Source organism: Roseibium polysiphoniae, assembly GCF_014842925.1.
GTDB classification, from domain to species: Bacteria; Pseudomonadota; Alphaproteobacteria; order Rhizobiales; family Stappiaceae; genus Roseibium; species Roseibium polysiphoniae.
In genome coordinates, this window is sequence record NZ_JACYXJ010000004.1 from 459,350 (window position 1) to 574,692 (window position 115,343).

109 protein-coding genes and 1 pseudogene (2 of these 110 running past the window's edge) are annotated in these 115,343 nt (G+C 55.8%); 47 read left to right on the plus strand and 63 right to left on the minus strand.

Annotated features, from left to right (window positions below):
* From IG617_RS12350 to cofD, 7 genes are all read right to left on the minus strand, one after another.
* Positions 1-772 carry the 5' portion of a heme/hemin ABC transporter substrate-binding protein gene (locus IG617_RS12350; RefSeq protein ID WP_192109509.1) on the minus strand. The gene continues 116 nt to the left of window position 1, outside the view, so the window shows 772 of its 888 coding nt (coding positions 1-772); its start codon is at positions 770-772; the stop codon falls past the left edge of the window.
* Positions 769-1,845: a hemin-degrading factor gene (locus tag IG617_RS12355; RefSeq protein ID WP_192109510.1), complete on the minus strand. Its 1,077-nt coding sequence runs from the start codon at positions 1,843-1,845 to the stop codon at positions 769-771. Before IG617_RS12355 ends, IG617_RS12350 begins: the two co-directional genes overlap by 4 nt.
* A gap of 213 nt (positions 1,846-2,058) precedes the next feature.
* Positions 2,059-2,817: a coenzyme F420-0:L-glutamate ligase gene (gene cofE, locus IG617_RS12360; RefSeq protein ID WP_192109511.1), complete on the minus strand. Its 759-nt coding sequence runs from the start codon at positions 2,815-2,817 to the stop codon at positions 2,059-2,061.
* 7 nt (positions 2,818-2,824) lie between these two features.
* Positions 2,825-3,829, minus strand: coding sequence for a glucose-6-phosphate dehydrogenase (coenzyme-F420) (gene fgd, locus IG617_RS12365; protein WP_192109512.1), 1,005 nt, complete (start codon positions 3,827-3,829; stop codon positions 2,825-2,827).
* A 33-nt stretch (positions 3,830-3,862) separates the two neighbouring features.
* Positions 3,863-6,241, minus strand: coding sequence for a 5-amino-6-(D-ribitylamino)uracil--L-tyrosine 4-hydroxyphenyl transferase CofH (gene cofH / locus IG617_RS12370; RefSeq protein ID WP_192109513.1), 2,379 nt, complete (start codon positions 6,239-6,241; stop codon positions 3,863-3,865).
* A complete protein-coding gene (cofC, locus tag IG617_RS12375; RefSeq protein ID WP_192109514.1) occupies positions 6,238-6,906 on the minus strand; it encodes a 2-phospho-L-lactate guanylyltransferase in 669 nt (222 codons plus the stop codon). The genes cofH and cofC overlap by 4 nt, the downstream gene beginning before the upstream one ends.
* On the minus strand, positions 6,903-7,874 hold the full coding sequence (gene cofD, locus IG617_RS12380; RefSeq protein WP_338109970.1) for a 2-phospho-L-lactate transferase: 972 nt from the start codon (positions 7,872-7,874) through the stop codon (positions 6,903-6,905). Before cofD ends, cofC begins: the two co-directional genes overlap by 4 nt.
* A 216-nt stretch (positions 7,875-8,090) precedes the next feature.
* On the opposite strand from cofD, the gene IG617_RS12385 reads away from it, so the two are divergent.
* On the plus strand, positions 8,091-9,158 hold the full coding sequence (locus IG617_RS12385; protein ID WP_254170528.1) for a TIGR03842 family LLM class F420-dependent oxidoreductase: 1,068 nt from the start codon (positions 8,091-8,093) through the stop codon (positions 9,156-9,158).
* 119 nt (positions 9,159-9,277) lie between these two features.
* Here IG617_RS12385 and IG617_RS12390 read toward each other — a convergent pair whose 3' ends face one another.
* The 6 genes from IG617_RS12390 to IG617_RS12415 are packed head-to-tail and all read right to left on the minus strand — an operon-like array spanning position 9,278 to position 15,224.
* Positions 9,278-9,550 carry an amphi-Trp domain-containing protein gene (locus tag IG617_RS12390; RefSeq protein WP_192109516.1) on the minus strand — a complete coding sequence of 91 codons (273 nt, stop codon included), beginning with the start codon at positions 9,548-9,550 and terminating at the stop codon, positions 9,278-9,280.
* On the minus strand, positions 9,537-10,901 hold the full coding sequence (locus IG617_RS12395) for a metallophosphoesterase (protein ID WP_192109517.1): 1,365 nt from the start codon (positions 10,899-10,901) through the stop codon (positions 9,537-9,539). The genes IG617_RS12390 and IG617_RS12395 overlap by 14 nt, the downstream gene beginning before the upstream one ends.
* Positions 10,902-10,917: 16 nt before the next feature.
* Positions 10,918-11,619 carry a histidine phosphatase family protein gene (locus IG617_RS12400; RefSeq protein WP_192109518.1) on the minus strand — a complete coding sequence of 234 codons (702 nt, stop codon included), beginning with the start codon at positions 11,617-11,619 and terminating at the stop codon, positions 10,918-10,920.
* Positions 11,616-12,716, minus strand: coding sequence for an HprK-related kinase B (locus IG617_RS12405; protein WP_192109519.1), 1,101 nt, complete (start codon positions 12,714-12,716; stop codon positions 11,616-11,618). Before IG617_RS12405 ends, IG617_RS12400 begins: the two co-directional genes overlap by 4 nt.
* Complete coding sequence (locus tag IG617_RS12410) at positions 12,713-13,603, minus strand: GAK system ATP-grasp enzyme (RefSeq protein WP_192109520.1); 891 nt, start codon at positions 13,601-13,603, stop codon at positions 12,713-12,715. Before IG617_RS12410 ends, IG617_RS12405 begins: the two co-directional genes overlap by 4 nt.
* Positions 13,596-15,224, minus strand: a complete 1,629-nt coding sequence (locus IG617_RS12415; RefSeq protein ID WP_192109521.1) for an aminoglycoside phosphotransferase family protein — start codon at positions 15,222-15,224, stop codon at positions 13,596-13,598. The genes IG617_RS12410 and IG617_RS12415 overlap by 8 nt, the downstream gene beginning before the upstream one ends.
* 307 nt (positions 15,225-15,531) lie before the next feature.
* Here IG617_RS12415 and IG617_RS12420 point away from each other — a divergent pair, with 307 nt between their 5' ends.
* Both IG617_RS12420 and nfsB read left to right on the plus strand, forming a co-directional pair.
* Entirely contained in the window at positions 15,532-16,719 is a 1,188-nt protein-coding gene (locus tag IG617_RS12420) for a GAK system CofD-like protein (RefSeq protein WP_192109522.1), read from the plus strand.
* Between the two features lie 146 nt (positions 16,720-16,865).
* A complete protein-coding gene (gene nfsB, locus IG617_RS12425) occupies positions 16,866-17,564 on the plus strand; it encodes an oxygen-insensitive NAD(P)H nitroreductase (RefSeq protein WP_192109523.1) in 699 nt (232 codons plus the stop codon).
* 82 nt (positions 17,565-17,646) lie between these two features.
* Here the strand turns inward: nfsB and IG617_RS12430 are convergent, their stop codons facing one another.
* The gene (locus IG617_RS12430; RefSeq protein WP_192109524.1) at positions 17,647-18,321 is read right to left on the minus strand and encodes a GntR family transcriptional regulator; all 675 of its coding nucleotides are present in this window, start codon (positions 18,319-18,321) and stop codon (positions 17,647-17,649) included.
* A complete protein-coding gene (locus IG617_RS12435; protein ID WP_192109525.1) occupies positions 18,314-19,345 on the minus strand; it encodes a Gfo/Idh/MocA family protein in 1,032 nt (343 codons plus the stop codon). Before IG617_RS12435 ends, IG617_RS12430 begins: the two co-directional genes overlap by 8 nt.
* A 156-nt stretch (positions 19,346-19,501) precedes the next feature.
* Here IG617_RS12435 and IG617_RS12440 point away from each other — a divergent pair, with 156 nt between their 5' ends.
* The 8 genes from IG617_RS12440 (at position 19,502) to IG617_RS12475 (ending at position 26,524) form a co-directional block, all read left to right on the plus strand.
* On the plus strand, positions 19,502-20,512 hold the full coding sequence (locus IG617_RS12440; protein ID WP_192109526.1) for a TRAP transporter substrate-binding protein: 1,011 nt from the start codon (positions 19,502-19,504) through the stop codon (positions 20,510-20,512).
* Positions 20,513-20,577: 65 nt separating this feature from the next.
* A complete protein-coding gene (locus tag IG617_RS12445) occupies positions 20,578-21,108 on the plus strand; it encodes a TRAP transporter small permease (RefSeq protein WP_192109527.1) in 531 nt (176 codons plus the stop codon).
* Positions 21,105-22,388 (plus strand): TRAP transporter large permease, encoded by a 1,284-nt coding sequence (locus tag IG617_RS12450; protein WP_192109528.1) that lies wholly within the window; start codon positions 21,105-21,107, stop codon positions 22,386-22,388. The genes IG617_RS12445 and IG617_RS12450 overlap by 4 nt, the downstream gene beginning before the upstream one ends.
* 15 nt (positions 22,389-22,403) lie before the next feature.
* The gene (locus IG617_RS12455; RefSeq protein WP_192109529.1) at positions 22,404-22,694 is read left to right on the plus strand and encodes an antibiotic biosynthesis monooxygenase; all 291 of its coding nucleotides are present in this window, start codon (positions 22,404-22,406) and stop codon (positions 22,692-22,694) included.
* The gene (locus IG617_RS12460) at positions 22,691-23,488 is read left to right on the plus strand and encodes an MBL fold metallo-hydrolase (protein ID WP_192109530.1); all 798 of its coding nucleotides are present in this window, start codon (positions 22,691-22,693) and stop codon (positions 23,486-23,488) included. The genes IG617_RS12455 and IG617_RS12460 overlap by 4 nt, the downstream gene beginning before the upstream one ends.
* Positions 23,488-24,720 carry a 3-oxo-tetronate kinase gene (gene otnK, locus IG617_RS12465; protein ID WP_192109531.1) on the plus strand — a complete coding sequence of 411 codons (1,233 nt, stop codon included), beginning with the start codon at positions 23,488-23,490 and terminating at the stop codon, positions 24,718-24,720. The genes IG617_RS12460 and otnK overlap by 1 nt, the downstream gene beginning before the upstream one ends.
* On the plus strand, positions 24,717-25,367 hold the full coding sequence (gene otnC / locus IG617_RS12470) for a 3-oxo-tetronate 4-phosphate decarboxylase (protein ID WP_192109532.1): 651 nt from the start codon (positions 24,717-24,719) through the stop codon (positions 25,365-25,367). The genes otnK and otnC overlap by 4 nt, the downstream gene beginning before the upstream one ends.
* 62 nt (positions 25,368-25,429) lie before the next feature.
* Complete coding sequence (locus tag IG617_RS12475) at positions 25,430-26,524, plus strand: isocitrate/isopropylmalate dehydrogenase family protein (RefSeq protein WP_192109533.1); 1,095 nt, start codon at positions 25,430-25,432, stop codon at positions 26,522-26,524.
* Between the two features lie 57 nt (positions 26,525-26,581).
* On the opposite strand, the gene IG617_RS12480 is transcribed toward IG617_RS12475, so the two are convergent.
* The 9 genes from IG617_RS12480 to IG617_RS12520 all read right to left on the minus strand — a co-directional run bounded on the left by IG617_RS12480 (position 26,582) and on the right by IG617_RS12520 (position 38,195).
* Positions 26,582-27,589, minus strand: a complete 1,008-nt coding sequence (locus IG617_RS12480) for a LacI family DNA-binding transcriptional regulator (RefSeq protein ID WP_192109534.1) — start codon at positions 27,587-27,589, stop codon at positions 26,582-26,584.
* An 18-nt stretch (positions 27,590-27,607) separates the two neighbouring features.
* Positions 27,608-29,020, minus strand: coding sequence for a glycerophosphodiester phosphodiesterase (locus tag IG617_RS12485; RefSeq protein ID WP_192109535.1), 1,413 nt, complete (start codon positions 29,018-29,020; stop codon positions 27,608-27,610).
* A 65-nt stretch (positions 29,021-29,085) separates the two neighbouring features.
* Positions 29,086-30,144, minus strand: a complete 1,059-nt coding sequence (locus tag IG617_RS12490) for an ABC transporter ATP-binding protein (RefSeq protein ID WP_192109536.1) — start codon at positions 30,142-30,144, stop codon at positions 29,086-29,088.
* Positions 30,144-30,971: a carbohydrate ABC transporter permease gene (locus IG617_RS12495; RefSeq protein ID WP_153772143.1), complete on the minus strand. Its 828-nt coding sequence runs from the start codon at positions 30,969-30,971 to the stop codon at positions 30,144-30,146. The genes IG617_RS12490 and IG617_RS12495 overlap by 1 nt, the downstream gene beginning before the upstream one ends.
* A 10-nt stretch (positions 30,972-30,981) precedes the next feature.
* Positions 30,982-32,286: a carbohydrate ABC transporter permease gene (locus IG617_RS12500; RefSeq protein WP_192109537.1), complete on the minus strand. Its 1,305-nt coding sequence runs from the start codon at positions 32,284-32,286 to the stop codon at positions 30,982-30,984.
* A 60-nt stretch (positions 32,287-32,346) separates the two neighbouring features.
* Positions 32,347-33,717, minus strand: coding sequence for an ABC transporter substrate-binding protein (locus IG617_RS12505; RefSeq protein ID WP_192109538.1), 1,371 nt, complete (start codon positions 33,715-33,717; stop codon positions 32,347-32,349).
* Between the two features lie 268 nt (positions 33,718-33,985).
* On the minus strand, positions 33,986-36,367 hold the full coding sequence (locus tag IG617_RS12510; protein WP_192109539.1) for a glycoside hydrolase family 31 protein: 2,382 nt from the start codon (positions 36,365-36,367) through the stop codon (positions 33,986-33,988).
* Positions 36,367-37,665: a TRAP transporter large permease gene (locus IG617_RS12515; RefSeq protein WP_192109540.1), complete on the minus strand. Its 1,299-nt coding sequence runs from the start codon at positions 37,663-37,665 to the stop codon at positions 36,367-36,369. Before IG617_RS12515 ends, IG617_RS12510 begins: the two co-directional genes overlap by 1 nt.
* Positions 37,666-37,691: 26 nt before the next feature.
* Entirely contained in the window at positions 37,692-38,195 is a 504-nt protein-coding gene (locus tag IG617_RS12520; protein ID WP_192109541.1) for a TRAP transporter small permease, read from the minus strand.
* A 268-nt stretch (positions 38,196-38,463) separates the two neighbouring features.
* Between IG617_RS12520 and IG617_RS12525 the strand changes: the two genes are divergently transcribed.
* From IG617_RS12525 to uxuA, 4 genes are read left to right on the plus strand one after another with little or no spacing between them, the layout of a single operon-like run.
* Positions 38,464-39,444, plus strand: a complete 981-nt coding sequence (locus IG617_RS12525; protein WP_192109542.1) for a TRAP transporter substrate-binding protein — start codon at positions 38,464-38,466, stop codon at positions 39,442-39,444.
* A gap of 25 nt (positions 39,445-39,469) precedes the next feature.
* Complete coding sequence (locus tag IG617_RS12530) at positions 39,470-41,260, plus strand: glycoside hydrolase family 2 protein (protein WP_192109543.1); 1,791 nt, start codon at positions 39,470-39,472, stop codon at positions 41,258-41,260.
* Positions 41,257-41,988, plus strand: a complete 732-nt coding sequence (locus IG617_RS12535) for an FCD domain-containing protein (protein ID WP_192109544.1) — start codon at positions 41,257-41,259, stop codon at positions 41,986-41,988. The genes IG617_RS12530 and IG617_RS12535 overlap by 4 nt, the downstream gene beginning before the upstream one ends.
* A gap of 53 nt (positions 41,989-42,041) precedes the next feature.
* Complete coding sequence (gene uxuA / locus IG617_RS12540) at positions 42,042-43,196, plus strand: mannonate dehydratase (protein WP_192109545.1); 1,155 nt, start codon at positions 42,042-42,044, stop codon at positions 43,194-43,196.
* Between the two features lie 36 nt (positions 43,197-43,232).
* On the opposite strand, the gene IG617_RS12545 is transcribed toward uxuA, so the two are convergent.
* The 5 genes from IG617_RS12545 to IG617_RS12565 all read right to left on the minus strand — a co-directional run bounded on the left by IG617_RS12545 (position 43,233) and on the right by IG617_RS12565 (position 48,695).
* On the minus strand, positions 43,233-44,738 hold the full coding sequence (locus IG617_RS12545; protein WP_216859572.1) for a UxaA family hydrolase: 1,506 nt from the start codon (positions 44,736-44,738) through the stop codon (positions 43,233-43,235).
* A 30-nt stretch (positions 44,739-44,768) separates the two neighbouring features.
* Positions 44,769-45,764 carry a zinc-binding alcohol dehydrogenase family protein gene (locus tag IG617_RS12550; RefSeq protein ID WP_192109653.1) on the minus strand — a complete coding sequence of 332 codons (996 nt, stop codon included), beginning with the start codon at positions 45,762-45,764 and terminating at the stop codon, positions 44,769-44,771.
* Between the two features lie 38 nt (positions 45,765-45,802).
* Positions 45,803-46,597 (minus strand): ATP-binding cassette domain-containing protein, encoded by a 795-nt coding sequence (locus tag IG617_RS12555; RefSeq protein ID WP_209008432.1) that lies wholly within the window; start codon positions 46,595-46,597, stop codon positions 45,803-45,805.
* Positions 46,598-46,685: 88 nt separating this feature from the next.
* Positions 46,686-47,627: an ABC transporter substrate-binding protein gene (locus IG617_RS12560; protein WP_192109546.1), complete on the minus strand. Its 942-nt coding sequence runs from the start codon at positions 47,625-47,627 to the stop codon at positions 46,686-46,688.
* A gap of 45 nt (positions 47,628-47,672) precedes the next feature.
* The gene (locus IG617_RS12565; RefSeq protein ID WP_192109547.1) at positions 47,673-48,695 is read right to left on the minus strand and encodes an ABC transporter permease; all 1,023 of its coding nucleotides are present in this window, start codon (positions 48,693-48,695) and stop codon (positions 47,673-47,675) included.
* Positions 48,696-48,832: 137 nt separating this feature from the next.
* Between IG617_RS12565 and IG617_RS12570 the strand changes: the two genes are divergently transcribed.
* Positions 48,833-49,735: a GntR family transcriptional regulator gene (locus IG617_RS12570; RefSeq protein WP_192109548.1), complete on the plus strand. Its 903-nt coding sequence runs from the start codon at positions 48,833-48,835 to the stop codon at positions 49,733-49,735.
* Between the two features lie 23 nt (positions 49,736-49,758).
* On the opposite strand, the gene IG617_RS12575 is transcribed toward IG617_RS12570, so the two are convergent.
* The gene (locus tag IG617_RS12575; protein WP_192109549.1) at positions 49,759-50,727 is read right to left on the minus strand and encodes an aldo/keto reductase; all 969 of its coding nucleotides are present in this window, start codon (positions 50,725-50,727) and stop codon (positions 49,759-49,761) included.
* Positions 50,728-50,917: 190 nt separating this feature from the next.
* Between IG617_RS12575 and IG617_RS12580 the strand changes: the two genes are divergently transcribed.
* Positions 50,918-51,748 (plus strand): amidohydrolase family protein, encoded by an 831-nt coding sequence (locus IG617_RS12580; RefSeq protein WP_192109550.1) that lies wholly within the window; start codon positions 50,918-50,920, stop codon positions 51,746-51,748.
* 34 nt (positions 51,749-51,782) lie between these two features.
* The gene (locus IG617_RS12585) at positions 51,783-52,112 is read left to right on the plus strand and encodes an L-rhamnose mutarotase (RefSeq protein WP_192109551.1); all 330 of its coding nucleotides are present in this window, start codon (positions 51,783-51,785) and stop codon (positions 52,110-52,112) included.
* A 50-nt stretch (positions 52,113-52,162) separates the two neighbouring features.
* On the opposite strand, the gene IG617_RS12590 is transcribed toward IG617_RS12585, so the two are convergent.
* The gene (locus IG617_RS12590; protein ID WP_192109552.1) at positions 52,163-52,852 is read right to left on the minus strand and encodes a FadR/GntR family transcriptional regulator; all 690 of its coding nucleotides are present in this window, start codon (positions 52,850-52,852) and stop codon (positions 52,163-52,165) included.
* Between the two features lie 257 nt (positions 52,853-53,109).
* Here IG617_RS12590 and IG617_RS12595 point away from each other — a divergent pair, with 257 nt between their 5' ends.
* The 5 genes from IG617_RS12595 to purU (IG617_RS12615) all read left to right on the plus strand — a co-directional run bounded on the left by IG617_RS12595 (position 53,110) and on the right by purU (IG617_RS12615) (position 57,960).
* Positions 53,110-54,114, plus strand: coding sequence for a TRAP transporter substrate-binding protein (locus IG617_RS12595; RefSeq protein ID WP_246541920.1), 1,005 nt, complete (start codon positions 53,110-53,112; stop codon positions 54,112-54,114).
* A gap of 85 nt (positions 54,115-54,199) precedes the next feature.
* Positions 54,200-54,730 carry a TRAP transporter small permease gene (locus IG617_RS12600; RefSeq protein WP_209008433.1) on the plus strand — a complete coding sequence of 177 codons (531 nt, stop codon included), beginning with the start codon at positions 54,200-54,202 and terminating at the stop codon, positions 54,728-54,730.
* 3 nt (positions 54,731-54,733) lie between these two features.
* Positions 54,734-56,014: a TRAP transporter large permease gene (locus tag IG617_RS12605; RefSeq protein WP_192109553.1), complete on the plus strand. Its 1,281-nt coding sequence runs from the start codon at positions 54,734-54,736 to the stop codon at positions 56,012-56,014.
* Between the two features lie 21 nt (positions 56,015-56,035).
* Positions 56,036-56,755 carry a ribonuclease activity regulator RraA gene (locus tag IG617_RS12610; protein WP_192109554.1) on the plus strand — a complete coding sequence of 240 codons (720 nt, stop codon included), beginning with the start codon at positions 56,036-56,038 and terminating at the stop codon, positions 56,753-56,755.
* A 320-nt stretch (positions 56,756-57,075) separates the two neighbouring features.
* Complete coding sequence (gene purU / locus IG617_RS12615; RefSeq protein WP_192109555.1) at positions 57,076-57,960, plus strand: formyltetrahydrofolate deformylase; 885 nt, start codon at positions 57,076-57,078, stop codon at positions 57,958-57,960.
* Between the two features lie 74 nt (positions 57,961-58,034).
* Here purU (IG617_RS12615) and IG617_RS12620 read toward each other — a convergent pair whose 3' ends face one another.
* Positions 58,035-58,472, minus strand: coding sequence for a YciI family protein (locus IG617_RS12620; RefSeq protein WP_209008434.1), 438 nt, complete (start codon positions 58,470-58,472; stop codon positions 58,035-58,037).
* A 62-nt stretch (positions 58,473-58,534) separates the two neighbouring features.
* Between IG617_RS12620 and IG617_RS12625 the strand changes: the two genes are divergently transcribed.
* The 6 genes from IG617_RS12625 to IG617_RS12650 all read left to right on the plus strand — a co-directional run bounded on the left by IG617_RS12625 (position 58,535) and on the right by IG617_RS12650 (position 64,433).
* A complete protein-coding gene (locus IG617_RS12625) occupies positions 58,535-59,416 on the plus strand; it encodes a fumarylacetoacetate hydrolase family protein (protein WP_192109556.1) in 882 nt (293 codons plus the stop codon).
* Complete coding sequence (locus IG617_RS12630; RefSeq protein WP_192109557.1) at positions 59,413-60,078, plus strand: malonic semialdehyde reductase; 666 nt, start codon at positions 59,413-59,415, stop codon at positions 60,076-60,078. Before IG617_RS12625 ends, IG617_RS12630 begins: the two co-directional genes overlap by 4 nt.
* A gap of 493 nt (positions 60,079-60,571) precedes the next feature.
* On the plus strand, positions 60,572-61,654 hold the full coding sequence (locus tag IG617_RS12635) for a C4-dicarboxylate TRAP transporter substrate-binding protein (protein ID WP_192109558.1): 1,083 nt from the start codon (positions 60,572-60,574) through the stop codon (positions 61,652-61,654).
* Positions 61,655-61,685: 31 nt separating this feature from the next.
* Entirely contained in the window at positions 61,686-62,246 is a 561-nt protein-coding gene (locus tag IG617_RS12640; RefSeq protein ID WP_192109559.1) for a TRAP transporter small permease subunit, read from the plus strand.
* Positions 62,243-63,550 carry a TRAP transporter large permease gene (locus IG617_RS12645; protein ID WP_192109560.1) on the plus strand — a complete coding sequence of 436 codons (1,308 nt, stop codon included), beginning with the start codon at positions 62,243-62,245 and terminating at the stop codon, positions 63,548-63,550. Before IG617_RS12640 ends, IG617_RS12645 begins: the two co-directional genes overlap by 4 nt.
* Before the next feature lie 10 nt (positions 63,551-63,560).
* The gene (locus tag IG617_RS12650) at positions 63,561-64,433 is read left to right on the plus strand and encodes a dioxygenase family protein (protein WP_192109561.1); all 873 of its coding nucleotides are present in this window, start codon (positions 63,561-63,563) and stop codon (positions 64,431-64,433) included.
* Between the two features lie 33 nt (positions 64,434-64,466).
* On the opposite strand, the gene IG617_RS12655 is transcribed toward IG617_RS12650, so the two are convergent.
* Positions 64,467-65,159 carry a GntR family transcriptional regulator gene (locus tag IG617_RS12655; RefSeq protein WP_192109562.1) on the minus strand — a complete coding sequence of 231 codons (693 nt, stop codon included), beginning with the start codon at positions 65,157-65,159 and terminating at the stop codon, positions 64,467-64,469.
* 290 nt (positions 65,160-65,449) lie between these two features.
* On the opposite strand from IG617_RS12655, the gene IG617_RS12660 reads away from it, so the two are divergent.
* The 4 genes from IG617_RS12660 to IG617_RS12675 all read left to right on the plus strand — a co-directional run bounded on the left by IG617_RS12660 (position 65,450) and on the right by IG617_RS12675 (position 69,025).
* A complete protein-coding gene (locus tag IG617_RS12660; protein ID WP_192109563.1) occupies positions 65,450-66,490 on the plus strand; it encodes a type 2 periplasmic-binding domain-containing protein in 1,041 nt (346 codons plus the stop codon).
* A 72-nt stretch (positions 66,491-66,562) separates the two neighbouring features.
* Positions 66,563-67,204, plus strand: coding sequence for a TRAP transporter small permease (locus IG617_RS12665; protein WP_192109564.1), 642 nt, complete (start codon positions 66,563-66,565; stop codon positions 67,202-67,204).
* Positions 67,201-68,523: a TRAP transporter large permease gene (locus tag IG617_RS12670; RefSeq protein ID WP_192109565.1), complete on the plus strand. Its 1,323-nt coding sequence runs from the start codon at positions 67,201-67,203 to the stop codon at positions 68,521-68,523. Before IG617_RS12665 ends, IG617_RS12670 begins: the two co-directional genes overlap by 4 nt.
* A 10-nt stretch (positions 68,524-68,533) precedes the next feature.
* The gene (locus IG617_RS12675; RefSeq protein ID WP_192109566.1) at positions 68,534-69,025 is read left to right on the plus strand and encodes a GlcG/HbpS family heme-binding protein; all 492 of its coding nucleotides are present in this window, start codon (positions 68,534-68,536) and stop codon (positions 69,023-69,025) included.
* On the opposite strand, the gene IG617_RS12680 is transcribed toward IG617_RS12675, so the two are convergent.
* Complete coding sequence (locus IG617_RS12680) at positions 69,013-69,753, minus strand: hypothetical protein (protein WP_192109567.1); 741 nt, start codon at positions 69,751-69,753, stop codon at positions 69,013-69,015. The genes IG617_RS12675 and IG617_RS12680 overlap by 13 nt on opposite strands.
* A 70-nt stretch (positions 69,754-69,823) precedes the next feature.
* Between IG617_RS12680 and IG617_RS12685 the strand changes: the two genes are divergently transcribed.
* The 3 genes from IG617_RS12685 (at position 69,824) to IG617_RS12695 (ending at position 73,310) form a co-directional block, all read left to right on the plus strand.
* Positions 69,824-70,750, plus strand: a complete 927-nt coding sequence (locus IG617_RS12685) for a TAXI family TRAP transporter solute-binding subunit (RefSeq protein ID WP_254170530.1) — start codon at positions 69,824-69,826, stop codon at positions 70,748-70,750.
* A 75-nt stretch (positions 70,751-70,825) separates the two neighbouring features.
* Complete coding sequence (locus tag IG617_RS12690) at positions 70,826-72,712, plus strand: TRAP transporter permease (RefSeq protein ID WP_209008435.1); 1,887 nt, start codon at positions 70,826-70,828, stop codon at positions 72,710-72,712.
* 22 nt (positions 72,713-72,734) lie between these two features.
* On the plus strand, positions 72,735-73,310 hold the full coding sequence (locus IG617_RS12695; protein ID WP_192109568.1) for a cupin domain-containing protein: 576 nt from the start codon (positions 72,735-72,737) through the stop codon (positions 73,308-73,310).
* A gap of 136 nt (positions 73,311-73,446) precedes the next feature.
* Here IG617_RS12695 and IG617_RS12700 read toward each other — a convergent pair whose 3' ends face one another.
* The 5 genes from IG617_RS12700 to IG617_RS12720 all read right to left on the minus strand — a co-directional run bounded on the left by IG617_RS12700 (position 73,447) and on the right by IG617_RS12720 (position 77,569).
* A complete protein-coding gene (locus IG617_RS12700) occupies positions 73,447-74,130 on the minus strand; it encodes a fumarylacetoacetate hydrolase family protein (protein ID WP_192109569.1) in 684 nt (227 codons plus the stop codon).
* Positions 74,131-74,166: 36 nt separating this feature from the next.
* Entirely contained in the window at positions 74,167-74,925 is a 759-nt protein-coding gene (locus tag IG617_RS12705; protein ID WP_192109570.1) for an ABC transporter permease, read from the minus strand.
* 11 nt (positions 74,926-74,936) lie between these two features.
* Positions 74,937-75,746 (minus strand): ABC transporter ATP-binding protein, encoded by an 810-nt coding sequence (locus IG617_RS12710; protein ID WP_192109571.1) that lies wholly within the window; start codon positions 75,744-75,746, stop codon positions 74,937-74,939.
* Positions 75,743-76,507 (minus strand): ABC transporter permease, encoded by a 765-nt coding sequence (locus IG617_RS12715; RefSeq protein WP_192109572.1) that lies wholly within the window; start codon positions 76,505-76,507, stop codon positions 75,743-75,745. The genes IG617_RS12710 and IG617_RS12715 overlap by 4 nt, the downstream gene beginning before the upstream one ends.
* Before the next feature lie 81 nt (positions 76,508-76,588).
* Positions 76,589-77,569 carry an ABC transporter substrate-binding protein gene (locus IG617_RS12720; protein WP_192109573.1) on the minus strand — a complete coding sequence of 327 codons (981 nt, stop codon included), beginning with the start codon at positions 77,567-77,569 and terminating at the stop codon, positions 76,589-76,591.
* A gap of 342 nt (positions 77,570-77,911) precedes the next feature.
* Here IG617_RS12720 and IG617_RS12725 point away from each other — a divergent pair, with 342 nt between their 5' ends.
* Complete coding sequence (locus tag IG617_RS12725; RefSeq protein WP_192109574.1) at positions 77,912-78,580, plus strand: FadR/GntR family transcriptional regulator; 669 nt, start codon at positions 77,912-77,914, stop codon at positions 78,578-78,580.
* 48 nt (positions 78,581-78,628) lie between these two features.
* Here the strand turns inward: IG617_RS12725 and IG617_RS12730 are convergent, their stop codons facing one another.
* From IG617_RS12730 to IG617_RS12840, 23 genes and pseudogenes are all read right to left on the minus strand, one after another.
* A complete protein-coding gene (locus tag IG617_RS12730) occupies positions 78,629-79,519 on the minus strand; it encodes a flagellin (RefSeq protein ID WP_192109575.1) in 891 nt (296 codons plus the stop codon).
* 17 nt (positions 79,520-79,536) lie between these two features.
* Entirely contained in the window at positions 79,537-80,880 is a 1,344-nt protein-coding gene (gene flgK, locus IG617_RS12735) for a flagellar hook-associated protein FlgK (protein ID WP_192109576.1), read from the minus strand.
* Between the two features lie 35 nt (positions 80,881-80,915).
* Complete coding sequence (locus IG617_RS12740) at positions 80,916-81,401, minus strand: hypothetical protein (protein ID WP_192109577.1); 486 nt, start codon at positions 81,399-81,401, stop codon at positions 80,916-80,918.
* A 2-nt stretch (positions 81,402-81,403) separates the two neighbouring features.
* Positions 81,404-81,670 carry a hypothetical protein gene (locus IG617_RS12745; RefSeq protein ID WP_209008436.1) on the minus strand — a complete coding sequence of 89 codons (267 nt, stop codon included), beginning with the start codon at positions 81,668-81,670 and terminating at the stop codon, positions 81,404-81,406.
* Complete coding sequence (gene flgE, locus IG617_RS12750; RefSeq protein WP_192109579.1) at positions 81,667-82,923, minus strand: flagellar hook protein FlgE; 1,257 nt, start codon at positions 82,921-82,923, stop codon at positions 81,667-81,669. Before flgE ends, IG617_RS12745 begins: the two co-directional genes overlap by 4 nt.
* A gap of 9 nt (positions 82,924-82,932) precedes the next feature.
* Positions 82,933-83,619: a flagellar hook assembly protein FlgD gene (locus tag IG617_RS12755; RefSeq protein ID WP_192109580.1), complete on the minus strand. Its 687-nt coding sequence runs from the start codon at positions 83,617-83,619 to the stop codon at positions 82,933-82,935.
* A gap of 374 nt (positions 83,620-83,993) precedes the next feature.
* Positions 83,994-84,224 carry a hypothetical protein gene (locus tag IG617_RS12760; protein ID WP_192109581.1) on the minus strand — a complete coding sequence of 77 codons (231 nt, stop codon included), beginning with the start codon at positions 84,222-84,224 and terminating at the stop codon, positions 83,994-83,996.
* A gap of 87 nt (positions 84,225-84,311) precedes the next feature.
* Positions 84,312-84,755, minus strand: coding sequence for a flagellar export chaperone FliS (locus IG617_RS12765; RefSeq protein ID WP_192109582.1), 444 nt, complete (start codon positions 84,753-84,755; stop codon positions 84,312-84,314).
* A gap of 3 nt (positions 84,756-84,758) precedes the next feature.
* Positions 84,759-86,462, minus strand: coding sequence for a flagellar filament capping protein FliD (gene fliD / locus IG617_RS12770; protein WP_192109583.1), 1,704 nt, complete (start codon positions 86,460-86,462; stop codon positions 84,759-84,761).
* Between the two features lie 104 nt (positions 86,463-86,566).
* Positions 86,567-87,166, minus strand: coding sequence for a flagellin (locus tag IG617_RS21950; protein ID WP_192109660.1), 600 nt, complete (start codon positions 87,164-87,166; stop codon positions 86,567-86,569).
* Between the two features lie 140 nt (positions 87,167-87,306).
* A pseudogene (locus IG617_RS21955) lies at positions 87,307-87,739 on the minus strand (flagellin); the annotation flags it as partial.
* A 130-nt stretch (positions 87,740-87,869) separates the two neighbouring features.
* Complete coding sequence (locus IG617_RS12785; RefSeq protein WP_254170549.1) at positions 87,870-88,478, minus strand: RNA polymerase sigma factor; 609 nt, start codon at positions 88,476-88,478, stop codon at positions 87,870-87,872.
* Positions 88,479-89,105: 627 nt separating this feature from the next.
* The gene (locus tag IG617_RS12790) at positions 89,106-91,058 is read right to left on the minus strand and encodes a sensor histidine kinase (RefSeq protein ID WP_192109585.1); all 1,953 of its coding nucleotides are present in this window, start codon (positions 91,056-91,058) and stop codon (positions 89,106-89,108) included.
* A complete protein-coding gene (locus IG617_RS12795; protein WP_192109586.1) occupies positions 91,043-91,939 on the minus strand; it encodes a phosphate/phosphite/phosphonate ABC transporter substrate-binding protein in 897 nt (298 codons plus the stop codon). Before IG617_RS12795 ends, IG617_RS12790 begins: the two co-directional genes overlap by 16 nt.
* 97 nt (positions 91,940-92,036) lie before the next feature.
* Positions 92,037-93,245 (minus strand): HD domain-containing phosphohydrolase, encoded by a 1,209-nt coding sequence (locus tag IG617_RS12800; protein WP_192109587.1) that lies wholly within the window; start codon positions 93,243-93,245, stop codon positions 92,037-92,039.
* Entirely contained in the window at positions 93,242-94,261 is a 1,020-nt protein-coding gene (locus IG617_RS12805) for a response regulator (protein WP_192109588.1), read from the minus strand. Before IG617_RS12805 ends, IG617_RS12800 begins: the two co-directional genes overlap by 4 nt.
* 140 nt (positions 94,262-94,401) lie before the next feature.
* Positions 94,402-95,388, minus strand: a complete 987-nt coding sequence (locus IG617_RS12810) for a response regulator (RefSeq protein ID WP_276529824.1) — start codon at positions 95,386-95,388, stop codon at positions 94,402-94,404.
* Positions 95,389-95,680: 292 nt separating this feature from the next.
* On the minus strand, positions 95,681-97,042 hold the full coding sequence (locus IG617_RS21815; protein ID WP_192109590.1) for an ATP-binding protein: 1,362 nt from the start codon (positions 97,040-97,042) through the stop codon (positions 95,681-95,683).
* Between the two features lie 2 nt (positions 97,043-97,044).
* Positions 97,045-97,590, minus strand: a complete 546-nt coding sequence (locus IG617_RS12820; RefSeq protein ID WP_192109591.1) for a heme NO-binding domain-containing protein — start codon at positions 97,588-97,590, stop codon at positions 97,045-97,047.
* A 334-nt stretch (positions 97,591-97,924) separates the two neighbouring features.
* Positions 97,925-98,494, minus strand: coding sequence for a sarcosine oxidase subunit gamma (locus tag IG617_RS12825; protein ID WP_192109592.1), 570 nt, complete (start codon positions 98,492-98,494; stop codon positions 97,925-97,927).
* Entirely contained in the window at positions 98,487-101,453 is a 2,967-nt protein-coding gene (locus tag IG617_RS12830; protein ID WP_192109593.1) for a sarcosine oxidase subunit alpha family protein, read from the minus strand. Before IG617_RS12830 ends, IG617_RS12825 begins: the two co-directional genes overlap by 8 nt.
* A complete protein-coding gene (locus tag IG617_RS12835; protein ID WP_192109594.1) occupies positions 101,450-101,713 on the minus strand; it encodes a sarcosine oxidase subunit delta in 264 nt (87 codons plus the stop codon). Before IG617_RS12835 ends, IG617_RS12830 begins: the two co-directional genes overlap by 4 nt.
* A 19-nt stretch (positions 101,714-101,732) precedes the next feature.
* Complete coding sequence (locus tag IG617_RS12840; RefSeq protein ID WP_192109595.1) at positions 101,733-102,983, minus strand: sarcosine oxidase subunit beta family protein; 1,251 nt, start codon at positions 102,981-102,983, stop codon at positions 101,733-101,735.
* 89 nt (positions 102,984-103,072) lie between these two features.
* On the opposite strand from IG617_RS12840, the gene IG617_RS12845 reads away from it, so the two are divergent.
* The 10 genes from IG617_RS12845 (at position 103,073) to IG617_RS12890 (ending at position 115,005) form a co-directional block, all read left to right on the plus strand.
* Positions 103,073-104,059: a GlxA family transcriptional regulator gene (locus IG617_RS12845; protein ID WP_192109596.1), complete on the plus strand. Its 987-nt coding sequence runs from the start codon at positions 103,073-103,075 to the stop codon at positions 104,057-104,059.
* Between the two features lie 121 nt (positions 104,060-104,180).
* Positions 104,181-104,858, plus strand: coding sequence for a helix-turn-helix domain-containing protein (locus IG617_RS12850; protein ID WP_192109597.1), 678 nt, complete (start codon positions 104,181-104,183; stop codon positions 104,856-104,858).
* Between the two features lie 116 nt (positions 104,859-104,974).
* Entirely contained in the window at positions 104,975-105,871 is an 897-nt protein-coding gene (locus tag IG617_RS12855; protein WP_192109598.1) for a class II glutamine amidotransferase, read from the plus strand.
* 5 nt (positions 105,872-105,876) lie between these two features.
* Positions 105,877-106,563, plus strand: a complete 687-nt coding sequence (locus tag IG617_RS12860) for a GltB/FmdC/FwdC-like GXGXG domain-containing protein (RefSeq protein ID WP_192109599.1) — start codon at positions 105,877-105,879, stop codon at positions 106,561-106,563.
* 7 nt (positions 106,564-106,570) lie between these two features.
* A complete protein-coding gene (locus IG617_RS12865) occupies positions 106,571-107,899 on the plus strand; it encodes an FMN-binding glutamate synthase family protein (protein WP_192109600.1) in 1,329 nt (442 codons plus the stop codon).
* Positions 107,900-107,967: 68 nt separating this feature from the next.
* A complete protein-coding gene (gene glnT / locus IG617_RS12870; RefSeq protein WP_192109601.1) occupies positions 107,968-109,275 on the plus strand; it encodes a type III glutamate--ammonia ligase in 1,308 nt (435 codons plus the stop codon).
* A gap of 69 nt (positions 109,276-109,344) precedes the next feature.
* Positions 109,345-110,229 carry a formyltetrahydrofolate deformylase gene (gene purU, locus IG617_RS12875; RefSeq protein WP_192109602.1) on the plus strand — a complete coding sequence of 295 codons (885 nt, stop codon included), beginning with the start codon at positions 109,345-109,347 and terminating at the stop codon, positions 110,227-110,229.
* Between the two features lie 192 nt (positions 110,230-110,421).
* The gene (locus IG617_RS12880; RefSeq protein WP_192109603.1) at positions 110,422-111,381 is read left to right on the plus strand and encodes a LysR family transcriptional regulator; all 960 of its coding nucleotides are present in this window, start codon (positions 110,422-110,424) and stop codon (positions 111,379-111,381) included.
* A 155-nt stretch (positions 111,382-111,536) separates the two neighbouring features.
* Complete coding sequence (locus tag IG617_RS12885) at positions 111,537-113,972, plus strand: GcvT family protein (RefSeq protein ID WP_192109604.1); 2,436 nt, start codon at positions 111,537-111,539, stop codon at positions 113,970-113,972.
* Positions 113,973-114,273: 301 nt separating this feature from the next.
* A complete protein-coding gene (locus tag IG617_RS12890) occupies positions 114,274-115,005 on the plus strand; it encodes a sulfite exporter TauE/SafE family protein (protein WP_192109605.1) in 732 nt (243 codons plus the stop codon).
* A 90-nt stretch (positions 115,006-115,095) separates the two neighbouring features.
* Here IG617_RS12890 and IG617_RS12895 read toward each other — a convergent pair whose 3' ends face one another.
* Positions 115,096-115,343, minus strand: partial view of an ABC transporter permease gene (locus tag IG617_RS12895; RefSeq protein WP_192109606.1) — the 3' end only. It continues 1,015 nt past the right edge of the window; 248 of the gene's 1,263 nt are visible here — the last part of the coding sequence; its start codon lies off the right edge, out of view — the gene reads right to left on this strand; it ends in the stop codon at positions 115,096-115,098.

The window sequence follows — 115,343 nt, forward strand, 5'->3', positions numbered from 1 at the left end:
CAGGCGTAAGCGAGACGGCCGGATGGTCAAATAGTGTCTGCGCAGAGGCGCCGTGATCTCGTCCATTGCTCATCATTAGGATCACATCTGGCGCAGCCTCCAGAATGGCCTCATCGGTGAGCTGTTTGTAACCGGCAAAGTCTTTCGTTGCGTTTTCCGCACCGACTAACTTGAGAATACCGCTTGCTGCGGTCTTGTCGCCTGACGCCAGGATTCTGCCGCCTTTGGCGGACAGGACGAACAGAACCTTGATATCTTTGGTTCGGTTCGCATTTTCCTCTGCCGCGCTCGAGAGTGCGAGCCTCAGATCGTCATTCAAGGCCTTTGCTTTTTCCGTAACACCGAGGGCTTCACCGACGGCTTGTACCTTTTGGAGTATCCCTTCGCCGGAATAATCCTCTGGAATGCCGACGATAGGAATTCCGGATTTTGCCAATAGCTCCAGCGTCTCAGGCGGTCCCGCTCCATCAAGCATCAGGATCATGTCAGGCGATACCGACAAAACACCTTCAGGCGATAGCGCGCGTATATAGCCGACATCCGGAAGCTCCGTTGCTTCTGGAGGAAAGGTGCTGGTTGTGTCGCGAGCAATGAGGCGGTCTTCTTCACCAAGAGCATAGACGATCTCGGTCACGGATCCACCGATGGCTACGATGCGTTCTGCCGCTGCCTGTTCGGCAGTTGCTGCGCCTTGCAGAAAGAGGTGGCTTCCTAAGAGCGCTGTTGCAAAGAGAAAAACAAAGCGGCTCGAAAATGTGGATCTGAAGCTCATGAGGCAACTCCGATTGCGGCATTGGTGGGAACCTGAGGAAGTCTTTCGATCAGATCCCGCCATTCCGAGCGCTCGACCGAGCCTTCTTTTCTGACGCCAAAGAACTGAATGATCAGGTTGTCATTCTCGTCGTAGACTTCGATCGACGTCACGTGTTCAATGTCGGCGGGCTTGCGGACAGCCCAAACGCTGGCAATGTGGTCGGTGCGCAAGTGAAGGTGAAAGGTTGGATCAAGCACGTTGATCCAGAGCCCTTTGTCCATGACTGTTTCAATCGCACCGGAGTGGATTTGGATGCAGCCCTTGTTGCCGACGAAACACATGATCGGTAGAGCTTCATTTGCGGCCAGGTGCAGCATTGCAGCAACCGCGCTTTCATCCAGCTTCCATGCCCATTGGTGCCCGGCAACTTCCAGTGCGCTTAGGCGATGCAAGCCCAGATCTTTCAGCATGCCATGGAACTGATGCGGATCCGTGAGCCCTTGCCAGCGCTTCCGAAGCGTTTCTCCGGCTTCTGCAGATGCTGGTTTGCGATCCGTTTCTGAGTGAGCTTTTTCCTCGAATTCGATTTCTGCGTCCTGATCCGAAAGCAGGAGTTTGTCGATCAGGTTGTTCCAGCCTTCAAGATCTGTTTTCGGCCGAGCGTGAACCTTGAATACAGCTTCTCCTGTCGCATCAAAGAACTGGAGAGATCTGCGTAGGTTCTCGCCGTCCTGTCGTTCAACGGCGTAGCCGTGCGCCCAAACAGCTGGGAACATGCGCATGTCGATCTGCTCACCGAGCATCAATGCTGCCCGCTTGCCATTCACGAATTTCTCGAATGGACCAATCTTCTCATGCACGGCGCTTTCGTTCCGCGTCAGCGCCATCACTTCACCGACTTCCTTGAGGCCATTGAAGAGAACGTCAAAGTTCGCCGCAATGCGACGCACACCATGTCCGCAGAACGCTGCCAGAAGCTTTGCCTCTGAGATTTCGAGCATGTTCGCCAGATCCCGGTCCCGCATGTTTGAGTGTTGTTCTCTCATGCGACGGATCTGTGCGCGGTCGGTTTTCGAAAACTGTTCGGTCATGGCTTCGCCTTCAATCAATAATATGATTTCTATATTCATATTATTGAGGGGCATCAATAGCTGAGTATAAAACTCATATATTATGCATGGTCGAAGGTGCTTTGGACCGTCCTTGGGGGCAGGCTTTGCGGACGGGTAGCTCTTAAGAATTTGGCTGTGAGAGCGCGTATTCGCCGACTGAGCGGCATCTTTGCAATTCAAAGAAAAAGTAAACTAGCGGAAGAGGTCATCTTCCAAAGGTCTGATGAGGGAAGCTGCCGGCACCTCCCTCGAAGGCGCGAGCCCCTGAACCAGAACCACAGGACAGCCCTCGTTTCCCTGACCCATCAAGAGAGATGCAGCTGAGGCGAGCTCGTCTGCGTGAGCGACCGTTGAGACCTTCAATTCTCGCCCATAAAGATCTCTCTCGCCGCGGATGTCCATAAAGCTCGTCACGCCTGCTGCACCAATGGCTACGCCGGTTGTGCCGTTGCGAAATGGTCTGCCGAAGCTGTCAGCGATCACAACGCCGAGAGGAACGTCGAGCCGTTCCAATAGCGCGGCTCTCAGGCGAGCGGCAGAAGCATCAGGATCAATCGGCAAAAGCAGCAGTGCGCCGTTTTCACTGCCTTCGACGTTGGATTGATCAATGCCTGCCTGCGCCATGACCCAACCGCATCGGTGGCGAACCACGAGAACGCCTTTTCGCTTGCGAACGACTTCCGTGCTCTCATCCAGAATGGCTTGCACTAGCCGCGGGTCTTTGTCGGTTTCCTCTGCAAGATCAAGAGCATCTTGGCCAGGCGTAATATCGGCCAGGTTTCGAAAGCGATCCTCCGCTTTCGAAACAACCTTTTGCGCAATGACCACGACGTCACCCCTGCCGAGCGCAACTTGCTGACGCTTGAGCCCTTTGGCGACGAGGTTGGCAAGGTCGTCGCCCGGATTGACCAACGGAAAATCATCAAGGGTCGTGAGTGTCAGTCGAGCCATGATGTCGTTAGCCGTAGGCGTTCCGAAGTCGCGGCAAGACGTCTGCCGCAAATTGCTTCAGGAAGCGCGTCTGATCTGGCCCTGGAGCATGAAAGACGAAGTGATTGAAACCGAGGTCGACGTAGGGCTTCAATCGTTCGACGACCTCATCGGCATCTGAAGTGACAATCCATCGACTTGCGGTTTGATCGGATGAAAGACTGTCGGCTAACTTCTCCATTTCCAGAGGGTCTTCGACCGTCATCTTCTGTTCCGGTGTCAAGGCAAGAGCGCCCCAGAAACGGGTGTCTTCCTTCGCGCGGTCCAGATTTGTGTCGAAAGACAGTTTCACTTCAATCATTCGGTCGACGTCTGATGCTTGTCGTTCCTGTTGGGTGATCCCGGCTTCTAGGTTCGGAATGAGCGTTTCTGAGTATAGTGCTGGAGCCTTGCCAGATGTACAGATGAAGCCGTCGCCGAAACGGCCGGCATATTTTGCGATCATTGGACCGGCTGCGGCAACATAAATCGGAACCGGGTTTTCCGGTCTGTCATAAATCGTTGCGCTCTCGGTCTTGTAGTAGTCCCCCTCAAAGCTTACACGCTCTTCGGTCCATAGTTTGCGGATCAGCCGGACTGCTTCGCGCAGGCGTGCGAAACGTTCCTTCCGTTCCGGCCACTCACAGCCAATTGCAGGAACCTCGTTGAGGCCTTCGCCAGTTCCGATTCCAAGGATAATGCGGTCAGGAAACATTGAGCCCAACGTGCCAAAGCTCTGAGCGATCATCGACGGATGGTGACGGAAGGTCGGGGTCAGAACCGAGGTTCCCAGCGCGATGCGGCTGGTTCTTGCACCGACTGCGCCAAGCCAGACGAGAGCGTGCGGGGCGTGGCCGCCCGTGTGCCGCCAAGGCTGAAAATGATCGGAGATAAACGCACTGTCCAGGCCGACTTCCTCGGCCAGGATTGCGAACTCCATCAGTTCGTGAGGCCGAAACTGTTCGGCGGAAGCCTTGTATCCAATGCGCAGCATTGCGATCCCTTTGCTGTAATCGTTTTTGTCTGGTCAGGCGTTCAAGCGGTCGCGTTGCTTGCGTGCCTTGAATGGCGTGTTGGTCATGTCCTGAAGCGGGGCGGCTTGCATGGCACGTTGCCGGCGTTCCTCTGGTACATGGCCATATACGGTTGAACGCTGAAATGGTTTGCGCCCGACTGAATGAATCAGGTCTTCCATCTGCCATGGGGCAAACTCTTGCCCATGAACGGCGCCGGCTGCACGCGTAATGCTTTCATTCATCAAAGTGCCGCCCATATCATCTGCGCCGGAGTTTAGGCAGGCGGCCGCGCCTTCGGGGCCCATTTTAACCCATGACGCCTGAATGTGGTCGATTGCACCGTGGAGTACGATGCGAGCAATGGCATGCATCAAGACCGCCTCCCGCCAGGTGGGCCCTTTCCTCGACTGACCGCGCAGGTAGATTGGAGCCTCCAGTGCAACGAAGGGGAGCGGAACGAACTCGGTGAAGCCGCCGTGTTCGAGTTGATGAGCGCGAAGACGGAGTAGGTGTCTCGCCCAATGTTTCGGCTGTTCGATGTGGCCATACATGATGGTCGACGTGCTCTTCAGGCCAATAGAATGAGCTGCGCGCATGACCTGAAACCATTGATCTGTCGTGATCTTGTCCGGTGCGATCTTTGTTCGAACTTCATCATCGAGGATTTCGGCGGCTGTTCCGGGCAAGGACGAAAGCCCTGCCTCCTTCAATTTGAGAAGGTAGTCCGTAAGCGGCAGATCCAGGGTTGCCGCGCCTTGCCAAATCTCCAAAGGCGAGAAAGCGTGGATATGAATATCTGGAGCAGCTTGTTTCGCATGCCGCAGAAGGTTCAGATAAGTTTCGCCCGTATAGCCGGGATGGATGCCACCCTGCAGGCAGATTTCAGTGCCACCTCTCGCCCAAGCTTCCGAAACACGCCTTGAAAACTCCTCCATATCGAGATCGTAAGCTGGGCCCCGGAGTTCTTCATGCGTCTTGCCCTTTGAAAATGCACAGAACGTGCAGCCGTAGGTGCAGACATTTGTGTAATTGATGTTCCGGGTCACGACGTAGTGAACGCGGTCGCTATTTGTCGCTTTGCGCAGCTGATCTGCATGAGCACAGACCGCATGGAAACTGTCACCGCGCGCGGAAAACAGCCGGACAATCTGCTCTTCAGTCAAGACGGTTTTGGGCGCGAGGTTCAGTATCGCCTGGATTTCGGGGTCAACGCCGCCGCCTTTGCGGATCTCTGGCGGCTTCTTATCTGAACCTGGGGTCCAGGTACCTTCAAAGGCGAGCCCTTCGCCGTCTGATGCTCTCAAGACGGATCTAACCATTCGGGGAGCGATCCAGTCATCGGCCCGGTGAATGAAGGAGGGATAGATCGTCAAGCGCGGCGCTAGCGTTTTGCCTTCGCTTGCGGTGATCTTGGCGAGTTTCTCGATGCTCGGCCAGGGGGCTTCGGGGTTGACGTGGTCGATGGTGACTGGTGAGACGCCGCCCCAGTCATTGATGCCGGCTTGAAGCAGTTCCTCACCAGTGCCAGCTGCGAGATTGGGGGGGGCTTGGAGGCTGATTTCCATCGGCAAGATCATCCGTGCCGCTGCAATCGCCCATTGATGTTCGATTGGGTCGGCCGGCGGGAAGGCGCGCATCTTGGTGTCCGGCTTGGGCAAGAAGTTTTGTATGATAACTTCTTGAATGTGCCCAAATTCCGAGTGTGCATCCCGAATGGCCAGAAGAGCCTCAACAGTTTCCCGTCGGGTTTCACCGATTCCGATCAGCAGGCCGGTGGTGAAGGGAACCTGAGCTTTTCCCGCAGCTTCAAGGGCGGCAAGTCTTGCTGCTGGTTCCTTATCTGGGCTGCCGAAATGAGGGCCGCCGCGCGCGGACAGTCGCTGTGAGGTCGTCTCAAGCATCATGCCCATGGAAGCTGCCGTCGGTTTAAGCTTTTCGAATTCGGCAGTCGTCAATGTGCCCGGATTGAGGTGGGGCAGGAGGTTCGTCTGGTCTCTGACCAGGCCAGCCACGTGGGCCAGATAGTCAACAGTTGTTTCGAAACCGAGCTCATCGAGAGCTTCCCGCGCGGGCCGGTAACGAAGTTCCGGTTTCTCGCCAAGTGTGAACAATGCCTCCTGACAGCCTGCCTGCTCTCCCTTCCTGGCGAGATCAAGCACTTCCTCAGGCGACAGAAAAACCTTCTGACCTGCCTTCAATGGTTTGGCAAAGGTGCAGTAGTGGCAGACATCCCGGCAGGCCATCGTCAGCGGAATGAAGACTTTGGGCGAATAGGTTACGAGGGACCCAAATGCAGCGTCACGTCTTGTACGGGCGCGATGCATGAGGCCATGAATGTCCGTTTCGGCAATCAGCGCTTCAAGGTCTAGGTCGCGGAGAGAGTGGGTCATGATACCTCCTTGAGAGGCCAATGGCTGCTGAGACAGAAGGTTTCGAGCGCCCGCTTGGTATGTTCACCAGGCGCATGCTGCCAAATTCTGTAAAGGTCGGACGGATTATCGAGATCGGCGCCGACGCGGACGCTTTTCAAGGATGTGGCTTCATAGCCTAGGTCTTTGGCCTGGCTGATGTGACGCTGATAGCTTGCCGGGCCGAAAGCATAGGGAAAGTCTGTCATAGCACCTGTCAGGAGCATGTTGGTGCCATCTCCTTCATGGTCGGGAGAGAGGACGATCTGTGTTGGTGTACGGCGTGCTGCAATAAAGTCGTCGATATCACTCGCTCTAGCTGCGGGAAGATCTGCCGGAATGATGATGAGGTCGACGGCTCCAAGCCGGTTTTGTAGCGTCATTCTACCGGCGGTCAGGGCATCGTTCAGATCCTGGGTTTGATCGTCGATGACGCAAGCGCCGGCCAATCTTGCAATCTCGGCAGCCTCAGGATCCTTCGTTACAACGGCTATGCCGTCCAGGCCTTCCGCAAGCGCCGTGGCAGAGAGCGTGTCCCTAAACATTGCCCGCGCAAGTATCGCCCGCTGTTTGGGTGTCAAAATGCTTGAAAGCCGCGATTTGGCCTCTGCAAAAACTTTCACTGGAATGAGTGCCCAGATCGTCATGGCGTTTGCTCGCTTAGAAGGCGCTGGGCGAAATCCAGTGCAGTTCGCGCAAGCCTGCGCTTGGCAGTCATGTCAACCATCATGGTATCGGCGAGTGCAACAGGAAGGCCGCTGCCGATCGTCTGGAACTCTGGCGCATCGTCTGCGTCCTGTTCATCAAGCAAATAGCCGTCATAGATATCTGCATGTGCCGCCGCGGCGGTCGATGCCTTCACGGGCAGGCCAAAGCCTCGCATCATCGACGCCGTTGGTCCCTTGATTGCTTTGCCTCCGACGACCGGCGTGACGCCGATAACCGGTGCCGGGCTATCGATGAGCGCCTGACGAAGCCCAGGCACAGCCAGGATGGGGTCGATGGACAGGTATGGATTGGAAGGGCACACAATGATTGCAGCAAGGTCGGGGTCGCCGAGAGCGCTCGCGACTTCTGCCGTCATGCTTGACTCGCTGGCGCCTCTGAAAACCACTTCTTCGACAGTTGGCTCAGCTCTCTTTGCGACAAACCAGTCGTGAAAGTCGTAGTTTCCATCAGAGCAACGAAGCTGCGTCGATACGGGCATGTCAGCCATCGGCAGGAGCTGGCATTCCAGACCAAATGACTTTGCGAAGTCGATGGTGATTTCGGTCAGCCTGTCCCCACGGGCAAGCCGCATGGTTCGAAGCAGATTGGTGCCAAGGTCCTTGTCGCCGATGTTGAACCAGATGTCTTCGCCGAGCTCGCGCAATGAGTTCATCGCGTTCCAACTCTCGTCTTTACGTCCCCAGCCGCGCTCAAGATCGGCTCGACCCGACAGTGTGTAGAGCTGAGTGTCGATGTCGGGCGTGACAAACAGGCCATAGTGCGCTGAATCATCACCGGTGTTGACGATCACCGTCAGGTCCTGCGGGTTCATTTCAGCTGCCAGACCCTGCGAGAGCTTTGCGCCGCCTACGCCGCCGGAAAGCGCTATGATTTTACTTTTGGTCACGCACGACACCTGTTTCCCGTGGACGCATCTTCCGTAGCCTGCATGATTTGGAGACTTTCGGTGGCCGGTCTTCACTCTGCCACGCTGGGCCTTGGCTGGTGAGAACAGTCTTGAGGATTGCCTCATTTTTAGCTTTGATCAAGGAGTCGGCAGAAATTTTTTATCAAATGGTCAAAAATAGTTGACGGCGGCGCCAGTTCGCTGGAGATTTCCACCATGACAATCGCGTTGCAGGTAGCGGTGCCGGCAACGAAGACCGAGGGGAAAACCGCGATGGAATTCGGAATTTGCTTCAAGGGATTTGTGGAGGCCGACCGTGCAAAAGCACTGGTGCGGCAGGCGGAGAACGCCGGCTTCACCTACTGCTGGTTCTACGATAGCCACATTCTCTGGCGTGACAGCTATGTCGCGATGGCCATGTGTATGGAGCACACCAAGCACATGCGCTTTGGTCCCTGTGTGACCAATCCCAACAGCCGTGACTGGTCAGTCGCCGCCAGCCTCTTCGGTTCGCTCGCCAAGCAGTCTGGCGACCGGTTCGACATCGGCATCGGCCGAGGCGACAGCGCCGTTCGCGTGATGGGGAAAAAGCCTGCGACGCTCAAGCGGCTTGAAGAATTTACCGATGTGATGCGGAAGCTGATCAAAGGTGAGGAGGCACAATACGGCGAATGTCCTGAACCTGTGCAATTCCCCTGGGCGGTTGGTCATGAGCCACCGATGTGGATCGCGGCTTACGGCCCCAAGGCTCTGGCAACAGCCGGGCGTGTTGGCGACGGCCTCATCCTGCAGATCGCGGAGCCGGGTATCTGTAAGTGGCTTGGAGATCAGGCCAAAAAGGCGGGTGAAGAAGCAGGGCGTGACATGTCTGGCTACCGCATCATGGCGGCGGCGCCGGCCTACACCGGGGATATCGAATATGCCCGAGAGAAGGTGAAATGGTTCCCTGCAATGGTCGGCAATCATGTGGCCGATATTGTCGAGAAGTATGGTTCGGATTCAGATTTGGTGCCCGCAAGTCTGACGTCCTACATCGAGAAGCGCCGTGGCTATGATTATTCAAAGCACGGTCAGAGCGATAACCCGTTCCTCGACTTCATCACCGATGAGATCGTGGACGCGTTCACCATCCTGGGCACTGCGGATCAGCACATTGCAAAGCTGAAAGAGCTTGAGACAGCAGGAGTGACCCAGTTCAACATCTATCTCGACAGCGGCGATGAAGAGAAAATCATTGCTGATTATGCCGAGAAGATCATCCCGGGCTTCCAAGCTGCATCGTAAGCGAAAGCAGCTTCAAGCGATCTGATGGCGGGGAGGGGCTTTTGAAGCAACCTTGTTCGCCGTCGGATCAAAAGCGTGAAAACCGCACTTATGTGGTTTCGCGCTTTCGACGTTGATTCTCAGGACTTTACTTTCAGCTTCCCGGCATCTTTCAGGTCGGTGTTTTCGTTGGCCCAGGATATGCGGATATCCATGCGGCAACGCGCCTCATCCTTGGACGCAGTGACCTTCAGATTGAGCATGCCGTCCGGGTTCAAGGTGATTTCGCCGGTGTCATCGCTGAAATGCAGCTCACCCTTTGCGATCCCTCGGTTGATCGCGGTGATCAGGGATTGAATGGTTTTTCGGTCCTGAATGGACTCGTGCTTAAATCTGTCCTTACGTTCCATCATGCTGGAGCGCCGCCTTTGTCATGTGGATCTCGGGAGTGAATACTTTCGCATATGGAAAGTCGTTGCTGAAGCCGACAATGTTGCCATTTGGCAGGATTATGGTTGCGCCGGTGCCAATTCCCTTGAGGCCTTCGATCTTTCGCGAATTTCGGTCCAGCGTGATATCCGCTTCGACGTGGAGCAAGCCTTTCATCGTCTTCAGTCTTTGCCCGCGGTCGCGATTGACGTGACCATGTACGAGGATCTTGACGCCTGCGCGATGAAGCCGTTCGACACCTTGTGATGACAGCTGTTTGTCAACCGCTCGGTACTTGGTTCGCATGATGTTGGCGACGGTGCCGGAGTAGAACGTGAAAGGGTCTTGATAGACCTGTTCGCGAAACAGCTGGTTGATGTGGCTCACGCCATTCTCATCGATCTCGGCGCAGATATGGTCATCCAGACCTGCATGAACAAAGAGAACGGATCCAGTCTTGTAGATCGCGCGCATCCGGTCGTAAAACCAGGCGTAGAGACCGTCAGGCGCCAGGAAAAGTTCCCTGCATTTCATTGCGGCGGCGTAGAGCATGCGCATATCTAGCCCGGCGCTCAGGCTTGCTTCCTCGAAAGTTGCGATCTTTTTCTTAAGCCGGCGGAGCTCCTTTTGGATAGCTGCTTCGCCAAGATGTTCTGCCGCAGCTTCCGGAAAATCTCTTTGCCAGGTTTCGCTCGGAAAAATCCGATCACGGCAAGTCTCAAGATCCGGCACGCTCTCCAACTCGTTCGCCGGCGCGACGTGTTTGTCGTAGACCTCGCGCAGAAGGGGTAGCACCTTGTTGCCCATCCGGATGAACATATGTTCGGTCAGGGGCGACCGGTCGCTCGTCAAGGCACGAACACCCAGCAGGAGGCGCAAGTCATGATTTCCTGCAAGCAACTTGAGACGAACGCCGGTTTCAATCAGCTTTTTTAAGCTGTTGAGTAGGTCCAGGTTGCTTGGCCCTTTGTCGAGACAGTCGCCGCCAATGACGAGGACGCAAGAACGTCCGAAGTCTGTCAGGTCGAAGCCATCGGCATCGTTTTCATGACGTTGAACAACGCCGGCGGCGACCAAAGACCTGACGAGGCTTTCGGCATCAGCATGAAGGTCGGAAATGAAAACAACTGGACGCTTTGGCCATCTCCATTGCCCATACTCACCTGATTTCCTCAAGCTTTTAAGGATCTTGGCTGTTTGGTCTGGCGTTGAGCCGCCGGAGTGATTCATGTCCAAAGGCCAAGGGACGCAGTTTTCAGGAACGCCAAGCGAGGCTGCTCGTGTCCCGAGAATGGTCGGCAGAAGGTCCTCGGTGTTTTCGGGGGCAGGCATCATAACGGCCTGTGTTCCTTCAGTCTGTAGCTGGTTCATCGGGATACCGGTTCTTCCATTCGCCGTGCACACGGCGCCATGACATCTTGTCGTTGACCTCCAGCACAACGGGTCTCGCGTGGTGCATGCTTAGTCGTGCAATCTCGTCAAAATCGATCACCCCAAGGCGATGAGCGGCGTGCCGAAAGGAGGCGCCATGACCGACGAAGACTTTCGCCACAGTTCCGGCGGTTTCCTTTAGCGCTGCCATCTGGGATACAAGGTAGTCGGACACTCGCTGCCCTGCTTCCTGCAGGGATTCAGCGCCTTGGAACGGTAATCTGTAGTCGCTGCTGGACTTCCATCCGTTCGGCAAAGTTTCGTGGCGCGGATCTGCTGCGATGATCGCCTCGATTTCTTCAACGGTCAGGTTCGCCAAGGCTCCAACGCTCCGTTCCGCAAGTTCCTCACTTTCTTCAACGACTGCCGGGAGATTGAGTTCCGATCTAAGTCCTTCGGACAGAAATACGGCAGTCTGCCAGGCGCGAAGTTGGCGCGAGCATGAAATGACAGGCGAAAGGTGCCAATTTTCTTCTTTGCAGAAAGCCGCGATTTCTAGGCCGGCAGCATCGGCTTGCGACTTTCCCTTCGCCGTCAACGGGAAGGGTTGGAGCGCGCTCGGGGCGTTGGGGCGCTGCTCGTAGTCACCGTGACGGACCAGAATTGCCAGGCGTCTCGTCATGCCCGGGCACCAAAGAGTTTTTCGCCATATTGAAAGAGGACGTCGAAATCGATCTGGCCAGAAACTTCCTGCACCTCGACGCCTTTCAAGGCTGCAAGATAGGCTTCGGGTTCAAGCGGGCTGTCGTCCTGCCAAAAGCTGCCATTGGGCCGTTGGTAAAACGGCCCCGGGCTCTTCATGATAGCCGCCAGCAAGTCCGGCCTATCTTCGATTTTCACATCGCGGACATTCGTCGGTTCGTCAGTTTCACGTGACCAGTTCAAAACCCAAAAGTGCGTGAGGGATGCGGCGTGCCTGATGCGGTCCGGGCCGAAGACGTCACCAACCATCAGGTCGTGTTTTTCCTCCAGAGTCCACAGCTCCTCGTCGGTCAGTGCCTCCAGTTCGGCCTGTTTGGTGGCCGAAAGCATGCTGCGAAGCCTTGGATTGTGAAGTATGGTTCCGGGATTGATCCGCGGCAATTTAGGAATGCCAAGCGCATCGGGATGAGGCGTGTTGCTCCCAACAAGCAAACGGTCGTTCGTGACATAGCGGCCGCCATCCAGCTCCATCAGCTTGAGCATGGTTGTCGACTTGCCGCCGCCCGAAAGACCGGCAATCGCGAGCGTTCGCTCCCCACAATTGACTGCGGCCGCATGACAGCCGACCCAGCCGAGCTGCTGAAAGTGGTTCAAAATCTGAGTGTTTACAAAATTGACGACCTGGTTCGGATAGGCCTTGCAGGGGCCGAATGCGATCTTCCAGTCTGTTGACTGCAGAAATGTCATGCCGGTGCGCACTTTTCGGACAAGCCGTGCATTTGGCAGATCTGAAATTGCGTCCTTACGACCGGCCTTGCCCGGCTCTCTGGCCCAATCAGACCAGGCGACATCGAACGGAAGATCCAGATCATCGAGAACATAGACAGTTAGGGTTGGGTCTTCGTCCGGGACGACGGCATGCAGGAAATACTGCCGCAGCTCCGAAAGGACTGGCTCAGAATTGGAACGTATTTCGACGACGACGCTTCCCACTTTCAGATGAATGGGCGAATGCGCGGAACATCGGCCTTGAGGTTGCAGGGCGTCGTTCACATCTTGGCTGCTTAGCTCGCTCATGACCTGACCTTCCTTAGCGCATGGTCGGCATAAAGGCCTGCTGCCTCTATGCCAGCGCCCTCAAGTGCGCCTTTGAAACCGCCGAACGCTGATACTTCGAAGACAATTGGTCCTTCAGGCGTCAGAGCGACGTCAACGGTCGTGAAGTCGAGACCAAAGGGTGCTTGTGCTTTGTGTGCCAGCGCAATCAGTTCGTCATCTGGCGAGAAAGGCGCGTATTTGCCTCCACTCTCGATCGTCGTGTTCCAGGCTTTCGACTGCGAGACGCGGGCGTAGGTTCCAAGGTATCTGCCAGCCAGAAAGACCATGCCCAGATCCTGACCGGACAGATCCATCTTTTGCTGGATGTACATCACAGGGTGCTCCTCGGAGAAGGCGGCAATGTCTTTACGGACGACATCCTCGCCAGCGCTTGCTTCAAGGACGCACATACCGCGGGCCTTTGTCGAGAACAGCGGCTTGAAGACGGCACTTCCAAAGCGCGTCACCGTCTCGAACGCCGCATCCTGGTCTTCCGTTACGCAGGTGGGAGGCATTGAAATGCCGGCATTTGAAAGTGTGACTGTGCAGCTTAGCCGGTCGACAAGGCGGATGATGTTTTCTGCGCCGCTGAAGACCTTAACGCCACGGTTTTCTGCAACGCGAAGCATCTCGAGCCGATCAAGCGTATGGGGGCTGTACTCTTCGCTGATCTTCTTAACGATCAAGCCGTCCAGCTCGCAGAGATCAACACCTTGGAACCAGAGAGATGATGTTGTCAGGTCGAGGCTGACCTGAGCCATGTCAATGACCAGCCGGAAGCCGCTACGTTCTTCGATTGCATCGGCCAGTGTTTCCGTGGACCACTTTCCAGGTATGCCGATCACTCCGATTCTGGGCTCAGTCAACGAAGATCTCCTTCACAGGCAGTTTGAACTTGTGCTCTTGGCCGGTTTTACAAGTGAGTGCCCGTTCGATCAGATAACGGGATCTGAGGAACATTTTGCGCGCCTGAGACTTGTCGAAGATGAAGCGGGTCGAGCTGGCAAAAGAACGCCCGAGGCCCAAGGCCAGGCGATAATCAAACGTCTCATCGTTCTGCTTGCGGGCGAAGCGACGGGCGATTTGATAGAAGTCATAAGAAAGCTTCATGATCCGTCGGCGGACGGGGGCGTCGAGCACTTGCAAGCGATAGTTTGACACCATGAAGACCGATACATCCTGTACATAGTCCATGTAGCGAGAGCGATGCAGGTCAATGAAATTTATACGGTTTTCACCGGGGTCATAGATAATGTTGTCGATGTTGAAGTCGCCGTGAATGTAGACCGAAAACGGAGCCGAGACAGCCGCTTCGCGTTCTCTTGCGCTTTCGATGAGATCCTCAAATGCAGGAATCTCGAAACCTGCCAAATTGCTCCGTGTGCTGCGGAACTCCGGGTGCACGCGGTAGACCTCGTCAAGGCGCTTTGAAAGCTGCTGCATGCTGCCGAGTTCGGCAAACTCGTCAGTCTTCGTCTGGCGCCAGACATCCTTCAAGGTCGTCCCAAGCTGCTTGAGAGCTTTCGCGCAAAGATCGTCCGGCTCATTCAAGACAATCTGTTCGAACGTCAATCCGGGCAGGTGTTCAATCAGCAGTGCGGCGGATTGGTTGCGCTTCTGGTAGGACAGGATCTTGGGAGCGAGGCCGGGATAAATCGAGTTCCAGCTTTTTACCCCGGCGCGTTCTTCCTTGACCTTGCGCTTTTCTCCATCCTTGAAGACAGCTGCGACGTTGTGAGAGTTGCTATCGGTGATTGCCGAGATCGCGCTTCCCGACCGCGTTTCCGCGATGGCTTCGATGTGATAATCGCCGTTCGTTTCGAAGTCGGCCATTAGGCCCTGCAAGGCAAAGTAGCGCTCGAAATTCACCGCCTGGCCGATGTTGATTGAAATGAGCGCTTCACTGATCGTCTGGAGAGAGGTCCCCATGCGCTGGATCTCACTGGCCACCAACAGGCTGTGTGCCAGATCCGCGGTGTGCGTCGTGGCGCGCATCTCATTGGTGTAGATCTTGAAGAGCTTGTTGTAGTCGTTGGCAACCTTGCGGTTCAGCTGGCCAATCTGCACCGCGCGGGCACTGTCGTTGCTGGAAAGAGCAGCTTCGACTTTTGCAACGCCTGCACGGACGCGCTGAATGATCGGCGGATAGCGTTCGGGAACGAGGATCTCGAAATGTTCGATGCGTTCGGCATGGCGCAGGCACTGGCGGTTGAGGTTGGCCAAACGCAGAAGGTCCGTGGCGATAAATTCGAGACTTCGCAACGCAATCTGGTTGCGCTCGGTTTTCCTGGTGTTTGTCAAACGCCGTATGCAGGCGCTGTGGATCCGTGTCGTCAGGTTGTGAGCATAGCCTGCCCGGTCGAAAATGCGCCTCGCCGTTCCCGCTGACGGGACGCTGAAAAACGCTTCCAACTGCTGAAGCTGCCCGTCGATTTCAGCGCAAAGGAAGTGAAGGTTCTCCTGGATCGACTTCGGCAGGCTAGTCATCAATGACCCCGAGAGATGTTGGAAGGCTCCCACTATCCCTCGTAGTGAACAGTTTTGTGACAGAAGCTGGAGGCCGCCGCTGAATGTCTTGCCGACTTGAGGGGCGCGTGTCGAATTTCCATTTCTCTGGTTGCTGCTTGAGATGCGTCAGAGATTTCTCGTCGCAAGGAATATTAGCGCGCGGCGTTGTCCGTATTGAGATAAGGAAATCTTGCATTCGCGATCGATACCGTTTTGGTTGTGAGCAAAGGGGCGGCGCGCAACACAGCAATCCGTCTCTCACTATTGTCTAGGATATTTATCTCCAGTGCACGAGCTAGTGATCCGCCGAAGCGTTTCTTTCCCCGACCCGTTGCGCGTTGGGCGCTACAAAAGCAATCCCGACCTTGGTCCGCGGCTCCTGTTTTTTAGCGGCGGGACGGCGCTGAATGGCATTTCACGTGCGCTCAAATCCTACTCCTTCAACTCGGTTCATCTTGTTACACCGTTTGATTCCGGTGGTAGTTCACAAGCGTTGCGCAAAGCCTTCGACATGCCGGCCATTGGTGATCTTCGCAGCCGTCTGATGGCGCTTGCGGACGAGAGCGTCCTGGGTCATCCCGAGGTGTTCGAGCTCTTCACGCACCGGTTCAAGAAGAGCGTCAGCAAACGAGCACTCACCTCCGAACTCGAAACAATGGTCGCGGGAACCCATCCGCTTGTCAAAGCGATCGAGCGACCGATGCGCACGTTGATCATGCATCAGCTTGGGGTGTTCCAGGCATCCAAGCCGTCTCGCTTCGATTTGCGCGGCGCCAGTATCGGCAATCTGATTCTCGCCGGTGGCTACTTGAACCAGCAGAAAGAGCTCGAACCGATCATTTTTCTCGTATCGAAGCTGGTCGGAGTCCAGGGCATCGTTCGGGCCATCGTTGATGGCAACCTGCATCTGGGGGCAGATCTTGAAGACGGCCGTTCGGTCATTGGTCAGCATTTGCTGACCGGCAAGGAAACTGCTCCGATCGAGTCGCCGATTGCGAATTTGTACTTGAGCAAGTCGCCGCTCGAGCGTTCCCCGGTTTCTACGAAATTGAGCAAGCGGAACAAGAAGCTGATCACCTCGGCTGATCTGATTTGCTATCCGCCTGGCAGTTTCTATTCCAGTGTTTTGGCCAATATCCTGCCCGAGGGAGTTGGCAAAGCGATCGCTAGCCGCGATGTGCCAAAAGTCTTCGTGCCAAGCCTTGGAGACGATCCTGAGGCCATGGGATTGTCTGTGGCGCAGAAGGTCCAGATTTTGCTTCGGTATCTCAAGAAAGATGCCGGCACTGACATCTCGGACGATCAGCTGCTGAATTTGGTCCTGCTTGATGCGGGCGAAGATACAAGTGCCCGCGATCTTGAGGATCTTGCCAAGCTTGGGATTCCCGCTGTCGCCCTCGATCTGGTGAGCCGGCCTTCAGCGCCATATTACGATCCGCATCAGGTCTGTGAGGCGCTTCTTTCTCTGACCTGAGAAAGTGCGAGTCTGCTTTGGCCTATCGCAACGGGCCGCTTCGAGCAGGATTATGCGCTTTCACAGGATACTCTTTTCTGATTTTCAGGGATAACTCTGTGCGCTGCACTTCCTACGTTCAGGCCACCGCCAAAGGAGGCTCGAACATGACTCAGTTTAATCCAAAAGATATCAAGGCCGCGCAGGACATCGTGTATTTTGCGAAGACGCGTCACACGACCAAGGCTTTTGATCCGGCCCTGAAGATTTCCGATGAGAAGGTCGAGAAGATCAAGGAGCTGCTACGTTTCAGCCCATCCAGCACCAATGCCCAACCCTGGCATTTCATTCTCGCCAGCTCGGACGAAGGCAAGGCGCGTGTTGCCAAGGCCACAGAACGCTTGTTCCCGTTCAACGCGCCGTCAATCCTGAACGCAAGCCACGTTGTCGTATTTGCGAGCCGATTGGAAATCCTAGAGGAATTCCTGCTCAAGGTCTTGGAGCAGGAAGACAAGGATGGACGCTTCGATGGTGACAAAGAGACTTTCAAGACCCAGATGCATGCTGGTCGTAGCATGTTCGTCAACCTTCACAAGCAAGACTTCAAAGATGTCCAACACTGGATGGACAAGCAGGTCTATCTGAACCTTGGGCAATTCCTGTTGGGTGTTGCTGCGCTCGGCATCGATGCAACGCCGATGGAAGGTTTCGAGATACCGGTCATGGATGAGGAATTTGGCTTGCGGGAGAAGGGCTACTCCAGCCTTGTGGTCGTACCGCTCGGCTATAGCGACGCAGACAAAGACTACAATGCAGCTCTGCCAAAATCTCGGCTGCCTTACTCAGAACTTCTGACGGAAGTCTGAGCCTGGGCGCGCCCAACAGCGATCGATATACCTTGCGCAGGGCTGTCAACGGCCCTGCGTCTTGTTTCAGCCACAGGCAAGGTCAGATGTGCTGGAGACGGTGCTTTTTCAGCAGCTCAATCAGCACCTCGCGCGCGTGTTGGCGATGAGAACGGTGCCGATCATGTGCCGTTTTCGGGTCCCCGCGCCGAATGGCATCATAGACAGCTCTATGGTCTTCGTTGGATTTGAGAGGTGCGGGCCTGATGTGGAGGGTGATCGCTCGTGCTCTACGCACCTGATTGCTCATCATGGCGACGATGCTCTGGATTCTCGAGTTTCCGCCGAGACGAACAAGTTCACTGTGAAACGCCTCGTCGGCCAGGGCCCAAGCCTCGAGATTCCCGGCCTTCAGTGCAGCTTCCATATCGTCAATTGACTTGGCAAGCGCGGCCAGTTCCTCGTCATTGTAGGAGGCACCAGCTGCTTCTTCTGCTGCAAGGCTCTCCAGTTCTGTAAGGACTGCGTAAATCTCTTCCATGTCCTTGAGCGAAAGAGATGAAATTCGAACGCCCTTGCGCGGCCTGACCTCAAGAAGACCCTGTTGCGCCAAAAGAAGCGTCGCCTCGCGAACCGGTGTACGCGACATTCCCAGACGATCTGCCAGTTCGCTCTCGAGATGATCGGAGCCAGCAGGCAACTCACCATCGAATATCAGCTGGCGAATATGCTCCACGGCCTGAACCGTGATGGATTTTTGCTTCAGAGCGTCAGCCAAAATCGAGCCCTCGGATCTTTTGTTCTTTTTGATCGGATTCGTATATAGCCTGTTCTATAGCGATTACTTTGAGATAGTCACGCGCTTCGTTTTCCAGCGGGGTGTCATCGAGCACGCCGTCTACCACATGCTGCATAAGGGCGCGTACGCAGTCCCCGCCAAAACCCTGCCAATCCTGCGCATGCAGAAGGGTGTTTTCTTCGAGTGCACCGAAGTGCCGCAATGAAACCTCGCCTTGGCCAGACAGGCTGAGGGTTCCTTTCGTGCCTTCTATGAGGGCTTCGCCGAGCGTGGTTCTGCAGTTTTCGGCTGCGTGATCGAGAAGTCGGTTGCCGTCAAAAAGTGCCCGGACCCCATTCGCATAATCGAAGATGAAGTAGCCTGCATCTTCCCCCGCAATCACCGGGTTCATGCGGCGAAGATCGGCATAGACTGCGTCCGGCTCGCCCAGCAGGAAGCGGAATGTGTCTATCCAGTGCACGCCTGTTTCATGAATGAGCAGCTTCGGCATGGTCTGGAAATAAGGCTGGCGATCAAGGTAAGCGCGAGGACCTTGGCCATCTCCAGTGCGCAGACGAAATGTGACCTGCTGAAGCTCGCCGATGAGTTCGTTTTCAAGCGCCTGCTTGATACAGCGGTACCAGGGCTGAAACCTGAAATTCTCGTGAATCACCAAACTGACACCGGCCTCTTCGGCGATTGCGGTCGCCTGTTTGGCCTCGTCGAGTGACTGGCAAAAGGGCTTTTGACAGATGACCGTTTCGACGCCCGCCCTTATTGCAGCCTCGATCGCTGGAAGGTGCGAGGGTGGAGGCGTGATGATGTCGAGCAGGTCAGGCTTTGTCATGCGTAGCATGTGGTCGAGATCTGCGAAGGCGGCGACGCCGGTGGCTTTCGCCTTTTCTTTGTCGCGGTCACAGGCACCAACGAGATGTGCACGCTTGATCCGTTGCCAACCTTCATAATGGAAGCCCGCGAAGTAGCCGGCCCCCAGGCAAGCCACTCTGATCTTATTCGCGCCCATAGATTTTCCTCCGCCGCCGCAATGACTGTCTCATCGCAGATATTGGATCCGGAATAGTCGACATTCAATTCGTTGACAAGGGATTGTATTGCGTATACGCAAATCAATGTGCAATTTGTGTTGGCTCGTAGTTCGGGCCTTGGGAGGAGAAAATTTATGTTTGGAAAACAGAGTCTTGGTCGCCTGACCATGAGCGCACTCATGCTGTCTGCCTGCATGGGGGCCGCTCATGCCGCGGAGGTGCTGCGCTTCAGTCATACAGACAATCCGGGAGGATCGCGTCAGGCTGCGGCAGAGGTTTTTGCAGAAAAAGTGGCCGACTACACGGATGGCCGCTACGAAGTTAAGATCTTTCCGTCAGGCCAGCTTGCCAACGATCCGAAAGCGATCGAGCTGCTTCAACTGGGCGGTGTCGATTTCACGGTCTCTGCGACCGGTAGTTATGCAACGCACCTGCCGAGCCTGAACCTGACAGCCATGCCGTTCCTGGTGGACACTTATGAGCAGGGTTGGGAGCTTTATGACAACTCCGAATGGCTGCAGGGCGAGTTTGCGAAGCTGCCAGAAAAAGGGTTCCGCGTCCTGTCGACCTGGGAAGCCGGTTTCCGCAGCTTCACAACGAATGAGCCGCTGACGTCTCCAACGGATGCGGAAAGCATGAAGATGCGTGTGTTCCCGAATGACATGATCCGCTGGACCATGGAAGAAATCGGGTTCCAGACGGTCGTTATGCCCATCACCGATGTCTACCTCGCAATTCAGCAGGGCATCGTGAACGGTCAGGAAAATCCCGTCGACACGATCCGGTCTCTGCGTTTTTACGAAGTCGCACCGAACATCACGCTGACCCGCCACGTCTACAGCCCGCTGCCGTTGACCATTGCCGAGAAAACCTGGCAGTCCTTCTCTGATGCAGACAAGGACGCGGTCCTGAAAGCGGCAGCTGAATCTGCAGCGTTCAGCCGTGACCTGGTGAAGAACTCGGTGGATCGCCAGCTCGATGAAATGACCGAAGAAGGCGCAACGGTCAGCGTGCCAGAAATTGGTCCCTTCCGCGACGCCGTACAGCCCGTCTATGCCAAGGCAAAGGATGTCTACGGCGATGACGCGGTCAACAAGATCCTCGCGGATGCTGCTGCTATCCGCGATGCGATGCCTGCGAAATAATAATCCTTCCATCTAAACTGCCGGGGCGCTTGCGCTCCGGCGCCTTTTCTGGAGAGGGTCCGGACTTGGACTATCGCAATCACTATCCGGCCGTCTTGCGATGGCTCAGCACCCTGATCGATGTATCACTGGCGTTGGGTGGCTTTGCCATCGTCGCACTTGTCTTCTGCAATGCGTCGCTACGCGGTTTTGCAGGTTTCGATCTGGCCTGGTCGCTTGAAGTGACAAGTTTTCTCCTGCTTTGGAGCACGTTCATTGGCTGTGCTGCTGCTGTGGCGCGCGGCGCGCATATGCGCGTCACGGAGATCGCCGAAGGTTTGTTTCCCAAGACTGGACAGCGGGTCTTGTCGATCGCTATCGACCTGATCATCGTTGTGCTTCTGGTGAGCTTGATCTGGACCGGCTTCAGCATATCGGCCCACACCTGGGCGCAGAAAACCACAGTGCTCTATTGGCCGGTTGGATTGCTGTACGCGTCGATGCCTGTGGGCATGGCGTTCACGCTCATCTTTCATCTCTACAACCTCTATTTTGACATCCGCAATCCGGTGTTGCCGCATAGCGCGCATTCCGACGGCGGTGAGGCGGTGCAATGATCCTTCTTTTTGTCGTGGCCGTCTTCCTGACGACGGTCTTCCTGGGTGTGCCGCTTGTTTGGGCCATTCTGATCACGGCGGTCTTGCCGATCATCGTGTTTGACCTGGGATATCCGCTGCAGGCGCTTTTCCTCAATTTCATCGGCGGCGTGGAGCCCAATCATTTCTTGGCCATCCCCCTGTTCATTGTGGCCGGGGAAATGATGAGCCGAGGGGGTGTTGGCCTTCGCATCATCGGCTTTGCGCGGGCGGCCTTCGGCTTCATGGCCGGCGGTCTTGGAATGGTCGTCGTCGGTGCATCGATGATTTTCGGCGGCATTTCAGGTTCTGCCATCGCCGACTCGGCGGCGATCGGATCCGTGATGATCAAGAACATGTCGCGAGAGGGCTACAACACGGCCTTTGCTGCCGGACTTGTTGCGGCTGCTGGCACGATCGGCATCATCATCCCGCCCTCGATCCCCATGCTGATCTATGGCTTTGTCGGCAATGTTTCGGTCGCGGATCTGTTCCTTGGCGGCATGGTGCCCGGCATCATCTTCGGCGCCTTTTTTATGGGCGTTTGCTATTATGTTGGCAAATCGACGAACTGCGATCCGGGTGGTCGCCGGACGTCGCTTCAGGAGCTGACATCTTCCTTCATCGGCACTGCTCCGGCGCTTTTCATGCCGGTGCTTATTCTCGGCGGGATTTTCACAGGCTGGGTCACGCCGACCGAAGCAGCAGCTCTCGCGGTGGTTTACGGTCTGATCGTGACAACGGTGGTCTATCGCGACTTCCACGTCCGTGATCTTCCGCGGCTTCTGATCGACTCCTTTGTGACCAGTTCTGTGGTCATGGTCGTGATTGGCGCCACAACGGTTCTAGGCTGGTTGATCACGCTTGAGCAGATGCCACAGATCCTCGTTGGCTTCGTTCAGGAAATGTCGTCCGGTCCCTGGATGTTCCTGCTTTTGGTCAACATCGTTCTGCTTGTTCTTGGCCTCGTGCTTGATCCGGTCCCGGCCATTCTGCTGACAGCTCCTCTCTTCCTCCCAACAGCACAGGCCTTTGGTGTCGATCCTGTTCACCTGGGTGTCATCATGACATGTAACGTGGCTGTTGGCCTGTTTACGCCGCCTGTCGGGGCGACGCTCTATGTCGCCTCCCGTATCTCGGGCGTTGGAGTGCTGGCCATCGCACGCAAGATGGCCCCGCTGTACATCGCTGCCATCGCGGCCCTTCTCCTGGTTACATACGTTCCGATCGTAACCATGGGGATGGTGTATCTGTTCAGGTAGGAAGGAGAGGCTTCGGTGTTTGCCGTAACAGTCACATTCAAGATTAAGGAGGGGGAGATGTCAGATTTTCTCCCTCTGATGGAAAACAACGCTCGCCTGTCACTGGAACGTGAGAGAGGTTGTCATCGGTTCGATGTCTGCACAGATCCCGGACGTGAGGACGAGGTTTTCCTCTACGAAGTCTATTCGGATCGTGCTGCTTTCGATTTGCATTTGACGAGTGACCATTTTCTGTCGTTCGACAAGGAGGTCTCGGAGATGATTGCGAGCAAGTCTGTTGCGACGTTCGAAAGGGTCGTGCCGTGAGCAACAACTGGGAAGTCTTTGCGATCAAATACGCGGACAGGAACGCCAGGACCCGCGCTGATAGCTTTCTCTTTGATGACAATCATGATGCGCCCCATGCGATGGATTATTTCATCTGGGTGTTGCGCCGAGGCGAAGAGGTGCTGCTTGTTGATACTGGGTATGACGATGAAGAAGCGGATCGCAGATCTCGGCCAATCCGGTTGAACCCAGTTGAGGCGCTGATGCCGCTTGGGATCGATCCACAAAGCGTATCAACCATCATTGTCACGCATCTGCACTATGACCATGCTGGTGGCATCAGACACTTCCCAAATGCAGCGCTGCATCTGCAAGCCGCAGAGATGGCCTATGCCACTGGTCCATGCATGTGCCATGGCGTGCTGAAAGCGCCCTTTACAGCAGAGCACGTCTGCGAGGCGATCCATCGCCTGTATTCCGGTCGCGTCATCTTCCATGACGGTGATGGAGAAGTCGCGGAAGGTGTCACGGTTCATCGCATTGGCGGGCACAGTCGCGGGCTGCAGGCCGTTCGCGTACGCACGGACGCTGGCTTGCTCTGCCTCGCTTCGGATGCCGCGCATTACTACGAGAATGTTCTCGACCTGAAACCATTCCCGATCGTCGTGGATCTCGAAGACATGATGAACGGCTTTCAGACACTCAGGCGCCTGGCGAGCTCAAAGGACTTGATTATTCCTGGCCATGATCCGCTCGTTCGCGAGCTTTTTCCTGCCCAGGGGCCGGAACATATCATTCGTCTTGATCAAGGACCTACAAGGACGCTCGTGTAATGAAGATTGGCGTTGTTGCAGATGATTTTACCGGCGCATCGGATATCGCGCTGACGCTTGCCGAAGGCGGCATGCCGACGGTTCAATATGTTGGTGTCCCCAAGCAGGCCGCTGGTCCTGACGTGCAAGCCGGTGTCGTCGCGCTCAAAAGCCGGACGGCACCCGTCAATGAGGCGATAAGCCAATCGCTCCACGCTTGTGACTGGTTGCTCGAGCAAGGGGCAGAGCAGATCATCTTCAAGGTTTGCTCCACCTTTGACTCCACCGACGCGGGGAACATCGGACAGGTCACCGAAGCGCTGGCCGAAAGGCTGGGAGAAGACAGGGTTGTGGTTTGTCCGGCATTTCCGGAAAACGGTCGCTCGATCTATCAGGGGTACCTCTTCGTCAAGGATCAACTCCTGAGCGAAAGCGGCATGCAGAACCATCCGCTGACGCCAATGACGGATCCTGATTTACGGCGCGTTCTCGCCCGTCAGACACAATGGCCTGTCGAGCATATTCCGCTTTCGGCGGTGATGAGCGGTGTCGATAGTGTTGCCGAAGCGATCGCAGGCGACCAAAGGTGCATGTTGATCGCTGATGCTGTTCGCGACGAAGACCTTGTTACGCTTGGGCGCGCATTGAAGGGCAGGCGGCTCATGACTGCTGGTTCCGGTCTCGCGTTGGGACTGCCGGCAAACTTTGGCATCGCGCCCTCGGACATTCCGTGGGTCGGCTCGAACGGCGCGGGCGTTGTGCTGTCTGGTTCGTGCTCTATTGCCACGCGCGAACAGGTCGCAAATTACCGGCGGGTTGCTCCGGCACAAGAACTCGACGCCGATGAGGTTGTGGCTGGAAACTACTCTTTGCAGGCTCTTGTCGAATGGGTGCTGAAGCAGGAGGTGCCGCCGCTGCTCTTCTCCTCGGCAGACCCGGACGTCGTGAAGGCAGCGCAAGCCAAACATGGCCGTCAGGCTGTTGCCTCAGCAATTGAGGAGCTCTTTGCAAATCTTGCAGCAGCGCTGTCCCAGTCAGGTGTGCGGCGCATTGTTGTCGCCGGCGGTGAAACATCGGGTGCCGTTGTTTCCGGGCTTGGTGTTTCCGGTCTTGAAATCGGCCCTCGGATCGCAGCGGGCGTCCCCGCGCTTAAGGTTGTTGGCCAACCTCTCGCTTTGGCATTGAAATCCGGCAATTTCGGTGGTCCGGATTTCTTTGTGGAGGCATTGGAACGCCTGGGGAACGCGTCTTGACCGAGATCTCCAGTGCGCGCGAGAAGATCGCTCTTTATGCGAAATCTCTTTTCGACCGAGGGCTGACACCGGGCTCCTCGGGGAACATCTCCATGCGACTGAGCGACGGTAGTTTTCTGGTGACGCCGACCGGGTCATCCATGGGGTTTCTGGATCCAGGGCGGATCAGTCATCTCGGCAGCGCGATGGAGTTGATCTCAGGGGATGCACCGACCAAGGAAATCCCGCTTCATTCAGCGTTCTACGATACTCGGCATGGGACGGGTGCAGTTGTGCATTTGCATTCGACACACTCGGTTGCCTTGTCGTTGATGCCGGATGTTGATCCGGACAACGTGCTGCCGCCGCTGACGGCCTACGGCATCATGAAGCTGGGAAAGGTCAAGCTCTTGCCCTTCTTCATGCCGGGTGACGACGCCATGGGCGAGGCGGTTCGAGGTCTCGCGGGGAAAAGGACCGCCGTGCTGCTGGCCAACCACGGTCCTGTTGTGGCGGGAAAGGATCTGGAGTCGGCCATCTACGCGATGGAAGAGCTTGAAGAAACTGCAAAACTTGCCGTGCTTCTTCGCGGAATTGAGGCCAATGGCATAGGCCAGGCGGATGTCGAAAGGCTCGTGAAGCGTTTCGACATCCAATGGGACGATTGATTTGATGATTGGCCGGTCGCCTGCATGTGCAGCGAGCCGCCGCAGTGTTGGGAATAAATAATATGTCCGAGGAAGTCAGAATTGCCCTCATCAAGGGAGATGGTATTGGCGTTGATGTCGCCGATGCCGCCATGGCCATCGTCGACACTGCATTGGCACGCACCAGCAACGCCAAGCTGGCCTACGAAGAAATACACGCCGGAGCAGGGTACTTCAGTGAACACGGCGTGGATATTGAACCTGAAGGTGAGGCCAGGGCAGGAAAGGCGGATGCAATCTTTTTGGGCGCGATTGGTCTGCCGTCCATTCGTCATGCGGATGGCACTGAAATCTCGCCGCACTTGCGCCTGAGGGACCGGTTCGGTCTTTATGCTGGTGTTCGCCCCGTGAAGGCCTACCCGAATGCACCGCAACGTCTTGCCGATCCTCGAGCATCGGCCATCGACCTTATTGTGCTGCGAGAGTCCACAGAGGGGCTTTTTTACTCGGCCGCGGCCCATAGCAGAAGCCTGGTCGTCAACGACGATGAGGTTCAGGACGTTCTGCGCATCACGCGGCCAACGACGGAGAAGCTGCATCATTTTGGCTTCAAGCTCGCGCGCAAGCGTAAAGAGCGCGGCAAAGCTGGCAAACTGACCTGTGTCGACAAGGCGAACGTGTTTACATCGATGGCGTTCTTCAGAAAGATCTTTGATGAGATCGCGCCGCTCTATGCAGATGTGGCAACGGGTTACAACTATGTGGACGCGCAAGCGCTTGATCTCATTCGCAAGCCTTGGGACTTCGATGTGCTTGTTATGGAGAACATGTTTGGCGACATTCTCTCGGACCTCGCTGGTGGTCTGGTCGGTGGCATGGGCATGGCGGCTTGTGCAGAGATTGGCGACGACACAGGTCTGTTCCAACCAGCTCACGGCAGTGCGCCGGATATCATGGGCCAGAACAAGGCAAACCCGCTGGCGGCGATCCTCAGCGGTGGGCTGATGCTGGATTATCTCTCGGAAAAGCTGGCACGACCTGAACTGGCCGATGCAGCGGGTCTGATCGAAAGTGCCGTCGACAAGGGCTTTGAGGACAATCTCCTGCGGCCAATGGAGTTCGGCGGTGATATGGGCACCAAGGAAGTCACGCGGCAGGTGATCGATCTGATCCACTGAGGGCGTCTGGCACGATGAAAACCTGGGTGTTTCCGTCGCGCGGTGTTTGCGCTTTCCCTAGGTTGCGCGCAGACACAGGTCGAGGGAACAAATATGTTCTTGGGGTGGAAGTTCCGGCGTCTCGATACGCTTGATGAGAAGATCAATCGCTTTCCTGGCAAGCTCTTCCCGGCTTTGGCGGATGGTCGTCAGCGAATAGGCTTTCCACCCGGCCTGCGGAATATCGTCAAAGCCGATAAGCCGCATATCCTCGGGTACCTTTATGCCGTGCTCATGGCGCAGGCCATCGAGCAGGCCAAGCGCCATGTAGTCCGCCACGCAAAAGATACCGTCGATATCGTTTGATTTCGCGGCGACAAGATTTGCAGCAGCCAAGCCTGATTCATAGTCCTGAAGGCCGCAAGCGATCCTCTGAAGCGGGATTTCCTGTTCACGGCATCTGTCTTCGAAAGTGCCGGCGCGGCCGGCAATCGTGTAAGACGGCTTCAGGGGCAATACGAGCGCGAGCTTGCGGCAGCCAATTGAATGCAGATGGTCAAAGGCCATTCGGCCGCCGTGTTCAAAGTCACACTGGACACGGTCAACCGGGGCCCCGGGATCCTGTTTGTTGATCGTGACCAGCGGGACACCATGACGCTGGCATTCGACGCAAATCTGCTCAGGTGGTGTATCCGACGTCACAATGACGCCCGCAACGCTATACTGCAGCAGTGCCCCGATCATTTCCGAGACATTCGCCGTTGCTTCACCGCGCAGCAAGATAGGCTTGAACCCGCGTTCGCGGAGCAATTTCGACAGACAGTCAATCTGTTCAGCGCGAAATGGATTGTCCATATCGGCAGCGACCAGACCGACCAGATCAGAGCGCTGCGTATGCAGGGACCTGGCGAGTGCATTCACCCGGTAGCCCAGTTCCATCGCAGCCTTCAGGACCTTGGTGCGTGTTTCTTCCGATACGCTCGCGCCGTCGGTAAAAGTGCGCGAGACGGCGGACCGGGAGACACCGGCGCGCTCCGCCACATCATGCGAGTTGACTTTCTTTCGAGGTGTGTCTGCGTCCATCATCAAACGTCTTGTTCTTGGTTATTGGCTCGAAACGATCTTTCTCCAGCCGATCGTATCATTGATGTTGACCATGTCCGGCTGGAGGCTGAGCATGTTCTTCATGATCCCCGGGTGATTGCCCATATACGCGACCATGACACGCCCTCCAGCTGACCGAGCCCGGGTAAAGTCGTTTGCGTTCGCGTTGGATGTGTTGAACTCGACGATGTTCGGCTTCAAGTCCTGAAGGCACTCCTCCAGAGAGGCGTAGTCTTCCAACCTTGCCATCAGTTTAGCATCAGTGTGATGGTCACGGATGATGCGCAGATTGTCCGTATCGAACGACCAGAAGAAGCAATTGTCCATGAAACCAGCAGCCTCAACCTGAGCGACGACCGCATTTGGATCTGCGTCCTTGACCTCGATATATAGCTGACTTGACCATAATTTTGCGCAAGCAATCATATCGGTCAGGAGGGGAATGCGCGTACCGGCAAAATGGCGGGAGTGCCAGCTGCCTGCGTCGAGCTTGAGAAGTTCGGATGTTGTTAGGTCCGCGACAGCGCCGGAACCATCTGTCGTCCGGTCAGCTGTGCGATCATGGATGACTGCCAGCGTTCCGTCGGCGGTCTTGCGTACATCGAGTTCTACGAAGTCGTAGCCCGCAGCAAAGGCAGCATTTGCGGCGATGAGCGTGTTTTCAGGCGCGATCACATTGGCGCCGCGATGGCACACGACAAGCGGTGCGTCGGGAAAGATTTCGCGGTAGGCCTTGAGAAGCTCCGGCGTGTCGGAGCATATGCCAAGCACAGGCATCTCACAGAGGGCCTTGGCGACATCTGGACGTTCTTCATGCCAGGTGACGATTGGCAGATTACGAGCAGACGCTTTGTCGAAGAATTCCGCGTCCAACAGGCGGTCCGGCCGGTCGCCAGCCCTCTCCCAGCAGGGATGGATGATGTCAGCGCCGGACATATCGGCGAGCGCGAATGCATCCTTGCCGAGACCGATGAGGATGGAGATCGGGTAGGGACAACCTCGACTTTTTAACTGGCGGCAGAAGTCCGGATCTGTCGTGCCGAAGATTGCTTTTTCAAACTTGCGGTCTTCGAGGATAGCAAGGGTTGCTTCTGCTGCACCCAGGTCTTTGACGTCGAGGTAAAGGGCTGCGCCTTTCGAGCTGGCGAGGTCTACAACCTCGGCAAATAGTGGGATTGGCTCGCCGGACCTGGTGTCCATGAGGACAAGTTCCGAGGCGGCGAAGTGGTCCAATCTCTCTGGGCGTCCGGCCACGGCTGCCAGATCTGCATCGTGGCAGACAACGGGTATGCCATCCCTGCTTACTTGTATGTCGACTTCCCACATGTCGGCACCTAGGTCCGTGGACAGTTCGAACGCACGCAGTGTATTGTCAGGGGCGTAGGCGCTTGCGCCGCGGTGCGCGATTGCCAAAGGGCGCTCTCGTGGGTCCGTGATCCAGGCCGGCAGCGAACTAGATCTCGGTGTTTCGCATTCGGTCATAGGCGACTGCCATTTGCTGCAAACGCGAGCGTCTTGTCCGGGTCAATGCCCCAGGTGACCAATTCACCAATTGCGTGCGGCATTCCTGACGACTGTATCGATCTCAGAACGTCGCCATTTTCCAGCGTCACGTCATAGAGCACTTCGCGCCCCTGCGTTTCGATGAAACTGATCTTGCCGGAGAGCTTGGCAGGATAGTTCGGCTGAAAGTGCTCGGGGCGGATTCCGAGCCTCAGGGTCTCGCCGTCGTTTGGCAGGCTGATGTTCGAGGAAAGTGGAAGCGACTGACTTGAGTTGGCAAGGCGCAGGTCATTCTCGTCGACAGTCCCGTCGAGAAAGCTGATGGGTGGATTGCCCATGAAACCAGCGACAAACTCGGAAGCCGGATTTTCGTACATGTCTTTGGGCGTGGACAGTTGAACGATCTGCCCCTTGTCCATAATCGCGATGCGATCGCACATGGACATCGCTTCGACTTGATCATGGGTTACGAGAATGGCTGTGATGCCAGTCTTTTGCTGGATGCGCCGAATTTCCGAACGCATCTCCAGCCGGAGCTTTGCATCCAGGTTCGCGAGTGGCTCATCGAGCAAGAGAACGTCCGGCTCGCGAACAAGAGCGCGTGCCAGAGCAACCCGCTGTTGCTGGCCTCCGGACAATTGGATAGGCTTGCGATCCAGAAGCTCGGGTATATGGACGAGCTCCGCGATCTCCTGGACCTTCTCGTCGATTGTCTTCTTGTTGTCTTTTCGGATCTTGAGCGGAAAGGCGATGTTTTCGTAAATGTTCATATGCGGATAGAGCGCATAGTTTTGAAAAACGACGCCGACGTTGCGGTTTTGTGAGGGCACGCTGGTGACATCCTTGTCGCCAAAGAGAAGTCTGCCACCGTCCATGCGGTGAATGCCGCAAACAGCGAAAAGCGTGGTGGACTTGCCGCAACCGGATGGGCCGAGCAGGGCGAGCATTTCGCCGCTCGCGATTTCCAGATTCATGTTCTCGATGACGGCGGTGTCGCCGAAGGTCTTCGTGAAATTTTCAAGCGCGATACGCATCAGCCCTTCGTGCCTCCGCCATAGATGTTCATGAGTTTCTGGTTGAAGATGAGATAGATGGTCATGACAGGAAGGGCGTAGAAAAGCCCGACCGACTTGAAGAGGTTGAAGTCAGGTGCGCGATCATCCTTGATGAGGTTCTGCATATAGGTCGACAGCACCTGGGACGCGCCATCTGGTGCGAGGACCTGAGGCAGTATGAACTCGCTCCAGGCGGAGAGAAATGAAAACAGGCCCAGTGCCGCGAGGCCGGGGTGCACCTGAGGCAAGACGAGTTTACGCCAGACTGTGAAGCGATCTGCTCCATCGGCGATACCCGCCATTTCGATTTCCCAGGGAACAGTGTCGTAGAAGCCCTTCATGATCCAAATCCCGAACGGGAGCTCGAGTGCGGTCTTCACGAGGATGACCCCGATCAGCGTGTTGTAGAGGCCGGTCATTTGCAGCATCAAAAAGATGGCGATAATCAACGTCACAGTTGGGAAGGCGTGAAGGGTGAGAACGCCGCCCAGAAAGAATTTGCGAAAGGGCATGTTCAGACGGGAGAGGGCGTAGCCTGATGTGACCGAAACACTGACGACGATCAGGCTCGTCGAACCTGCGAACAGGAACGTGTTCAAAGTCACCGCCCAGATGTCCGCGCGCCCGGTTTGCGGCGGTTCAAAAAGAAAACGCCAGTGTTCGAGGGTGAACCGGTCTGGGATCAGTGATCCCGCCGTTGTATCCGTCACCGTATCGACGATCAGGTAAGCGAACATAATGACGATGGGCAGCGACAGGACGGCAAGAAGCAGCGTCACCGGCCAGGTTTTGAAGTTCGATGTCATGGCAGGCCCACTATTGCTCGATACGGGGTTTGGCGACGAGCTTGTCGAAGTTGAACAGGCGGAGATAGACGAGCGATGCTGCGATGCCGATGACGACAAGGACGAGAGCGAGCGCTGCACCCAGGCCATATTGAAGCGCACCGCCGTAGTTGTTCAGTGCGGTGTGGAAAGTGTAGAGCGCCCAGACTTCTGTGGAGCTACCCGGGCCGCCATCGGTCGAAAGATAGATGTAGTCAAAGGACGTAAGCAGCGAGAGCGTCTGATAGGCCGTGGTAAAGAGGATTGGCCAGCGGAGCTGCGGCAGGATGATGTACCAGATCTGCTGCAGACGTGATGCGCCATCCACCTCGCTTGCGTAGAGCATGGAGGACGGGATGGCCCGAAGTGCGCTTGAAAACAGGATCATTCCAAGAGATGCGCCGACGAAGCCATTGATCAACACGATACTGACCCAGGCATTGATATCCGAATGCAGCATCCAGTTGCGCGGGGTGACATCGAAGTTGCTTAGAAAGCTTGAGATAAAGCCTGTATCCCAGGTCAGCCACTTCCACATCATGATGTAAATGACCGGGGGCAAAATGCGCGGAAGGATCCAGATGGCGCGGAACGTTGCGGCCTGCGCGCCCGGTAAATAAAAGGTCGCGAGTGCCAGAAACAGGCCAAAGCCGACGTTGAATGCAAGGGTGAAGCCCACATACGTCAGCGTATTTGCCGCTGCTCTCAGTGTTGAAGGCAATGTCGCGATCAGCTCGTAATTCTCTGTGGTCCAGGTCCAGCCGGTGTAAGCAACCTTAGAGAGGAGGGCGCGTTCGGACGTATCAAGTTTAAGATCCAGATCCGTGATGGCGGCGACGAATGCGTCTTCGGTCTCATAGCGTGTGTTCAGGACCGAGCGCTTGAACAGGTCGGCAGCGACCTTGATTTCGCGAATGGAGCGAGGCCGGGCCTTCATTTTTTTCAAGGCGCGCTCGAGATCGCGGCGGCCGTTGAATGTCTTGCCGGAAAGTGATTTGCCAACCTCATCCGCCAAAGCCTTGCCATACCCGGCCCCCAGAGCGGTCAGGCCGGCAGGGTCGATGCGATAGACATCCTGCGCCAGCATTTCTGCCTTGGCTTCCGGAAATCCGTGTTCTGGCAACCGGCGAACCGTCTTTTCGGTGACCTCGTAAGCGCCTCCCGAGATGCCGGTTCCGGAACTCATGTTGGTGAAGGAAAAGACCGCGGTCATGATGACCGGTGCCAGAAAAAACAGACAGACAATCAGGAGAGCCGGCGCCATGAAGCCGAGCCCGAGAAGGTGCGCGCGTCGCATCGGAACCTCGCAAGCAGGTAACCCCGGGCGATCCATCGCCCGGGGTCTTGATGGGGTTGATTAGCGTACGATCAGGTCGTCACCGAGAACGGCCTGCATTTCAGCTTCAACTTCGGCGACAGCTTCTGCCGGGGACTTGGTGCCGGTCCAGGCTGTTTCGAGACCCTTGAACATGATCTCGGAGAACTGGCCGTAGTTGGGGTTGTTCGGCTGCGCGTTGGCATGCGGGAGCAGGCGCTTGGTGGCTTCTGCGGCCCAGCGATCATTCGCATAGAGTTCGATGTTGGACTGCTCTTTCGCGATGCCCAGGTGAGCGGATTTGATCGCATGGAGCGTGTTGATGCGTGGCTCGGAAGCAATCTTGAGCAGCTGAGCAGTAATCTCGACAGCTTCTTCATCTTCCTGCGCGGTCAGAAGATATGCGAGCGGATGCGTGATCGTGTTGGCGCGGCCATTTTCATTGCCCGCCGGGATCAGCGAGAACTCGATGTTGCCGAAGAAATCATCGAGGCCTTCCTTGGTGGTGTAGCGGGCGTAGTGCCAGGTGCCACCGTGCCAGATTGCGGCCTTGCCGGAAGCAACTTCCGAATACCACTGGTCCCACTCTGTGCCGATGTGGTTCTTGCGGGTTACGCCAGCTTCGACGGCATCAACGAAGAACTGGTAGAAGTCCGTCATGGCCTGTTTGTCGAGGATCAGCTTGCCGCTTTCCTTGTCCATCAGTTCACCGCCAAAAGACTGATAGAACTGTGCGTAGTCAGGGCCATTGGAAACGCGCGGGTAGAAGCCGTAGCCCTTTTCGACGAGTTCCATGTCGACGGCTTTTTTGGCGTCTTCAAGAACGTTTTGCAGTGTGTACTCGCCTGCTTCGACCTTGGCCGGAAGAGCAGCGATTTCCTCGTCCGAGTAACCAAGCTTCTTCATGGTGTCTTTCCAGAAGAAGAACGGGCGGGACTCGGCATCCTGTGGCAGGCCGTAAACCACGCCGTTGTAGGTCGTGATTTCCATCAGGTTGTCGTAGATGTTGTTCAAAGGCCAAGCGTCAAGATCGACGTAGTCTTCGACTGGAACGATCAAGCCAGCCTGGCTCCACGGGGCAATGTCGAGATGGCTGGTGACGACGATGTTCGGTGCGGTGCCTGCCTCGGCAGCGAGCGTTACAGCCTGTTTGAATTCAGACCAACCGGCAAAATCGCGCTTTTTCTCGACTGTGATGTTGAGGTCTTCGCCGCGGATTTCCCACTCACGTGTGAGCAGGTCGGCTGCCATTTCGATCGCATCAAGGCGGTAGACATCGCTATCATTTGAGCCGCCGGCCCAAACTGTGATGGTCAGGTCCTTGGCGAAGGCATTGCCGGCGAAGACTGTTGCAGAAAGAGCCAGAACGGCGGCTGCCGTGGACTGGCGAAGTTTGGAAGACAGGTTGGTCATCGTATTACCCGCTTGCTGAGAAAACTTCCGCCGTGAGCGACGGGAAGGTCCGAAGAAGATCTTGCACACGTGTGCAATACGGGGAATATCGTAGCTTCACTACGACGATATGACAGTGGTGGAACGGGCATAGGCCACATGCGGAAAATTCATGCGGAAAGCTGAACAGCGTGAGCTTGCTGTAGAAATGATGAGCTCAAAAAAAGAGGCGACGCTTGTATCGGAGCGTCGCCTTGCAGAATCGTATTCCGCCTCTTGCGTGACGTGATCAGCCGTTGCCGCTGTCATCGACGAGATTTGCCATGACTGGCGCGGGTTGCTCCTGATCGCGTATCGAAAGAGGGCGGGTTTCAGATGCCGGCAGTGTCAGCAGGGCTTCTTTGTGGAAGGACTGTTCAGTCCCATTCTGACTCCAATTCAGCGATATTTTGTCGTCTGTCGAACTTAGCGAAAAACACAGGTGGCTGTGTGGCGCATCGACCCCGACGCCATCGTCTTCATAGAGCTCACCGTCACTGCTTCCAGGGCCGGGTACCGGAAAGAGCGCAATTTCGCGGCCGGTCTCGGCCCTTGGGTCTGCTCTGTTTGCGCCAATGCCAAGCGGAATGATCGAACCAGCTTTCACAAATACTGGGATCGTTCCGATATCGACCGGTGTTTCGATGACTGTGCCGCCAGCATGCCACGTGCCCTGGAAAAAATCCCACCACCCGGACGGATGTTCTGGAAGCCTGACGACGCGGCTCGATGCTCCGGGCTCCACTACATTGGCTATAAGCAGCTCGCGTCCGAGCATGAAATCGTCAGTGTCCAGCCAGCAGTTCTCATCTCCTGGAAACTCCAGGAAAGTCGGCCGGATGATTGGCTCGTTGAACGCAGAAGAACGCCACAGAAGGGTATAAAGATAAGGGATGAGCCGGTAGCGGAGTTTGATTGCCGCACGAACGTGGTCTGTCACCTCCGGATACATCCAGGGTTCATTGACCGTTTGATCGTCGTTCCAGCTGTGTATCGTGAAGCGCGGATGGAAAATGCCGTTCTGGACCCAGCGGACAAAGAGCTCAGGGTCGGGCTTTGGACCCGAAAACCCGCCGACGTCATGGCCGATGTTGAAAAAGCCAGACAGGGACAGACCGAGACCCATCCGGATGTTCCAGCGCAGGGTCTCCCAAGAGGTGCGATTGTCGCCAGTCCAGGTTTGTGCATAGCGCTGAAGGCCTGGCGCGCCGGACCGGCTGATCAGATACGGGCGCTTCTCGGGTGCATGGCGTTTTTGTGCTGCTTCTGACGCGCGTGTCATCAGGATCGGCTGAACCGGCCGGATCAGATTGACGGGAATCTCGGAACCAAATCCATGACAGCGCGCACCGTCATCCCAGATTTCATACTCGTTGTTGTCGTTCCAGGTTGAGCCGATGCCCTTTTCAAGAAGTTCGCGTGTGACGTTGTCCCGCCACCACCTGATTGTTTCCATCTTGGTGAAATCGAGGTGCGATCCCTCGTCATCCCAAAACAAAGAGCGTTCCGGTTGTTCGGCCTCGCTGTCAGAGACGAACAGGCCTGCCTGTGCGACTTCTTCGTAACGCGGGTGGTCCTGCAGAAGGCATGGCTTGATGTTGGCAATCAAATGAACGCCCGCATCACGGAACTTTTCGGTCATGGCGTGGACGTCTGGAACTTTTTCCGTATTCCAGTTGAACACGTAGCGCTTGTCGCCAATCGAGGTGTAGCCTGAGGAAAGCTGGAAGCTATCGCAGGGAATGTCATGCTCGGCGAGGTGGTCCAGGAAACCCTCGAGCTGTACCTGTGCATCGGGCGCGTCCGTATAGGACATCGTTGAGCCCGAATATCCAAGCGTCCAGCGGGGCGGGAATGCGGTGCCGCCGGTCAGCTTTGCCTGTTCTGTTGCAAGTTCGCCCAGCTCAGGCGCCCAACGCATGTAGTAGTCGAGATCACCGTCCTCAGCGCGATAGCTGCGGTAAGGCTTATGATAGTTGTCCAGCTCATTGCCGAGATCGAACCATGTGCCGGCCAGGTTGTCGTAAAAGATTGACCAGCATCCGGCGGTTTTGGTGCGTGTCAGCGTGAAGGGGATATGCTTGTAGAGCGGATCGGTCGTCTCCGCGTCATAACCCATTGCGTCAAGATTGCGCATTTCATAGCGACGACCTGATCGTTCCAGTAGGCCAGTCTTTTCGCCAAGCCCGAAGACCTTTTCTTCGGGAGAACGGGCAAGGAAATGGGCGTGTCTGTGATCGCGAACACCTGCCATGATCCCACCGGTCGTGCGGTCCTGAGCGAACTCCCGCCATTCGCCGCCGATCCGGCATTCCCAACAAAAATGCAATGGCTGCGAAATGGTCAGCCGGATCGAGTCCGTTTGGAGGCGAAGTTGTTCTCCAACCTCAATTTCGCAGCTTGGACTGGAGAACCCGGCAAGGCTGTCACGATGCCGTCCCTCGAGGGGCGCCTCTCCGCCCGGCGCGACTGTCCAGCTGCGGTCCAGCCGCCATTCCTTGTTCTTCAACAGGGAGACGCGGAACAATGAGCTTTCGAGGACGGAGATGCGCAGAAGATGTTTGCCTTCCACTTCCAATTCTACGCCGGTCTGGGTTGTGCTTAGAAGCGTCCAATTCGAGAGGGTTTTCATCAGTATCCAAGAAGCAGGCGTGGCAGGGTGAGGCTGATTGCCGGGACGTAGGTGACCAAAAGCAGAAGGGCAAAAAGCACCGCATAGAAGGGAAGCAGTGGCCGGATGACCGCGCTGATACTGGTTCCTCCGACCGAACAGCCGACAAAGAGCGCGGAGCCCACCGGCGGCGTGCAGATGCCAATACACAGGTTGAAGGTCATCACGATACCGAAGTGAACCGGGTCCATGCCAAGGTCGCGAACCACCGGCATGAAGATCGGAGTGAAGATCAGGAGGGCTGGCGTCATGTCCATGAACGTGCCGACGATCAACAGTGCTATGTTGATTGCGAGCAGGATCACGATCGGATTTTCGGAGATGCTGAGCAACGCATCTGAAAGCGCAAACGGAATATCACCAAAGGCCATGGCTCTGCTCATGGCGATGCTGGCACCGATCATCAGAAGAACGATCGAAGTCGTCACGGCCGATTCCGTGATGATCGACGGAAGGTCTTTCACTCCGATCTCTCGGTACCAAACAAGAGCGAGAAGCAGAGTGTAGACCACAGCAATGGCAGACGCTTCGGTTGCCGTGAAAGCGCCGCTGATGATCCCGCCCATGACGATGATGATCAGACCAAGCGGCAGGATCGCGTCAGCTGTCGCGCGGAAGACCTCTTGCCAGGTGGATCGCGGCGCGAGTGGGTATCCGCGCTTCTTCGCTATGATCCCAGCAACGATCATCAGGCTGAGACCCATCAGAATGCCCGGCAAATAACCTGCGACAAAAAGGGCTGCGATTGAGGTGCCACCAGTGATGAGGGAGTAAACGATCAGCGTTGCTGACGGCGGGATCAAAAGCCCGGTCGGGCAAGAGGCGATGTTGACGGCGGCCGAATAAGCCGGGTCATAGCCTTCTTTTTTCTGCAATGGCGACATAACGCCGCCAACGGCAGCTGCTGCGGCAACGGCTGAGCCGGAAATTGAACCGAACATCATATTGGCCAGCACGTTGCAATGTGCCAGAGCGCCTGGAAGCCGGCCACCCAGAACCTTCGCAAAGGCAATCAGGCGCATCGCGATGCCGCCTCGGTTCATGATGTTGCCGGCAAGGATGAAGAACGGGATCGCAAGAAGTGTGAAACTGTCCAGTCCGGATGCCATCTGCTGAGCAACGATGAAGACCGACTGGTTGAAATCCATGAACAGCAAGAAGGTGATTGCTGCCGCCGCGCCGATTGCGAATGCAATCGGAACACCGATTGCTGTCAGCAAGCCGAATGCCCCGAAGAGCAGAAGAGCCGCACTGGCCATGTTAAACTCCTAGAATAGAAATGCCCTTAGTCGAGCGGGCCAAATGCGGGTTCATCAGCCTGTTTTGACTCGCCCGATCCGAGATCCAGAGCGAATGACAGGCAGTAGTAGATCATCACCAGGCCGGCGAAGGGGATGGCGCCATAGACGTATCCCATCGGGATTTGCAGGCTTGGGGTCACCTGACCAGAAGCCAGAGTTTTTGCCACAAGTTGCCCGCCGCCGTAGACCATGACGATCGCGCAAAAGAGACCGACAACGCCCAAGATCACAAGCTCGGACAAGAGCTTGCGCTTGCCGCTTAGCTGCAGCGTCAGCAGATCGATGGCGAGATGGCGCCCCTGGCCGAGCGTGTAGGCACCGCCGATCAAGGCGAGCCACATAAACAGGAAACGGGCGAGTTCGTCTGTCGTGGTGCTTGGCGTGCCGAGAATGAAGCGGCTGACCACCTGCCAGACAACACATACGACCAGGATGCTGAAGATCAGAACCAGCGCGCACTTCAGGGTCGAGTCGACGGTGCTACGCATTGGCATGTCTCCAAAGATCTATGGAAGCTGGATGACACATGGCGCACTCCTCCCGTCGCTGCTCTTGCGTTCCTTTTATGTTAGGCCAAAAACCACGAGAGAGATAAACTGGTCAACCAATTTTATCTGACTGGTTGACTAATTTTAGAAACTAGCAAATGTTCTCGCTTGGATTGGTTGACCAGATGAAGCCTTCTGGTTGAACCGGCCAATGCAGATTGAACCGCATCTCACACGAGAATGCGAGTAAACCCTGGGAGGGATTTCAATGGTGAATTTTACACGCGTTACCGCTCTTGCTGCGACGACTATCTTGGGCGCAAGCCTGACCGCAGAGGCTGCAACTCTGCGCCTGAATCACAACAACCCGCCGGAGCATCCGGTGCATATCTCCATGCAGATCATGGCTGATCGTGTTGCCGAACTGACCGACGGCGACGTCAAGATCCGGATCTATCCGAATGGTCAGCTTGGTACGCAGCGCGAGTCCATGGAACTGGTGCAAAACTGCTCGCTCGAAATGGCTCGCTCGAATGCATCTGAACTAGAAGCATTCGAGGAAAGCTATTCTGCGCTCAACCTGCCTTACATCTTCCAGTCTGAAGAGCACTTCAACGATGTCATCACCGGTGAAATCGGCGCTGACATTCTGAATGCTTCATCCGAGCAGGGTTTTCGTGGCGTTGCCTTCTACACCGAGGGTGCGCGCTCTTTCTACGGCGATCGTGCGATCAACAGCCCAGCTGATCTGAAAGGCATGAAGGTACGCGTTCAGCCGAGCCCGTCCGCCATTCGCATGGTTGAGCTGCTCGGCGGCAACCCGACGCCGATTTCCTGGGGTGAGCTTTACAGCGCATTGCAGCAGGGCGTCGTTGATGGTGCTGAAAACAACCCAACGGCTCTGACCACAGCGCGTCATGGCGAAGTTGCGAAGCATTTCTCGCTTGATGAGCACACAATGATCCCGTCGGTCGTTGTCATTTCCTCGTGTGCTTATGATGCACTGACTGATGAGCAGCGTACCGCGCTGCGTCAGGCAGCACTGGAATCAATGGAAGCGCATCGCAAGTCCTGGAACGCCGCTTCGGACGCTGCAATCGAAGAAGCGCAGAAAGAGTTGGGCGTGACGGTTCATACCGTTGAAAAAGCGCCTTTCGTCGAAGCGGTCCTCCCGATGCACGAAGAAGTCGCCGCGAAGTCCGAAAAGCTCGCTGATCTGATTGCCCGCATCAAGGCGGCAGTGAACTGACGACAACGGACCAAGGAACCGGCACATGCTCGAGCGCTCCGATCTGGCAGACAATGCCCTTCAGTGTCTGCATGATGAGGACTATGACCGTCCTTACAATTTGCAGAACCTGAATGCGGAAACGCTGATCTTCACCAGGGGGCGGGAAGGCCGCTCCCTGGATGGAGAGTGGAACTTTTGTGTCGATCTGCTCGACACCGGGCTTAGGCAGAAATGGTTCTCCATGCTGCCTGAAGCTCCGGAAAAGCGGATTGAGCCCTGGGACTACGATCCCTATGAGGGCGAGACTGTGCCGGTTCCTTCCTGCTGGCAGATGCTAAAGGAGAAATGGTATTTCTTCGAAGGGTCTGCCTGGTACACGAAATCTGTTTCCGTCGATGAGCTTTCGCCGGGGAGACGACGTTTCCTGCGGATCGGCGCGGCTCAATACGACTGCAAGATCTTTATCAACGGGACGTTCATAGGCAATCACTACGGCGGCTCAACACCGTTTTGCGTCGAGGTGAGTGATACGCTCTTGCCAGGTCAGAATTGGGTCATGCTGTGTGTGAACAACACGCGGACCCTGGACCGTGTGCCGATGCGAAATACCGACTGGTTCAACTACGGTGGTGTTTACCGCGAGGTCGCTCTGTATGAGACAGGTTCAACGGTTATCCGTGACGTCTTTGCCCGGCTGTCTGATAATGGCATTTGCGTTTCCGTTGTTGCGGATGGGCCTGCCGAAGACGCGCGGGTTCGCATTCCGGAGCTGAATATTGATGCGGTTGTTGCGCTTGACGGCGGTCGCGGACATATCGCTTTCAAGGCCTCACCAGAACGGTGGTCACCTGATACGCCCAAGCTTTACGACATTGAGGTCGAAGCTGGCGGAGACCGTGTGCATGACAAGGTGGGCTTTCGAACCATTGAGCGTCGTGGCACAGAACTCTTCCTCAATGGAAAGCCATTTTTTCTGCGCGGAATTTCGGTGCATGAGGACGATGAGACAGCTGGCAAATGTACGAGCGAAGAGGATCTTCGGCGGCGATTTGCCGATGCGCGCGCGCTGGGCTGTAATTTTCTGAGGCTCGCTCACTATCCGCATCACGAACGTGCGGCGGAAATTGCAGATGAGCTTGGCTTCCTGCTTTGGGAAGAGGTTCCGGTCTACTGGGCCATCGACTTCGCCAATCCAGACACACGGCGCGATGCGGAAAACCAGTTGCGGGAGTTGATCCGGCGGGATCGCAACCGGGCAAGTGTCATCATCTGGTCGGTGGGGAACGAGAACCCAGACACGGACGCAAGGCTTGAATTCATGCGCGGTCTGGTGGAGCTGGCGCGGGAAGAGGATCCGACGCGCCTTCTTTCAGCGGCATGTCTGGTAAACCATGCCAAGCTCAAGATCGAAGACCGGCTGGCAAGCCACATCGATGTGATCGGCCTAAATGAATACTATGGCTGGTATGAAGAGAATTTCGACGAGCTGATCTCTATTGGCCAAAACTCGAACCCGGACCGTCCGGTTGTGATTTCGGAGACTGGCGCGGATGGTGATCACACGGACTTAGGTCCTAAATCCGGCTTGTTCAGCATAGATTACCAGCGTGAAGTCTACGAAAGACAAATCGAAACTCTGAGAGAACTTTCGTATATTAAGGGAATCTCGCCGTGGATTCTTTATGATTTCCGTGTTGAGCGACGTCAGAACGTTTTTCAACGCGGCTTCAATCGTAAGGGCCTGATTGCAGCGGACAAGAAGACAAGAAAGCCTGCTTTCGATGTGCTTCGGGCATTCTATGCCGAAATGAGGAAAAAGGACGCCGCTGAATGAGCGCCTCGCGCCGATATCAGGATGTTGCTTGCGAGCTGCGCCAGCTTATCCGCAAGCGTGGCATGAAGACGGGCGAACGGCTCATGTCCGAACGCCAGATCTCTGATGAAATTGGGGTGTCTCGATCGCTGGTGCGTGAAGCGCTCATCATGCTGGAGATCGAGGGCCTTGTGGAAGTTCGCAAAGGTTCCGGAATTTATCTGAGCACAAGTCCGGACCAGGCGGCTCCACCGCTGCGAGACGATATTGGACCGTTTGAACTTTTGCAGGCGCGGCAATTGTTGGAGAGCAACATTGCGGCCTTCGCGGCGGAAATGGTGACCAAGAACGATATCATTCGCATGCGCGAGGCCCTGGAGGTTGAGCGGCGCGGCATCGAAATCGGCGACCCGGACTACAGCGGCGACGAGATGTTTCACCGGCTCATTGCCGAAGCGACCCAGAACTCCGTTCTTGTCGATATGGTTCAGGAACTGTGGCGCAAGCGCGAGCAAAGCCCGATGTGGGCACGTCTGCATGACCGCATTTTTAACGCGGACTATCGCAGCTCCTGGCTAGATGACCACCGGGTCATCTTGTCGGCTCTGCAAAGCAAGGACCCTCAAGCGGCGCGCCAGGCCATGTGGCAGCATCTCGAGAATGTGCGCGAAACCTTGATGGAACTGTCCGATGTCGAAGATCCGGCTTTCGACGGCTACCTTTTCCAACCCATTGTTCAGGTCAGATAAACAGGCTGGGAAACAGCTGAAGGCTGACCACTCTACTTTCCGGGGAAACTTCTATGATTGAGACTTGGCGCTGGTTTGGACCGGAAGATGCCGTGACCCTGTCCGACATTCGTCAGGCTGGGGCTGTCGGCGTGGTGACTGCCTTGCATGACCTGCCGAATGGAGTCGTTTGGCCACGCGAGCAGATCGAAGAACGCCAGGCCATGGTGCGCGAAGCCGGTCTCGAGTGGCTGGTGGTGGAAAGCATACCCGTCCACGAAGACATCAAGACAGGTGCGCCGAACTGGCGGGATCTTGCCGACAATTGGGCCGAGAGTTTTGATAATCTGGCGGCCTGCGGCATTCGGACCATTTGCTACAACTTCATGCCTGTCCTCGATTGGACCCGCACCGATCTCTTTTATGAGCTCGAAACCGGCGCCAAATGTCTGCGGTTTGATGCGGTTGATTTTGCAATGTTTGACCTTTTTATCCTGCAGCGGAACGGGGCCGACAAAGATCATTCAGCAGAACTTCAAAGTGCTGCAAAGGCGCGGTTTTCCGAAACTGATGCCGCCGAGCGTGACAGGCTGATCGATACAATCATTGCCGGCCTGCCCGGGTCAGAGGAAAGTTATTCGCTGGAGAGTTTCCGAAAGAGTCTTGCGGCCTATGATGGTATCGGTGCAGCTGAGCTCAGAGCCAATCTCCGAGCCTTTCTTGCGCATGTGCTGCCCCGTGCCGAAAAGGCAGGTGTGAAGCTCGCAATTCACCCAGATGATCCGCCTCGTCCGCTTTTCGGGCTTCCGCGGGTGGTTTCAACGGTAGAAGATATGGCCGCAATCGCGCAGATGAGTGACAGCCCGTCGAATGGGTTTACGTTCTGCACCGGGTCCTATGGAGTTCGGGCTGACAATGACCTGCCGGCCATGCTTCGGGAGCACCGTGAGAGGATTCACTTCCTGCACCTGCGCGCGACAAAGCGTGAGGCGGATGGCCTGAGCTTTCACGAGGCCAATCACCTCGATGGCGACGTCGACATGGTTGAGGTCGTGCGTGCGGTTCTTGAGATCGAAAAAGCTTTCGGCCGTGTCCTGCCGATGCGGCCTGACCATGGCCACGCCATGCGAGATGACCTGGCGCGGCAGACGGCGCCCGGCTATCCCCTTATTGGCAGGCTTAGAGGCCTGGCTGAAATTCGAGGTGTCGCGAGAGCGCTCGCACGCTAGCGCAAAAAGGGCCGACTATTGACTAGAGCGACTGGTCTAAAGAACGGCACCTATCTGCCAAGGTACGAATTCTGCTCCGCCAAAGCCAAGGGCTTCACTCTTGGTCTCTTCACCAGAAGCGACACGCAGGACGAGATCGAAGATCTCTTGGGCCTTCACTTCCATCGGCACGCCTTCAATCATGTCTCCACAGTTGACGTCCATATCTTCTGACATGCGGTCATACATGTTTGAATTGGACGCCAGCTTGATGCAGGGGGAGGGCTTGTAGCCCGACACTGAACCGCGCCCGGTCGTGAAGATGATCAGATTGGCGCCCGAGGCGATCTGCCCTGTCACCGAGCACGGATCGTACCCTGGGCTGTCCATGAACGCGAAGCCCGGCCGACTGATAGGTTCGGCGTATTTGTAGACGCCGGTAAGTGGTGCCGTGCCACCCTTGGCGACGGCTCCCAAAGACTTCTCCAGGATTGTCGTCAGCCCACCGCGCTTGTTTCCCGGCGACGGATTGTTGTCGAGCTCGGCGCCAAGACGGGAACAATACTCCTGCCACCAGTCAATTCGGTCCAGCAGGGCCTGACCAATTGCTGGCGTCTCGGCGCGTCGTGTCAAAAGATGCTCAGCGCCAAAAATCTCGGATGTTTCAGACAATATCGTCGTTCCGCCATGGCGCACGAGTAAATCAGACGCTGCTCCGAGCGCCGGATTGGCCGTGATGCCGGAGTAGCCGTCCGAGCCGCCGCATTGCATGCCGATTGTGATTGCCGCCGCCGGCGCGGGTGCCCTCGCGCATTGGTTAGCAGCTTGGGCAAGTTGCTTCAACTCGGCATTCGCCTTGTCGATGGTAGCCCTTGTGCCTCCGGACTGCTGGATCGTCATATAGCGAAAGCGGCTCTTGTCGTTGATGGCTTCCGAGCCGACAAGATCAGGGATCTGCATCACTTCGCAGCCAAGGCCAATCATCAAAATGGCGCCGAAATTCGGATTGCGCGCATAACCGGAGAGTGTGCGGAACAGAAGATCGTAGCCTTCTCCCGAGGCCGACATGCCGCAGCCTGTGCCATGCACGATCGGAACGACGCCGTCGACATTCGGGAACTGGTCCAGCCAGCCGTCGCGTTCAACGGCTTCGGCAACAAACCTGGCAACGGAGCCAGAGCAGTTCACGGAGGTGAGAATGCCAAGGTAGTTGCGTGTACCGACTTTGCCATCCGGCCGGTGGTAGCCGAGAAAGGTGGCCGGCCTTTCCACCGGGAGGACAGCAGTCGCTGCCTTGCAGAATTCGGGGTCCTGGCAATGCGCACCCATGCCGACATTGTGACTATGGACATGTTCGCCGGCATCAATTTCCGCCGTCGCCTGTCCTATGATCTGGCCGTATTTGCGGACTGCATCGCCTGTTGCAATTGGGCGTGCCGCCACCTTATGTCCCGCTGGTATCTGTGTCTTGACCGTAAGGCCATCGGCGGTTGGATCGCCGGCTTCCAGTGCGGCGATTGCGACGACGACATTGTCATCTGGATGCAGGCGAATTGTTTTCAAAGGAATGCCGTCTCTATGTGTTGTTTTCAATTATAGGGTCACGATCGCTTTGATCAGCGTTTCACGATCTTGGGCCAGTCTGGTAAAGTGCTCGGCGAAGTCTTCCAGGGGAATGGTTTGCGAGCAGAGCGCGTCGGTGTCAATCTTGCGGTCCCTGATGGCTGCCATGACATGCTGGAAATCTTCGGCAGTCGCATTTCTGCTGCCAATGATGCGCGTTTCACGCTTGTGGAACTCTGCATCATTGAAGCAGATGTCATCCTTGACCACGCTAACGAGAACATAGCTGCTGCCATGAGCAAGAAGTTGAAAGCCCGATTCAATTGCTTTTGCACTGCCGGTGGCATCAAAGATCACGTCAAATCCGTCGACAAGGTCACCTGCGAGAATCGCGTTGCCAACCTTATGGGTCTTTGAGAAGCCAAACAGGCGATGTGCCTGTTCCAGTCGGGCGGGGCTGAGATCCAGGAGATGAACATCGGCACCGGCAAGGCGGGCAAAAAGAGCCGTTCCAAGGCCAATTGGGCCCGCCCCAGTGACAAGTGTTCTGTCACCTTTCTGAATACCCGACCGGCGAACCGCGTGCGCGCCAATGGCCAGAAATTCGACCATTGCCGCTTGGAGCGGCGAGAGTCCGTCCGCCGCATACAAATTCGTCGCTGGGACGGCAAGTCGTGCGCAGAGCCCTCCATCGCGGTGAACACCCAACACTTCAATGTTGGAGCAGCAATTGGGTTTGCCACGCCTACAGGCCCTGCACTCGCCACAGGAAATATAGGGGTTGACCACGACAAGATCGCCGGCGCGCCAGCCTAAACCATCCTCGCAGACGCGCGCGCTAAGTTCATGCCCTATGACGCGCGGATATTTCAGATAGGGGTGCTTGCCTTCAAGAATATGATAGTCGGTTCCGCAAATGCCGACGGCCTCAATGTCTATCAGCACCCAACCTTCGGGCGCCTCGATGGGCGCCGGCCGCGGTTCGAGTGCAAACTCGCCCGGCTTGACCACCGTTCCGCTGAGCATTGTCTCGGACTTTCCTTGCGGCGAAATCAATGACGTCTTCATTGCACCGTTTCCTGACTGCGCGGAACCCAATCGTCCGGCAGTTGACCCTTGATGATCAGGCTCAACACATCATCCTTCGTGACATCTTCTATTCTGTGCGAGCCCACGTTCTTGCCCTTGTTCATGACAACAACCCTGTCGCATAGCTCGAAGACATCATGCATGTCGTGACTGACCAAAAGAATGCCGATGCCGTCGTCTCTCAATTGTTTGATGAGTTTCGACACCATGGCTGTTTCAGAGGGACCAAGGGCGGCGGTGGGCTCGTCCATGATCAAGATCTTTACGTCGAAATAGATCGCACGTGCGATCGCGATCACCTGTCGCTGTCCGCCCGACAGGCTTGAGACGGGGTCGCTCAGGTTCTTGAAATTCGGATTCAGCCGTTTCAGCACGTCGACCGCCTCGCGCATCATGCGGCCGTCGTCCAGGCTGCCGAAGCGAGTTTTCAGCTCCCTGCCGAGAAACAGGTTCGAAGGCGCATCGAGGTGATCTGCAAGGGCCAGGGTCTGGTAGATGGTTTCGATACCTAAATCGCGAGCATCATGCGGGGAGTGAATTTGAGCATCCTGCCCATTGATCCGGACTTGGCCCTTGCTCGGTATCATGGCGCCAGAGAGAATGCGCATCAGGCAGGATTTTCCGGCACCATTGTGTCCAAGAACTCCGACGACCTCTCCCGGGTAAAGGTCCAAGGTCACACCATTCACTGCTCGAATGCCACCAAAGTGCTTTTCGATATCAACCATTTCGACAAGTGGTGTGCTCGATGGGGCGTGATGCAGGTTCATTTGCGGTGGCTCGTTGTTGTCTTGCTTTGTGGCGAGAGGCCGGGGATCGGTGAACGGATGGTCGCCGTGTCCCCGGCATCTCATTGACTCAGTAAAGTACGTTCTGCGCTTCCGGCGTATCGATATTGTCCTTGGTGACAAGGACGACACCGGTATCGATGAAGGAGTTGACTTCCTTGCCTGCCAAGACATCGATGACGGCCTTGACGCCGAGCTCGCCCATCTGGAAAGAGCCCTGAACCGCAGTTGCCTTCAATGTGCCATCGCGCACGAAGTCCTGAAGATCGCCATTACCGTCGAAGCCAATGGCTGTCACCTTACCGGCCTTGCCAGCCTGGACGAGGGCCCGTCCCATGCCGACAGCAGTTGGTTCATTGGCTCCGAAGATGCCATCCAGATCGCTGTTGGCGGCCAGGACGTCAGTGGTCTGGTTGAGTGCCGTTGCCATTTGAGACTGCGAATAGTAGGGGCCGACGATCTCGATTTTGGAATTGGCTTCCAAGTGTTTCACAAAGCAACCGACACGGCCGATTTCCGAACCGACACCGGCGACATAGGACATGACCGCAACCTTGCCCTCGGTCCCGACAGAGTCGATCATTGATTCAGCGACCAATTCACCGGCTGCGCAATTGTCGGTCGAAAGGAATGCCTGATAGGTGCCCTTCGCTCCCTCTGCGAGGCCGGAGTCGATGATTGCGACCGGAATGGCTGCCTCATAGGCGCGTTTAACGGCAGGTGCCAAGGCCTCTGGATCCGATGGGGCCAGAACGATGGCTGACACGCCGCGGTTGATGGCGTTCTCAACAAGGTTGACCTGGTCTGCGATCGCAGATTCAGCGGCGGGGCCGTTGAAGGTCATTGTATGTTCGCTCTGGCCTTCGATCGCTGCCGTGGCGCCCTTGTTGACGTTCTGCCAGAAGTTCGAGCTGGTTGTCTTCACGATGACGGCGATTTCGCCCGCGTTCGTAGCTGCCGAGGAAAGCGCGATCGCGCTTACCATCATGGCGGTTCCCATAAGTTTCTTCATTTTTTCCTCCTCCAAAATACACTTACTTTTTAGAAACCGGCCCTCCTAGCGCCGGTTGCGGATCTGATCGATGTAGACCGCCAGGATGACGATGAAACCGATCAGGATTTGCTGAATGAATGCAGAGACGCCGGCCATGTTCAGGCCGTTCCGAAGGACGCCGATGATGAAGGCGCCGATCATCGTTCCCGAGATATTGCCGATGCCTCCCATCAGCGATGCCCCGCCAATAACGGCCGCCGCGATGGCGTCGAGCTCGTACATCACACCCTCATTGGGTTGAGCAGTGATCAAGCGAGACATCAGGACATTGCCGGAAAGACCAGCCAGTGCACCCGACAGGGTGTAGGCAATCATCTTTGTGCGATCGACGGCGACACCTGAAAGGCGTGCGGCCTCCTCATTGGAACCCGTTGCATAGATATGCCGACCGATCTGACGGCGATTCAGCAGATAGGCTGCAGCGACGGCTACGATCGCCAACAAGATCACTGGATATGGAATGCCGGGAAAAACCACCTTGGGAAATCCGTTGGCGCCTTTCTCGATGATACGGAAAAGTGAGCCATTGCCGAGCACACCGAATGCTTCGCCCAGGCGAGATATTGGTGCCGCACCAGTCAATTGAAGCGCCACGCCGCGCGCAATCAGCATCATCCCCAAGGTTGCCACAAAGGGGGTGATCCTCATCTTCGTGATGACAAATCCATTGAACAGGCCACAGGCAGCGCCGACACAGACGCCGATTGCCATTGAAGGTGCGACTGGAATGCCTGCCTTCACGCAAAGGCCCGTGACGGTGCCAGAAAGGGCGAGCACAGAACCGACGCTGAGATCGATGCCCCCGGTGATGATCACCAGGGTCATGCCGATGCCAAGCAACCCAATGACGGCTGTTTGCAGAAGAACAGTCAATCCATTGTTGATCGAGAAGAACGCCGGGTTTCCAAACGAGAAGACAATGATCAGGCATGCCAGAGTGAAGAGTGCCGAAAGCTTGTGAAACGAGCTGGCGGATAGTTTCAAGTTCCAGCCGACAAGCGGCGGGCTTCGATCAGTCTCCGCCATTGTTCCTCCCTCAGGCGTTTCTGATTTTTATTAATAAAAACATTTTGTGATAGCTTGTCAGATGCGTCAATTGTTTTTTATAAATAAGTACTAAATACCGAAATTGTCTTGTTTCTCGAATATGATAGGTTCTTCGCATGGCGCGAACCGACGACCGATTCAGACTGGCCTTCAACAGACTGTTGGACATTTGCGGCCGTTGGGATGTCGGTGATCAGCTGCCGTCAGAAGTCGTGCTTGCGTCTGAAATGGGTGTCAGCCGAACAGTCGTCAGAGCAAGCCTTCAACGGCTCAGTGACAAGGGGCTCATCACCTGGCAGGGCCGGTCGAAGACGGTTGTTAGGAAGCCGCTTTCTGCTGATCGTCTGGAAATTCGCGATGAGATGGTCTCGGTCGCTGAGTTGGAGCGCAGGTTCCTGGAATGGGTGCTGCGGTTCGATGTTCCAGCCGGGACAGCGCTGAACGTCGCGCAGCTCTCCCGCCAGTTCAATGTTCCAGCCCATATTCTGCAAGAATTCCTGGCGGGGTTGAGCCGGTTCGGCCTGGTCGAGCGTGGCTCGAAAGGTGGTTGGTTGCTCCTCGGTTTTACCTCCGAGTTCGCAATTGAACTGTCTGATTTCCGCGCCGTTCTCGAACTGAATGCCGTTCGGAACCTCGTTGAGCTCCCTGATGATCATGAGATTTGGAGCCAGCTCTCGATACTGAAAGACGAGCATTTGCGGCTTCAGTCCGAAATCGAGACACGTTTCCATGATTTCTCGAAACTCGATGAGAAGTTCCACACAGCAATCAACAGCGTCGTGAAAAATCGTTTCGTCCTGGAAGCCCAAAAGGTCATCTCGCTTATCTTCCACTATCACTACATGTGGGACAAAACCCACGAGATGCAGCGCAACGCGGCGGCCATTCGCGAGCACCTTGACTGGATCGAGGCGATGGAGTCGAGAGACGTTGGAAGAGCGGAGGCCGCAGCCTTGAGGCACTTGCGGACCTCCAAGCAGACACTCCTCTCCTCCCTGCGAGACCACCAGCTGGTCTGAGATCTGGCAGATTTTTTGGCAGTTTAGTAGCCGAAAAGCTCTTGGCAGCCCGTGGGTATGGGCGTTTCCAGCGCGGCAAGGTTCCGTTTCAAAGATGAGATCTTGCCTGTACCAATCAGGACGGATGCAGCCGCAGGATGGCTATGTGCGTAGTGAAGCGCTGCAGTTGCCAGAGGGATGCCAAATGTCTCCGTTTTTCGCTGAAGATCAGTGACCTGCTCAATGATGTCTTGAGATGCGGGCTTGTAGTCAAACCATGCACCTTCTGTTGGACCTGTGGCCAATATCCCGGAATTGAAAATGCCGCCCAGAATGAGGCTTGTTGCCCGCCCTTTACAGATACCCACCAGCTCTGCCTCTGCGTCGCGGTCGAGCAATGTCAGGCGACCTGCGAGTAGGATGGCATCCAGATCTGTTCGCGCCAAAATATCCAGACAGACGCGTGTTTCGTTCACGCCAAGTCCGTAGGCTCGGATTCGACCAGACGTTTTCAGCTCTTGGAGCTTGTCCAGCCCTGAGGCAAAGAAGTCTTTCATATGTCGGTCGTTTTCGGCGCCGTGGGTATAGGCGCCGATGTCGTGAACGTAGAGGATGTCGATTGTGTCGGTTTGAAGCCTCTGACAACTCTGCTCAATAGCTTCCTCAAAACCTGCCCCGCTATAGTCATATCTAACCGAGTTGGGCAGCGGGTCGATAAAGCCGTCCGCTTCGCTCAGGGCAGGGCCAGGAGACAGAACGCGTCCCACCTTGGTCGATATCGCAAAGGAACTGCGATCAAGATTTTTCAAGAAGGATCCCAAGCGTTCCTCCGAGCGCCCGCGGCCATAGTGAGGAGCCGTGTCAAAGTACCGGATACCTGCATCCCAGGCGGCTTGAAGGACGTCTTCTGCCTCCTGATCGGAAATTGCGCGCCCAATGTTGCCTATCCCGGCGCAGCCGAACGATATGTCCGTTACCGTCAAATCCGTTTTACCAATTTGTTTCTGGTGCATGCCGGTTCCTCTTTCCCCGCCGAGCCATCTGATGCAGGCAGCGACCTGTTGTGGCCTGAACTGCCTGCTCCGTTGACATGGAGCAGTTGATGATCTTATTTGTTTTTTATAATTAAGAACAATGCAGGGTCAATCTCTGAGTCCCGCCGGGCGTGTGCCTGATGGGAGAAAGGCGACCGGGAGGGCAACTTTGATTATCGATGCGCATCAGCATTTCTGGAAAATCGATCGAGGCGACTATCATTGGATGGATGACAGTGTCGCTGCCATCCGGCGTGATATTTTGCCGGTGGACCTGGCCTCGCTTGCGGCTTCCTGCGGCGTCGATGGCACGGTTTTGGTTCAGGCGGCGGCGACCACAGCAGAGGCACGGTTTCTGCTCTCGCTGGGGCAGGAAACACCTTTGATAAGGGGCGTGGTGGGTTGGGTTGACCTGGAAGATCCGAACGTTGGATCGACCCTGGCCAACTTGTCAAAAGACCCGTTGTTCAAAGGCGTGCGTCCGATGCTCCAGGATATCGAAGACACTGACTGGGTCCTGCGCGAGAATGTGGTTACAGGCCTACGGCAGGTTGCGCTTTTGGGGCTAAGTATGGATGCCCTGGTGCAACCTCGACATCTCTCTGCTCTTTTCGAACTCAGCATGAAGCTGCCCGAGCTGGACATCGTTATCGATCATTGCGCCAAGCCAAAGTTCACGGATGACGGCGACCCAGGTGCTGATTGGCGAGAAGGGGTGAAGTTGCTTGCCGCGCGGCCAAGAGTCTTTTGCAAGCTTTCAGGCCTTGCAAATGAATATGGCGCTGGTTGGGGCACAGATGCCCTTCGGCCTGTTTTTCGGCATGTGCTCGAATGTTTTGGGGCTTCAAGACTCATGTGGGGAAGCGATTGGCCCGTGCTCAATCTTGCTGGCACCTATGAGGATTGGCACCGATGTGCCCGAGCATTGACGCAAGAACTTTCAGAAACGGAGCGAGCGGCCATTTTCGGCGGCACTGCATCACGTTTTTATCGTCTTTAGATGAACAGCTGTGACTTTAAAACGGGGACTTTACATGCAGCGCATGGGAATGATGATCGGTATCGATCCAGCGAGAATTGCTGAATATAAAGAGGTTCATTCTGCTGTGTGGCCGGAAATCCTCGAGCGGCTCAAGAAATCGAACATCACCAACTACTCAATTTTTCTTCGGGAGCCGGAAAATGTCATGTTCGGCTATTGGGAATATACGGGTACCGATTTCGACGCGGACAACGCAGCCATCGCTGCGGACCCGCTCACCCAGGAATGGTGGAAGCTGTGTGGCCCGATGCAGCACCCGCTTTCCAGCCGTGGGGAGGGGGAATGGTGGGCTGCGATGGAAGAGGTGTTCCACCTCGATTGATGCTCTCCGCACCTTTTAAAAGCCAATCGGCTAAATGATGCGAGCGAGTGCTATTCCTTGAGCGTCAGGAAGCGCTCTTCACTCGCTTTCAGATGCTTGCGCATCGCTGATCTGGATCTCTCCGCATCCTGCATTTGAATCGCATCAACGATATCCCGGTGTTCCTCTTCGAGCGCAGTCAGCTGATCGAGCCGGCGCGATTGTTCGCCGCCGTAGAGAGAGCGGGGCGCATCAAGGGTGACCTGACGCGAGATGTAGTCCAGGAATTCGAGATAAAAACGATTGTTGGTTGCCTCGGCAATGCGCTGATGCAGGTCAAAGTCCTTGGCTGCTGCATCTTCTCCGCGTTTCAGCGCGCCGCAAAAATCTTGAAAGGCTTCCTGTATGCGTTCGTACTGAGCAGGGGATCTACGTAGGGCGGCAAGGCCAGCGGCTTCGATTTCGACACCCTTTCTCAACTCCAGAAGCTCCAAGAGATCAGATCTCTTCTTCAGGTTGTCTGGCAAAAAGGGTATCTTTGTGTCGTGCACTGGTGGGGGGCAGACAAAGGCGCCAACGCCATGGCGTATGTCGATCAGCCCTTCAGCGCGTAACTGTGCAAGTGCTTCCCGGATGACCGTACGACTAACGTTGAAGGACGCGACAAGGTCCTTCTCCCTGGGTAGCTTTTCTCCTACGATAAATTCGCCGGACCTGATCTTTTCCCCAAGCTTTGACTGTATTTTTTCGGTTAAAGACATCTTTCTTTCAGGGGCGATCTTGCCCCTATTCTGAGGGGGTGCCGCTGCAACGGTGTCCTTCATTTGCATTGCTTGTCCTCCCAAGGCCGCGTCCGGCATTTTTATTTGTTGCGGTCAGCATAGGCTCTGAGCGGATGGGATGGAAGCGTTTAAGTCCGGATTTTGAGTAGAGATATTATCTCTTGATATAATCGATTAAATGAGATTATATCTCTTTAGCGCTTTGGAGGGCGCTAGATTCATTTTGGGAGGAATTTATGAAATCAATGGCATCTCTTGCCAGTCTGGCGCGTGCCAGCACGCTGGCTGTCGCTCTGGCCGTTCCTTTTGCCGCGGTATCCGCTGCTCAAGCTGTAGAATGGCGCGGCTGGAACATCCATGTGGACGACTATCCTGTATCGCACGGGATGGAATCCTTCATGAAGGAAGTCTCGGAGAAGACGGACGGCCGCATCACCGGCAAAGTCTATCACTCTGGCGTTCTCGGATCCCAGCCGGATGCAATCGAACAGGTTCGCTTGGGCATCATCAATTTTGGCGTCTTTAGCCTTGGGCCGATGGGGCAGGCTGTTCCGGAGGCAAACGTTGTCTCGCTGCCGTTCATCTTCAAGAGCGTTGACCAAATGTATCGCTTGATGGATGGGGAAGCTGGTGCGGCGATTGATGCCGGGCTTCAGAAGAAAGGCATTGTGGCACTTGGCTGGTATGACGCCGGTGCTCGTTCCTTCTACAATTCCCAGAAGCCGATCAATACGCCTGCTGATGTCGAGGGACTTAAGGTTCGTGTCATGAACAACGATCTGTTCGTTGGCATGATTGAATCTCTTGGCGGCAATGCAACGCCAATGGCGTTCGCTGAGGTTTACCAGTCGCTAAAGACAGGCGTTGTCGATGGCGCAGAAAACAACCCGCCGTCCTATGAGTCCACCAACCACTATGAAGTGGCCAAGTACTATTCGATTTCAGAGCATTTGATCATTCCCGAGTGCCTTTGCATGAGCAAGGTCACATTCGATGCGCTGTCTGCTGAAGATCAGGCCATCGTGCTTGAGGCCGGAAAGGCAAGTGCTGAGCTCGAGCGTAAGCTTTGGGGCGAGCGTGAGAAAAAGAGCATGGAAACGGTTCTTGCTGGTGGCACACAGGTCAACCAGATCGCCGACAAGGCTCCCTTCCAGAATGCAATGTCCCCGGTTTATGACAGCTTCCTGGAAGACAATCCGGACCTGACCGATTTGGTAAACCTGATCCGCAACGCGGATTAATTCTCCCATCAACCAAATCGGCCGTGGTGACCTGTGGCGTTTGTGCGCGCCACAGGTCGTTTTTCAAACACCCAGGGTGGGAAACGTGTCTCAAGAAACGCAATCCTTTGGCGCGCTGACCCGTGCCTTGAATGTCCTCAGCAAGATTTGTCTCTTTGCCAGTTCATTCTCGCTCGTTCTGCTTGTTGTGATTTTTGGCTGGCTGGTCTTCGGGCGATATGTTCTCAATGTTACGCCGACTTGGGTCGAGCAGCTTTCGTTGCTTCTCGTTGGCTATATCGCTTTCGTTGGCAGTGCCACTGGCGTGCATGAAAACAGCCACCTTGGCGTTACCCTTTTTCGAGAGATGCTCGGCAGTCCTTTCTGCGAAATCGCAAGCGCCCTGGCAGATCTCATCCTAGCCGCTTTCGGCATTGTCATGATGGTTGCCTGTCTCGAGCTCATGCGGTTCGGATGGTCTACCAACCTTCCGATGCTCAACATTCCTGAAAGCTTCCGCACATTGCCCGCTCTCTTGTGTGGCGGGTTCACTTGCCTCTTTGCCGGAACCCGTGGCGTTCTGCAAATCATCCAACTGTTTCATACCGCTGACGCCAGCGACGAACGGAGCCTTTAAGTCATGGGTCTCGCAATTTTGCTGGGAGCGTTCGGCGGCTGTCTGCTGCTTGGCGTGCCTGTTGCCTTCGCGATGGGGATTGCCGCGGCCTCCGCCTTCTTCTACGAGGGCTTCCCGCTTCTGATTACCTTCCAGAGAACCATCTCGGGTATCTCTGTTTTCTCGCTTCTGGCAATTCCATTCTTCGTTTTTGCCGGCGAAATCATGCTTCACGGCGGCATCGCCGCGCGGCTGGTTCGGTTCGCTTCAGCCCTGGTTGGCCATGTTCGCGGCGGCCTTGCCTCCGTGAACATCTTCTCGAGCATGCTCTTCGGCGGCATCTCTGGTTCTGCGGTCGCTGACATCTCCGCCCTCGGCTCTCTCCTCATTCCGGTGATGAAGGAAAAAGGCTACAGTGGAGACTACGCGGTCAACGTGACGGTGACCTCTTCGATCGCGGGTATCGTGATCCCGCCAAGCCACAACATGATCATTTTCGCGGTCGCCGCGGGCGGTGGCATTTCAATCTCCAAGCTGTTTCTCGCCGGCGTGGTTCCTGGCATGCTGATGTGCATTTGCCTTGCCATCGCCGCCTATGCCGTTGCGATTAAGCGGAACTATCCTGCCGAACCGTTCCCCGGATGGCGCGCTGCGCTGGTTGCAGCGGGAGCTGCTATTCCTGGTCTCGTTACCGCGGTGATTATTGTTGGAGGTGTGTTGTCAGGGGTCTTTACGGTCACAGAATCTGGCGCATTCGGCGCAATTTATGCGCTGGCCCTGACCGTCTTTGCCTATCGCTCTTTGTCCTGGAAATCCTTCGCGACGGCAGTGACCTCGGCGGTGCGAACCACGTCGATGGTTATGATCCTGATCGGCTTTGCCAGCGCCTTCGCCTATCTGCTTGCGCTCTATCAAGTGCCGACGCTCTTGACCAATATGCTGGTCACGATCTCGGACAACCCGATTATCATTCTTCTCATGATCAACGTCATGCTGCTGATGCTTGGAATGATCATGGATATGGCCGCTCTGATCCTTATCTGTACGCCCATCTTCCTGCCGATTGCGCGGGAGATCGGGATGGATCCGATCCAGTTCGGTATCATGCTGCTTGTGAATCTGGGTCTGGGTCTGTGCACACCGCCCGTTGGTACGTGCCTTTTCGTGGGCTGTGCTGTGGGCAAGGTCAAGATCGAGCAGGCCTTAAGGACCATATGGCCCTTCTACCTGGCTTTGCTGTTCGCCTTGATACTGGTCACTTATGTTCCCGCGATTTCGCTGACGCTGCCAGCGATGTTCGATTGAGGCACGAGGAGGGACCACGCAATGGTAACCAATACCGAGAAATTGGACGCTGCCGTTCTCGAAGTCTTCAAGAACGCATCGACCCCTAGCATCGCAACCTTGCTCTACAAGCGCGGGCTTCGGACGAACTTTGTTCAAGGGGTCTCGCGGCTTGGCGGTGATCGGCCAAACATGGTGGGGCAGGCTTTCACGCTGCGCTACATTCCGGCACGGGAAGACCTCAATCAGCTGGAGGTCTTCAAGGACCCGGAGCATCCGCAGCGGGTCGCAGTCGAAACGGTCCCAGAGGGACATGTGCTAGTCATGGATTGCCGTGGCGATGCGTCAGCGGCGTCCGCTGGCGGGATCCTTGCCAAGCGCCTGGAATATCGCGGCTGTGCGGGTATTGTGACGGATGGTGGCCTGCGCGACACCCATGAAATCAGCAAACTCAGGCTTCCGGCTTATTGCGCGGCCGCGTCCGCGCCCACCAATCTGACCAAGCACCATGCCATCGACCTGAATGTTCCCATCGGCTGTGGCACTGCGCCCGTTTTTCCCGGGGACCTCGTCGTTGGCGATGCGGACGGTGTGATCATTGTGCCGCTTCATATGGCGTCAGAGATTGCCGCGGAGATCCAGGACATGGAGGCTTTTGAAGCATTTGTGCTGGACGAAGTCGCCAAAGGGTCAAGCATCATTGGCCTCTACCCTCCAAGTGCGGAAACCCGCGCGCGTTTTGAGGCTTGTTCCAAGAAGTAATAGGTTTGGCCGCCGGCACCGCCAAAGCTTCAAAGCTGTTGTTGGATCAGAGGCGCATAAACCCACTGCACGTCGCGTTTCATAATTCGACGGCTCTGCGCCCAGCGTATGCCAACGCGCGCCGGGCATCGGTTAGTGACTCCAGCCGCAAACTCAATTTGTCGCAGCACGTGTGAAATCGAATGCCTGAATGTCGGTTTGGGAACTATCGCCAGTTTTGGTGATGAGTATCTTGGCCGCCAATTCTTGAGCAATTCAAGGTCGGAAGGATCTTCGAATGGGGGCTCTGCACCGGTTCTTTAAAGACGTGGAACAGCGCAATGACCAAGTACTGTCTGATCGTGAAATGCAAATCGACGCGGGGCATCGTTGGGGCGATCGGAAGCTACTTGGCGCAGCATGGGTGCAATATCACCGACAGCGCCCAATATGATGATGCTGAATCAGACATGTTCTTCATGCGGATGAGTTTTGTCTCTGAAGAGGGAGCAACGCTCGAAGCGCTATGCGACGGCTTTGTCGAGACGGCGGAAGCATTCGGTATGGATTTTGGCTTCCATGATGAGAGCCGGAAGATGAAGGTTGTCATTATGGTGTCGCGCTTTGGCCATTGCCTGAATGATTTGCTTTATCGTTGGAGGATCGGCGCACTGCCTATCGACATCGTCGCTGTCATTTCAAATCACTTGGAATACCAGAAGGTTGTCGTCAATCACGATATTCCGTTCCATTACATCAAAGTCACCAAAGATAATAAGCCTGAGGCAGAAGCAGCTCAGATGTGGATCATCGAGGAGACGGGCGCCGAATTGATTGTCCTGGCGCGTTACATGCAGGTCCTGTCGGACGCCATGTGCCAGAAAATGTCTGGCCGGATCATCAACATCCATCACTCCTTCCTGCCCTCCTTTAAGGGCGCCAACCCCTATAAGCAGGCCTACGAGAGAGGCGTGAAGCTGATCGGCGCGACGTCGCATTATGTGACTGCAGACCTCGATGAAGGGCCGATTATCGAGCAGGACATTATCCGCGTGACGCACGCCCAGTCGCAGAATGACTATGTAAGTCTTGGGCGCGATGTCGAAAGCCAGGTGCTCGCACGCGCTGTCCACGCCCATATTCATCAACGGGCATTTTTGAATGGTAATAAGACAGTTGTCTTCCCGGCCTCGCCCGGTTCCTTTGCATCCGAGCGCATGGGTTAAGTCAGACAGCTTGGTCTTTGCCAACCAGGCACTGTCAGCACTGAGCGAGGCCTCGGTGTCAGATATCTGCGTCCCTAGCTGAGTGATACGGTCTTCGTGGACAGGCCGACTGATATCGTCAGAGAGCCCTCGTTGATGAGCCAGCGGCGCAGGGAGTATGTTCTTGCGCCAGACGCGTGCATTGGATCAGCGTCTGCTATCGCACGCGCTTCTGCCAGCGAAGCAGCCCGATAGATAATCAAGCCTGCTCCCTCCATCATATCTCCTGCTGCATTCGAAACGGGTCCTGCCAAAACCAACGTTCCTTTGCTTTCCAGCTCCCGTTGATACGCGAGGTGCTTTTCAAGGTTTTCAGGAACAGATGCCGGGCCGCCGGCGGGGACGGATTCGACAGCAAACAGCTCCAGCGCAAGCGCACCTCGGTTCCTAGCGACTTCTTTGTATGCGTCCCATGCGGGCATGCTGCTGACCTCTGATGTGGGTGTGAAAATAATATCGATATTATTTGACACGTGAATGAAAAATCGTCAATTAATGGGCAATCAAAATTTGAGGAAATGAGCAAGGAGCCGAGATGAAACTGATCGTTGGCAATACGGGTGAGGGCAACGCGGTGTTTCTCGTTGAGGGGGAACTTGCAACGAATCTGACCGAGGCCTTTCCAGAGGTTGGTTCTGACCTGATGGGCTTGATCGGGTCGCCTAGCCTGGCCGCACAGGTTGCGAAAGGTGCACCGGCGAAGGAAAAGGTTCCTGTATCGTCGATCGAGCCGGCGTTGCCGGTTGAGCAGCCGAGCAAGATCATCTGTCTTGGACTGAACTATGTCGATCACATCAAGGAGGGTGGGTACGCCGTGCCGGATTACCCGGCCCTGTTCATGCGGTCTCTCAATTCCATGATGCCCGCGGGTCAGCCTATGGTTCGCCCAACTTGCTCTGAGCGTCTCGACTATGAAGTCGAGCTGATGCTTATCGTCGGCAAGGGTGGTCGGCACATCAAAGAGGAAGACGCTCTTTCACACGTCTTCGGCTACACGGTCTTCAATGACGGTTCGGTCCGCGACTATCAGCGCAAGACCCACCAGTGGACGCCAGGCAAGAACTTTGACCAGACCGGTGCGGTCGGGCCTTTTGTCGTTACGCCGGATGATCTGCCGGAAGGCGCAGTCGGTTTGAAAATCGAGAGCCGCGTGGGCGACGAAATCCTTCAAAGTGCAAATACCTCTGACATGATGTGGTCGGTTGCTCGAACCATTGCGACCATCTCGGAATATACGACGCTGGAAGCAGGCGACTTTATTGCCATGGGAACTCCCCCCGGCGTCGGTCATGCCAAGACGCCTCCGCGGTGGCTGCGGCCTGGAGAGGTGGTTGAAGCAGAGGTTGAGGGAATTGGCATCTGTGCCAGCCCGATTGTGGATGAAGCCGACTTTGCGAGCAAGGCTGCTGCCGAATGAGTGCGTTGACTGGAGAAGCGCTGGAGTTGGCCCGCGCTCATGCACAGGCGGTCGTGCGCGATTTGCGCGCGACAAAGACCCGGCTTGATGATCCCTCGATCGATCTGATCTTGAGAGAGGCGCGTTCACACTATGCCTGGCAAGACCGGGATGTGCCTGAGGCGCTTCTTCGCACGCTCTACGAGATTACGGCGACAGGGCCGACCAGCATGAACTGTTGCCCGGCTCGCTTTATCTTCGTGCGCAGCGAGGCGGGCAAGGATCGGTTGGCGAAGTCATTGAAAGCCAAGAATATCGACAAGATGAAGGCCGCGCCCGTGACTGCCATCATTGCCTATGATCCGGAGTTTTGGCGCGAGTTGCCGTATTTGTTTTCACATGAGGACAGGCGGCCACATTTCGAGGGAAAGCCTGAGCACTCCGAAGCAACCGCCTTTCGAAACTCAACTCTGCAGGGCGCATACTTCATGATCGCAGCAAGAGCGCTTGGTCTCGATGTTGGAGCTATGTCCGGCTTTTCAAATGCGATTGTTGATGAGGAGTTCTTTGCTGAAAACGGCTGGAAATCGAATTTCCTCTGCAATCTCGGGTACGCGGACGAAACTGCATTGTTTCAGAAGCTACCAAGGTTCACCTTCGAACAGGTCTGCAGCTTTCTTTGAGGTTAGGCATGTCGTTGAGGATCAAGAAAACTGTCGGCCTTCGGGCGAACGGGAGCCGGGGCTCCTGGTATCGAACGGGCCTTTTCGCTCGTGATCTTGTGCTGACCATTGATGGCCCGAGGAGCTTGGCAGGTCCAAGTCAACAGGGGCGGCAATCGGAGGTTTGATCTGCGGCACGAATGCTATTGGCCATAAGTGTGCCAAGCATTCGAGCCTGATTTAGGTGAGATGACGCTCACCGCTGAAAGTGGGTTCGATAGACGTGGGACTGCTCTTGAGGAGGAGATTGACGTCCCAACCAAGTCCATCAGCCTGAAAGTGTCCCTGCAGTGGGGCACTTTCGAATGACGGCCTGCGACGAGGTTCTGAAAGTGTCGCCAGGTTCTGCCCATTGTCGAAGTTGTTTCAGGAGGTGGGAACAACTCTCAGCATCGAGTGGGTGGCGAGTTGACGTGCATGCAGGGTGAGGCCTGCAAAATTGGGAGGAAGAGAAATGAAACACTTGTTCAAGCTGACAGCGCTCGGTCTGGCTATGTCCTGCGCGACGGCCATGCCAACATTTGCCCAAGAGACCATTCGGGCAGTCGTCATCGATGGCTACCCGGCGCGAGCGCTTTGGGTGAAAGAATTTTCAGAGTTCTTTATCCCTGAAGTCGATAAGCGGCTTGCCGAGACCGGCAACTACAAGATGGACTGGCAGGAGAGCTACGGCGGCGCGATCGTGAAGCCCAAGGGGGTTCTGGAGGGGATCCAGCTTGGCCTTGGTGATATTGGTATCGTTACAACGATTTTCCACTCTTCGAAGCTTCCCAGTCAGGCATTGGCTGCCGTGACCCCGTTTGTTGCGCCTGATGCGCGCGTGGTTGCGAAGGCCGTTGACGAGATTGCTCAGGAATTCCCTGCCATGCAGAATGAATTCGACAAGCAGAACCAGGTTTACCTGGCGACGGGCGTCGTCCTGGACAGCTATCAGGTCTTCAGCAGCCAGCCGATTGCGTCTCCGAAGGATCTGGACGGCACGAAGGTTGCCGGTGCCGGTATGAACCTCCGTTATCTCGAAGGTTTGAACAATGCTGCCGGTGTGCGCGGTGGTCTGACCGATTTCTACAACATGGTACAGACCGGGCTCGTCGGTTCCGCGATGCTCTGGCCGGAAGCAGCTGCAACCTTCAAAATCGCTGAGGTCGCTCCTTACATGCTGAAGGTTGATTTTGGCGCTGTGAACTCCAAGACGGTTACGGTCAACAAGGACTATTGGAACAAGCTTCCAGACGAAGTCAAAACCGTTTTGCGTGAGGTCGCCGTTGAGTATCGCGATCATATCGCCGAGATCTCCATGGACCGCGCGCGTGAAGCGCTCCTGAAGTACATGGACGCCGGCGGCAGCATTGTCGAAGTCGACGATCTCGCCCGGGCGGAATGGGCCGAAGCGATGCCTGACATCGCTGCAGAATGGGCTGCCGGGTTGGACAGCAAGGGCCAGGATGGTTCAGGGATGCTGAAAGCCTATTTGGCCAAGCTAGAAGCTGGCGGCTATTCCGGTGTTCGTGACTGGTCAGCCGGTCTGTCGAACTAGTCTCAAATCAGAGCTCGAAGAGGCAATTTGTATGACGGGTGTCGTCTCTACCGCCCTTTCGAGCCTGTCGCTTGCGGCGAACCGCATTGCGACGGCTGCCAATGTCATTGGAACGCTCGTCGTTCTTGGACTGGTTGCCGTCGTGAACTTCGATGTCGTGGCGCGTGGGGCGTTCAACATGCCCTTTCGCGGCGCCATTGAAGTGGTTCAGTTCTCCATGGTTCTGATTGTCTTCTTTCAGCTTCCAGACGTGGTCCGCTCCAACAGGCTCACTCGTTCCGATGGTTTTTTGATCTTGCTTGGCCTCACAAGACCAAGGCTGGCCGGTGTGATCCGCCGGCTGATAGATCTTTTGTCCTGTGTGATCATGGTGCTCATCACCGTCGCCTTGTGGCCGGAGTTCGTGGAGATGTGGCACACGAACGACTACTTTGGCATCCCAGGTGTTTTCACTGCGCCCTGGTGGCCCATCAAACTCACGATCGTCTGTAGCGCTGCTCTATGCGCAGTGCTTTTTGCAATCAAATCCTTGGGCATTGAGCCGGATGCGTCCGCCATCTCGAACAAGAGTGCGAAAGGGCGCCAGGAATGAGTCCAGTTGAAATCGGGACGGTTTCCGTTCTTGCAATCGTCGCCCTGATCTATCTCGGCGTCTATATCCCTATCGCTTTGACTGTTGTTTCCTTCGTGTCGATCTGGCTCATGCGAGACAATTTCGATCTTGCGATGAACCTCCTCAAGATCGCTGTCGGCGACAGCGTGATGGAATACACTTTCGCGACTGTTCCTCTTTTCACTTTCATGGGCCTGATCGTCTCCAAAGCCGGTCTGGGCAATGACATCTATGAAGTGATGAGCAGCGGTTTCCGACGCGTCAAAGGTGGTATTGGAATGGCGACAGTCGGGGCCAACGCCGTCTTTGCCGCCGTGACTGGATCTTCCATTGCTTCGGCCTCGGTGTTTGCCAAAGTGTCTGTGCCCCAGATGCTGCACTATGGCTACAATCCAAGATTTGCCGTTGGGGTCGTTGCCGGATCATCCGTGCTCGGCATGATCATCCCGCCATCTGCGATGCTGATCATCTATTCGTTTGTCGCCGAGCAATCGGTCGGCGAGATGTTCCTCGCCGGTGTTGTGCCTGGGCTGATGCTGGCGGTGGCATATGTCGCAAGCATCTGGACCATGGGCAAATTCTGGCCAAGTTTCGTAGGTGGCCGTCCTGCAGATGGGTATGAGTGGCTTTCCTGGTCGGAAATAGCCTCGAAGACCCTGCCGACACTGTCGTTGATCTTCATCGTATTAGGCGGGATTTATACAGGCTGGATGACGCCCGTTGAGGCAGGGGCCGCCGGGTCACTGGCGGGGCTCTTGATCGCCATGTTACGAGGCCGCATGAGCCTCAAAGGGTTCTGGGAAGCTCTGATTGAAACTGGGCATATCTCTGCGGCTATCCTATTTCTGATCACGGCAGCCTCGATCTACAGCCGTATGCTCGGACTGGCGGGTCTTCCGAATGAGCTTTCGGACATGCTCGTCGGTAACGACTATGGCTTCGTGACGATCATGGTCGTCTATATCCTGTTGATGCTGGTGCTGGGCACCTTGCTCGATACCGCCTCGATTATCCTGATCGTCGTGCCGCTGTTCCTGCCGCTGATTGAGCCGATGGGACTATCGCTCGTCTGGTTTGGCATCATCACAGTTGTTGGCGCCGAGATCGGTCTTCTCACGCCACCTCTCGGCATTTCCTGCTTCGTCATCAAGGCAACGCTGAATGACAGCCGGATCTCACTCAAGGACGTTTTCATGGGAGCGCTGCCCTTCGCAGCGGTCATGTTGATCGTCCTGATTTTGTTGATCCGCTTTCCAGCGCTCAGCCTCGCCATTTTGAACTAAGGACACTTCCATGCGCAACGTCACCAAAGACAACATCACAGATGTCTTCATGGGGTACTTCGGGCCCGATACGGATCCACGTCTTCGCACGATCCTCGAAAGCCTGGTGCGCCACCTTCATGCCTTTGCCAAGGAAACCAGCCTGACACATGCTGAATGGCAAAAAGGTATCGAGTTTCTCGAATGGGCTGGCGACATCTCCGACAAGGAACGGCATGAGTTCGTTCTTCTGTCGGATGTTCTCGGCCTGTCTTCGCTAGTCGACATGATCAACACCGTTCCGGGCGGCACCTCGTCCAGTGTTCTTGGCCCATTCCATATTTCCGGAGCGCCACCGCTTGCAATCGGCGGTGATCTCAAGGGTGACTTTGAAGGAACGGTGCTCATTTCAGAGGGTATCGTGCGCGATCAGGATGGAAACCCGATTGAGGGCGCAGAAGTCGATATCTGGCAAACAGCGCCAAACGGGCTCTATTCCAGCCAGGACCCGGAGCAGGACACCTACTCATTTCATGGCATTCAGATGACGGGGCCGGATGGCCGATATGCGTTCACAAGCGTGAAGCCAGTCAGCTACACGGTGCCAAGCGATGGGCCGGTCGGTGGTATCTTGAATGCGACCGGACGACATCCCTGGCGCCCGTCTCATCTTCACTTCATCGTCAAGGCGAAGGGGTTTCGGCCTCTGGTTACGGAGGTGTTTCCGGATGATGACCCTTATCTCGACGAGGACACTGTTTTCGGTGTTCGCGAGGATCTGGTGATGAGCTACGTGGACATGCCGGCTGGTACCTTCCCGGAAGGCTTCGAGCTCAGTGGGAAAGTCGATGAGGCATATCACACGGTCAACTTCGATCTGGTGTTGACGCCAGATCAGTCTTGAGCGTGCGCTACTGAGATTTACGGTACCTGTCGGTCAAAGATCGACAGGTACCATGCGACTGAAGAAGCCGTTCAGGAAAGCCCCGGTCTGACGATAGTGATTGATCAGCCGCTCTGCGGCGAGGTCGGCATTGCGGTCGACTGCCGCGGCAAGGATCGCCTGGTGTTCGGCGCCGATATCCCGCGACTGATAGTTGACGGTTTGACCTGCAATGTATCGATAGCGAATGTTGAGATCGTATAGCTGACTGCAATAGCGTATCAGGATCGGCGAGCCGCAATTGTCCAGCAGGGTCATGTGAAACGTCTTGTGAAGCGCTTCGAATGCCTCCACGTCCTCGCGGGGCTGCCTGACCATCCTGTGGTGGCTCAGCACAAGGCGCTCCTCCCACTCGTTGGTCGCTGCCGCGATGCTCTGTCTGAGCGCCCTGTCCTCGAGTGCGCAGCGAAGCCCCAGGATTTCCTCGAAGTTCTCACGGCTGGTTTGGGCCGCGCGAAAACCGCGATGGTCGATGCGCTCGACGAGCTGGTCAGAGGTGAGCAAGCTGAGCGCCTCGCGAACCGGTGACGCACCGGTCCCCAGCTTCGCGGTCAAGGTTCCAATCTTCAGCTTTTCTCCAGCTGAGATTTCGCCGACCACGATCATCCGCTGAATTGCAAGATAGGCTTTTTGCGTCGCAGATGCTGTCTGCGCGTCAAGCTCTGTCGTTTGAATGTCTTTGTTCATTGCTGAAAGATGAGGCCTTGGACGAAAAAATCGAGGATTCGCATTTATCACGCCATAGGCGCTGCTTTGTTTGTTTCGGATCGTTTCCGCTCATCATGATCACAAAAGGCGAAAACAAGCTGTCGGTCAGTGTTATAGAGCCGATTTTATCGGTGACAAGCGATATCGGTCGAATTGTCTGCAGTTAGAAATATAGTATAAATATAAAAATAATTGCAAATAATCGATAAAAATGTTTCAAGCTCTGTAGGGCGGTTTGACTGACCGGGCCCGAACGAGGGAGGAACTCGATGAAGAAAATCAAAAACCTGTTGTGCGCAGCAGCTGCGCTTGTCTCCGCATCAGCGACCGGCGCGCTTGGTGCGAATATCGATGGCCCTAAGGTCTTCTGGAAACTATCCATGTGGGGGAACCCGCGTGCGCTCTCCGATGGGATGGAGAAATTGTCGGAGCTGGCTGCCAAGGAGACTGACGGAAATTTTCAGATCAAGATTTTCTATGGTGGTCAGCTTGCGCAGGCGCGTGAGAACCTTGACGGTTTGACCGTCAACGCCTTTGAGGGCGCGGCGATCTGCAATTTCTATCATCCCGGTCGAAACCCGGCATGGATGGTCTTTTCACTTCCGTTTCTGCCGCTTGGCGACCCGAAAGTAGACCGGTATGTCCGCAGCAAGTTGTTCGAGCATCCCGCGATCGTAGCGGACATGGAACGCTGGAACGCAATTCCATATGTCTCCGGATTGCTGCCTCAGTACGAAGTGCTCGGCAAGGGCAAGGCTCCCAACGATCTGTCTGACTGGGAGGGCTTGCGCGTGCGCGCCGGTGGCGGCCTTGGGTCCGCCATGGAAAAACTCGGCGCTGTGAAGCAGACGTTGCCGGCCGGTGAAACCGCCATCGCCTTTCAACGCGGTGCTCTTGATGCAGCTGCCTTCCCATATACGTACGCGCACGTTGCCTTCAAAATTCATGAAGAAGCTGATTGGTTTACGTCGAATTTGGCGCCTGGCACCTCCGAGTGCGGCTGGGTTTTCAACAAGACCGCCTATGAGGCCCTGCCACCGCAGTATCAGGAATTCCTGATGAACAATCGCGATTTGGTGATGCAGGTCGAGCAGGAAGCTTATGCAGCCCAGGACCAGAAGAACCTGCCGTTGTTCGAAGAAAGTCTGACCAAAGTGACCTACAGCGATGAGCAGCTTGCAGAGTTCCGCGAGAGAGCGGGCAAGCCCGTGTGGGACGAATGGATCAACGCCAACAAGGACAAGTTCGACGCGCAGGGGCTCTTTGATGCTGTCTGGCAATATGCCGAAGAAGCCAAAGCCGCACAGTAACGACGATGCCAGATGCGAGCCGGTCCGCCTGCAGGTCGGGCAGCCCGGTTCGCCGATTGGAAAATACCTAAAATGATCAAATCCCAGGAAAACGCCGGGCGTCTCGGTGCGGCAGATCGTTTGCTTGTGCCCGTTGAGGATGCCGCGAACCTTCTGGCTGCTTGCGCCATTTTCTTATTGATGGTGCTCGGAGTCGCACAGATCGTTAGTCGAACAGTCTTCAATGCGCCCATCGAGGGCTACATCGATCTGGTTGAACTCTCCATGGCGGGAATGGCGTTTCTCGGAGCAGCTTATTGCCAACGCATAGGTGCTCACATCCGCATGGAGCTGCTGGTGGGTCGACTTCACGGCCGAGCCCTATGGGCAGCAGAGATCTTCGGCACAGTTGTGGGTTTGATGATCATCGGCGTGCTGGTTTGGTACGGGGGGGAACATTTCTGGCGCTCATACACGCTGGGCGATTCAACGATCGATGCCGAGCTCCCTGTTTGGCCGTCAAAGCTGCTTGTCCCCGTGGCTTTTTCCATCTGGTTCCTGCGGCTTTCGGTGCAGCTTTGGGGCAGCATGAGAATGTTCGTGGACCCTCAACGCGACCCAGTCGGAGTGATCTTCGTCAAGGGTGCTGCCGAGCAGGCCGAGGATGAGATGCACGATGCCATGGGGGGCGATATTGACGAAGGCGAAGCTTCCCAGTCAGGAGACGGCAAATGATCCTGGGTATCGGGTTCGAAAATCCACTTCTGGTCGGCATCATCGCACTGACGCTCTTGCTCGTCCTGGTGATCTTCGGTGTTCGAGTTGTCTTTGCGGCGGCTGTCGTCGGGCTTTTGGGCCTGATTGAGCTTCTTGGCTGGAGCGGCGCGGCCGGCATTGTCGGAACTGTGCCCCATTCCAAGTCTTCGACTTATGCTCTCAGCGTCTTGCCAATGTTCATCTTCATCGGCTTTCTTGCATTTCATGCGGGAATGACAGGGCAATTGTTTAATGCAGCACGCAAGTGGCTTGGCTGGCTTCCTGGCGGCCTCGCGGTGGCGACGGTATTTGCAACAGCCGGCTTTGCTGCCATCTCTGGAGCGTCAACGGCGACGTCTGCGGTCTTCGCTCGCGTCGCAATCCCCGAGATGCTGCGTTACGGCTATGACAAGAAGTTGGCGGCAGGCGTTGTTGCTGCTGGCGGCACGCTTGCCACTTTGATCCCGCCATCGGCGATCATCGTGATCTATGCGATCATCGTAGAGGAATCTGTCGGACGCCTGCTGCTTGCAGGGTTCCTGCCTGGTCTGGTGTCAGCACTGATATATGCTGCCATTATCGTCTTCTGGGCAATGATGCGCCCGGAACAGGCCCCTGCTGCCGAGCCATCAACCTGGAAAGAGCGGTTTGCATCGCTGCCGGGTGTGTCGCCCGTGTTCTTGGTGGTTCTGATCATCATCACCGCAATTTACGGCGGGTGGGCCACGCCAACAGAGGCGGGGGCTCTCGGCGCGGCCGTCGTTTTCGTACTCGCCCTGCTTCGCGGTGCTGGTTTCAAGACCATCAAGAGTTCCCTGATGGAAAGCGCAAAGCTGACCGCCATGATCTTTGCGCTCATTTGGGGCGTCCTGATCTTTGTGCGTTTTCTTGGGTTTTCAGGCGTTCCAGAAGCCTTCACGTCATGGGTCGTCGGGCTCGACATGCCACCCATGGTGATCATGATATGCATCCTGCTGGCCTATGCGGTCCTCGGTATGTTCATGGATGCGATCGGGATGCTTTTGCTTACCCTGCCAGTGGTCTATCCAGCTGTGATCGCGCTTGGCTTCGATTCAATCTGGTTTGGCATCATCGTGGTCAAAATGGCTGAAGTCTGCCTGATTACACCGCCGATCGGTCTGAATTGCTTCGTGGTCAATGCTGTTCAGCCGAGTATTTCGTTGCCGCAGGTGTTCCGTGGGATTGCCTTGTTCTTCATTGCTGATGTGCTGACCATTATTGCGCTGCTGGCATTCCCGGAAATCGTGACAATCTTGCCAGATTTGTTGAGCAATTGAGGAAATCGAGATGCATCTTCAAACCAGCTTGCCGCTTGCTTCTGCCGACGTGATTATTGATGAAGCACTGCGGCTCGGTCGTGTTGAGAAGCTTCTACCGCTTACGGTGGTGGTGCTCGACGCAGGAGCAAAACTGGTGGCTGCCAAGAGTGAAGATGGCTCCGGTGTGCTGCGGTATGACATCGCTTTCGGCAAGGCTTGGGGTGCGCTGGGGATGGGGATTTCCAGCCGCCTCATCCGTGACCGACTGTCCGCGCGGCCGACTTTTCAAGCGGCTCTCGCGACAGCTTCGGACGGTCGTTTTATTCCCGTTCCAGGTGGTGTTCTCATCCGCGATGCCGACAAGGTGACAATCGGCGCGGTCGGGATTAGCGGTGATACGTCCGACAAGGATGAGTATTGCGCAATCGAGGCGATCAAGGTCGCCGGGCTATTCTCAGAGCCAGCAGAACCTTCTGACAACTGGAGATCGTCCTCATTGTCGGACCATTATCCATCCTGAAGCGAAATAACCGCATCGATGATGCGGTTGGTTGTTTGCAAACGTGGACGCAGGCGATCCTCTGCATCAAGTATGTTGATCGTCGGCCGTCCTTCGAATTTTGTTGGCAAGATCATCACACGGACGAAAAGCGTTTCAGGCATTTTAACGTCAGCCGTTGCTCTGACGGGCGATTGGGCTGCTTCAAACCAGCTGTCGCCAATTTCCATGAGCTGTTCATGGTCGTCAGACTGAAGTTTCAGACGACCCTTGGCGAGGTATCGGATTCCGGGCCCGGGATGTACGTGACGCCATGCGCAGGCACCCATGGGAAAGCTGACCGTGTCCAAGCGCAAAAGATGCGCGGTGCTCTCCAGCTCAACTATCTCGGACAGCAGTAGCTCACCATCCAAGCTTTCGTATGGCACTTCATCGGCCAGGCGAAAGCAAAGCCATTGCGCAGCACCGTTGTTGGCTTTGATCTGCGTGGGACTTTGCAAATGCAGGCCGGAGCCGGTTTCAAGACTGACGCCTGAAATGCTCAAGGAACCTTCCAATACGTAGATTGCATGATGTCCATTGGGGGTTTCATGGACGTCTGCTGTGTCGGAGGCATGTCGAGTGAGCGACAAGCTGTAGCGTGGCATATCTGATCCAGTTTGGTTTGCGTTCACTGTTTTTTGGATGCGCCGTTCTGCGGGGAGGCGTTTGAAATTCTTATATGTCGATTTAATTCCTATTTTAAGCAAAAATATCGATAAAAATTCTTGAAAGCCAAGTGATCTCGATTATCCTTGTTGAAAATTTGGGAGGAATGACATGTTGAGCTTGATGAAAAAGACCGCGTTTGCGGCGGGCCTGCTGTTGGCAGCAACGGGGGCTGAAGCGGAGGAGCTTCGCATTGGTACCGCGAGTCTTGGCGGTGCCTTCTATCCGATGGGCCAAAGCATCGCGAACCTGGTCAATAAATATGCCGGCGATGACATTTCCATGGTTCCTGTCGTGACGGGTGGGTCGGTACAGAATCCGCGTCTCTTGGATGCCGGTGAAGTCGAGATTGCCATCACGAACAACAACCTGGCTGTTCTCGCGATCAATGGGAAAGGCCCCTACAAGTCCGGCGCTATTGATGTCGGGGCGGTCGCCGCCTTGCACCCAAGTGTGCTGCATATGATTGTGCTTGAAGGCTCTGACATCAAGACCATCGAGGACCTCAAGGGCAAACGGGTGGCTGTCGGACCAGCAGGGGGCGGCACGCTCGGTTTCCTCAACTTCCTTCTTCCGCTCCACGATATGGAGCTGGAGGACATGACCCCTAGTTTTCTCTCATACTCCGATGGTTTCAGTCAGCTGAGCGACGGCAATGTTGATGCAGCCTTCGCGCTTTCTGGCTACCCGGCCGGGGCGGTTATGCAGGCATCTGCGGGCAACAAACTGCGCTTCATTTCCTTCTCAGACGGGATGCTGGAAAAAGCGCTTGCGAAAAATGGCGCCTACAAGAGCGTTGAGATCCCTGCGGATGTTTACGGCACAGCGGAGCCGGGAACCGTTATCGGCGTCAACAACATGCTGATCGCACCGAACTCTTTGAGTGCCGATGTCGTCGAAAAGATCGTTGCATCTGTGTTCAACCATCTCGACGAGTTCCAGGCTGAAAACGCCAATGCCAAGCAAATCGATCCGGCGGCATCTCTCAGCCTTGCGATTCCATTGCATGAAGGTGCGGCGAGATACTTCGAAAAGTAACCTTTCTGGCTATCGCGAGTACGGCGTGCCGCAAATGGCGGCGCGCTCATTTGGAAGGTCGGAAGGCTCGGGAAATTGAATATCAGAAGTATTGTCGCAAGGGCGTGCAGCAAGCCCGCTCTTATATCATTTGCCGCGTTTGGGCTTGGTGCCTTTCACCTTGCCGTGGTTTCAGGGGTGTTCTCCCTGTCGACGATGCCGATGCGCTTGATTCATGTCGCCTTGGCTTTTTCTCTTCTTTTCGTCCTGAAACCGGCCTCTGGGCGTCTCGCCGGCGGCCGATTGAACGGGCTGTTGACGTGGAGCTTGGTGCTTGCCGCCGTGGGTGCGAGCCTTTGGTTGATCACGCGCTGGAAGGCCATCGCTTTCAGCGGCGGTCTCACGGAGCCGGCGGACTTTTATGCCGGAGCAGTTATCCTGGTTCTGGTGTTTGAGGCAGCGCGTCGTGGCGTCGGGCTGGTTCTTGCTCTCATCACACTTACCTTCTTCTGCTATCCCTTCATCAGTCCTTTCCTGCCCGGCATCCTGAACGGAAGAGGATATGGCCTCGAGCGCATGGTCATCTTCCTGACCACGGATACGCAGGGCGTCTACGGCATCCCTGTAGGCGTGGCTGCGACCTACATTATCATCTTCACGATCTTTGGCGCGATGCTGTCACGCTTCGGTGCTGGTGACTTCTTCTTCGAGGTCTCGATCAGATTAACCCGCGGAATGCGTGCGGCAAGTGCCAAGTCCGCGGTGCTGTTTTCGACGCTCATCGGCATGGTCTCGGGCTCGGCGGCGGGCAACGTTGCGGTGACGGGAACGGTCACGATCCCGATCATGAAGCGTGAAGGTTACGCGCCTCACCAAGCCGCGGCTATTGAAGCTGTTGCCTCTACAGGAGGGCAGCTGATGCCACCGGTTATGGGGGCCGCGGCCTTCATTATGGCGGAGATTGTTGGTGTTCCTTACACATCTGTCATGCTGATTGCGCTGTTGCCAGCCTTGCTGTTCTTTGGGTCGGCGTTCTTCGTCGTGCATCTGCAGGCGGTGAAGTCAGATATCAAGCCGGTCGAGCATGATCAGACCGATGGCCGTCCTCTTTGGAAGGTTCTCGTTGACGGCGCGCCCTTTATCGGGGCTTTCGGGGTCCTTCTGGGACTCATGCTTGTCGGTTTTTCGCCCTTTAAGGCATCGCTCTGGGCGATGGCTATCCTGATTTTGCTTGATGTCGTGAGACATCGACGGCTGGATGGTGAATTCTTCAAGAAGATTGCCGGCAGCATATCCGATGGCGCGCTCAACGTTGTCACCATCTCTGCAGCTTGCGCGGCGGCGGGAGTTATCTCGGGCACACTTGGTATCACCGGATTGGGTTCGAAGATTGCGCTGTTGATTGATGTCGCTTCCAATGGTCAGCTTATTCTCGCGTTGTTCTTCACCATGGTCACATCCATCGTTCTTGGAATGGGGCTCCCAACCACGGCGGCCTATCTGATCCTTGCGACAGTCGTTGCACCTGCCTTGGTCAAGTTCGGCGTGCCGGTCCTGACGGCTCATTTCTTCGTCTTCTACTATGGCTGTATCTCGACGATCACGCCGCCGGTCGCGCTGGCGTCTTATGTCGCGGGCGGCATTGCGGGGGCTGACATCAACAGGGTCGGGTGGACAGCGGCGGCTTATGCGGCGACCAGCTTTATCTTGCCCTTTGCCTTTGTGTTTGGACCCAGCCTCGTCATGCAAGGCGACATCTTGGCGAACATCGTTGCGGTTGTGACTGGCTTTGCCGGCATAGCCTCCATCGCTGTCGGTGTGGTCGGCTGCCTCCATCGGCCACTGCATTGGTTCGGCCGGGTCGTTGCCCTGATCGCAGGCCTTTGCTTGCTGCTCCAATTCTGGCCGACGGCTGTTGTTGGCGCTGCACTGCTGGCGGGGCTGCTTTTCTCACAGCAGGCAGGCCGAAAGATTCCTGCTTAAATTGATGACTAGAAGGACAGATATGGCTCGTAAATTCAGACGCGTCGTGACGGGTCACGATGACAATGGCGTTGCAATTGTGGAGAGTGACCAGATTGCGACGCATCTCCTTCAGAGGCCAAGCCGGCCGGGTGTGACACTGACCAATTTCTGGCTGACGCATGAAACGCCTGCGGAATACGACGGGGCAGTTGAGACCTGCGAGGGGGACTTCATTCTACACCCGCCAAAGAATGGCAGTGTTTTTCGTGTCGTTGAATTCATGCCTGAGGATCCGGAGGTTATGGCAACCCTGGATGGCAAGGCAGCGTTCGCGGAAATGGGTGCAGGTGCCAACATCGTCGAGGGCGCACGCCACCCCTTCATGCATCGCACGGACAGCGTTGACTATGCGGTGATTATGAGCGGAGAAATCTACATGCTCATGGATGAAGATGAAGTGCTTTTGAAAGCTGGCGACGTGGTGGTTCAACGCGGTACAAACCACGCTTGGTCCAATCGTGGCGCCGAACCCTGCTCAATTGCCTTTGTGCTTATTGACGGAGTTACCAAGGCCGATGCCGCGCCAGAACACCAAAAGGGCATTCCGCAACGATAAAACTTGCAGCCGTCGAAGAGCATTTCTCTGGAACGCAAAAAGGCCACGCCATATATATTATGGCGTGGCCTTTTTGGTGTCATGCTTAGAAAGGGCGCGGCCACATCAGGTGGCCGCGCCAAGTTTGCCGCATCAGTTAGACAACAACGACCTCGATTTCACCGACACCTTCTACCTTGCCGATCATCACATCACCCTTCTGGATGGCACCGACACCGGCAGGGGTCCCGGACATGATGAGATCGCCACCGGCAATTTCATAATATTCAGACAGGTAGTTGATCATTTCAGGCACCTTCCAGATCATCTGGTTGAGGTCGCCCTTCTGCCGCTCAACACCATTGACCAGCAAAGACACTGCGCCCTGATCAAGACAACCGGTCTTTGATACAGGTACGATTGGGCCCATTGGCGCAGAGTGCTCAAATGCCTTGCCGATTTCCCAAGGACGACCCATTTTCTTCATCTGGCCTTGTAGATCCCGGCGCGTCATGTCGAGCCCGACCGCGTATCCGAAGACATGGTCCTGGGCGCTTTCAAGCGGGATGTTGCGTCCGCCGCTTTTCAACGCGACAACCATCTCCAGCTCGTAGTGAACGTCGCTTGTGTGCGGCGGATAAGGAAACTTGCCGTCCTGCACGATGTTGTTCGGATTCTTCTGGAAGAAGAAGGGCGGCTCCCGGTCCGGATCGTGCCCCATCTCGATTGCGTGATCCGCATAATTGCGGCCGATGCAGTAGATGCGGCGAACCGGGAACGTGTCGTCCGTTCCTTCGATCGCGGCTGCTACTTGTTGCGGCAGGTCAATCACATAACCCATTTTGTAATTCCTTTTGTCTGTAGATGGGATGTCTGATCATGGAGCACGGCTGGCGGCATAGTAATCGACCTTGCGCTCCAGGTAGCCCAGGCCTTCGGCCAAGGTGAAGGCGGCAAAGAAGAGAACCAAGAGAAGCGCCCAGAAGTGTTCCATGAGGAAGTTGGCTGAGTAGAGTTCGAACAGGCGGCCGAAGCCCACAACGGATACCAGCAATTGCCCGATGATGACGCCTTTGACCGCGCGAATGAAGCCGATGCGGACACCAGCAAGGATCTCGGGAAGCGCGGCCCAGATATAGATCTTGAAGAAGGCCTGGAATGAGGACGCGCCGAAGGAGTGCGCCATTTCCACGAGGGAACTTGAGATCTGCTTAACGCCCGCACGGGTGTCGAGAACGATGATCCAGATCGCAAACAGCGCAGTAGTGATAATGACCGTCTGCTCACCGATGCCGAAGAGCACCATCAAGACTGGTACCAACGCCGTCAATGGAGCGCTCAGGAACATGTTGACCCAGGGCAGAAGCAGGCGATCGATCAAAACGCTCTTTCCCATCAAGACGCCAACGGGAATGCCGATGGCCACGGCAAATCCGGTTCCGACTAGAAAGGCCCTTGCGGTCACGCCGAATGCGCTCAGGAAGGAGTTGGTCGGAACGATCTCGACCATTTTGGCGAGGATTGCACTCAAGGGAGGCAGCAGGATCGTCATGTCGAGTTGCCCGACGATTTCCCACAGAACGGCCCAAATCAACAATGAGCTCATCATGGGAAGTTTGTAGCCGAATAGTTTCATTGCTCTGTTTCCTATTCAACATACGACCGCAGGGAGGACCAGATGCGCTCTACCGTGTCCAGATAGACTGGGTCCCGGCGCAGGGCATCAGGCGAGATGCTGCGATCTATATCCGGCTTAATGATCTCCGAGACGCGGCTTGGGCGGGCAAGGAGCAAGGCAATCTGGTCTGAAACGTAGACCGCTTCCTCGATCGAGTGGGTTACGAAGATGAAGGTCTTCTTCTCATGCTCGACCAGCGCAAGGAGGTCTTCCTGAAATTTACGGCGTGTCTGCTCGTCGACGGCCGAAAACGGCTCATCGAGCAAGAGGACGTCCGCGTTCACAGACAGCGCGCGGGCAAGGCCGACCCGTTGGCGCATGCCACCGGACAGTTCATGAGGGTACTGCTTTTCAAAACCGGAAAGGCCAACCGCGGCAATGTATTTCTCCGCAACAGCCTCGCGCTCTGATTTTGCGATACCGCGAAGTTCCAGGCCGAAGGCCACGTTCCGGATGACGGTCGCCCATGGCATTAGGGCGAAATCCTGGAAAACAAAGGCGCGATCTGGTCCGGGGCCATCAACCGGCTTGCCATTAACGAGAATTTCGCCGGAGGTTTGGTCAAGCAAGCCACCGATGATTTTCAACAAGGTTGTCTTGCCGCAGCCGGAGGGACCGAGAAGTGATGTCAGCTGACCTCTTGGAAAGTCCAGCGTCATGTCATTCAGGGCGTGAATCGCACCGCCGTAAATCTTGGAGACGTTGCGGACGGAAACCGCAATATCACTTTGGGGCGCATCTTGAGTGGTTTTGAGGGCTGTGTTGCCTTGGCTGGTCATGCGCTTACTCTTTTGTCTGGCCTGAACAGTGTCAGTTCGATTTTTTCAATGACGTCTAGGAAAACGACTGCAAGTACGATGATCGAGAAGATTGCAGCGTACATTTTCGCGTACTCGGCGATCGCCTGATTGTAGGTGATGACATCGCCAATGCCCGTGGGCGTGATGAGCAGTTCGGACAGGATGGCTCCGATAAATCCGGCGGATACGCCAAGCCTAAGTCCGGCAAAGATCACTGGTGCCGCAGAAGGCAGAATGATCTTGAAGATGATCTCCATTGGAGAGCCGAGGAACGAACGTCCCATCTCCTTGATTGAGGTTGGTGTATGGCGCACCGCGTTGGCCGAATTCAGGACAATGACAGGCATGGCCATGATGCAGACGACCATGACCTTGGACGTGAGACCGATGCCATAGGCCAGAACAAGCAGGGGGATCAAAGCTGCAAGTGGCGCAGACTGCATCACAACGAAGATCGGCGATGCGAACCACTCAACCTTGAAGCTCAAACCAATGGCGACACCGATGGTGATGCCGAGAACTGCGGAGATGGCGACGCCAAGAATGAGTGGCTTCAGGGTCTCCGGATAGGCTCGCAAAAGAGAGCCGTCGATGGTGATCTCCCATAGGCCCTGCATGGTTTCGAGGAAGGTTGGAAACGCAGGACTGACGGGAATTCTTCCGGCGTATTCCCATGCGCAGAAGACAATAATGATCGATAAGACCTTGAGCGCGCGAGCGCTGGTCAGATGCTTATCCATTGGATGTATCTTTCAGGGTGCGAAATTCAGGTATGGGGTCGGCGCCCGGTAAGGCGCCGACTGTTCTGGAGATTTTCCGTCTTACTGTTTTGCGAGCGCCGCGTTCAACGGCCCAAGATTCCAGAAATCTTCGACCTTCAGAGTGGCTGGGTCGCCGGCTAGCTGTCCCGCTTCACCATAGAACTCAAAGTCAGCCCGGGCTGCGTCCGCGCCGCCACCATTGGGGTCGTAAAGACCGCCGTCGACAGCTTCCTGGTAATAGGCGTCAACCTCGGAGAGGAGTTCTTCAGGCAGATCAGAGAGCAGGTTGAAGCGCTTGCGCTCCCTGTCGACGATTGTTGGGTCCTCGTTGACCTCCTGCCAGGTCTTCAGGAGGGCCTCGACGAGAATGGCAACGCTCTCCTGGTTGTCATCAATCCAATTTTGGTTTGCGAAAAGAATCTCGTCGCTTGCGCGGCCTTCAAGGCCAGGCAGCGTGTGGAACCTGCCTTCGGATTTGGACATCAGGATGTTCTTGTTCGAGATGTCTACGATTGACGCGTTGACCTGTCCCTTAAGCATGGCAACGATACGGTTTTCGGAGCCTGGAACATAAGAACGCTGACCGAAGGTGATGCCTTCCCGTTTTGCAATGATGTTGGCGATCGCGTCCGTGCCGCCGCCACGTGAATGCAGCGTGATCGGCTCGCCGTCCATGTCTTGCCAGGTCTTGTATTTGACTTCGGCAACCGGGAAGAAGACCAGCTTTGAAAGCTGGAAGAAATTCCGGATGGGTGCCTTTGATTTTTGGATCACCGAGTATGGGGAGCCGATCCCAAGATCCATCTGGCCACTGATGATTGCCTGGATTGCCAGACCTTCCTTGCCGAAGGTGGTCAGTTCGTAGTCGAGCCCATTTTCCTTTGCGCGCTCCAGAGCCACGAGCAGCGAAAGGGTTTCTACCGACGCGACGTCGCCCAGTGCGATGCGGACTTTTTCGGCACTAGATGAGACAGTTGAGAACGCCAGAGCTGACACCGTGATCGCGGCGGCCCCAACTATGCTTTTTAGTGAAAATCCCATGTTTTCCTCCCAGTGGTAGTTCGACAACCAAGCTTGAACCAATCGTCTCAAGTTGGATCATTTTGTATTTATTTTTCAATTCAAAGCTTTTTATCGATATTATTCAATAGCATTTTTGGCAATGTGCGCTACAGATCCTCATTGTGTTTTGGTGTGTGAAAGAAGGCTGTATCCGTAAATCATTGTTGTAAAATAGATATTTTTTGGCCTTATCGGGTGTGAGTGCGGCAGTTCAGGAGCATGTTTTTTTGACGCGAGGCTGCCTCAAAAGAAAGGTTGAGAATTTAGAATAATCGATATATTGGTTTTACCAATCTTGAAATTGGTTTTAAGTGGGGTGTGATGACGGCTGAGAATGGAGCGTTGGTGCAGTTAAAGGCCTATATCGGTCAAAGCAGTGCAGGCCCGGGAGATCGAATCCCCGCTGAACGCGTGTTGTGCAAGGAACTTGGTATCTCCCGGGGAGAGTTGCGGCGCGCGATTGCAGTTTTGGAAGCGGAGGGGCGCGTCTGGCGTCATGTCGGGCGAGGGACGTTCGTTTCCGACGGCATGGGCATGGTCGAAGAGCCTTCGGTTTCTGAAATCGCAAAAAAGACAACGCTCAGAGATGTTATGAAGGCACGCCTCGTGCTTGAGCCGATGTTGGCAGGCTTGGCGGCAGAAGAAGCTAACCTGGAGCAGATGGAGGCCATGAGCGCCAACATTCAGCAGTCACGCAAGGCAGAGACCTGGCGCGAATATGAAGCGTCAGACAATCGGTTTCACCGGCTCCTGGCGCAGGCGACCCAAAATGTTCCGCTGCTGGCAATGTTCGACCAGCTCAACTCACTTAGGCGAACCGTTGTCTGGGGGCGGCTGCGGCAACGCGCGGGCCATCCCCCTGCCGATCATCACAGTTTTGCGGAGCACCAGGCCATCGTCGACGCTATTCGTGATCGTGATGCTGCCAAAGCTCGTTCCGAGATGCATGCTCATCTGACGTCGGTTTCGAACAGGCTCTTCGAGGCTTGAATGTTACAGAAGGTCGGCACCTCCTGGCGCGCTTCAAACTGTCAGCTGTTAGAACAAATAATCGAGGACTGACAGGTCGCTGAGTGAGCCGAGTGCCGCGTAGCTGGCCTCGAGTTGGACTTCATAGCTGGAGGCTTGAACGATCAATTCGGCAACATCGGAGGAATTGAGTTCGCTGGCCAGCGCCTCTGCTTCCGCGATGTATTCCTCTTCGGATGAGATGAAACTCTCCAAGCTAGATGCAGCTGTCGACGTGATGCTCTGCAGGGCAATCACGCCATCTTGCGCCTCGACGAGAAGATCTGAAAGCACTTCGACATCATCTGTGGTCAGAGGATCTGCACTTGCCGCATAAGACAGCGCTCTCATGGCCGTTTCAATCGCCTCGGTATCCGCTGTAATGCCATAGTCGAGTGATCGCTCAGAGCTCAGGCGCACGGTTTGAACATAGGTGTCGCCCGTGTAGTAGCTGCTGTCTGTGGTGGTCAGATCGGTAGCCTCATAGGCCGTTAGATCGACCGGCGCTTCCTGGGTGTTGCTTCCGGCAAAGAGATAGCGTCCGGCAAGCTGTGTGTTGAGCAGCGAAGAGACATCTTCCAGATATGCTTCAGCAACGACCTGCAAGGCGGTGAGGTCCTCGTCGGTGAGGACTGCTGTCACGTCTGCGCGCATGGACGTGAGAATGTCGCTGATGCCACCGAGCGCCGAATATGTCATTTCAACACGGGAGAGCGCATCTTCTGCAACAGACAGAGAAGCTTCGGATCTGGAGAGGGACACTTCCAGATCCACAAGCGTCGCGGCATCCGTTCCCAAGCCCGCATAGTCGGAGGAAATGGTGCCGCTGACCTGCTGTTCCTGATTGCTCGCGAGCTTGGCCTGAGTCTCGAGAGCGCTTTGCAAAATCGTGGATGACTGGCTGAATGTAGCAACACGCATGACCATCGGTCTTCCTCCTATTGAACCGCAGTCAGCAAATCATCAAACATTTCCTGAACAACACTGAGAAGCGTCGAGGCGATTGAATAGAGCTGTTCGAGCTCGGAAAGACGGGTCAGTTCTTCATCGACATTGACGCCATAGGTCGATGAAATCGTGTCAGAAATGGTGCTGAGTTCGGTTTCTGCCAATTCAAGCCGTGTCTCTGCGGTGGTGGTCGCATTGACGAGATTTGAAAGAATGCTGTTGGCGTAATCCGTAAATGACATCTCGTCCGCGGATAGGTCTCCGGCAGCATCAAAGCTTACGCTCGCTTGCAGGACATCGAGCAGTTCATAGGCGACCTCGGACGGCAGCGTGTCGCCAAGCATCAGGCTCGGGTCGCTCTGAACTGTATCGCTGACGGCAATGTCCGAGGCGCCTGTACCGTTGAGGAGACCCGCGCTCACAGTGTTCAATTCATCGATGAAAGTGGTCGCCAGTTCGTCCAGCATGTCCTGATAGGCTGGCAGGGTTTCATCGCGAAGCTCGATCAGGGCGCCCAGATTGCCAGTGTCGAGATCGCCGGTGATGTCGGTGCCATTCGCTGAAATGCTTGTGGTGCCGTCAGCTGCTGTTTCGGTGGTCAGAAGATGCGCGCTGCCGTCGACGAGAACCTGACCATCGCTTGTGTATACCTTTACGGTCCCGTCGTCGGCCTTGAAGGTTGCGATTTCCAGTTGCTCGGAGAGAGATACAAGGGAAGCGTTCAACTGATCCTCAAGGTCCGCCGTGCTGTCGCCGCGGGCAGAGGCAGCTTCGATCTGCTCGTTCAAGGCATCGATTGTCTCTATGGCCTCATTGGCGGCCATGACGCCATCTGCAATCTGCTCGTCGGCCTGATCTATTGATTGCTGAACATCCGTCGCAAGGCTGTTGAGCTGGTAGGTGACATCCTCAAGCGCTGACACGGCGGCACTGGCAAGACTTTCGCTTTCGGGAGTCTCGGCAAGTTCTGTCAGCGCGCTTTCGAAGGTGGCAATGGTATTGGAGATCGAACTCCCGTCGCCATCTTCGCCAGTTGTTGATCCAAAAGACTGCTGTAGTCCGTCGAGGTAGTCGGCTGTGACGGTCGTGTTGACTGCGTTGGTGGTGGCGGTGAGCAGGTCGTCCAGTAGATATCGGCTGACACTTGAAGCTATGCCGGTAACCGCGACGCCGGAGCCATAGCCGAGAGTGGTTTGAGACTCCGCCGAGGCGGATTTTGCCGTATATCCCTCGGTATCTGCGTTGGCGATGTTGGAAGATGCGACCGACAACTGCACCTGCGCCGCGGTGAGCGCGCTGGCGGCAATATAGGAAGACGTTGTCAGACTGGTCATCAACTGGGCTCCGGTTCGCGCTCAAGCGTGTTTGGTTACGCTTCGTACCGCCGTCCGATCGAGACGGGATGCGGAGTGTTCTGGTTGTATTGGCCGTTGACGCCATATCTTGCCGTCGATTGCTGCTTGTCCTGGATGGCTCGCATGATGGTTTTCACCCTCCGGCGGTTCGCGGTGAGGGCGCGGACCAGGTTCTGATTGTTGTGCGCGAGTGCAGTCGTCAGTTTTTCGTTTCTGTGCTGGAGCTCTGTGAATTTCCCGGGCGACGCGAGCAGGAAGATGTTGCTTTGCGCCCTGAATTTTTTCAGGAACAGCTCAAGTTCTGCTGCCAGTTTCTGTTTTCTCTCAAGAAGATCTTCAATGGAGGTCGGGCGACCGCTTGTCAGCCTGCGGTTCTCTTCCTCGGTGACCGCAATAAGATCATCTGCAACGCAGATCGCATGATCGACGATCGCTTCTACCTTTGCGATGTCTTTTGGGGACAAGACCACGTTCGGCTGTTTCTCTGATTGCGTTGTCATGTTCATCGTCCCTGTTTCTTCAATGTGTCGACCGTGCGGCTGTATGCGCCGATGACTTGTGTCGCCGTGGTGGAGCGGGACATCTTTTCTCCCGCTGCCTCTTGTTGCTGACGCATGCGGCGCATCAGGTCCTGGAGGTCGCGTTTGCAGACCAGCAGCCTCAATTTTTGGGCTGCAGAACGCGGAGAAGCTTCAAGCCGAAGGATTTCAGCCCTCAATCGCCGGCGTTCTTCCTTGCAAGCTTTGAGCTCTTCGGTCATCGCCGTCACCGGACCGCATCCAGGAGTGTGTCGAACATGTCGCTGGCCGTAGACATGATCTGCGATGCTGCGGAATAGGCTTGCTGTGCGGACATCATGTTTGAGAATTCTTCTCCGGTGTCCACGGTGCTGGCTTCCAGCCAACCGCCTTGTATGGAGCCTGCGCCGCCTTCTCCAGCTTCATGCAGAGTGGCGTTGCCCGAGGTAGATGATCGCGAATAGATGCCTTCGCTGTCTTCCTCGAGACCGTCCGGATTACCGAATGTCGCAATTGGGATCTGGTAAATCGAGCGTTCTTCGCCGTTGTCGAAGAAAGCAATGACGGAGCCATCATCGGAGATCTCGATTGAGCTCAGATTGCCGTACGCCAAGCCGTCCTGGTCGATGGATTGGACATCGATTGAGGGGTCACCATCATCGGAGGCGTATTGTGTGAGGCCAGTCGTGCTATCTGCATCGCCCAGCCCGAGGGTTATGGAGCTGTCTGCTGCACCCGTGGTCCAGCCTTCGATTGTCAATTCGGCCGGATCCGGGTTTGTCGAGGCCAAGGTGCCATCGGCATTAAACGTTACTTCTACCGCCGCAGAGGTGACCGTTCCGATCGTCTCTCCTGTAGAGGAGAGGGTGGGGTCGGAGTATGCAATCTCCCACGTGTTTTCCGCGGTCTTGCTATAGGTTGCAGTTACCGTGCTTGTGGTGCCCAGGGAATCATAGACCTCAAAGCTTGTTTCAAAGCTGTCACCAACTTCTGCATCTGCCGGGAGATTGGCCTGGAACTCCACACTTGATGTGGCGTCGACAGAGCTCTGGACGGAATCGAGATCAATGGCCTCCAGCGAATTCTCGCTGGTGCCACCGGTGACCTCCCCATCGGCATCGGTCGTCCAGCCCAGGAGATAGTAGCCGCCGTTGGTCAGGTAACCGTCGCTGTCGACAGTGAACTCACCATCTCGGGTGTAATAGGTTGATGTCGCGTCTGTTCCATCGGAGACAATGAAGAAGCCATCGCCCTCAATTGCGAGGTGGGTCGCATCTGTCGACTGGACCAGGAGGCCTTGCTGATCGACGTTTGAGACCATTGTTGCGGCGACGCCGCCGCTCGAATTCGTTCCGCTTCCTGCGACCAGACTGGAAAAGCTTGTTGACGATGACTTGTAGGCAGTCGTCTGAGAGTTGGCCAAGTTGTCTGAGATGACGGAAAGCGCCGTGCTCTGCGCAGACAGCGCGGAGATCGATGCGTTGAGGGCTCCTTGCAAGCTCATGCCGGCCCCCTACTGCGCTGCGACGACGGCGAGGACGTCGTCGAGAAGAACAGAGGAATCTCCAATACCCAGGACGGCTTCGTCGCTGGTTGTGTCGACAGCAGTCACCTCAGCGATGACGGTCGTGTATCCCGAAACATCATTGCCATCGGCGTCTTGGGCTTCCACCTCGATGGTATACAGTCCGCCATCTTCAAGCTGCTCACCGCTGGATGTAACGCCGTCCCATGTGAATGAGTGAGAGCCCTCATCTGTCTCTCCTGTTTCGCTAAAGACCGTGTTTCCGTCTTCATCGAGGATGTTGACCGTGACGCTCTCGGCTTCACTCTCCAAGGTGTAGGACCATTCGGCCTCACCATCTTGAATCGACGTCGTGTTGCCGACCGCTTCGACGGTTTGTCCGAGGTAGCCAAGGCCCTGTGAGTTCATGAGGCTGGCCAGCGTATCGGTGATCGAAGAGAGCTGGTCAGAGATCTCCGATTGGGTCTCATAGCTGGCGTAATCGACCATCTGACTGATGTATTCGCTCGTATCGGTCGGGTCGGTCGGATTTTGGTTCTGAAGCTGTTCTACCATCAGCATCAGGAATTCGTCACTGTCGATAGAGGTTCTGTCATCGTCGGACGTTGTTGATGTCGTCGATGTTGACGTAGTGCTTGTTATGTCCGAGTAGTAATTTACGGTTGATATAGTCATATCGCCGCCCTCGCTCGATTAATACTTTTCGAGGGCAAGCGTGAATTATCGAAATCGACAAATTGCCCTGTATAGTATTGAAACGGGCGCAATAGTCATTTCAGGCGGGGTTTTTCAAAGAATTTACTTGGGAATATTCTGCCTAGAGAAATTTAAGCTTGGCGGGAAGAAATTTCCTAGCTTTATTAATCTGAATTTGACTGAAATCCAGGCTCCGTGACGAGTGCGTACACGGCGCCTTGTACGCGCATTGCGATTTGCGAAGATTGGTGGGCAAAAAATACCAGCTAGCGGACGTCTGGGCAGCGTCAGAAACAGACGGCAAGGAATGCTGGTTCCTTACGGCTCTGTCCCGTCGCCCAGAGGCTTGCACGTCAGGAAATTTCGCGTGCTTTTTTGAGGATTTTCGTCGCAAGGCCTTTGGGGGCCAAGCGGGGCTGATGGGAAGAAAGCAGTGCCTTCAAGGCTTGCTCTTCTTCCAGCCGATTTTTCGCAGCACTGCACATTTTCAGCAGCTCTCTAGCAGGCTCTTGTTCAGCCGAAGGCCAAACATTCAGATCTGAGCCGTGTTTGTCCAACAGCGCATCAAACTTCTCTATTGCCATTTGATGCTTCACTGAAGTCATAACCAAACCAGACAGAATCCGTGCATGACCAAAACGGTACATGCGCGGATGTTGGTTGTCTATGGCTTAGACGCATTCAGCAACAATTCGTTCAGCTCGTATGTCCTCGAGCAGAGTTTGCTGATTTCGCGCTGATAGCGTGGTCATCTCGGCCCAGGCGTTGCGCAATTCGAGCAAGCCCGTCGCAATCGTGCAGAAACGGTCGCTCGCATCGGACTTTGATGCGGCGCTGTTCAACGCGAAAATATTGCGCGTGTACATGTCGATCAGTTGCCGGGCGAGAGTTCTATCAACATCAAGGTCTACGTTCTGGCGAAGTCCGCGCAGGATCCCGGTCGCACGTGCGATACGCGCGTGTGCCTGGTCAAATTCCTTTTTGCGGAGATGTCCCGCGGCAAGAATGATCGCATTCAAGACTTCGTCGAGCAGGAGGGTCATTGCGGCGGTCGGGGCGACAGTGGTCGCGGCTGTGCGATAGGCGGCAATTGCCCGGTTCATGGCGTAGCTCATCACTTAATCTCCTGAACTTAGAAGAGCTTCAAGGTATTCAATGTCGGCCTGAGCCGCTTCGATCTCTGCCTGATAGGATGCGTACAGCTCAGTCAGATAGTCCCGGTAGTCGTCAGCATCGCTGATGATGCTGTCGTATTCCTCTTCGTAGTCCGTGTTTTGATCACTTAACGTGGTGATGATCTCGGTGAGAACGCCATCGTCCTCATCCGCATATTGGTTCACGACGTTGTAGAGGTTTTCCGCGAGGCCGGATGTGAACGTCATGTCGACGGTCTGGCTCTCCGTCCCGGTGAACACGAAGCTGATCCCGTCGTAGATGCTGCCCTCTACACCAACGATACGTGTGCCGCTCACCTCAAACAGGCCCTCGGCACCATCGACAAGGACGCTTGTGACACTGCCCTCGTCATCCACTTCGATATCGAGTGAAAGCTCATCAGGCATTGAGTCGCTGCGTGCGAGGAGCGCCAGATCATTGGAGCTTGTCTCCATGTTGAAGAGCAGGAGATCCTCGATCGCATCGAGATCGGTGAGGAGCGCATCCGAAAGCGTGTCGTCGTCGACTTCCAGGTAATTGCTGCTGTCATACGATAGGCCGATCAATGACATGCCTTCATTGTCGATGATCGTCGCCAGGCTGGAAGCGATACCCGAGTTTGCCAGGCGCATTGTGCTGTCGCCGAACAACACTGCATCATCGGATGCGCCGCCCGAGGAGGAAACCTCCTGCTGGGTCAGGGCCCATTCCCGGTAGGCATTGTATGTGTCGACGAGCGTGTAGATCGCGTCTTGAATTGTCGTCAGCGATTGTGCGACTTCAACCGAGATGTAGTCGTCATCGCTGGTTTCCTGGTAAATCGAGAAGGTCAATCCATCAACAACGTCGTCGATGACGTTGCTGTCACGTGTGACCTGGATGCCATCAACGCTAATGATGGCGTCTTGCGATGACTGTAGTTCGCTTGTGAAGGCTCCCGATGTGTCCGTCACGCCAAGGGACTGGCCGATATCGTCACCGGACGTTGAAGACAGGACGATGTCCTGACCCGTTTCTGTGGCGCTGAGAACAAGCTGGAATTCTGTGTCTGAGACCTGGATCACTGAAGCAGAGACGCCTGTTGTATCTGACAGCAGGTTTATCTCTTCGGCAATCTCATCAAGCGACATGTCCTCGGTAATGGAGATCTCGCTGGCACTCTCGCCGTCTTCATACTCGGCTCCGTCGAGCTCAAGTGTGAAGCTTCCCGACAATCCAAGTTCCGCGGTACTGTCTGCGTAAATGTCACCCGCCACTTTCTGACTGGTCGCGAGTTGCAGGATTTCAAGCTGATAGGTCGCAACATCCACGCCATCATCAGCGGTGACGACAACCGCGGATTCTGCAGTCACATCGCCGTAGCCTGTCAGATAGGCTTCGCGAACAGAGAAAATGTCGTCAGATTCTGTGAGCGAGTTGGTCGTGCCGCGGATCGTGTCGAGTGCATCCTCCATATCCTGCAGGAGAGATTGCATTTCCTCGTAGGCCGCGATTTCGGCCTCGTTCTCGAGCATCTTGATTTCGATGGTGTCGGCGGGAAGCTCTTTTTGCATGACAGCCGCCTCGATCAAAGCGTCCCAATCGATGTCCGAGTTTGCGTTGGCAGTCGCGGTGTATACGGTTTCTGTCGTCGTCACCGTGGTCGATGTCGTATCGGTCACACTCATCGAAAAGCTCCGGTTCTAACGAAGTTTCATGGAGCCGGGTCACCTGTCACACCGCCGGAGCGAGGCATCTAGTGGGGTGTTCAAGGTGACCCGGTAACTTGGTCTTAGCGGATCAGGGAGAGAAGGTTTTCAGGCATCTCATTGGCCTGGGTGGCCGCTGCGACAGCAGCCTGAACCTTCACGCTCGCGGCGGACAGGGCGGCCTGTTCCTTCGCAATGTCAACGTCGGCGATCGCCGACTGTGCAGCGTCGAGGTTTTCGATGCTGGTGTCGATCTGCTCGGAGCGGAACTCAAACCGCGACATGGTCGCACCCATCTCGGCGCGCGCGTTGGAGACCTCATCAATTGCCATATCGAGGACTGAGAGAGCTTCCTTTGCGCCATCTGCTGTCGAGATATCGAGTTCAGCGATGCCAAGGGCCTCTGTGGTCAGTTCGGGAAGCGCGAGATTGATCGTGTCTGCCGAAGATGAGCCGACAACAATGTCAGCGCCCGTTGTGTCGACCTCCGTCGCGGTTCCGCTCGTGGTTCCGGCAGTCAAGCCCAGAGTTGCGAGGTTGAGCGTACCAGTGCCGTCTTCCAGGGTAATGGAAGCGTTGTCTCCGGAGTCCAGCGTCGTCAGCGTGAGCGTGCCGGATTCATTAGACGCTACGACTGTATATTCGCCCTCATCCTGCAGGCCTGAATTGATCTGCTCCACCATTTCGTCCACGGTCAGTGTGGTGTCGTCGGTGGTCAGCTCAATTTCAATGTCGTTGATGGTGATGGTGCCGGTGGTGTCGGCCGTCACTGTTGCGTCAGCTGTGGCGCCTGTCACGGTCGCCACCGTTTCAATGGTGTCGTCCGAGAAATCACTGGAGCCATCGAGAAGGCTCTGGCCGTTGTAGCGTGTGCTTTCAGCGATGCCGTTGATTTCTTCCTGAAGCTGTTCGAATTCAGCCTGGATGTAGGCGCGCTCGGTATCTGTCACGGTTCCCGAGGCGGATTGTGAAGAAAGCGTCTTCATACGCTCAAGAATGTCGCTGACGTTGGCGGCGCCGCCATCGGCTGTCTGAAGCACCGAGATGCCATGCGAGGCATTGGTCGAGGCCTGCTCCAGCGAAGCTACATCCGATGAAATCTTGGTCGCGATGGCCAGTCCTGCCGCGTCGTCGGAGGCCTTGGTGATGCTTGAGCCGCTGGCGAGCTTGGCAAGCGAGTCGGATTGTTCGGAGGAATTTGAGTTCAGGTAGCGAACCGCTGTGTTTGCCGCGGTATTGGTCGAAATAACAGGCATCTTCTTCTCCTCAGGTCACAGGATCCACGCTCATTCGCGGCGCGGTCAGCACGACTGATCGCGCTCTGAGGGTTGAACGGAGGAGAAGATCGAATTCGGGCGCTATTTATTTTTTTCGATTTAAGTAGAGTTAACTATTTGTAAATGCAGCCAAGATATCGGCGCCCTGCTTTTTGAGTAACTGTCTCAGTTTTTGGCGCCCGCGTTTCAGTAGGGACTCCACTGCCGACACTGTTGTGTCCATGATTTCAGCTATCTCGCCATTGCTCATGTTCTCATTGTAGGAGAAGACGATCGCAATGCGCTGTTGATCGGGAAGCTTCATCATGGCGCTTTCCAGCAGCGCGGTTACTTCTTGTCTTTCCAGGTCCTGTGTCTGGTTGCAGCTGGTGTCTTCCAATTCAGGCAGTTCGTCGACTGTCTCGGTCCTTGGCTTGCGGAGGAGGTCAATACAGCGGTTGCTGACGACCCTGAAAAGCCATGTGGAGAATTTGGCCAGTCCGCTCTGCCACATCTGCCGACGTGTCCAGACTTGTAGAAACGCATCTTGAACGACGTCTTCTGCATCCTGTCCGTTTTGCAGGATGCGGTAGGCGACCGCGTAGCCTCTGTCGACGTGACGCTCGACCAAAGTCTGGAAGGCGTCTTCTCTGTCAGAGGCAATGAGTGCCAGAAGCTCGTCGTCAGACAGGACCTTTAAATCCATCTCGGAGTGCGGCGTGATTGGATTTGAATGCATCCCTTGATCAGTCCCCATCCCGGTGCCTGAAGAGTCAATTCTTGATGTCGCAACGCCCATATTCATGTTCCAAAATCGGGTAGGCCACCTCACGGTAGCCATGGTTACGAATCTATAACGTAGTAATAGCGGGATTCGGGCGGAGAAAAGTTAAGTTATGTAGATTTTTGCTAGGTATATATTACTTATCTACTAGGAAATAACTTCCTTTTGGTAGGTAAAATTTTCCTAGTTAGGATTTTGTTAAGTATAAAATACATGTATTTAAGATTTTTTGGCTTTTAAATTTATTAATTTTCGCGGTCTTGATGACTACGCACGCCGATGGGGCGCGAGGTCTCACATGGGTGCCGTATTTTTGCCGTCTTTGTTAAAAGGTGTCGAATCCTGTCAGTTCTGACGAGGTATTCGGCGCCGCCGATATGCATTTTCGCATCAGCCACGTTAGACTGAAGGTGCTGTAGCCCATTAAATATTGAGTTTTTCATGTGCCTGTGCCGGCGCATGCCTTAAATTGTTCATAACCGGCCTTGTCGTTGTGATAAGGCCGGCTGCGACCATGACGGAAAAGTGGTCGGGTAAAAATGCTGACTGTTCGCCGGTACTGCTCAAGCGATCTGAGGTCAGTCAGGCTGCATGTGAGTCGGCGGCCTCATTTTGTTTTGACGATCCCGGCATGATTGGCAGCTTCACAATGAAGGTGCTCCCCTTACCGTTTTCTGATCTCACGGAGAGCTTACCGCGATGTTTGATTTCCACGATTGACTTGCAAATTGCCAAGCCCTGTCCTGTTCCTTTGCCAGGCGGCTTGGTGGTGTAGAACATGTCAAAGATGCGGTGCAGAGCGCTCTCGGGAATGCCTGGGCCATTGTCGGTCACCGAAATCGTGCAGAATTTCATGTCCTTTTCGATGGAGACAACAATCTCGCCCTTGCCGCCGGCATAGTCCTGCTTCTGGGAATGTTCTGCTATTGCGTCGGCAGCATTGACGATCAGGTTGATGACGACTTGCGATACATCTCCCGGGTAGCAGGGGATGATCGTTTCAGTTTCGGCCGGCTCAAAGACAAGATCCGCACCGTGTCGCCATTGCGATCGTGAAACAGTCACCGCATTCTCGACGAGATTATTGAGGTCGGTCTCTGTTGTTTCGGTGTCGTCAGGATGAGCGAATTCCTTGATGGAGCGAACAATCTTGCCGATGGAGTCAACGCCTTGTGCCGCTTCGGAGAGCGCTGCTGGAATTTCTTCCTTCAGGAAAGACCAGTCAATTTCTTCAAGCTGTTCAGATTGGGCAGACGCCGGAACATCATCCAGGTTTGATACAAAGCCGTTGAGGTCGTCGAAAGCCTCTCGAAGGAACTTCAGATTGTCGCCGATGAACTGTGTCGGCGTGTTGATCTCATGGGCGACGCCGCTTGCAAGCGTACCCAGGGACTCCAGCTTGTGCGTTTCCATCAGCTCGAGCTCAAGGCGGCGATTTTTTTCATTCGCGTCGAACAGCTCGGTCACATCCGTGTCAACCATGACAAATCCGCCAGCTGCAATCGGCCGCTGCGTATGAAGCAGGATGCGGTCACCCATCCATTTGCTTTGCCAGGTCTGGATCTGGTTCGCGCCAAGGCGCTTCAAGCGATCGTAAACTGCCTGAGTTTGTGCTTCGGATTTTGTTTCTGACCGCCATGTATAGGCCGACAACAATATGTCCTTGAACACAGCTCCCGGGGCGCAGTCTTCCTTGTTCAGTTTGTACAGATCACGGGCAGCTCGGTTCACGAAGCGCAGTTCGCCATTTTCTCCGACGATGAATATCGCTTGAGACACGCTGTTGATGGCGTTGTGCAGAAGTGTTTCTGCAAATTTACGTCCTGCTTCGGCTTCGTTCTTCTCGATCTTGACGACCTTGGCATACTCCTCGAGCGCAGAGGACATCTGATTGAAGGAGCGAGCAGTGCTGGCGAGCTCGTCGTTTCCGACAACCGGCATGTGGAAGCCGAATTCACCCTTGGCGACACGAGCCGCGCCGTCTCTCAGGTGATGAAGTTGTCTCGTCAGGATCGTGCCGAGAATATAGCCGAAGATTGCGACCAACAGCACCTCCACGCCGGCGATGACCCACATCCTGCGAGATCCAGCTGCGATGACATCGTTAAGTAGAGAGGCGGACAACCCAATTTGGACCGTGCCAAATTGCGCACCGGCAACACCAATTGGCGCCGCGACATTGAAATTGCCATCACTTAGATCTTGATCGTTGGTGGTGGTGTTCACCGACGATAACTGCACGGGAATGGTACCCCCTTCCGCAAGCACCAAGTCGTTCGAGTTTCTGATTTGAACATACAACAAGCCCTCGTTCGATAGAGCCTGCTCAACGAGCGTATCCAGGGTCGCTAGGTCGAGTGCAACAACCGCATCACTTGTCATGGTGGCAAGCAGTTTGGCCGACGTTTCGGCGCGTGTTCGCAACTCGCGTTCGTTCGAGGACCTGAGATCATGCAGGCTGGTCATCACCAAGATCGCGAGAAGTATGATTTCGATCAGCGCGATGCCGAGGATGGTCTTCAATTTGAATGACATGTCTCTTCTCCCGCGGATGCAATTTCGGTCTGGTTCGCGGTGAGCTGCAATGCTCTGACATCGTCCCAGGTCTCATTGGAGGCCGAGACAAAGCCGGTCATCCCCAGAGGCTTGAGCAAGGATGCATCCTCTAGCTGCATCATCGCCGCGATGACCTTGCCTCTGACCTCCTGCGGCAGAGAAGGCGAAGTGGTGAACGCATGCGGAGTGTAAGCGTCCGTCTGGTAGATGATCTTCAGCTGAGACTTCAAGTCGTCGGGGAGATTGTTGAAAGTCCGCATGACGCCACCACCGGCCGGGAAGAGGCCCAACGCCACCGCGCGGTATACGGAGTCATGCGACTTCACGTAAACCGGTTCGAACTCGATGTTCTGCGCAGTCAGTTCTGCGCGTGGGATCACACTGGCGCCAAACGCAGCGGGTGAGGGAAAGGCGATGGCTTGTTGGTTGAGCTGTCCGAGATCGCCCGGCTGCGAGTCCGCTCGCGCGACAAGTATTCCTTTCAGCTTTTTGTCAGCCTGATGGGCAAAGGCCTCATAGCCGGCGGTCTCATGTACGACCGTATAATGGTACGGATTCATATACGCGAAATCGTACGCCTTGGTCGCGAGACATGTTTCGAAGGTTGGAATGTCCTTGGCGGTCGTGAACCTTAACTTGTATCCGGTTTCTTTCTCGATCTCGGCCAGGATCGGTACCCAGACTTGGGCAAGCCTGCTTGCCGATTGCTGGGGCACAATTCCAAACGAGTAGATTTTTTCAGCCATTGCCGATTGGCACAATGCACATAGAAAGAGGGCGCTGCTCAGGAGTAAGAGTTTTCCTTGAGCCTGCTGCCGGTTAACTGCGATGGCGACATTGTTGGCATATTGTCTGGTCATGAGCTGTTCCTTCCGTTTCGTGCACAATGCGGAGTTTCAGCGTCGGGAACGATCCCCATTTAGGGATCAATTCGCCACATCGTCCCTCGTATGGTTTTTAAGATACGGCAGCGCCTGGGACGCCCTGTGGAGGCGCCACTTTGTAGTCCCGCCAGATGTCGATGCGCATGTCCGGCTCTCTCAGAAACTTGACGGAGCCGAGCCTCTTGATGGTGACCGAGCTTAGGGGGCTACCGGCCGCCAAAAGAAGGCGGCCATCCGCGTCGCGAATGTCTTCTGCGAGGGTGTCTCCAGACAGCAGTTGCAGGATCGAAACCGACTTCCGCTCAGCTTCGACGCCGCCCGCAAAGACCTGATCTCCGCCAAGCGATTGACGCATGGCGTCGAGAATACGAGGGTCGTACCTGGGCGCGTTGCGTTCCAACTCCGCCATGCAGCTTTCGAACGACTGAGAATTCCCGGTTGTGATCTCAGCTAGGTCAATCAGGGCACAAAGAACGCGTGCGGATTCCGGCAGGTTTTCGCCTTGCACATCATCAAGAGGGAACCCGCTACCATCATAACCCTTCCGGCAATAATAGATGGCGTCGGCGATGCCTTCCATACGGGGAATGTTCATCACCAGATCGCGCGCCTGGGCGGCCGCTTCGTTGATGCTTCTCAGTTCATCTGGATTGAGTTCGCTGCCACTGAAATAGCGCTCGGCAAGCTCGTCCGGCAGGGTCAGGTAGCCAAGGGTGCAAAGCATCGCGGAAATGCCTTGTTCAAGCGTCGGCTTGGACTCAAGAGCCTTGTGAACCTTGCGGACCCAGCGCTGTATCAGAGATGATCTGAGATGCGCGCGTGGCTTGGACACTGCGATGATGTCGACAAGCATCTTGATGCTGCCAGACAATGTCTGTTCAAGAAGCTCACGCTCCGCGACGATTGTTCGGTGGTGGGCTATTCCCTCTTCAATCGTCTTCAAAAGACTTTCTGAATCACAGGGCTTTGTGATGAAGCGAAAAATGCGTCCATCGTTCACCGCGTTCATCGCAGTCTTCTGATCATTGTTGCCCGTCAGCATGATCCGGGTGATAGACGGGGCTTTTCGCGATATCACGCCAAGCAGCTTGATACCGTCCATACCCGGCATGTTCTGATCGCTGACGACGACTGCGAACGGTTCAGAGGTCTGGAGCTTCTCCAGCGCCTCCTTGGGGCCGTTTGCCGTTGTGACGTCCACTGACTTTCGCAAGACACGATATGCCGCCTGAAGGACGTGCATTTCGTCATCAACCAAAAGGACCCGTCGGTTCTCACTCATGCCGCCGCCTCCTCATTTGACAGCTGATTGTTTTGTTCAATCACTGCGTTCGCAATCAACTTCGGCCAGTGCTCAAACGGCGTTGAAGCATTGGATTTTGCGAGTGACAAAAGTGATTTCGGCAAGATTTCCGGGAGGCCGAACAAGACGGTCAGAAAGGCGGCTCGCTTCGCGACCTGGCTGAGGGTTCCGGTCGTGTCGACCGCCCCGCACCGAAGTCCCAGGCCCAGCACATAGGCGGCAGATAGGACATTCTGGCTGTCAGTTTGCGCGGTGCATTCATTTCTTGACGCGCGCGCGAGCCAGTAGGCTTCTTGTTGGACATTGTCGTCTTCAACTTGGACCCGGCTGTCCTGTCCAAGCCGTCCTGCCTTGAGCAGTTCTCGAAGTCGATCAGCGCCGATGGTAGAAATGGCTTTCCTGATGTCACACGTCTGCGAGGCTTGTTTGAAGTAGGCTGAATTGCAGATCTGCAGGGAACGCAGGGACAAGCTTGGATCTTGCTGTACGATATTCGTTATTTCATCAATGCTGACATCCTCGGCGTCCAATACCCCTTGAAGGGCATTGAAGATGCTTGCCGGGGTGCCGAGCTTGTCCAGCATGGACATTTCAAAGACGCCGTTTTCGATCTGATCGTGCAACTGTGCATCTACGACATCTCGAATGACCGATATTGTCGCTTCTGGCGAGGATGGCTTTGCGAGAAAACGATGGCTCCGGCCGACAATGCGATAGATCTCTTCGAGCTTTGCCTCTCCGGAAAGAACGATCCGAATGATTTCAGGGTGATTTTCTGAAATCCACTCGAGCAATTGAGAACCGTCGACTTCCGGCATTCTCATGTCGGTGACGATGATGTCGACGTTTTCCCGAGTGATCACCTTCACGGCGTCGACACCGCCATAGGCAAAGTGGATGTGCCATTCATCTTTGTAGTGCCGCACATGCCGGCGGACCGCCCGCAAGATGTTGGGTTCATCGTCTACAAAGAGTACACTCACTTTCCGGGACATCGCTTTGCTCTCGCTTAGATGACTGATTGCCATAAACTATCATCCGGTATGCAGGCGCCGTATCCCCATTTGGGGATTAGATTCAGGACACTCCGGCGGCTGGAGTTGATGCCCGTTGCCTGCCTATCCAGCGGTGCTGGTCAGACTGCTCTGGACTGGCTGCGAACGAAGGTTGCCGGTGTCGTCAAAATGAGCTGCACCAGGTCGACTTGGCGCCGAACGCCCATCTTTTGAAAGATGCGCTTGAGGTAGGTTCGCGCTGTCTCGAGGGTGACCTTGCAGTTGAGGGCTGCGTCCTCAACCGTCCCGCCGCTTGCGATGGTTTGAGCGAGCGTCGCCTCGACACGCGTCAATCCGAAAAGCTCGACAAGACTGTCCAGAGAAGGCGGAGAAAAACGCCCCGGAACCGTGAACATGACGACTGCACGTTGTTGGCCGACTGGCATTATCACGGCGGTGAGGGGCTCTAGATCTTCCGGGTCGGAGAGCGTTACAAATTTTGGGGGAGTGTTGACATCTTCTGCGGCCTTTTTGACCGCCAGCTTGAATTCGCCAGCATGTGCTGTCGTGACTGAGATGCCACCTTGACGATCGATCACGATGCCCTTGTGCGTTCTAAGCACGTCTTCTGCGCTGTCGTTGCAGTATGCGACCTTGCCGGTCTGATCTACAACAGCCACAGCAGGCGACATCGCCGACAATGCTGCAGTCGCCATGCGTCCCGGACGTTCCGTAACTGCCTTGATTGTCGCAAGGGCGGCTTCGATTGCATCGATCAGGCTTCCGGACGCGCACGGCTTTGTCAGAAAGCGGAACACTCCCGTCTTGTTGATCGCGTCGATTGCAGATGCGAGGTCGGCGTTCCCGGTCAGCAAAATGTATTCTGAATGACCTGGTGCCTGCTGACGGATCTGTTCAATCAACTCAATTCCGCTCATGCCCGGCATACGCAAGTCGCTGACGACAACGTCAGGTGGGTGCGAATTGACCAAGGCCAATGCCTGATGGGGATTGCTTTCGAAGGTCATGTCCCACGTTTGCTGCAGCGGCCTCATGGCGCGTTGCAACGAGCTCAACATGTTCGGCTCGTCATCGACGAAAAGGATATGGCTTCTGGTGCGTAACATAAAGGAAGGTTACGTCACTAAAGTAAAATAACAGTGTATCGAAAAATACATAAATATACATCGTCATATAGTTATAATTAACTATGTTAATTACCCTGTATCATTGCCTTTTATTTGTTATTTTCTGTTTAAGGCCCGTTCAGGCTCAATTTTATTGCCGGGAAAAAATATTTCCTTTTGCTGTACGCTGTAAGTATCCGATCTTGTTGTGGTGCTGGTAATGGGAGGCAATGGCAGTAAACACAAAGGGGGGCTGCATGCTCTGCCAGGGTCCCCCGCCATTTCCTCTCGATCAATTCAAGCTTGCAGGTTCAGCGTTTTTGTTCAGCCGTATCTTGAACGTGGTGCCGGACTCGGGTGTGCTCTCTACGGTGATCCTCCCGCCATGTTTGACGTGAACGATCTTGTAGACGATCGCCAAGCCTTGACCTGTCCCTTTTCCGGGATCTTTCGTCGTGAAGAAGGGGTCGAAAATGCGACTTTTCACGTCGTCGCTGATCCCCGAACCATTGTCGGACACCAAGATCTCAATATCGTCTGCGACCGCACGCGTTGAAATGCGGATAAGCCCTTCATCGTTCGACTTGTCTTCATTGATGGCGTCTGCAGCGTTTGAAATGAGATTCAGGATGACCTGGTGCAGGTCGCCCGCGTGCCCCATCACGGTCGGGAGATCGGGCTGAAGCTCCTTTTCGATCTCGGTGATCGTTTTCCAGCTGTTGCGTGAGACCGACAAGGTCGTCTCAATCACTGAATTTATGTCGACTGGCGTCGTTTCCGTCTCGCCAGGATGGGAAAACTCGCGGATCGCCGAGACAATCGTCGCTACCTGACGAAGGCCATGCAGTGACTGCTCCAACGCCGTCGGTGTGTCCTCAAGGAGGAAGTCGATGTCGCATTCTTCACGATGCCGCGTGACCTCCGCCGCGAGATCTTCAAGAATGCCATGCTTCTCCGCAGCGTCCTTGAGAGCGTCATAGGTTTTCAAGAGGCCGCTGAATTCAGCATGAACTTCCTGGAAGAACCGCACATTATCACCAACATACTGGATGGGCGTGTTGATCTCATGCGCGACGCCGCTCGCGAGGGTTCCGAGCGCCTCCATCTTCTGCGCCTGGTTCAAGCTCTGTTCGAGAGCATTTTTCTCCGCTTCGATCGCCAGATGTCGCCGAATGTCAATGAGTATCCAGAGGCACATGTCGTCATGGCCAATCGGTGAGCAGGAAATTCTGACAGGGATTTCCTCGCCCGAGCTGTTCGATATTGCGCCATCAATCGTGCTGTAATCGAATTCCGGGTTTGGTCCCGTGCGAGCCTCGATCCACTTAAGGGCCTCAGCGCTACCTGTCAGAAGATCCAGGAGTGAGGCGCCAGGAACGGTGTTGACTTCAATGCCAAGCAAGCCGCATGCGGATGGGTTGAGGCGTACACAGTCATGGTTGCTGCTGGTAAGGATGAGCGCTGCGGGGCGAGCATCAAAGACCGCACTCAAAAGGGTGCGTTCGCGATCTATCTGGGCCGTGGATGCCGCCAAGCTTTGATTGGCCTGATAGACTTCAAGGCTCTTTTTCTCAAGCAGGGTTTCAGCTTCCAGGCGCGCTCTTTTTTCGCGATCCAGTCGGCTGACCAAAGCTTCATAGGAGATTTTCTGCAAGTCTATCTCCTTGTCAGAATGAAGCGTGCGCATTGATCGCCGTCCGCGTCCGGAAGGTCGACGCGTTCCACGTCAATGGTTTCGCCATAGTGGTCAATAGCGCCCCACAGCAGCCCTTCTGCAAGATCCGCCATGCGCCTGCCCGATTGGTAATCGAGTGTCATCCGGCCGTCCTTGGGCGTGGAAGCCGTGAGCCGGGGCAGCTCTGCATCTGGATAGAGTTTCAACACGTCTACATGAATTTGCTGCTCGACCGATCCGACAAAATCGAGGACATTGTCGCAAGATGCGAAATATTGGCTATGCGCCGATCTGAAGCTTGCGAGGAGATGCTTGCCGAAGGTGTGCAGCAATTCTGGGATCGGCGTTCCAGTATGCGCGTGGAGGCACTTAACGAGCTTTACCATCTCGCTCGCGTCATAGTAGCCGACGCCAGTATAGGCGCCACTGTTGGGCAATTGAGCCTCTGCGATTATCTTCTCGGTGACGTCTGGGCCGATTACATCATCAACCAAGGCGAAGAATTCATTGAAAACGATACCCTTCATAGCCTTCTCCCTAGATTTTCCAGGACCGTAACACGCGTCGGTCGTCGTCAGACATCCCCATTTGGGGATCATGACAAGCCGCGGTGGCTGAGGGCTTTAGTTATGGGCCGACGGGAGATCTGTCGGTGTTTCGTGATGCACGTAGTCTAGGGGAAGTCTGTTCGCGACCGAGGCCTGGAAACTCCGATCGGCATTGACCGCAAAGGCACTCCGAACCGTTTGTGGGTCGATGGCGGTCTTCTTTACGCCAACCCAATTCGCTGATTGAAAATAGATGCGGCAGGAAACGGGGTTCCTCTTGGGGCCCCGTTTTCTTTTTTGGCAAGCTGATCGATCAGCAGTGCGCCTGGATGCCGAACTCGCGGCCCATGACGATGAGGCTGTCCCAGAGGCTTAGAGCAAAGCTGGAGAGTACGAGGATCTCAAAGTTCTCAGGTGAGACGCGGGTCAACTGTGCGGATATGTGGCCGAACAGCGTTGGCGCTGATTGACCTGGCGCGAATTGGTGCTCGCGTAGGTCGATCGCGGTCCCTTTCGCCAGCATCTGGGTGACTTTCGGTCCGGACACTTTGATGCGCGTCCTGCCGTGGCTCTGGTCAAGGAGTTCCGCGCGTCCTTCCAGAGTCTTCGACAAAGCCTCCAAGCTCTCTCTTGGTGGCTGTGCATCGCAGACAACGAACCAGTTGCCCGGTCCATTGGGCCGAAGTCCGGCACCCTCGGCGCCAACCCACGCTTGCAGTTTTTCGGCAACTCCAGTTGCACCAGGGGGGCTTAGGACCTGCAAAATCGTTGATTGCGTCGATGCCGTCAGCACAATTCCCGCCGTCGACGCATCCTTCGTTCCAAACAATCCCTCTGCGGCGCCGAAGAGCGCAGGTTTTGCTGAAAGTTGTACCTCAAGCATGCAGTTTCTCCCCTTTGGGGTCGACGAAAACCGGCTCGCAAAGCACGCCTCGGATCGATTGTTGCTTCAAGCCGTTCCAAATCACGATTTCTTCGCCGATCAGCTCGGGGCCATGTTTGACCATCGCAAGCCCGATGGTGTGTCCCAGATGCGGCGAAAAGCAGCTCGAGGTGACATGACCGAGGTCATTGGCGCCCGTGGGGGCGGCATCGACGTCCAGAATATGGCTTCCGGAAACGAAACTCTCGGCAGGATCGAGCGGCCTGATACCGACAAGACGCAACCGATCGGTCGCCTGGAGGCCTTCGCGCTGAAGCATCACTCGCCCAATAAAATCCGGTTTCTTGGCTGAGACCATCCGTCCGAAGCCGAGGTCGCCCGGCGTGACCGTGCCATTGATTTCAGCGTGGGTGACATGACCTTTTTCGATGCGAAGGACATTCAGCGCTTCGGTGCCATATGGCGTGATGCCATGATCCTCACCGAGACTCAGGATCGCGTCAGCGACCGCTTCGCCATATCCAGCCGGAACTGCGAGCTCAAAGGCTAGTTCTCCGGAAAAGGAAATCCGAAACAGTCGGCCTTTGATTTGCCCGCCGCTGAGGCCGACCTCTCGTGCCGCCAGAAACGGAAAGGCAGCATCGGAGATATCTTCATCGACAATTTCGGCCAATATCTTGCGAGCATTCGGGCCGGCAATTGCCATTTGCGCCCACTGATCCGAAACCGAGACAAGCCGCACGTCGAGATCAGGCCACAGCACCTGGGAGCAACACTCCAGATGGGTCAGAACGCCGGCCGCGAAGGCCGTTGTGGTGGTCATGAAGAAGTGGTTCTCGCCAAGTCGGCTCGTGGTGCCGTCATCATAGATAAAACCATCCTCACGGAGCATCAGCCCATAGCGTGCCTTGCCAACTGGCAGCTTCAAAAAGCCGTTGCAGTAGACCCTGTTGATAAATTCCGCAGCGTCACTGCCGAAGATTTCGATCTTACCGAGCGTTGAAACGTCACAAATGCCCGCATGACTGCGCACCGTTTTGGCCTCCCGATCGACGCTTTCACGCCAGTCGCTTTCCCCTTCCTTGGGAAACCAGGAAGACCGGTGCCAGAGGCCGGTTTCCACGAAACGAGCCCCGTGTTTTTCCGCCCACTTGAAAAGCGGAGAGACGCGGGTCGGATGGAAATGCGCGCCTATATGGCTGCCAGTGAGCGCCCCGAAGGAGACAGGTGTATAAAACGGGCGAAAGGTGGTGGTGCCGACAACATCGGGGCTCGTACCAGTTGCCTCTGCCAGAATACCAATAGCATTGACGTTGGAGAGCTTGCCCTGATCTGTGGCCATGCCATTGGTTGTGTAACGCTTGGCAAGCTCGACGTGATCATAGCCTTCTCTCACCGCAAGGCCGAGGTCCTTCAGATGAACGTCGTTCTGGAAGTCGACAAAGGCTTTGCCCTTTGGGGCTTTGACGTACCAGAAAGGCGCCGGCATCTCGGCTTTCTCATCCTGCTGTGTTGAGAATTCGGCTCGGGAGACCGAGTGTCCGAGATTGTCTAGAGCCTCCGCTGCGAGAGTGCCTCCGTCTTGCAGGCAGGCTGCAAGGCTATAAGTGCCGGCGGCACCACCGGCCGCGATCAATCCATCACGAGGCGCTGGTGGCAGGAAGGCGGCGTGGGCGTCCGACCACTTGGGTTTGTCGCCGCGGTGGCAGGCCAGATGAACAATGGGGCTCCAACCGCCTGACATGCCCAGTGCATCGCAGGCCAGGGTCTCTTCGCTACCGGAACCGATATGGCGAATGGTGAGACCCTTCAGCCTTTTTTCACCGGACGTTCCCGCAATCACCGCGTTGGCGATGATCCGCGCTTTGCCTTGATAGGACTTGTTCGAAGCCGTTTCCGGCGTGACGATCGCAACGACATCGACGCCATTGGCTTCCAAGTCCCGCGCCGTCTGCCATCCAGAAGGGCCGTTGCTGAAAATTGCGACCTGTTTGCCCGGCGCAACGGCGAAGCGATTGAGGTAAGTGCGCATTGCCCCAGCCATCATCATTCCCGGGCGATCATTCCCACCGAACACCAAAGGTCGCTCTTCGGCCCCTGTCGCCAGGATAGCTTGTTTTGCGGAAATGCGCCAAAATCGTTCTACGGGTTTGTTGTCATCAATGACTGAGACATGTTTTTGGACACGCTCAAGCGCGCCGAAGACGTTGTCATCATATGCGCCGACGACGGTGGTCCTTTTTAGGATCTGAACATTCTCGGCGGCGGAAAGTTCGACGATAGCCTGGGCGGCAAACTCGGCGGCTGGCTGGTCGTTGATCTCGGTTGTCTCGCACAAGAGCGAGCCTCCGAGCATACTCCCTTCATCAACGAGTATGACTCGGGCCTTGCTCCGGGCCGCCGTGAGTGCCGCAGCAAGACCTGTCGGTCCCGCGCCGATAATAAGAAGATCACAATGGGCCCAGCTCTTTTCATAGGTATCGGGATCAGGCACATAACTCGCCCGTCCAAGGCCTGCCGCCTTGCGGATGATGGGTTCGTAGAGTTTTTCCCAAAAGGCGGCGGGCCACATGAAGGTCTTGTAGTAAAACCCGGCACCAAGAAACGGTGACAGCATACCGTTTATTGCGCCGATGTCGTGATCAAGCGAAGGCCAGCGGTTCTGGCTCCTGGCTTCCAGGCCATGATGCAGCTCGACCATGGTCGCGCGGGTGTTGGTCTCGGTACGACCATCCTGCCCAAGCGTGACAAGCGCGTTGGGTTCGGCAGCGCCCGCGGTCAAGAGGCCACGCGGGCGGTGGTACTTGAAGCTTCTGCCAACAAGCAGTTTGTCGTTCGCTAGAAGCGCCGACGCCAAAGTGTCGCCCGCGAAGCCCTGCAGCGGCTTGCCGTCAAATTTGAAATCGATGGGTTTGGAGCGGTCGATGAGGCCGCCGTTGCTCAGGCGATAGGCGCTCATGCGAGGGCTCCTGCATCGGACACGTCGATGACGTCATGACTGACAGTATCGCGTGTCACCACCAGCCAGCGGCGACACCCGGACGTGTGATGCCAATATTCCTTGTGTAGTCCTCGAGGATTATCACGCAGGTGCACATAGGCATGCCAAACTTCGCCATCAGCTTCGGGACTTGGCCGTGTGACGGACGCATCGCCCCGAATTGTGAATTCTTCTTTCGGCCGCACGCCGCAGTGTGGACAGGTGATCAGGCTTGCCATTGGGGTTCGCTCGCTCGGGTCAATGCAGGTTCGGCTGCGCGCCGCCGCCGTTTTCGTCAATCAGGTAGCCGCGCTTGAACCGATCAAGCCGGAAGGCTGCGGCTGTTGGATGGGGCGCGTCATTCGCAACAAGATGTGCCGTGCACCAACCGGAGGCAGGTGTTGCCTTGAAGCCGCCATAGCACCAGCCGGCATTCAGATAGAGGTTGTCTATATGGGTGCGGTCGATAATCGGGGAGCCATCCATGCTCATGTCCATGATGCCGCCCCAGGACCTGAGCACCCGGATACGCGACAGACCAGGGATCATCGCGGTGCCTGCCTCCATGACATGTTCGACTGCCGCAAGGTTGCCTCGCTGGGCATAGGAGTTGTAGCCGTCGATATCACCGCCAAAAACCAGTCCGCCCTTGTCTGACTGGGAGATATAAAAATGTCCGGCGCCGAAGGTGACCACATTGTCGATGAAGGGCTTCAAGCCCTCACTGACGAAAGCCTGCAACACATGACTGTCGATCGGCAGGGCGATATCGGCCATGCGTGCGACTGTCGTCGAGTTGCCCGCTGCCGTCAGCGCAAGCTTGCCGCAGCCGATGAAACCTTTGCTCGTCTCAACGCCGACCACGCGGCCATTTTTCCTGCGAATGCCGGTGACCTCGCAGTTCTGGATGATGTCGACGCCGCGACGATCCGCACCGCGCGCATAGCCCCACGCGACCGCGTCATGACGTACCGTGCCGCCGCGGCGCTGCAAGAGGCCGCCTTGAATCGGAAATCGTGCACTGTCAAAGCCAAGAAACGGCACCATGGCACGAACTTCATCACGGTCGAGCAGCTGTGCGTCCGCCCCTTGGAGAAGCATGGCGTTGCCTCTCCGGGTATAGGCATCGCGCTGGGCATCCGAGTGGAAGAGGTTCAATACGCCGCGTTGCGATACCATCGCATTGAAGTTGAAGTCCTGCTCCAGCCCCTCCCAAAGCTTGAGGGAAAACTCGTAGAAGGGCTCGTTGCCATCCAGCAGATAGTTTGAGCGAATGATGGTGGTGTTGCGGCCGATGTTTCCGGAGCCCAGCCAGCCTTTTTCAAGAACCGCGACATTGGTAATGCCAAATTCCTTGGCGAGGTAGTAGGCCGTCGCAAGGCCGTGGCCGCCGCCGCCGACAATGACAACATCATAGTGAGGCTTGGGTTCAGGCGCACGCCAGGCCGGTCCCCAGGACTTGTTGCCGCGAAGCGCATTAAGAAAGACAGAAAGGGCGGAATATCGCATGAGGTCCATCCGAAATGATCTCATCTCAGCATGGCAGATAAGGCAGGATGGACTTGCATAATTGAGACGCTAAGGGATACTTTTAGGACATGATGGAAGACGATCTCAAAGGAATACAGAATATCGGCTTCCTCCTGATCCCAGGCTTTGCACTGATGTCCTACGCATCGGCGGCTGAGCCATTGAGGGCAGCAAACGTGATTGCAGCGCGCGACCTTTACCGGGTGCGTGCTTTTTCCCCCGATGGTGCGTCCAGCGTGACATGCTCGTCCGGTGTGCCTGTGCCCAGTCTTCCGTTGCCCAAGGCCAACGATGGATCCCCGGTCAGCACCTTGCCGCATAGTCTGTTTGTGTGTGCTGGCGGAGACCCTGCAGATTGGAACTATCCTTCCATTCTGGGCCCGCTGCGCCAGCTGGCCCGCGCAGGTGTCCGCATCGGGGGCATATCGGGCGGACCATATCTTCTGGCCGCGGCCGGACTGCTCAGTGGGTGCCGCTTTACGATCCACTGGGAGCACGCGCCGGCACTCAAAGAGGCCTTTCCTGACCTTGAACCGGAGCGCACGCGCTACATTATCGACGGCAATCGAATCACTTGCGGTGGTGGCGTAGCCCCCCTCGACATGATGCATGGCCTGATCTCACAGCGGATGGGAGGCGGGTTCGCGCGCCGCGTTAGTGATTGGTATCTGCATACCCATGTTGGGGCATCAGAAGCCCCGCAGCGTGCATCATTGGCCGAACGCTATGGTGTCCATCATCCTATGCTTCTGACCGTGATCGAGAAAATGGAAGCGACGTTCGAGGTTCCGCTCGGGCGCGACGCAATGGCATCCTTCGCAGGAATTTCTCCTCGCCATCTCGATCGGCTGTTTACGGAGCAACTGGGGGAGAGCTTCGGTGCAGTCTATCGCCGATTGAGATTGGAGCACGCCAAGGTGCTATTACGGCAGAGCCCCTTGTCTGTGTCGGAGATCGCCTTTGCCACAGGCTTCTCCAGTTCAGGGCATTTTTCGAGAGCCTTTCGGCAAATGTTTGGCCAGACGCCTGGCACGGCCCGTCGCAGCTATTGCTAGGTTTCCTCACGGTTGAGAAATGTTCACTCCCGGTGTATCTCCAGCCTTGGCAATCTGCGTTTTCAGGCGCGCTTGCCGAGGAAGCATCCCAAGGTGGTGACAAAGCCGAAAAGGCCAGAAAATGACCGTAGAAAAAATCTCGAGAGGGCAGGTTTCAGCTGAAAACAAACCTGCCTTGCTGCAAGATCCTCATGCTTTACGCGAGCCGCGTGAGAACAACTTGGAGATTGCGATTGGCCATGAGGTCCGCGCGTTTCGCAAGAAGCTCGGCATCACCGTGGCCGATCTGGCTTCTGCGACGGGAATCTCTGTCGGCATGCTTTCGAAGATTGAAAACGGGATCACGTCGGCGTCCTTGACGACGCTGCAAGCCCTTTCGAAAGCGCTGGGCGTGCCGCTGACGGATCTATTCAAGCGATACGAAGAGGAGCGCAATGCGGTCTTCGTCAAGGCGGGCGAAGGTGTTGAGATCGAACGCCGCGGAACACGCGCGGGGCATCAATACAATTTGCTGGGTCACATTGAGAACAACACCAGTGGTGTGGTTGTTGAGCCCTATCTGATCACGCTGACGGCTGAATCCGATATCTTCCCGGCTTTCCAGCATGCGGGAACAGAGTTCCTCTATATGCTTGAAGGAGAGGTGGTCTATCGCCACGGGGAGCAGCTCTACACCATGCGCACGGGTGACAGCCTGTTCTTTGACGCTGACGCGCGCCACGGCCCGGAAGAACTTGTGGCCTTTCCGATCCGCTATCTCTCAATCATCTCATATCCTCAGCGTGCGATGGGCGAGTGAGGCTATTGATCGATTTATTATTTTCATCTAATGAAATTTTTATTCTTCTAGTTGAATTTTCTGATTGAGGCTGCTAGCGTCCAGCTCCTGAGTGCAAGGAATGGAGGCTTACAGCCATGTGTGGCATCGTCGGGTTATTTTTGAAGGATAAGACGCTTGAGCCTCAGCTCGGCGCTTATCTGTCCGAAATGCTGATCACGATGACCGATCGCGGACCCGATAGCGCCGGAATCGCTATCTATGGCGGCGAGAGGGACGGGTTGGGCAAGATCACCGTCCAATCGGCTGCACCGGATGAAGATTTCGCAACGCTCGAAGCGGATCTGGGCGAGGCACTCGCCAAGTCGGTGCAACTGACTATTAAGGCCAGCCATGCGGTGATCTCCTTGCCGGCGGAATGTTTGGACGCTGCGCGCGTCAAGCTCGCCGAGCTGCGTCCAGGTGTTACGGTTATGGGCAGCGGCGAAAGCGTCGAAATCTATAAAGAAGTGGGCCTTCCGAAGGACGTTTCGGAGCGGTTTGAAGTGGCAGCGATGACAGGCAGCCATGGCATCGGACACACGCGAATGGCGACAGAATCTGCCGTAACGACATATGGCGCGCACCCGTTTTCAACCGGACCTGACCAGTGCCTCGTCCACAACGGTTCGCTGTCCAATCACAACAACCTGCGCCGAGAGTTGATCCGCGACGGGATCACTTTTGAGACCGAGAACGACAGCGAAGTGGCTGCGGCCTATCTGTCAAATAAGTTGGCCAACGGAGAGACCCTCGGTGAGGCTCTGGAAAGCGGACTGAGTGATCTCGATGGTTTTTTCACCTTCGTCGTTGGCACGAAATCCGGCTTTGGCGTTCTTCGTGACCCGATCGCATGCAAGCCCGCCGTGATGGCTGAAACCGAACAATATGTAGCGTTCGGCTCGGAATACCGCGCGCTTGTCAATTTGCCCGGCATTGAGTCCGCCCGGGTCTGGGAGCCTGAGCCCGCAACAGTCTATTTCTGGGAGCACTAAGTAACATGCCGACGTTTGATTTGGCGGAATGCCCGCTCAGAGATCTTAATCGCGCTCTGCATGAAGTGACTGAAGGCAGCAATGACATCACTTTTGACGTGCTCAACCCTCGTGGCGCTCATGCAGTCGCGGTCGGCGTCGATGCTCCAATTCGTGTCGATGTGCATGGCAGTGTTGGATACTACTGCGGCGGCATGAACTCCGAGGGCGTCATAACGGTCTACGGCAATGCCGGTCCGGGTGTCGCGGAAAACATGATGTCGGGAACCGTGACCATCAAAGGCGATGCAAGCCAATATGCCGGCGCGACCGGACGGGGCGGTCTGCTGGTGATCGACGGCAATGCATCATCGCGTTGCGGTATCTCGATGAAAGGCATCGACATCGTGGTCAAGGGGAACATCGGCCACATGTCAGCCTTCATGGCGCAGTCCGGCAACCTTGTGGTCCTGGGTGATGCTGGTGATGCCTTGGGAGACTCTCTCTATGAGGCACGTCTCTTCGTCCGTGGCTCGGTCAAAAGCCTCGGTGCCGATTGCGTTCAAAAGGAGATGCGCGAGGAGCACCTTATCTTGCTGCAGGACCTCCTGGACCGAGCAGGCTTCACAGACGTGAGCCCGAACGAGTTCACGCGATATGGCTCTGCCCGCGAACTCTACAATTTCAACATCGACAACGTCGACGCGTATTGAGGCTCAAATGAGTTACCGCAATCCCAGCACAACTCCCCGCCAATCGGCAACTTTCGATGAATACACCTTGTCCGAGATCCGTAGGGCCGCAGCCACGGGCATCTACGATATCCGAGGCGGTGGCGCGAAGCGCAAGGTGCCTCACTTTGACGACCTTTTGTTTCTTGGCGCTTCCGTTTCGCGCTATCCGCTGGAAGGCTACCGGGAAACATGCGGCACGGGTGTTGTCCTCGGTTCACGGTTCGCCTCAAAGCCGATCGAACTCAAGATCCCGATCACCATCGCCGGCATGAGCTTTGGTTCTCTCTCGGGTCCGGCCAAGGAAGCGCTGGGCAGAGGTGCGACGCTAGCGGGCACGTCGACGACGACGGGTGACGGCGGTATGACCGAGGAAGAGCGCGGTCATTCCCAGACACTGGTCTATCAATATTTGCCATCACGCTATGGCATGAACCCGCGTGACCTTCGCCGCGCCGACGCGATCGAGATTGTGGTCGGGCAGGGGGCTAAACCTGGTGGCGGCGGTATGCTGCTAGGCCAGAAGATATCAGACCGCGTCGCTGACATGCGTACGCTGCCCAAAGGCATTGATCAGCGTTCGGCCTGCCGTCATCCCGACTGGACCGGGCCTGATGATCTTGAAATCAAGATCCTGGAACTGCGCGAGATCACCAACTGGGAAAAACCGATTTACATCAAGGTCGGTGGCGCGCGTCCCTATTACGACACCGCGCTCGCTGTCAAAGCCGGTGCGGACGTTGTGGTCCTCGACGGCATGCAGGGCGGCACGGCTGCAACCCAGGAAGTCTTCATCGAACATGTCGGGCAGCCAACGCTGGCCTGTATTCGCCCCGCTGTGAAGGCCTTGCAGGACCTGGGCATGCATCGAAAGGTGCAGCTGATCGTGTCCGGAGGCATTCGCAATGGTGCGGACGTCGCAAAGGCACTGGCCTTGGGCGCCGATGCGGTCTCCATTGGAACCGCAGCGCTGATTGCCATTGGTGACAATGATCCCCGTTGGGAAGCTGAGTATCAGAAGCTTGGCTCCACCGCCGGTGCCTATGATGACTGGCACGAAGGGCAAGACCCCGCTGGCATCACGACGCAGGATCCGGAACTGATGAAGCGCGTTGACCCGGTCGATGCGGGTCGCCGTCTGGCCAACTACCTGAAGGTCATGACGCTGGAAGCGCAAACGATCGCGCGAGCATGTGGCAAGAACCATGTCCACAATCTTGAACCTGAAGATCTCTGCGCCTTGACGCTGGAGTCCGCTGCGATGGCGGGCGTTCCTTTGGCAGGCACTGACTGGGTCCCGGGCCGGAACGGATTTTGAGGCTTAGATGACTTCACGGCCTCCTCCAGCGATGGCCTGACGACGGATAGAAAGTGAAAGGAACAAACATGGCAGGGGATCTAGCGGCCTTCGCGCAAGAGAATGGCATCAAGTATTTCATGATCAGCTTCACCGATCTGTTCGGTGGCCAGCGCGCAAAACTTGTTCCTGCTGCTGCAATTGCCGACATGGAAGAGGAAGGTGCTGGTTTCGCGGGATTTGCCACGTGGCTCGACATGACGCCTGCTCACCCTGACCTGTTTGCCATTCCGGACGCTTCCTCCGTGATACAGTTGCCCTGGAAGAAGGACGTGGCCTGGGTCGCTGCGGACTTGTTCATGGAAGGCAAGTCGGTCGCGCAGGCGCCGCGCAACACCCTCAAGCGCTTGATGTCCGAAGCCGCTGCTGAGGGCATGCACGTCAAGACGGGCGTGGAAGCCGAATTCTTCCTTCTCACCCCAGACGGCAACCAGATTTCCGACGCAAGCGATACGGCTGAAAAGCCCTGCTACGATCAACAGGCGGTCATGCGCCGCTATGATGTGATCGCTGAAATTTGCGATCATATGCTGGAGCTTGGTTGGAAGCCCTATCAAAACGACCATGAGGACGCCAACGGCCAGTTCGAGATGAACTGGGAATTTGATGACGCCCTGGCAACCGCCGACAAGCATTCGTTCTTCAAGTTCATGGTCAAGTCCGTCGCCGAAAAGCATGGACTGCGGGCGACTTTCATGCCCAAGCCGTTTAGTCATCTGACGGGCAATGGCTGCCATTGCCACATTTCCGTCTGGGATGAGAGCGGAAAGACCAATGTCTTCGCTGACCCGGACATGGAGTTGGGGCTATCTGCCCGCGGGCGAACCTTCCTTGGGGGTATCATGACCCACGCCTCGGCCCTTGCCGCCATCACCAATCCGACCGTCAATTCCTACAAGCGCATCAACGCGCCGCGCACCACATCCGGCGCAACCTGGGCACCCAACACGGTGACCTGGACCGGGAACAATCGTACGCACATGGTTCGTGTCCCGGGCCCGGGTCGCTTTGAGCTGCGTTTGCCCGATGGTGCTGCCAATCCCTATCTGTTGCAGGCAATCATCATTGCAGCCGGCCTCAATGGTGTGAAGGCGAAAGCTGATCCCGGCAAGCGCTATGACATCGACATGTATCAGGAAGGCCATCTTGTGACGGATGCGCCGCGTCTGCCCTTGAACCTCCTTGATGCCATGCGCGACTATGACGCTGACAGTGGTCTCAAGGCGACCATGGGCGAGGAGTTCTCAGCCGCCTATCTGAAACTAAAGCGCGACGAGTGGAATGCCTTTGCCTCCCATCTGACCGATTGGGAACGGCAAAACACGCTCGACGTCTAAAGACCGTCTAGTTTCAAATATTCAGATCGGCTCTGCGCCGCTTCGACATCGCCTTTGAAGGGAAGAGCGTTGAAATCCTACATATTGACCGTTTCCTGCGTCTCGACACGCGGAATTGTCGCAGCCATCTCCAGCTATCTGGCGGAAAAAGGCTGCAACATTTCCGACAGTTCCCAGTTTGATGACATGGAGACCGGCAATTTCTTCATGAGGGTCCGTTTTGTCAGTGAAGACGGTCTGGATGGCGAAGCGCTGACTGCAGATTTTAGCGCCGTCGCGCAGGAATTCGGCATGAATTTTGAGTTTCACGATGCCGACAAGCGGACCAAGGTGTTGTTGATGGTGTCCCGCTTCGGTCATTGCCTCAACGATCTTTTGTATCGCTGGAAGATCGGGGCGTTGCGGGTAGACATTGTCGGCGTGGTTTCAAATCATTTCGACTACCAAAAGGTCGTCGTGAACCATGATATCCCCTTCCACCACATCTCTGTCACCAAGGCCAACAAGCCGCAAGCTGAAGCGCAACTGATGCAAGTCGTGGAGGAGTCTGGCGCGGAGCTGATCGTGCTGGCGCGTTACATGCAAGTGCTGTCCGATGAAGTGGGCCAGAAGATGTCGGGCAAGATCATCAACATCCACCATTCATTCTTGCCGAGCTTCAAGGGTGCCAACCCCTACAAGCAAGCCTATGAGCGCGGTGTGAAGCTGATTGGCGCCACGGCTCATTATGTCACGGCGGATCTGGATGAGGGGCCGATCATTGAGCAAGATGTCGCCCGCGTTCCGCATGCCCAGAGCGCTGGTGATTTTGTCTCAATCGGCCGGGATGTCGAAAGCCAGGTCCTCGCCCGCGCAGTCCACAGTCACATCCATCACGGCGTCTTCCTCAAGGGTCAACGCACGATCGTATTCCCGCCGAGCCCTGGCAGTTTTGTGTCCGAACGCATGGGGTAGAGGAAGCATAGTTGGTTCAAATCATATGTTATGGATCTTGAACCGACGCTGACTTGAAACCACAGCTAACTTCCATCGGCTTCCGCAAAATCCATCAATCGCCGCACTCTCAAAACGCGCCATGGCCTGTTTGACAGCGCGTGGGGATTGGGGAAGAGTTCCGGAAATCCTGAAATTGATGGAATCTCGCAGATGCCGCTTCCCAAATTGTCACTTCAGGTGCTTGAAGCCTTCGAGCAGGTTGCTCATTCGGGTTCTGTTCAGACTGCGGCGACTGAAATGGGGCTGTCGATTTCGACAGTTTCACATCATGTGGCGCGGTTGGAGGAAGAGCTTGGCGTAAAGCTGCTCGACCGCTCGACGAGACCCTTTGCGCTGACCCGCGAAGGACGCGATGCGCTGCATCATCTGAAACTTGGCCTGCAGCATTTAAGGCAGGCAACAAGCGAAACAGGAATTGCGGGCCTGCTCGGAACGAGATCTCTCAAGATCGGGTTTGTCGAGGATTTCGAAAGCAATCTGGCGCCTGAGCTTGCGGTTATGCTCGCAGGGCGGATGCCAAAAGCCAAATTGTCGATCAGCAATGTCCTAAGCCACGCAGCGCCCGACTTGCTCCGCCGCGGCGAACTCGACCTGGCGATTGCCTCGACGCCAATCAGCGGCGTGCAAGACCTGTCGCTTTATCCTTTGGTGCGCGATCCTTTCATAATGGTTGGCCCACGGGGAGAGACTGCTGATCTGCTAGGCGATCAGTCCAAGCTGCCATTCCTGCGTTTCAACCCAACCCATCAGATTGGCAGGCAGGTCGAAGCACATCTATCGCGGCACCGGATCACGCTGCCGGAGCGATACAATTTTGACACGGTGCAATCGATCATGGCTGTCGTTGCCAATGGTGATGGCTGGTCAATCATAACCCCTCTTGGCTATGCGCGGGGACTGAGGTTCGAGAACCGTGTTCAACTTCGACCCCTTCCTGTCGCCCCATTTGCACGCCGCATATCATTGATCGCGCGCACTGATTTCGACGCGCAGACGTCACAGACGATTGCCGCCCTGGTGCGGGCACGGATCCATCGTGTGATTGTCGATCCCATTGTCGACGTACATCCCTGGCTGGACGATGCGTTCACCATGCTGGGCGATGCATAGAAACTGCTCTGCGTGATATCTAAGGCGGCAGGTCCTGCCGCACGGCGCAAGATCATCTTCGATTTTTTCGAAACTCAAGATTCTCGATTGACGTGGCTGTAGTGACAATCTTCTGTCGATCAGAAGACATTGTTATTCAGGAAAGTGCGACAGGGATGCGAGATCAGGCCAGAGTTGTGATCATTGGAGGCGGTATCGCAGGATGTTCGGCACTCTACCATCTGACCAAGGAGGGATGGTCGGACGTCATGCTGATCGAGCGCGACGAACTCACGTCGGGCACCACCTGGCACTCCGCAGCGCAGGTCACGAATTTCGGCATGACCCAGACGATGATTGGCCTCAAGAGCCATTCGATCGCGCTCTACAAAGAGCTTCGTGACGATCCTGAATATCCAGTTGGCTATAATTATGGTGATGGCGGCATCCGGCTGGCCAATACCGAGGCGCATATGGATGGCTACCGTCATTTTGTCTCACTGGCGGCAGGTATGGGTGTCGATTTCGAGGTGATTGACGCAGAGGAATGCGCGCGCCGTCACCCCCTGATATCGACCGAAAACCTGTTGGGTGGGCTATGGGATCCGACAGATGGACACATTGATCCTGCGCAGCTTTGCCAGGCGCTGGCGCGACGCGCGCGCCTCGCAGGTGCAGAGGTGAACCGGCACACGCCGGTGACGGGCCTGACCCAGCATGCGGATCACACATGGACCGTTCATACCGAGAAGGGCGATGTGAAGGCTGAAATTGTTGTCAATGCGGGCGGCTATCGCTGCAATGAGATCGGCGCCATGATGGGCGTCAGTCATCCCGTTGCCTCGATGGAGCACCAGTATTTTCTGACAGAGGACATTCCCGCCATTGCCGAGGCCGGGCACCGAATTCCACTCTTGCGCTGTCCGATCAGTGACTACTACTCGCGGCAGGAAAAAGGTGGGTTGCTCGTCGGCTTTTACGAGCAGGATTGCCGGACATGGGGCATGGACGGCATTGATCCTAAATTTACCAACGACCTTTGTCCGGACGATCTAGACCGCGTGATGGATGTGCTTGAAGGCGCATTCGCCCGCATGCCGGCACTGATGGAAACCGGCATTAGAAGCATCGTCAATGGACCAATCACCTATACAATCGACGGAGCGCCGCTGGTTGGGCCGATTCCGGGAAAACACAATGCATTTTGCATTGTCGGATTGAGGGCGGGGCTTGGTGAAGGCGGTGGTCATGGCTGGCTTCTGGCGCAGCAGATCGTGCATGGCGAAGCGGAATATGACACCTGGGTCATCGACCCGCGCCGGTTCACCGGTCACGCAAGCGTCGAGTTGACCGCGCTCAAGGCCATCGAGGATTATCAGAACGAGTTCCGCTTCCACTTTCCGCATGAACACAGGCCTGCAGGCCGGCCAATGAAAACCACGCCCTTGACGTCTCTTCTCGCTGCTGAGGGCGCTGAATTGGGCACGGTGAACGGCTGGGAGCGTGTCGACTACATCAAGCCGTCTCCAGACTTTTCCGAAACGCTTGGTTTCCGGTTCAACGAGGTTCATTCCGTTGTCGCCGGCGAAGTCAAGGCAGTGTCCACTGGCGTTGGTCTATGTGAGGTTTCCGGGTTCAACCGCTTCGAGCTGACAGGAACAGACGTTCATTCCTTCCTCGATCGCATGATCTGTGGCCGGGTCACGAAAAAACCAGGCCGGGTGGGGCTTGGCTATCTGCTGAACCATCATGGGATGCTCAAGGCCGAGGCGACGATTGCCAATATTCCGGCATCGGAACGCGGGCCGGACCGTGTGTGGTACGGATCCGCGGCAGCGTCGGAATACCATGACATGGATTGGCTAAACCTGCATCTGAAACCGGATGAGGATGTAACCATCCGCTCACTGACCAATGCGCAAACAATTCTCGTTCTTGCCGGCCCCAAGTCTCGCGATGTGTTGTCAGCTGCAGCGCGTGGTGATTGGTCAAAACAAGCGTTTCCGTGGCTATCTGTGCGTGAGGCCTATATCGGCATAGCTCCGGCAACCGTCCTCGGAGTTAGTTTTTCCGGAGAGCTTGCCTATGAGATCCACGTTCCCAACGAAAACCTGGCTGCGGCCTATACCGCTTTGCGCAAGGCCGGGGAACAACATGGGTTGCAGCTTTTCGGAGCGCGTGCGGTTGACTCCATGCGCCTCGAAAAAGGCTTCCTTCACTGGAAGGTGGACCTCCTGACAGAGTTTGATCCCTTCGAGACGGGGCTGGACCGGTTTGTAACCCTCGACAAGGGTGACTTTATCGGGCGCGAAGCCTTGATGCAGCGCATAGATGCTGGTCCTAAGCGCAAGCTTGTGACACTTGCCATTGATGCGAGCGATGCACCTGCTCACGCCGGCGCATCGGTGAAGACAGCCGACGGTATTGTCGGCACTGTAACATCTGCCGGGTGGGGGCACCGCACTGGGCTTAACCTTGCATATGCTTTCGTCACCCCGTCGTCTTCGGAAGAAGGGCAAGAGCTCACGGTTGATATCCTGGGTCAAAGCCTGCCTGCTCGCGTGATCGCTTTTGCGCCCTACGATCCAAAGCATGAGCGAATGAGAGCGTGATTGCTTCGCCACACCACCTCGCATGTTTTCGCTTAACTGGTCCTAACGACGGTGATTTCTGGCTCTACTAGGTCGGGTGTGCGCCGAGTAAGTACGTGCGTCCCATTACTGGACCGTCGCGCCTACTGTGTAGAAAACACCAATCGTAGCTTCCAGAAAGCTGTCTTTTGCCGGGTTGCGGCCCAACATCGCAGTAAGCGCGTTCAACCGGATTTGAAATTCCCAAGCTGGCGCCTCCCTCACACAACGCGCTGTTGGAACACTCGATGCGAACAGGGATCATTGGCATGAGCATCAAGTCATGAATGAGATCATGGTCCTGTTTGTCGCGACGTTGGCGGCAGGCATCTTGCGTGGCCTCACCGGATTTGGCTTTGCGCTCGCCGCTGTGCCGCTTTTTAGCCTGCGCATCGATCCCCTTGAGGCTGTTTTCCTGGCGCAAATCCTTCAGGTCGCCGCCGCACCGACGGACATCTACCACAACCACCGAAACGTTGATCGGGAGGCTTTGACGCTGCTTTGCTCGGGCGCGCTTGTTGTCACACCGATTGGCGCCTACTTTGCCACCCGTCTCCCGCCCGACGTAATGCGTCTGGCCATTGCAATCGTGGTCTTTCTTGGCCTGATCGCACTGCTCGCGAAGGTAAAGATCTGCGGTGGCCGCGGGCCGGTTCTCGCTGCGGGCGCGACTGCCGGGTTGCTGAGCGGGCTGGCCGCCATGCCCGGGCCGCCAGCAGTGGCCTATTTTCTGGGGCGCGGAATAGGCAAGGTTGAAAGTCGCGCCTCGCTATTGCTGTTCTTTGCATTTACGGCGGTAATTGCGCTTGTCTCTCTCGCGGTTGGCTCGGATGTCATGGGATGGCATCTGCTATTAAGTGCTGCGATCGGTTATCCGGCGATGCTAACTGGAACGTGGTTTGGCGAACACCTATTTCATCGGCTTGGCGACGGACACTACCGCATTGCCGCAATCACGGTGCTTTTCATATCCGCTCTTTTGACCGGGGCCAAAGGCCTGTCTGGTTTTTTGTGATGAGCATTGTCTCTTGAAGTGCAGCACGCAAGAAAAACGCCGCCTCTTGAAGGGCGGCGTTTCTGTTTCACTTCTGATGCGATTTACGGATCAGGACTGGCCCTTCCAAGGCACAAGGATATTTTCCAGACGGCGCATCAATATGTCGATCGCAAAGCCAATAAGGCCAATCAGGACAATACCCATGATGACGATGTCTGTGGCCTGGAACTTCGACGCGGCGACGATCATCTTGCCTGCACCCTTTTCGGCCGCAACAAGCTCGGCCGCGACCACGGTGCCCCAGCAAACACCCATGGCGACCCGCGCTCCTGTGAAGATTTCCGGCAGGGAGTTCG

Coding starts and splice junctions, on each gene's coding strand:
- IG617_RS12355 (WP_192109510.1), bottom strand. CDS start 1,845: ATGACCGAACAGTTTTCGAAAACCGACCGCGCACAGATCCGTCGCATG.
- cofE (WP_192109511.1), bottom strand. CDS start 2,817: ATGGCTCGACTGACACTCACGACCCTTGATGATTTTCCGTTGGTCAAT.
- fgd (WP_192109512.1), bottom strand. CDS start 3,829: ATGCTGCGCATTGGATACAAGGCTTCCGCCGAACAGTTTCGGCCTCAC.
- cofH (WP_192109513.1), bottom strand. CDS start 6,241: ATGACCCACTCTCTCCGCGACCTAGACCTTGAAGCGCTGATTGCCGAA.
- cofC (WP_192109514.1), bottom strand. CDS start 6,906: ATGACGATCTGGGCACTCATTCCAGTGAAAGTTTTTGCAGAGGCCAAA.
- IG617_RS12385 (WP_254170528.1), top strand. CDS start 8,091: ATGACAATCGCGTTGCAGGTAGCGGTGCCGGCAACGAAGACCGAGGGG.
- IG617_RS12390 (WP_192109516.1), bottom strand. CDS start 9,550: ATGATGGAACGTAAGGACAGATTTAAGCACGAGTCCATTCAGGACCGA.
- IG617_RS12395 (WP_192109517.1), bottom strand. CDS start 10,901: ATGATGCCTGCCCCCGAAAACACCGAGGACCTTCTGCCGACCATTCTC.
- IG617_RS12400 (WP_192109518.1), bottom strand. CDS start 11,619: ATGACGAGACGCCTGGCAATTCTGGTCCGTCACGGTGACTACGAGCAG.
- IG617_RS12405 (WP_192109519.1), bottom strand. CDS start 12,716: ATGAGCGAGCTAAGCAGCCAAGATGTGAACGACGCCCTGCAACCTCAA.
- IG617_RS12415 (WP_192109521.1), bottom strand. CDS start 15,224: ATGACTAGCCTGCCGAAGTCGATCCAGGAGAACCTTCACTTCCTTTGC.
- nfsB (WP_192109523.1), top strand. CDS start 16,866: ATGACTCAGTTTAATCCAAAAGATATCAAGGCCGCGCAGGACATCGTG.
- IG617_RS12435 (WP_192109525.1), bottom strand. CDS start 19,345: ATGGGCGCGAATAAGATCAGAGTGGCTTGCCTGGGGGCCGGCTACTTC.
- IG617_RS12440 (WP_192109526.1), top strand. CDS start 19,502: ATGTTTGGAAAACAGAGTCTTGGTCGCCTGACCATGAGCGCACTCATG.
- IG617_RS12450 (WP_192109528.1), top strand. CDS start 21,105: ATGATCCTTCTTTTTGTCGTGGCCGTCTTCCTGACGACGGTCTTCCTG.
- otnK (WP_192109531.1), top strand. CDS start 23,488: ATGAAGATTGGCGTTGTTGCAGATGATTTTACCGGCGCATCGGATATC.
- IG617_RS12475 (WP_192109533.1), top strand. CDS start 25,430: ATGTCCGAGGAAGTCAGAATTGCCCTCATCAAGGGAGATGGTATTGGC.
- IG617_RS12480 (WP_192109534.1), bottom strand. CDS start 27,589: ATGATGGACGCAGACACACCTCGAAAGAAAGTCAACTCGCATGATGTG.
- IG617_RS12490 (WP_192109536.1), bottom strand. CDS start 30,144: ATGCGTATCGCGCTTGAAAATTTCACGAAGACCTTCGGCGACACCGCC.
- IG617_RS12495 (WP_153772143.1), bottom strand. CDS start 30,971: ATGACATCGAACTTCAAAACCTGGCCGGTGACGCTGCTTCTTGCCGTC.
- IG617_RS12500 (WP_192109537.1), bottom strand. CDS start 32,286: ATGCGACGCGCGCACCTTCTCGGGCTCGGCTTCATGGCGCCGGCTCTC.
- IG617_RS12505 (WP_192109538.1), bottom strand. CDS start 33,717: ATGACCAACCTGTCTTCCAAACTTCGCCAGTCCACGGCAGCCGCCGTT.
- IG617_RS12510 (WP_192109539.1), bottom strand. CDS start 36,367: ATGAAAACCCTCTCGAATTGGACGCTTCTAAGCACAACCCAGACCGGC.
- IG617_RS12515 (WP_192109540.1), bottom strand. CDS start 37,665: ATGGCCAGTGCGGCTCTTCTGCTCTTCGGGGCATTCGGCTTGCTGACA.
- IG617_RS12520 (WP_192109541.1), bottom strand. CDS start 38,195: ATGCGTAGCACCGTCGACTCGACCCTGAAGTGCGCGCTGGTTCTGATC.
- IG617_RS12525 (WP_192109542.1), top strand. CDS start 38,464: ATGGTGAATTTTACACGCGTTACCGCTCTTGCTGCGACGACTATCTTG.
- IG617_RS12530 (WP_192109543.1), top strand. CDS start 39,470: ATGCTCGAGCGCTCCGATCTGGCAGACAATGCCCTTCAGTGTCTGCAT.
- IG617_RS12535 (WP_192109544.1), top strand. CDS start 41,257: ATGAGCGCCTCGCGCCGATATCAGGATGTTGCTTGCGAGCTGCGCCAG.
- uxuA (WP_192109545.1), top strand. CDS start 42,042: ATGATTGAGACTTGGCGCTGGTTTGGACCGGAAGATGCCGTGACCCTG.
- IG617_RS12550 (WP_192109653.1), bottom strand. CDS start 45,764: ATGCTCAGCGGAACGGTGGTCAAGCCGGGCGAGTTTGCACTCGAACCG.
- IG617_RS12555 (WP_209008432.1), bottom strand. CDS start 46,597: ATGAACCTGCATCACGCCCCATCGAGCACACCACTTGTCGAAATGGTT.
- IG617_RS12560 (WP_192109546.1), bottom strand. CDS start 47,627: ATGAAGAAACTTATGGGAACCGCCATGATGGTAAGCGCGATCGCGCTT.
- IG617_RS12565 (WP_192109547.1), bottom strand. CDS start 48,695: ATGGCGGAGACTGATCGAAGCCCGCCGCTTGTCGGCTGGAACTTGAAA.
- IG617_RS12570 (WP_192109548.1), top strand. CDS start 48,833: ATGGCGCGAACCGACGACCGATTCAGACTGGCCTTCAACAGACTGTTG.
- IG617_RS12575 (WP_192109549.1), bottom strand. CDS start 50,727: ATGCACCAGAAACAAATTGGTAAAACGGATTTGACGGTAACGGACATA.
- IG617_RS12585 (WP_192109551.1), top strand. CDS start 51,783: ATGCAGCGCATGGGAATGATGATCGGTATCGATCCAGCGAGAATTGCT.
- IG617_RS12590 (WP_192109552.1), bottom strand. CDS start 52,852: ATGTCTTTAACCGAAAAAATACAGTCAAAGCTTGGGGAAAAGATCAGG.
- IG617_RS12595 (WP_246541920.1), top strand. CDS start 53,110: ATGAAATCAATGGCATCTCTTGCCAGTCTGGCGCGTGCCAGCACGCTG.
- IG617_RS12605 (WP_192109553.1), top strand. CDS start 54,734: ATGGGTCTCGCAATTTTGCTGGGAGCGTTCGGCGGCTGTCTGCTGCTT.
- IG617_RS12610 (WP_192109554.1), top strand. CDS start 56,036: ATGGTAACCAATACCGAGAAATTGGACGCTGCCGTTCTCGAAGTCTTC.
- purU (WP_192109555.1), top strand. CDS start 57,076: ATGACCAAGTACTGTCTGATCGTGAAATGCAAATCGACGCGGGGCATC.
- IG617_RS12625 (WP_192109556.1), top strand. CDS start 58,535: ATGAAACTGATCGTTGGCAATACGGGTGAGGGCAACGCGGTGTTTCTC.
- IG617_RS12630 (WP_192109557.1), top strand. CDS start 59,413: ATGAGTGCGTTGACTGGAGAAGCGCTGGAGTTGGCCCGCGCTCATGCA.
- IG617_RS12635 (WP_192109558.1), top strand. CDS start 60,572: ATGAAACACTTGTTCAAGCTGACAGCGCTCGGTCTGGCTATGTCCTGC.
- IG617_RS12640 (WP_192109559.1), top strand. CDS start 61,686: ATGACGGGTGTCGTCTCTACCGCCCTTTCGAGCCTGTCGCTTGCGGCG.
- IG617_RS12645 (WP_192109560.1), top strand. CDS start 62,243: ATGAGTCCAGTTGAAATCGGGACGGTTTCCGTTCTTGCAATCGTCGCC.
- IG617_RS12650 (WP_192109561.1), top strand. CDS start 63,561: ATGCGCAACGTCACCAAAGACAACATCACAGATGTCTTCATGGGGTAC.
- IG617_RS12655 (WP_192109562.1), bottom strand. CDS start 65,159: ATGAACAAAGACATTCAAACGACAGAGCTTGACGCGCAGACAGCATCT.
- IG617_RS12660 (WP_192109563.1), top strand. CDS start 65,450: ATGAAGAAAATCAAAAACCTGTTGTGCGCAGCAGCTGCGCTTGTCTCC.
- IG617_RS12665 (WP_192109564.1), top strand. CDS start 66,563: ATGATCAAATCCCAGGAAAACGCCGGGCGTCTCGGTGCGGCAGATCGT.
- IG617_RS12670 (WP_192109565.1), top strand. CDS start 67,201: ATGATCCTGGGTATCGGGTTCGAAAATCCACTTCTGGTCGGCATCATC.
- IG617_RS12675 (WP_192109566.1), top strand. CDS start 68,534: ATGCATCTTCAAACCAGCTTGCCGCTTGCTTCTGCCGACGTGATTATT.
- IG617_RS12685 (WP_254170530.1), top strand. CDS start 69,824: ATGTTGAGCTTGATGAAAAAGACCGCGTTTGCGGCGGGCCTGCTGTTG.
- IG617_RS12695 (WP_192109568.1), top strand. CDS start 72,735: ATGGCTCGTAAATTCAGACGCGTCGTGACGGGTCACGATGACAATGGC.
- IG617_RS12700 (WP_192109569.1), bottom strand. CDS start 74,130: ATGGGTTATGTGATTGACCTGCCGCAACAAGTAGCAGCCGCGATCGAA.
- IG617_RS12705 (WP_192109570.1), bottom strand. CDS start 74,925: ATGAAACTATTCGGCTACAAACTTCCCATGATGAGCTCATTGTTGATT.
- IG617_RS12710 (WP_192109571.1), bottom strand. CDS start 75,746: ATGACCAGCCAAGGCAACACAGCCCTCAAAACCACTCAAGATGCGCCC.
- IG617_RS12715 (WP_192109572.1), bottom strand. CDS start 76,507: ATGGATAAGCATCTGACCAGCGCTCGCGCGCTCAAGGTCTTATCGATC.
- IG617_RS12720 (WP_192109573.1), bottom strand. CDS start 77,569: ATGGGATTTTCACTAAAAAGCATAGTTGGGGCCGCCGCGATCACGGTG.
- IG617_RS12725 (WP_192109574.1), top strand. CDS start 77,912: ATGACGGCTGAGAATGGAGCGTTGGTGCAGTTAAAGGCCTATATCGGT.
- IG617_RS12730 (WP_192109575.1), bottom strand. CDS start 79,519: ATGCGTGTTGCTACATTCAGCCAGTCATCCACGATTTTGCAAAGCGCT.
- flgK (WP_192109576.1), bottom strand. CDS start 80,880: ATGACCAGTCTGACAACGTCTTCCTATATTGCCGCCAGCGCGCTCACC.
- IG617_RS12740 (WP_192109577.1), bottom strand. CDS start 81,401: ATGACAACGCAATCAGAGAAACAGCCGAACGTGGTCTTGTCCCCAAAA.
- flgE (WP_192109579.1), bottom strand. CDS start 82,923: ATGAGCTTGCAAGGAGCCCTCAACGCATCGATCTCCGCGCTGTCTGCG.
- IG617_RS12755 (WP_192109580.1), bottom strand. CDS start 83,619: ATGACTATATCAACCGTAAATTACTACTCGGACATAACAAGCACTACG.
- IG617_RS12760 (WP_192109581.1), bottom strand. CDS start 84,224: ATGGCAATAGAGAAGTTTGATGCGCTGTTGGACAAACACGGCTCAGAT.
- IG617_RS12765 (WP_192109582.1), bottom strand. CDS start 84,755: ATGAGCTACGCCATGAACCGGGCAATTGCCGCCTATCGCACAGCCGCG.
- fliD (WP_192109583.1), bottom strand. CDS start 86,462: ATGAGTGTGACCGATACGACATCGACCACGGTGACGACGACAGAAACC.
- IG617_RS21950 (WP_192109660.1), bottom strand. CDS start 87,166: ATGGTGGAGCAGATCAATTCAGGCCTGCAGGATGAGGGCGAATATACA.
- IG617_RS12785 (WP_254170549.1), bottom strand. CDS start 88,478: ATGCATTCAAATCCAATCACGCCGCACTCCGAGATGGATTTAAAGGTC.
- IG617_RS12790 (WP_192109585.1), bottom strand. CDS start 91,058: ATGTCATTCAAATTGAAGACCATCCTCGGCATCGCGCTGATCGAAATC.
- IG617_RS12795 (WP_192109586.1), bottom strand. CDS start 91,939: ATGACCAGACAATATGCCAACAATGTCGCCATCGCAGTTAACCGGCAG.
- IG617_RS12800 (WP_192109587.1), bottom strand. CDS start 93,245: ATGAGTGAGAACCGACGGGTCCTTTTGGTTGATGACGAAATGCACGTC.
- IG617_RS12805 (WP_192109588.1), bottom strand. CDS start 94,261: ATGTCCCGGAAAGTGAGTGTACTCTTTGTAGACGATGAACCCAACATC.
- IG617_RS12810 (WP_276529824.1), bottom strand. CDS start 95,388: ATGTTACGCACCAGAAGCCATATCCTTTTCGTCGATGACGAGCCGAAC.
- IG617_RS12820 (WP_192109591.1), bottom strand. CDS start 97,590: ATGAAGGGTATCGTTTTCAATGAATTCTTCGCCTTGGTTGATGATGTA.
- IG617_RS12825 (WP_192109592.1), bottom strand. CDS start 98,494: ATGCTTGAGGTACAACTTTCAGCAAAACCTGCGCTCTTCGGCGCCGCA.
- IG617_RS12830 (WP_192109593.1), bottom strand. CDS start 101,453: ATGAGCGCCTATCGCCTGAGCAACGGCGGCCTCATCGACCGCTCCAAA.
- IG617_RS12835 (WP_192109594.1), bottom strand. CDS start 101,713: ATGGCAAGCCTGATCACCTGTCCACACTGCGGCGTGCGGCCGAAAGAA.
- IG617_RS12840 (WP_192109595.1), bottom strand. CDS start 102,983: ATGCGATATTCCGCCCTTTCTGTCTTTCTTAATGCGCTTCGCGGCAAC.
- IG617_RS12845 (WP_192109596.1), top strand. CDS start 103,073: ATGATGGAAGACGATCTCAAAGGAATACAGAATATCGGCTTCCTCCTG.
- IG617_RS12850 (WP_192109597.1), top strand. CDS start 104,181: ATGACCGTAGAAAAAATCTCGAGAGGGCAGGTTTCAGCTGAAAACAAA.
- IG617_RS12855 (WP_192109598.1), top strand. CDS start 104,975: ATGTGTGGCATCGTCGGGTTATTTTTGAAGGATAAGACGCTTGAGCCT.
- IG617_RS12860 (WP_192109599.1), top strand. CDS start 105,877: ATGCCGACGTTTGATTTGGCGGAATGCCCGCTCAGAGATCTTAATCGC.
- IG617_RS12865 (WP_192109600.1), top strand. CDS start 106,571: ATGAGTTACCGCAATCCCAGCACAACTCCCCGCCAATCGGCAACTTTC.
- glnT (WP_192109601.1), top strand. CDS start 107,968: ATGGCAGGGGATCTAGCGGCCTTCGCGCAAGAGAATGGCATCAAGTAT.
- IG617_RS12880 (WP_192109603.1), top strand. CDS start 110,422: ATGCCGCTTCCCAAATTGTCACTTCAGGTGCTTGAAGCCTTCGAGCAG.
- IG617_RS12885 (WP_192109604.1), top strand. CDS start 111,537: ATGCGAGATCAGGCCAGAGTTGTGATCATTGGAGGCGGTATCGCAGGA.
- IG617_RS12890 (WP_192109605.1), top strand. CDS start 114,274: ATGAATGAGATCATGGTCCTGTTTGTCGCGACGTTGGCGGCAGGCATC.